This window comes from Kistimonas asteriae (assembly GCF_018263925.1).
GTDB lineage: Bacteria > Pseudomonadota > Gammaproteobacteria > Pseudomonadales > Endozoicomonadaceae > Kistimonas > Kistimonas asteriae.
Map to the genome: position 1 here is coordinate 173,014 of NZ_JAEVHF010000005.1, position 103,436 is coordinate 276,449.

General features: G+C 53.0%; 87 protein-coding genes (1 of these 87 running past the window's edge). 43 read left to right on the forward strand and 44 right to left on the reverse strand.

What is annotated here, in order from left to right:
* On the forward strand, window positions 1-1,000 hold the 3' portion of the coding sequence (locus KHS78_RS07855; RefSeq protein ID WP_211826959.1) for a DSD1 family PLP-dependent enzyme. Its footprint begins 116 nt before the window's first position; the window shows 1,000 of its 1,116 coding nt (coding positions 117-1,116); the start codon falls outside the window, past its left edge; its stop codon occupies window positions 998-1,000.
* 14 nt (window positions 1,001-1,014) lie between these two features.
* Here KHS78_RS07855 and KHS78_RS07860 read toward each other — a convergent pair whose 3' ends face one another.
* Window positions 1,015-2,304 (reverse strand): amidohydrolase, encoded by a 1,290-nt coding sequence (locus KHS78_RS07860; protein ID WP_211826961.1) that lies wholly within the window; start codon window positions 2,302-2,304, stop codon window positions 1,015-1,017.
* Window positions 2,305-2,507: 203 nt separating this feature from the next.
* On the opposite strand from KHS78_RS07860, the gene KHS78_RS07865 reads away from it, so the two are divergent.
* From KHS78_RS07865 to KHS78_RS07885, 5 genes are all read left to right on the forward strand, one after another.
* Complete coding sequence (locus tag KHS78_RS07865; protein WP_211826964.1) at window positions 2,508-3,194, forward strand: energy transducer TonB; 687 nt, start codon at window positions 2,508-2,510, stop codon at window positions 3,192-3,194.
* A 91-nt stretch (window positions 3,195-3,285) separates the two neighbouring features.
* Window positions 3,286-5,301, forward strand: coding sequence for a TonB-dependent copper receptor (locus KHS78_RS07870; protein ID WP_211826966.1), 2,016 nt, complete (start codon window positions 3,286-3,288; stop codon window positions 5,299-5,301).
* Between the two features lie 77 nt (window positions 5,302-5,378).
* Window positions 5,379-6,662, forward strand: coding sequence for an ATP-binding protein (locus KHS78_RS07875; RefSeq protein WP_211826968.1), 1,284 nt, complete (start codon window positions 5,379-5,381; stop codon window positions 6,660-6,662).
* A gap of 8 nt (window positions 6,663-6,670) precedes the next feature.
* Window positions 6,671-7,216, forward strand: coding sequence for a response regulator transcription factor (locus KHS78_RS07880; protein ID WP_211826970.1), 546 nt, complete (start codon window positions 6,671-6,673; stop codon window positions 7,214-7,216).
* A gap of 113 nt (window positions 7,217-7,329) precedes the next feature.
* Complete coding sequence (locus KHS78_RS07885; protein WP_343216890.1) at window positions 7,330-8,034, forward strand: pseudouridine synthase; 705 nt, start codon at window positions 7,330-7,332, stop codon at window positions 8,032-8,034.
* Window positions 8,035-8,130: 96 nt separating this feature from the next.
* Here the strand turns inward: KHS78_RS07885 and KHS78_RS07890 are convergent, their stop codons facing one another.
* Window positions 8,131-9,726 (reverse strand): WD40 repeat domain-containing protein, encoded by a 1,596-nt coding sequence (locus tag KHS78_RS07890; protein ID WP_211826971.1) that lies wholly within the window; start codon window positions 9,724-9,726, stop codon window positions 8,131-8,133.
* A 417-nt stretch (window positions 9,727-10,143) separates the two neighbouring features.
* On the opposite strand from KHS78_RS07890, the gene brnQ (KHS78_RS07895) reads away from it, so the two are divergent.
* From brnQ (KHS78_RS07895) to KHS78_RS07905, 3 genes are all read left to right on the forward strand, one after another.
* On the forward strand, window positions 10,144-11,466 hold the full coding sequence (gene brnQ, locus KHS78_RS07895) for a branched-chain amino acid transport system II carrier protein (RefSeq protein ID WP_211826973.1): 1,323 nt from the start codon (window positions 10,144-10,146) through the stop codon (window positions 11,464-11,466).
* Window positions 11,467-11,591: 125 nt separating this feature from the next.
* Entirely contained in the window at window positions 11,592-12,827 is a 1,236-nt protein-coding gene (locus tag KHS78_RS07900) for a sterol desaturase family protein (RefSeq protein ID WP_211826975.1), read from the forward strand.
* Window positions 12,828-12,879: 52 nt separating this feature from the next.
* Complete coding sequence (locus KHS78_RS07905) at window positions 12,880-13,929, forward strand: saccharopine dehydrogenase family protein (protein ID WP_211826977.1); 1,050 nt, start codon at window positions 12,880-12,882, stop codon at window positions 13,927-13,929.
* Window positions 13,930-13,967: 38 nt separating this feature from the next.
* Here KHS78_RS07905 and KHS78_RS07910 read toward each other — a convergent pair whose 3' ends face one another.
* On the reverse strand, window positions 13,968-14,762 hold the full coding sequence (locus KHS78_RS07910) for a DUF177 domain-containing protein (protein ID WP_211826979.1): 795 nt from the start codon (window positions 14,760-14,762) through the stop codon (window positions 13,968-13,970).
* 265 nt (window positions 14,763-15,027) lie between these two features.
* Between KHS78_RS07910 and KHS78_RS07915 the strand changes: the two genes are divergently transcribed.
* Complete coding sequence (locus tag KHS78_RS07915) at window positions 15,028-15,774, forward strand: SDR family oxidoreductase (protein ID WP_211826981.1); 747 nt, start codon at window positions 15,028-15,030, stop codon at window positions 15,772-15,774.
* Window positions 15,775-15,911: 137 nt separating this feature from the next.
* Window positions 15,912-18,122 (forward strand): multiheme c-type cytochrome, encoded by a 2,211-nt coding sequence (locus KHS78_RS07920; RefSeq protein WP_211826984.1) that lies wholly within the window; start codon window positions 15,912-15,914, stop codon window positions 18,120-18,122.
* Between the two features lie 102 nt (window positions 18,123-18,224).
* Here KHS78_RS07920 and KHS78_RS07925 read toward each other — a convergent pair whose 3' ends face one another.
* From KHS78_RS07925 to KHS78_RS07940, 4 genes are all read right to left on the reverse strand, one after another.
* A complete protein-coding gene (locus tag KHS78_RS07925; RefSeq protein ID WP_211826987.1) occupies window positions 18,225-19,535 on the reverse strand; it encodes a HupE/UreJ family protein in 1,311 nt (436 codons plus the stop codon).
* An 8-nt stretch (window positions 19,536-19,543) separates the two neighbouring features.
* Window positions 19,544-20,449 carry a peptidylprolyl isomerase gene (locus KHS78_RS07930; RefSeq protein ID WP_211826989.1) on the reverse strand — a complete coding sequence of 302 codons (906 nt, stop codon included), beginning with the start codon at window positions 20,447-20,449 and terminating at the stop codon, window positions 19,544-19,546.
* A 67-nt stretch (window positions 20,450-20,516) separates the two neighbouring features.
* Window positions 20,517-21,104, reverse strand: a complete 588-nt coding sequence (locus KHS78_RS07935; protein WP_211826991.1) for a HupE/UreJ family protein — start codon at window positions 21,102-21,104, stop codon at window positions 20,517-20,519.
* A gap of 111 nt (window positions 21,105-21,215) precedes the next feature.
* The gene (locus tag KHS78_RS07940; protein ID WP_211826993.1) at window positions 21,216-21,803 is read right to left on the reverse strand and encodes a HupE/UreJ family protein; all 588 of its coding nucleotides are present in this window, start codon (window positions 21,801-21,803) and stop codon (window positions 21,216-21,218) included.
* 330 nt (window positions 21,804-22,133) lie between these two features.
* On the opposite strand from KHS78_RS07940, the gene KHS78_RS22560 reads away from it, so the two are divergent.
* Window positions 22,134-23,414, forward strand: a complete 1,281-nt coding sequence (locus tag KHS78_RS22560; RefSeq protein WP_211826995.1) for a helix-turn-helix transcriptional regulator — start codon at window positions 22,134-22,136, stop codon at window positions 23,412-23,414.
* A gap of 64 nt (window positions 23,415-23,478) precedes the next feature.
* On the opposite strand, the gene KHS78_RS07950 is transcribed toward KHS78_RS22560, so the two are convergent.
* The 3 genes from KHS78_RS07950 to KHS78_RS07960 all read right to left on the reverse strand — a co-directional run bounded on the left by KHS78_RS07950 (window position 23,479) and on the right by KHS78_RS07960 (window position 29,814).
* Window positions 23,479-25,446: an outer membrane protein assembly factor BamB family protein gene (locus KHS78_RS07950; protein ID WP_211826997.1), complete on the reverse strand. Its 1,968-nt coding sequence runs from the start codon at window positions 25,444-25,446 to the stop codon at window positions 23,479-23,481.
* A gap of 81 nt (window positions 25,447-25,527) precedes the next feature.
* On the reverse strand, window positions 25,528-27,495 hold the full coding sequence (locus KHS78_RS07955; RefSeq protein ID WP_211826999.1) for an outer membrane protein assembly factor BamB family protein: 1,968 nt from the start codon (window positions 27,493-27,495) through the stop codon (window positions 25,528-25,530).
* 15 nt (window positions 27,496-27,510) lie between these two features.
* On the reverse strand, window positions 27,511-29,814 hold the full coding sequence (locus KHS78_RS07960) for a DUF3604 domain-containing protein (protein ID WP_211827000.1): 2,304 nt from the start codon (window positions 29,812-29,814) through the stop codon (window positions 27,511-27,513).
* Between the two features lie 286 nt (window positions 29,815-30,100).
* On the opposite strand from KHS78_RS07960, the gene KHS78_RS07965 reads away from it, so the two are divergent.
* The 5 genes from KHS78_RS07965 to KHS78_RS07985 all read left to right on the forward strand — a co-directional run bounded on the left by KHS78_RS07965 (window position 30,101) and on the right by KHS78_RS07985 (window position 38,721).
* Window positions 30,101-32,380 (forward strand): DUF3604 domain-containing protein, encoded by a 2,280-nt coding sequence (locus tag KHS78_RS07965; RefSeq protein WP_211827003.1) that lies wholly within the window; start codon window positions 30,101-30,103, stop codon window positions 32,378-32,380.
* Window positions 32,381-32,443: 63 nt separating this feature from the next.
* The gene (locus KHS78_RS07970) at window positions 32,444-34,303 is read left to right on the forward strand and encodes a DUF1302 domain-containing protein (RefSeq protein ID WP_211827005.1); all 1,860 of its coding nucleotides are present in this window, start codon (window positions 32,444-32,446) and stop codon (window positions 34,301-34,303) included.
* 95 nt (window positions 34,304-34,398) lie between these two features.
* Window positions 34,399-35,748, forward strand: a complete 1,350-nt coding sequence (locus KHS78_RS07975) for a DUF1329 domain-containing protein (RefSeq protein WP_211827007.1) — start codon at window positions 34,399-34,401, stop codon at window positions 35,746-35,748.
* Between the two features lie 196 nt (window positions 35,749-35,944).
* Window positions 35,945-37,534, forward strand: coding sequence for an arylsulfatase (locus KHS78_RS07980; RefSeq protein ID WP_211827009.1), 1,590 nt, complete (start codon window positions 35,945-35,947; stop codon window positions 37,532-37,534).
* Between the two features lie 224 nt (window positions 37,535-37,758).
* Entirely contained in the window at window positions 37,759-38,721 is a 963-nt protein-coding gene (locus tag KHS78_RS07985; protein ID WP_211827011.1) for a hypothetical protein, read from the forward strand.
* Window positions 38,722-38,739: 18 nt separating this feature from the next.
* Here the strand turns inward: KHS78_RS07985 and pfkA are convergent, their stop codons facing one another.
* The 4 genes from pfkA to eno all read right to left on the reverse strand — a co-directional run bounded on the left by pfkA (window position 38,740) and on the right by eno (window position 44,247).
* On the reverse strand, window positions 38,740-39,723 hold the full coding sequence (gene pfkA / locus KHS78_RS07990) for a 6-phosphofructokinase (protein WP_211827013.1): 984 nt from the start codon (window positions 39,721-39,723) through the stop codon (window positions 38,740-38,742).
* Between the two features lie 39 nt (window positions 39,724-39,762).
* Window positions 39,763-41,184 carry a pyruvate kinase gene (gene pyk, locus KHS78_RS07995; protein ID WP_211827015.1) on the reverse strand — a complete coding sequence of 474 codons (1,422 nt, stop codon included), beginning with the start codon at window positions 41,182-41,184 and terminating at the stop codon, window positions 39,763-39,765.
* 219 nt (window positions 41,185-41,403) lie between these two features.
* Window positions 41,404-42,408, reverse strand: a complete 1,005-nt coding sequence (gap, locus tag KHS78_RS08000) for a type I glyceraldehyde-3-phosphate dehydrogenase (protein ID WP_211827017.1) — start codon at window positions 42,406-42,408, stop codon at window positions 41,404-41,406.
* Between the two features lie 552 nt (window positions 42,409-42,960).
* A complete protein-coding gene (gene eno, locus KHS78_RS08005) occupies window positions 42,961-44,247 on the reverse strand; it encodes a phosphopyruvate hydratase (protein ID WP_211827019.1) in 1,287 nt (428 codons plus the stop codon).
* Between the two features lie 418 nt (window positions 44,248-44,665).
* On the opposite strand from eno, the gene KHS78_RS08010 reads away from it, so the two are divergent.
* From KHS78_RS08010 to KHS78_RS08050, 9 genes are all read left to right on the forward strand, one after another.
* The gene (locus tag KHS78_RS08010; RefSeq protein ID WP_211827033.1) at window positions 44,666-45,433 is read left to right on the forward strand and encodes a GntR family transcriptional regulator; all 768 of its coding nucleotides are present in this window, start codon (window positions 44,666-44,668) and stop codon (window positions 45,431-45,433) included.
* A 225-nt stretch (window positions 45,434-45,658) separates the two neighbouring features.
* On the forward strand, window positions 45,659-46,681 hold the full coding sequence (locus KHS78_RS08015; protein ID WP_211827040.1) for a MotY family protein: 1,023 nt from the start codon (window positions 45,659-45,661) through the stop codon (window positions 46,679-46,681).
* A 284-nt stretch (window positions 46,682-46,965) separates the two neighbouring features.
* Window positions 46,966-48,321, forward strand: a complete 1,356-nt coding sequence (locus KHS78_RS08020; RefSeq protein WP_211827041.1) for a sigma-54-dependent transcriptional regulator — start codon at window positions 46,966-46,968, stop codon at window positions 48,319-48,321.
* 16 nt (window positions 48,322-48,337) lie between these two features.
* The gene (gene fliE / locus KHS78_RS08025; RefSeq protein WP_211827043.1) at window positions 48,338-48,667 is read left to right on the forward strand and encodes a flagellar hook-basal body complex protein FliE; all 330 of its coding nucleotides are present in this window, start codon (window positions 48,338-48,340) and stop codon (window positions 48,665-48,667) included.
* 23 nt (window positions 48,668-48,690) lie between these two features.
* Window positions 48,691-50,316, forward strand: a complete 1,626-nt coding sequence (gene fliF, locus KHS78_RS08030) for a flagellar basal-body MS-ring/collar protein FliF (protein WP_211827045.1) — start codon at window positions 48,691-48,693, stop codon at window positions 50,314-50,316.
* Entirely contained in the window at window positions 50,313-51,332 is a 1,020-nt protein-coding gene (gene fliG, locus KHS78_RS08035) for a flagellar motor switch protein FliG (RefSeq protein WP_211827047.1), read from the forward strand. The genes fliF and fliG overlap by 4 nt, the downstream gene beginning before the upstream one ends.
* A 26-nt stretch (window positions 51,333-51,358) precedes the next feature.
* A complete protein-coding gene (locus tag KHS78_RS08040; protein ID WP_211827049.1) occupies window positions 51,359-52,228 on the forward strand; it encodes a FliH/SctL family protein in 870 nt (289 codons plus the stop codon).
* Window positions 52,225-53,601 carry a flagellar protein export ATPase FliI gene (gene fliI / locus KHS78_RS08045; protein ID WP_211827051.1) on the forward strand — a complete coding sequence of 459 codons (1,377 nt, stop codon included), beginning with the start codon at window positions 52,225-52,227 and terminating at the stop codon, window positions 53,599-53,601. The genes KHS78_RS08040 and fliI overlap by 4 nt, the downstream gene beginning before the upstream one ends.
* Window positions 53,598-54,038: a flagellar export protein FliJ gene (locus tag KHS78_RS08050; RefSeq protein WP_211827053.1), complete on the forward strand. Its 441-nt coding sequence runs from the start codon at window positions 53,598-53,600 to the stop codon at window positions 54,036-54,038. The genes fliI and KHS78_RS08050 overlap by 4 nt, the downstream gene beginning before the upstream one ends.
* Here the strand turns inward: KHS78_RS08050 and KHS78_RS08055 are convergent, their stop codons facing one another.
* From KHS78_RS08055 to flgB, 13 genes are all read right to left on the reverse strand, one after another.
* Window positions 54,039-54,524 carry a flagella synthesis protein FlgN gene (locus KHS78_RS08055; RefSeq protein ID WP_211827055.1) on the reverse strand — a complete coding sequence of 162 codons (486 nt, stop codon included), beginning with the start codon at window positions 54,522-54,524 and terminating at the stop codon, window positions 54,039-54,041.
* Window positions 54,521-54,820 carry a flagellar biosynthesis anti-sigma factor FlgM gene (flgM, locus tag KHS78_RS08060; RefSeq protein WP_211827057.1) on the reverse strand — a complete coding sequence of 100 codons (300 nt, stop codon included), beginning with the start codon at window positions 54,818-54,820 and terminating at the stop codon, window positions 54,521-54,523. The genes KHS78_RS08055 and flgM overlap by 4 nt, the downstream gene beginning before the upstream one ends.
* Before the next feature lie 132 nt (window positions 54,821-54,952).
* Window positions 54,953-56,119 carry a flagellar hook-associated protein FlgL gene (gene flgL / locus KHS78_RS08065; RefSeq protein ID WP_211827060.1) on the reverse strand — a complete coding sequence of 389 codons (1,167 nt, stop codon included), beginning with the start codon at window positions 56,117-56,119 and terminating at the stop codon, window positions 54,953-54,955.
* 15 nt (window positions 56,120-56,134) lie between these two features.
* Window positions 56,135-58,093 carry a flagellar hook-associated protein FlgK gene (gene flgK, locus KHS78_RS08070; RefSeq protein WP_211827061.1) on the reverse strand — a complete coding sequence of 653 codons (1,959 nt, stop codon included), beginning with the start codon at window positions 58,091-58,093 and terminating at the stop codon, window positions 56,135-56,137.
* Between the two features lie 26 nt (window positions 58,094-58,119).
* Complete coding sequence (locus KHS78_RS08075) at window positions 58,120-58,458, reverse strand: rod-binding protein (protein ID WP_211827063.1); 339 nt, start codon at window positions 58,456-58,458, stop codon at window positions 58,120-58,122.
* A gap of 8 nt (window positions 58,459-58,466) precedes the next feature.
* Entirely contained in the window at window positions 58,467-59,570 is a 1,104-nt protein-coding gene (locus KHS78_RS08080; protein ID WP_211827065.1) for a flagellar basal body P-ring protein FlgI, read from the reverse strand.
* Window positions 59,571-59,590: 20 nt separating this feature from the next.
* A complete protein-coding gene (locus tag KHS78_RS08085) occupies window positions 59,591-60,304 on the reverse strand; it encodes a flagellar basal body L-ring protein FlgH (protein WP_211827067.1) in 714 nt (237 codons plus the stop codon).
* Window positions 60,305-60,306: 2 nt separating this feature from the next.
* Entirely contained in the window at window positions 60,307-61,095 is a 789-nt protein-coding gene (flgG, locus tag KHS78_RS08090) for a flagellar basal-body rod protein FlgG (protein ID WP_211827068.1), read from the reverse strand.
* 27 nt (window positions 61,096-61,122) lie between these two features.
* A complete protein-coding gene (locus tag KHS78_RS08095; protein ID WP_211827070.1) occupies window positions 61,123-61,863 on the reverse strand; it encodes a flagellar basal body rod protein FlgF in 741 nt (246 codons plus the stop codon).
* Between the two features lie 27 nt (window positions 61,864-61,890).
* A complete protein-coding gene (flgE, locus tag KHS78_RS08100; protein WP_211827073.1) occupies window positions 61,891-63,117 on the reverse strand; it encodes a flagellar hook protein FlgE in 1,227 nt (408 codons plus the stop codon).
* Window positions 63,118-63,178: 61 nt separating this feature from the next.
* On the reverse strand, window positions 63,179-63,838 hold the full coding sequence (locus KHS78_RS08105; protein ID WP_211827075.1) for a flagellar hook assembly protein FlgD: 660 nt from the start codon (window positions 63,836-63,838) through the stop codon (window positions 63,179-63,181).
* A 10-nt stretch (window positions 63,839-63,848) separates the two neighbouring features.
* On the reverse strand, window positions 63,849-64,280 hold the full coding sequence (flgC, locus tag KHS78_RS08110; protein ID WP_211827077.1) for a flagellar basal body rod protein FlgC: 432 nt from the start codon (window positions 64,278-64,280) through the stop codon (window positions 63,849-63,851).
* A gap of 14 nt (window positions 64,281-64,294) precedes the next feature.
* On the reverse strand, window positions 64,295-64,681 hold the full coding sequence (gene flgB, locus KHS78_RS08115; RefSeq protein WP_211827079.1) for a flagellar basal body rod protein FlgB: 387 nt from the start codon (window positions 64,679-64,681) through the stop codon (window positions 64,295-64,297).
* Window positions 64,682-64,892: 211 nt separating this feature from the next.
* Here flgB and flgA point away from each other — a divergent pair, with 211 nt between their 5' ends.
* On the forward strand, window positions 64,893-65,696 hold the full coding sequence (gene flgA / locus KHS78_RS08120) for a flagellar basal body P-ring formation chaperone FlgA (protein WP_211827081.1): 804 nt from the start codon (window positions 64,893-64,895) through the stop codon (window positions 65,694-65,696).
* On the opposite strand, the gene KHS78_RS22565 is transcribed toward flgA, so the two are convergent.
* From KHS78_RS22565 to KHS78_RS08165, 9 genes are all read right to left on the reverse strand, one after another.
* The gene (locus KHS78_RS22565; protein ID WP_211827083.1) at window positions 65,697-66,680 is read right to left on the reverse strand and encodes a flagellar motor protein MotB; all 984 of its coding nucleotides are present in this window, start codon (window positions 66,678-66,680) and stop codon (window positions 65,697-65,699) included. It lies immediately after the preceding gene.
* A gap of 19 nt (window positions 66,681-66,699) precedes the next feature.
* On the reverse strand, window positions 66,700-67,554 hold the full coding sequence (motA, locus tag KHS78_RS08130; protein ID WP_211827085.1) for a flagellar motor stator protein MotA: 855 nt from the start codon (window positions 67,552-67,554) through the stop codon (window positions 66,700-66,702).
* Window positions 67,555-67,558: 4 nt separating this feature from the next.
* The gene (locus KHS78_RS08135) at window positions 67,559-68,317 is read right to left on the reverse strand and encodes a sigma-70 family RNA polymerase sigma factor (protein WP_211827087.1); all 759 of its coding nucleotides are present in this window, start codon (window positions 68,315-68,317) and stop codon (window positions 67,559-67,561) included.
* A 19-nt stretch (window positions 68,318-68,336) separates the two neighbouring features.
* A complete protein-coding gene (locus KHS78_RS08140) occupies window positions 68,337-68,837 on the reverse strand; it encodes a flagellar basal body-associated FliL family protein (RefSeq protein WP_211827089.1) in 501 nt (166 codons plus the stop codon).
* Window positions 68,838-68,883: 46 nt separating this feature from the next.
* Window positions 68,884-70,158, reverse strand: a complete 1,275-nt coding sequence (locus KHS78_RS08145) for a flagellar hook-length control protein FliK (protein WP_211827091.1) — start codon at window positions 70,156-70,158, stop codon at window positions 68,884-68,886.
* Window positions 70,159-70,181: 23 nt separating this feature from the next.
* Window positions 70,182-70,502 (reverse strand): hypothetical protein, encoded by a 321-nt coding sequence (locus KHS78_RS08150; protein WP_211827093.1) that lies wholly within the window; start codon window positions 70,500-70,502, stop codon window positions 70,182-70,184.
* On the reverse strand, window positions 70,483-70,899 hold the full coding sequence (fliS, locus tag KHS78_RS08155; RefSeq protein WP_211827095.1) for a flagellar export chaperone FliS: 417 nt from the start codon (window positions 70,897-70,899) through the stop codon (window positions 70,483-70,485). The genes KHS78_RS08150 and fliS overlap by 20 nt, the downstream gene beginning before the upstream one ends.
* Window positions 70,900-70,939: 40 nt before the next feature.
* Window positions 70,940-72,319, reverse strand: a complete 1,380-nt coding sequence (gene fliD, locus KHS78_RS08160; RefSeq protein ID WP_211827097.1) for a flagellar filament capping protein FliD — start codon at window positions 72,317-72,319, stop codon at window positions 70,940-70,942.
* 97 nt (window positions 72,320-72,416) lie between these two features.
* On the reverse strand, window positions 72,417-73,550 hold the full coding sequence (locus KHS78_RS08165) for a flagellin N-terminal helical domain-containing protein (RefSeq protein ID WP_211827099.1): 1,134 nt from the start codon (window positions 73,548-73,550) through the stop codon (window positions 72,417-72,419).
* A 357-nt stretch (window positions 73,551-73,907) separates the two neighbouring features.
* Between KHS78_RS08165 and fliQ the strand changes: the two genes are divergently transcribed.
* The 9 genes from fliQ to KHS78_RS08210 all read left to right on the forward strand — a co-directional run bounded on the left by fliQ (window position 73,908) and on the right by KHS78_RS08210 (window position 83,425).
* Complete coding sequence (gene fliQ, locus KHS78_RS08170) at window positions 73,908-74,177, forward strand: flagellar biosynthesis protein FliQ (RefSeq protein ID WP_211827101.1); 270 nt, start codon at window positions 73,908-73,910, stop codon at window positions 74,175-74,177.
* A 1-nt stretch (window position 74,178) separates the two neighbouring features.
* Window positions 74,179-74,955, forward strand: coding sequence for a flagellar biosynthetic protein FliR (gene fliR / locus KHS78_RS08175; protein WP_211827103.1), 777 nt, complete (start codon window positions 74,179-74,181; stop codon window positions 74,953-74,955).
* Window positions 74,955-76,127: a flagellar biosynthesis protein FlhB gene (gene flhB, locus KHS78_RS08180; RefSeq protein ID WP_211827105.1), complete on the forward strand. Its 1,173-nt coding sequence runs from the start codon at window positions 74,955-74,957 to the stop codon at window positions 76,125-76,127. The genes fliR and flhB overlap by 1 nt, the downstream gene beginning before the upstream one ends.
* Before the next feature lie 17 nt (window positions 76,128-76,144).
* Window positions 76,145-78,259 carry a flagellar biosynthesis protein FlhA gene (gene flhA / locus KHS78_RS08185; protein ID WP_211827107.1) on the forward strand — a complete coding sequence of 705 codons (2,115 nt, stop codon included), beginning with the start codon at window positions 76,145-76,147 and terminating at the stop codon, window positions 78,257-78,259.
* A gap of 94 nt (window positions 78,260-78,353) precedes the next feature.
* Window positions 78,354-79,328 (forward strand): flagellar motor switch protein FliM, encoded by a 975-nt coding sequence (locus KHS78_RS08190; RefSeq protein WP_211827116.1) that lies wholly within the window; start codon window positions 78,354-78,356, stop codon window positions 79,326-79,328.
* Between the two features lie 47 nt (window positions 79,329-79,375).
* Window positions 79,376-79,786, forward strand: a complete 411-nt coding sequence (fliN, locus tag KHS78_RS08195; RefSeq protein WP_211827117.1) for a flagellar motor switch protein FliN — start codon at window positions 79,376-79,378, stop codon at window positions 79,784-79,786.
* Window positions 79,787-79,791: 5 nt separating this feature from the next.
* Entirely contained in the window at window positions 79,792-80,223 is a 432-nt protein-coding gene (locus tag KHS78_RS08200; RefSeq protein ID WP_211827119.1) for a FliO/MopB family protein, read from the forward strand.
* The gene (fliP, locus tag KHS78_RS08205) at window positions 80,220-80,972 is read left to right on the forward strand and encodes a flagellar type III secretion system pore protein FliP (RefSeq protein WP_425513964.1); all 753 of its coding nucleotides are present in this window, start codon (window positions 80,220-80,222) and stop codon (window positions 80,970-80,972) included. Before KHS78_RS08200 ends, fliP begins: the two co-directional genes overlap by 4 nt.
* Window positions 80,973-81,643: 671 nt before the next feature.
* Window positions 81,644-83,425, forward strand: coding sequence for an N-6 DNA methylase (locus tag KHS78_RS08210; RefSeq protein ID WP_211827121.1), 1,782 nt, complete (start codon window positions 81,644-81,646; stop codon window positions 83,423-83,425).
* A 388-nt stretch (window positions 83,426-83,813) separates the two neighbouring features.
* On the opposite strand, the gene ilvM is transcribed toward KHS78_RS08210, so the two are convergent.
* Both ilvM and ilvG read right to left on the reverse strand, forming a co-directional pair.
* The gene (gene ilvM / locus KHS78_RS08215; protein ID WP_211827123.1) at window positions 83,814-84,080 is read right to left on the reverse strand and encodes an acetolactate synthase 2 small subunit; all 267 of its coding nucleotides are present in this window, start codon (window positions 84,078-84,080) and stop codon (window positions 83,814-83,816) included.
* On the reverse strand, window positions 84,077-85,792 hold the full coding sequence (ilvG, locus tag KHS78_RS08220) for an acetolactate synthase 2 catalytic subunit (RefSeq protein WP_211827125.1): 1,716 nt from the start codon (window positions 85,790-85,792) through the stop codon (window positions 84,077-84,079). The genes ilvM and ilvG overlap by 4 nt, the downstream gene beginning before the upstream one ends.
* 478 nt (window positions 85,793-86,270) lie before the next feature.
* Here ilvG and KHS78_RS08225 point away from each other — a divergent pair, with 478 nt between their 5' ends.
* The 7 genes from KHS78_RS08225 to KHS78_RS22460 are packed head-to-tail and all read left to right on the forward strand — an operon-like array spanning window position 86,271 to window position 95,463.
* Entirely contained in the window at window positions 86,271-86,792 is a 522-nt protein-coding gene (locus KHS78_RS08225; RefSeq protein ID WP_211827127.1) for a GspH/FimT family pseudopilin, read from the forward strand.
* Between the two features lie 4 nt (window positions 86,793-86,796).
* Complete coding sequence (gene pilV, locus KHS78_RS08230) at window positions 86,797-87,369, forward strand: type IV pilus modification protein PilV (protein WP_211827129.1); 573 nt, start codon at window positions 86,797-86,799, stop codon at window positions 87,367-87,369.
* A gap of 2 nt (window positions 87,370-87,371) precedes the next feature.
* Window positions 87,372-88,178 (forward strand): PilW family protein, encoded by an 807-nt coding sequence (locus KHS78_RS08235; protein WP_211827131.1) that lies wholly within the window; start codon window positions 87,372-87,374, stop codon window positions 88,176-88,178.
* Window positions 88,179-88,207: 29 nt separating this feature from the next.
* Window positions 88,208-88,693, forward strand: coding sequence for a pilus assembly PilX family protein (locus tag KHS78_RS08240; protein ID WP_211827133.1), 486 nt, complete (start codon window positions 88,208-88,210; stop codon window positions 88,691-88,693).
* 19 nt (window positions 88,694-88,712) lie between these two features.
* Window positions 88,713-89,075 carry a hypothetical protein gene (locus KHS78_RS08245; RefSeq protein ID WP_211827134.1) on the forward strand — a complete coding sequence of 121 codons (363 nt, stop codon included), beginning with the start codon at window positions 88,713-88,715 and terminating at the stop codon, window positions 89,073-89,075.
* Window positions 89,072-95,083, forward strand: a complete 6,012-nt coding sequence (locus KHS78_RS08250) for a hypothetical protein (RefSeq protein WP_211827136.1) — start codon at window positions 89,072-89,074, stop codon at window positions 95,081-95,083. Before KHS78_RS08245 ends, KHS78_RS08250 begins: the two co-directional genes overlap by 4 nt.
* Window positions 95,080-95,463, forward strand: a complete 384-nt coding sequence (locus KHS78_RS22460) for a type IV pilin protein (RefSeq protein ID WP_281417015.1) — start codon at window positions 95,080-95,082, stop codon at window positions 95,461-95,463. The genes KHS78_RS08250 and KHS78_RS22460 overlap by 4 nt, the downstream gene beginning before the upstream one ends.
* A gap of 6 nt (window positions 95,464-95,469) precedes the next feature.
* Here the strand turns inward: KHS78_RS22460 and brnQ (KHS78_RS08260) are convergent, their stop codons facing one another.
* The 6 genes from brnQ (KHS78_RS08260) to KHS78_RS08285 form a co-directional block, all read right to left on the reverse strand.
* Window positions 95,470-96,780 carry a branched-chain amino acid transport system II carrier protein gene (gene brnQ, locus KHS78_RS08260; protein ID WP_211827139.1) on the reverse strand — a complete coding sequence of 437 codons (1,311 nt, stop codon included), beginning with the start codon at window positions 96,778-96,780 and terminating at the stop codon, window positions 95,470-95,472.
* Between the two features lie 318 nt (window positions 96,781-97,098).
* Window positions 97,099-98,565: a succinylglutamate-semialdehyde dehydrogenase gene (gene astD, locus KHS78_RS08265; RefSeq protein WP_211827141.1), complete on the reverse strand. Its 1,467-nt coding sequence runs from the start codon at window positions 98,563-98,565 to the stop codon at window positions 97,099-97,101.
* Window positions 98,566-98,591: 26 nt separating this feature from the next.
* Window positions 98,592-99,623, reverse strand: a complete 1,032-nt coding sequence (gene astA, locus KHS78_RS08270; RefSeq protein ID WP_211827143.1) for an arginine N-succinyltransferase — start codon at window positions 99,621-99,623, stop codon at window positions 98,592-98,594.
* Between the two features lie 243 nt (window positions 99,624-99,866).
* Window positions 99,867-100,679, reverse strand: coding sequence for a DUF1338 domain-containing protein (locus KHS78_RS08275; RefSeq protein WP_211827145.1), 813 nt, complete (start codon window positions 100,677-100,679; stop codon window positions 99,867-99,869).
* The gene (locus tag KHS78_RS08280) at window positions 100,672-101,733 is read right to left on the reverse strand and encodes an arginine N-succinyltransferase (protein WP_211827147.1); all 1,062 of its coding nucleotides are present in this window, start codon (window positions 101,731-101,733) and stop codon (window positions 100,672-100,674) included. The genes KHS78_RS08275 and KHS78_RS08280 overlap by 8 nt, the downstream gene beginning before the upstream one ends.
* Window positions 101,734-101,738: 5 nt before the next feature.
* Entirely contained in the window at window positions 101,739-102,986 is a 1,248-nt protein-coding gene (locus KHS78_RS08285; protein WP_211827149.1) for a hydrolase, read from the reverse strand.
* Window positions 102,987-103,436: the final 450 nt, after the last annotated feature.

Below are 103,436 nucleotides of genomic sequence, written 5' to 3' on the forward strand. Positions count from 1 at the left end.
CGCTGTCCGCCCCCATATCAAAACGCATAAATGTACCCATATTGCCCGCCTGCAACGCGAATATGGCGCCATCGGTATCAGTGCCGCCAAGGTTAGTGAAGCAGAAGCACTGGTCAAGGCCGGGATGGATGGCATCCTGATCACATCGCCGGTTATCACCGAACACAAGATCGCCCGGCTGATCACGCTACTGCAGCGAACGCCGGATCTCATGGTCGTGGTGGACAGCGTCGCTAACGCCTGCCAGCTGAATGACGCCTGTCGTCAAGCGAACCTCACGCTTTCCTGCCTGGTCGATATTGATCCCGGCGTCCATCGTACCGGCGTCAATTATGACCAAGCCCCGGGGCTTGCGCGCACCATCCACAATCATACCCACCTCAGCTTGGCCGGGCTGCAATGTTATGCCGGCAATCTTCAGCATATTGCGACTTTTGCGGCGCGTCAGGAAGCCTCAACACAGGCGATGACACAGGCTGCCGCCGTTCGCCGGCAATTGCTGGAAGCCGGGCTGCCCTGCCCTATCCTGACCGGCACAGGGACCGGCACCTTTGAGATTGACAGCGCCATCGACGGCGTGACCGAGATTCAGCCGGGTTCGTATACGGTCATGGATCAGGAATACGCAAATATCGAAGGCGGTAATCAACAGCCTTTCAACCGGTTCCACCACGCCATGACTCAGCTGGTGACCGTCATCAGCGCTAACCATGACACCCATGTCACCGTGGATGCAGGCCTGAAAGCACTGTACATCGACCCGACCCACCCACGAATTATCAGCCACCCGGGCTTGAGGTATGACTGGAACGGCTTTGGTGATGAGCACGGCAAAGTCACGGCAGCGCCCGGTGTTCCGCTCCCCGGGATGGGAGAGGTGCTGGAACTGATCGTCCCCCACTGTGATCCGACCATTAACCTGTTTGACCGGTTTTATGTGGTGGAAGGGGATCAGGTAGTGGATATCTGGCCTATTGATCTCCGTGGCTGTTCCCAATAGGCCAGGCGACAATATTAGTTATCAGAAGGATCAGTCGTCAGGGATTCAACCATAGAGGCCATCAAAGCCACTGCGGAACCCAGCACCGCTTCATCAATATCAAAACCACTCTTGTGGTGGCCCTCAGGCAAGTCACTGCCCATGATGAAATACACACCCTGCCCACCCTGCGCCTGGACAGCCCTGACCATCCAGGTGGCATCCTCACTGGCGCCAAAAGGGCGTTGTTCAACGACATCATTGATGCCCGGCAACTGCTCCGCCTGTTGCCGGAGACGCGCGACCAGTTCAGGGCTGTTGTCACAATCCGGCGCTTCGCCCTCAATGGTCAACTCAACGTCCACACCATGCATGACGCCCGCCGCCTGAGAGATGCGCTGGACGGCATCCATCATGTAGGCATCCAGCGCCTGCGTTTCTCCCCGGGTTTCACCACAGAGACGAGCACTGGCAGGTATGACATTCCGCCCGCCATCAGAGACCAGGCTGCCGATGTTGATGCGGGTCATGCCATCACGGTGGGAGGGAATTGCCAGCATCTGGCTGATCGCCGTACAGGCGCAGGCCAGTGCATTGGCGCCCGCATTGGGTTCGATGCCGGCATGGGCCGGGCGTCCGGAGAAGGTCATATCAAACTTGGTGGTCGCCAGGAAGCCAGTTGGATTCACCACCACCGCGCCACTGGGCACATTGATCCCCAGGTGCATGGCCAGGAAATAATCCACACCTGTGAGTACCGGCCCCTTTGCCACTGCCTTGCCCCCACAGCACCCTTCTTCCCCGGGCTGGAAAATCAACCGGATCTCACCGGCCAGCCGCTCCCGGTTCTCCACCACCCAGCGCGCTACCGACACGCCAATGGCGGTATGGCCGTCATGGCCGCAGGCGTGCATCTTTCCGTCAATGTCTGACGCAAATCCGCCACAGCAGGGCGCGTGCGCGGAAGACTGTGATTCGTTGACCGGTAACGCATCAATATCAAAACGGAGCGCAATGACCGGTCCCGGCCGGGCCATGCTCATCGTTGCCGCCAAACCGCTATAGTCGCCCATGCGCGCCAGCCAGGCGGGATCCGCCCCCTGCCCGGCCGCCCGTTGTTTTTCAGCGGCAACATCGATAGTGCGCCCCATGACCGAGGGTAGATCCAGGTAATCCTCGCCAAAATGCAGCTGATACCCCAGGCCATCAAGGATGGCCGCCACCTTTGCGGTTGTGCGGAATTCTGTCCAGCTCAGTTCAGGGAAACGATGCAGGTCGCGACGACAACGGACAGTGGCTTCGATCAGATCCGGGGATACATTCATGCGGCAGGGTTCCATTACAACAACAAATGGCTGAAGCATAGCGGATCGATAGTACCGGTAAGGTCGTATTTCCGTCCAGCATCCCGGAGCTGGAGTAGCGCTTTACCTGCGACAACCTGTCGCACCCTGAAAACGTATTGGCCGTATTACAATTCAACGAAAAACCATCAGGCAAACCGGTGCCACGGCCGGCCGACGGAATCATGAAACGACTGTTATTGCTGTCAATGCTGCTACATCTCGTTGCTGCCTGGCTGCTGGAACCCCCTGTACCTGACATAACAACCGCCAAGGCTGACAAAACTTACCGCATTCAGCTGCTGGCACCGCAGGCAAACACGCCCATGACCGTCACGGACGTCCCTGTCACGCCACCCGCCGCTGACGCGGCCCCACAAAAGCCACTGCCGAACAAAGCAGCCCAAAAACCACCCAAATCATTGGCAAGCCCCCGCCCGGCAATCGTATCAGAGACCCACTCCGTAGCACGCGCTTTGCCTAAAAAAGAACACACCACGAGTGATGAACCGCATCACGTCAAACAGGTTCCACCTGCTATCAGTGAAGCGCCGCAGCGTGGTGTCTCCTCCAGCGGTGAAGAAGACAGACAGCAACACTGGTTAGACGCATTACACGCACGCATCAGTGCGCATCAACGCTACCCTACCCGGGCGCGTCGGCGAGGGCAGGAAGGGAGTATCACCGTGAATCTCAGCATTGACCGAACCGGCTACCTGATGAACGCCGTCATTGTTGACGGTAAACGGGTCTTCCATCAGCCCACACTGAGAGCCATCCAGGCGGCTTTACCGCTGCCACCGCCGAATGGCCCTGAGCACATTACCCTGACGATCAACTATCGGCTCAAATCCGCCGTTTCGGCGCTGTGACCGGTATCCCTGCGACAATCTGTCACACTCTCAAACCCACTTCCCCCCGGTAAGATTTTCCGCATAAAACAAAGAGAAAGACGGAAAGACCATGGGGAAACACACACCACTGGCGCTGGCATTGTCAGCGACCCTGCTACAGGCGCATGCCGATACCCTGTTAACCATTGATGTCGAGGCCGAACCGCTGCCCGGTGAAAGCCAGTTGCCTGTCGACAGCACCATCCTGCAGCCGACCACCGATGCCGGCGCCCTGCTGCGGGAGCTGTCTGGCGCCACCGCCACCCGGCGAGGCGGCAAAGGGTTTGAACCGATCATCCGTGGCCAGCAGCAAAACCAACTGAACGTATTAAACGACGGCGGATATCTGTTCAGCGCCTGCCCCGGCCGCATGGATCCGCCGACCACTTACACAACCCTGGCCGGCTACGATACCGTCACGGTCATCCGTGGCAACCGTACTGTCATTTACGGCGGTGGCGGCAGCGGCGGCACCATACTTCTGGAACGTACTCGTCCCTCATTCTCTGAACCCACCCTCCAGGGAACGCTGACCGGCGGGTATACCGGCAACAGCGATCTTAAGGATTTCTCTGCGGATATCACGGCAGGCAACACCGACGGTTATCTCCGCCTGTTTGGCGAATATGCTTCCATGGACAATTATGACGATGGCAGCGGCAATACTGTCAGTTCAGGCTATGACAGCAAAGGCGGCGGCGCGGTGGCGGGCTACCAACTCACGGAAAGCACCTGGGCTGAAGTCAGCCTCGAATCGGTCCGGGAAGAGGATATATATTATGCCGGCAATGGCATGGACAGCCCGGAAGCCGACAGTGACAGCTGGCGGCTGAAACTGGAGCAGGAACTGGACAGCGGCTTTTTTGAGAGCACAGAACTCCAGCTCTACGGTTCGGATGTTGCCCATCGGATGGATAACTTCACCCTGCGCGACAGGAACCCGTCCGGCATGATGGGCATGTTAACCGATTCCACGTCGGACACTCAGGGGGGGCGCCTGCTGGGCTATGCCAGCTGGGGCTCGTCTGACATTACCGCCGGGATTGACTACCTGGACAATCGCCGTAACGCCGAGCGCTACATGGTCAACAAAAATTCCGGCGCATGGATGGCCAATGCCCTGATGTGGCCAGATGTCCGCCAGCAGCAGACCGGCGTCTTTGTTGAGGCTGATACCGCACTCAATACACAGAACAGCCTGCGCACCGGGCTGCGTATTGACCGGGTCAACGCCGAAGCCCGCGCGGCCCATCAGACATTTGGCAGCAGCACGCCTGCCGACCTGTACCAGACCCATTACGGCACCCGCGATGACAGTGCGGATGAAACCAACCTGGGTGCAGTTGTCAGCTGGACGCACCGTTACGATAAGGACGCGCAACTGGAGCTGGCCTTCAGCCGAAGCGTCCGAACGGCCGACGCGACCGAGCGGTTTATCGCCGCGCCGGGTATGTCCGGCAATCCGGACTGGGTGGGCAACCCGGAACTGAAGCCGGAAAAACACCATCAGGTTGATGTGACCTGGCAACAGACCCAAAAGCTGGGACAATGGTCTACCACTGTCTTTTATAACCGGGTGGACGATTACATTAACCGGTATACCGATACCGGCGCCATTCTGTATGACAATGTTGATGCACGCCTTTACGGCCTGGAAGGACAGCTGAAGTCACCACTGACCGAACAGTGGACACTGACTGCCGATATCGCCTGGACCCGTGGCCGCAACCATTCTGATGATCGTAGCCTCGCCCAGATTGCCCCGCTGTCCGGCCAGCTGGCACTGGACTGGCAAACCGGCGCCTGGCAGGCAGGCGTGCGCTGGCAACTGGCAGCCAGCCAGAACAATATTGATGAAAACAGTGGACTGGATGCCGGGGAAACGGCAGGTTATGGTGTCGTGCATCTTCATGGCAGCTGGCAGGCACATCCGTCACTGCAGCTGTCAGCAGGCGTGGAAAACCTGCTGGATAAAACCTATGCACTGCATGTGAACTCCGCCAGCATGGATCCATTCAACCCGGATGCCATTCGGGTCAACGAACCCGGCCGCCAGGTCTGGGTCAAAGCAAAATGGCAGTTCTGAGCACTGCCAGACGTGTTGACAATGGCAGGCTGTCTCTGTTGCCATGACGGCCTGCCCTGTTCGACAAATAAGGATGTATGAATAAACCGCTGAATGCCGGTGCCAGAAACCTGCAACGCCTCTGCAGTGTGCGCACCATTGTCCTGTTTGCAGAAACCACGGGGTTACTACTGGCCGGATACCTGCTGGCGCTGCCGGTTCCAGTGCTGTCGGTCAGCCTGGTATTGAGCCTTAACGCCCTGGTGATTGTAGGCACGCTGCTACGGATACGATTCCCACAACCAGGCGGTCATCGTGAGCTGTTTACCCAGCTGCTGTTCGACCTGTTTTCACAGGCGACATTGTTCTATCTCACCGGGGGCTATACCAACCCCTTCATTTCTGTGTTCCTGGTGACCGTGATCATGGGAGCGCTGCTGTTGCCATTGCGCTACAGCTGGGGGCTAAGCTGTTTATCCATCGTTGTCTACACACTGCTGATGAAATGGTATCAGCCACTGACAGGGCACACCGCCGGACATGGTGGTCAGCACACCATGAGCACCATGGCCATCATGCACCTGAGTGGTATGTGGCTGACCTACACACTCAGTACCTTGCTGATCAATTTTTTTGTGGTGCGCATGGCGGAAGCCCTGCGGGAAGAACGGGCTGTGGTCGCCCAGGCCCGTGAACGACAGCTGCGGGATGAACACCTGCTGGCCGTCGCCACCACCGCGGCGGGAGCCGCCCATGAACTGGGCACCCCGCTGGCGACTATGGCCGTGGTGTTGGGAGACCTGTCAGAGGAACACCAGGATAACCCCGTCTTATCAGACGACATCAAACTCCTGAAAACCCAGGTGGATGAATGCAAGAAACGTCTAAATCGCCTGGTCACCAGCAGTCAACGCGTTGAGCCCAACACACTTGCCGCCACAGAATTTCTGGCCGATGTACTGGATGAGTGGCAGTTGCTACGCCCCCACCTAAAACCTGTCACGACCCACGTTGATCCCTGCCACCAGAGACAGATCAACCAGTGCCAGATTTCAGTCGATTCCGCCCTGCCAATGGCCCTGATCAACCTGCTGAATAATGCTGCGGATGCCTCGCCGGAACCGATAACGGTCACCCTGAAACTCGCAGAGCAAACGATCATCATCGAAATCACTGACAATGGCCCGGGCTTTGACCTGCCGCCAGGCAAAACAATAACATCACCGTCGATTTCAATGAAAAAAGAAGGGCTTGGGCTCGGGCTGCAACTCAGCCAGGCAACCATTGAGCGCGGCGGGGGCGAGGTGAGACTCTATCGTCGTCCGGAAGGTGGCACCCTGACAGCCGTGGCCCTGCCTGTCACGCCAAAGGACGCCGCATGAGTCAAAGGATGAACACCGAAGCAGACAACGCTCTCATATTACTGGTGGATGATGATGTGACATTCCATCAGGTGCTGGCCCGTTCATTACGTCGAAAAGGATTTGAGGTTATCGTGGCAGATGGGGTCGACAACGCCCATTCACTTCTGACACGTTACCAACCGGATTACGCCGTCGTCGATCTCAAGATGGAGGGCGCCTCCGGCCTCGCATTAATACCGGCATTACAGACGCTGGCGCCCGACTGCAAAACCGTTGTATTAACCGGTTACGCCAGTATTGCCACCGCTGTTGAAGCCATGCGTCTGGGTGCAGTGGACTACCTTTGCAAGCCTGCCGATACCACTCAGATTCTTGCCGCCCTGCAGGGCAAAGCGCCTAACCCCAGCCTGTCGCCTGCCGAGCAACCCATGTCTGTCGACCGCGTGGAATGGGAGCACATCCAGAAGGTCCTGTATGAGCATGAAGGGAACATCTCTGCCACGGCACGCAGCCTGGGCATGCATCGCAGAACCCTGCAACGAAAGCTCGCCAAGCGTCCTGCACAAGCCTAGCCTCATGCCATGATACGGTCATACCCAGACCCGCCAACTCTCTGCCGACACGGATGCTGGTACAGCTGATTTGACTAGCATCATGGCAACCCCAGCCTCCATCGCAAACACACGTGCATATCCTGACTTGCATCCGGCGGGTTATCCCTGACAATACCGGCATGACAGAATGCTACATCGCTCCCCCCTGCCTGGAAGCACTCCGGGAACTGTACCGTGACAATGACATCGTGGTCGTCGACAAACCGGCTGGCCTGCTCAGCGTACCCGGCCGCCACCCCGACAACTACGACAGTGCCCTGACCCGCCTCCAGGCCATTGAACCGGAAACCCGTGTCGTTCACCGGCTCGACATGGCCACATCCGGCATCATGGTCTTTGGCCTGCATGCTGACAGCCACCGGGCGCTGAGTCGCCAGTTCCAAGATCGTCTGGTCAGCAAGGCCTATGTGGCCGACGTCTGGGGTGAACTGGAACAGGAAAGCGGTGAGATTGACCTGCCATTGCGCTGCGACTGGCCAAACCGGCCCCGGCAAATGGTCGATCATGAACAGGGAAAAAGTGCATTCACACGGTATCAGAAGATGGGTAGCCACAATGGCTACGGACGAGTCTGGCTGGAGCCGGTGACTGGCCGTTCCCATCAGCTGCGGGTGCATATGGCAGCTATCGGGCATCCGATTCTTGGTTGCAGTTTCTATGCGCATGAAGCGGCTCGCTCTGCAGCAACGCGTCTGCATCTGCATGCAACCAAACTTTCCTTTGTCCATCCTGTAACCACTAAAACCTTAGCGTTTGACTGCCCTGTGCCATTTTAAGATACATATCATGGTTGCAAGAACACCTGCTTCAAAAGTGAAGCCTGATTGAACAGTATCCATAGTTAAACCAGAAAAACCCCAAAGCTATAACCATTATTGGCTATCAGTACTGCTGGTAGACTCATCACTGAACAACTGCCCAAAACGATAAGAGGTCGATGACGATGTCGAGTCAGAGGAAGTAGTAATATCACTCGCTACTTCCTGAATCGAAAGGGCATCCTTATGTTCTAAATATTCAGGCGCAGATGGAAATATGTCCCATTCAATAATCTTTTTATCAGCACCACAGCTTAGAAATTCCATCTCACTAAACTTTAATCCATAGATCACTTCATTAACATGTTTCTCAAGACCTGCGATTTTTTCCCATTCATCCTTCTTTTCCTGTGGGATAGGTTCAGCGTCACTCGTAGAAGGCACCACACTATCGGAGGCTTTAATGCCAATATTGGCAGCTCCAATGAAACGAGGTTCTCGTCGCCCCCAGACAACCGCAGACCAATCCAGTGAACAGGTGATAAAACATCTGGAAGAGATAATCGTTATACTATTAATTAGCGCTTCATGCCCATCAAGCACTTGAACGATTTCCCATTTTTCATGATTCGAAGCATCGTACTGTTTTTTTATAATACATATTTCATTTTCATCTGAGGCCGCGACCAGTCTATCCATCCCCAGAGATTTGCATTGAGTAACCCCATTATGAGTTAAAGAATATGAGCTAAACCACCGGTTCATTCGACAATCAAATTTCCAGAATCGTAAAGTAAAGTCAATTGAAACGGACACCAGCCTGCATTGAACTAATTCAAGTACATTATCATAAGGCTTCAGTATTTCCAGTGATTCAACAGAATCCGTATGCCCTGTTAAATATTGCACTGGAGACCATCGTTTTTTTATTTCACCCCACACACCAATGGATTGATCTACGGATGACGAAAATACAAACATTCCCATTAAAGAGACGAGCCCTGTTACAGTGTCAGTGTGAGAAAGCTCTCTGACACAGCGCCAGCCCACAACAGGAAAAGACTTATAAAACTTAATTTTATTATGACAAGCATAGGAAAACGAATCACTATCCAGCCTCGTTAAATGATCAACAATACCCTCTGCGTTAGAGATAGTCTTTACACAGCGCCATTGTTCCTGAAAAATCCTTTCCCAAACTTTAACGTCTCCCCCCTGCGCGCAGGATACCATTACTGAGGGACTCAACACCTCAACGCCATAGACTTCATCTATATGGTCACGTAACTCATTCCTGCAAACCCATCCTTTTACTGTTTTCACCCAAACACGAAGAGAGCAATCATCAGAACATGATATCAAAGAAGGTGATTCATTTTTTTCAATTCCAGGAACAACAATCATTCTTCTTATTTTACCCGTATGCTCTGTGAGTATTTCTTTCGCCAGAACACTTGAGTCTGTATTATTCGAACTTACTGAAAAAATTCTTTTACACCTCAACACCTCAACCTGTCTCTTTAGCATCGGTAACGTACAACCAAAAGTACGCTGTGCGTTCAATACATACAACACAGAATTTGTATTCACTTTGCGAAACCTGAAAGCCGAGCGAATCACAGCATCACTATCAAGATAGTTAACTTGCGCTCCCTGATTCATTCCTACACCTGAAAACTCCATCAAACACCCTTTCAATACATGTAACATAGACTCCTATAGACAATGGAATCTTTATTTTATTCACGGTTTAACAACACCGGTCATGGATCCTGACTATCTTTTTTCGCACCCAGCCCAATTAAGTAAAAACCCCTAGAGACACCCGCATAGATAATCCATTAGCGTTAGATAAAGGCTTTCTTGAATGCAGGATCTTATCAAAAACATGAACTCGGTTACGTTACATTCAGACTCTCAAAATGCTGTAACCGGCATGTTGTCCTGTGTTGCCCTGCTACTATCTGCTGCCCTGCTACTGAGACGCGGGTTGGCAGTGTAGTATTTACAAACACTGTCGGCCCTTACGGAAAGGGCCGATGGTTGTCGCACCGCCTTCATACACGCAACCAGAATCCCCACCCGTAACGCTGACAGTCTCCATCCATCTGATGACACGAGGCTGCTGTGAAGACAACGAACATCGCCGCATTGGGACTCATGACCTTCTCCTTGTTTTTAGGAGCGGGCAACCTTATTTTCCCCCCCATTATCGGTTACCTTGCTGGCGACCAGACCTGGCAGGCCGGCGCCGGCTTTATCCTTGGTGATGTGGGGCTGACCCTACTCGCGCTGATTGCGGTTGCCGTGAGTGGCGGCCCTGACAAGGTGGTCAGGGATTTTTCCCCAGCGATCCAAAAACTCTTCTGGGTCGTGCTGTTCATTGTGATTGGCCCGGCTTTTGTCATCCCCCGCGCGGTCATGGTCGCTTATGAAACCGGCTTCATGCCCTTTTTCCCCAACACGGGGGATACCGTATTCCATGGCTATGTCGTGATTTACCTCGGTATTACCCTGGCCCTGACGTTGAGACCGGGGCAGTTAGTCTCCACCATCGGCAAATGGATGACCCCGTTGCTCGCGTTGATGTTGACCACTATAGCGGTGGGCACATTGATCAATCCGCAAAGCGCCATTCAGTCGGCCCGCGGCGTTTATGAAAGCCAGCCTGTCGCTGAAGGCCTGATCCAGGGATACCTGACCATGGACGTGTTGGGCGCCCTTGGCTTTGGCTGGATTATCACCACCGCCATCAAAAGCCTGGGGGTCAGCAGTGGTCGGGACATTGCCCGTTATACAACCATGGCCGGCCTGATTGCCGCCATCGGTATGATCCTCATTTACAGCGCCCTGTTCTATCTCGGCGCCACCAGTCATGGATTGGTGCCGGATGCCAGCAACGGTGCTCATATCTTGTCCACCTATGTCGCCGCCTTATTTGGCCCAGCCGGCAATATGGTGCTGACTCTTGTTATCACGCTCGCCTGTTTGACCACCTGTATTGGCGTCACCGGAGCCAGCGCAGAATACTTCAGTAAAACCTTTACATCGTTTAGCTATCATCAGTATGTGGCCGCTATCGCTGTAGCCTCAGCCCTGGTTGCAACCGTCGGTCTTGACCAGTTGATCGTGCTGACGGTTCCAGTCATCGTGACCATCTACCCGGTGGCCATCGCGGTCATCATCATGCCATTTATCCGTCGTTTTCTGTTTTACCCGACTGTGATCACCCGTGTCGTCAGTGCGACAGCCTTACTGTTTGCTATCCCTGATGGCATCAAGGCCGCTGGATTTATGCCCGAAGCAATTAATACGATTTTGAGCCAGCACCTGCCGCTGTTCGAACAGGGTATGGGATGGGTCGTTCCCGGCATGATCATGCTGATTGTGAGCATTGCTGTCAGCCAGTGCTTGGGTTGGAACAGACCGTCAGAGGAAGCGCCCTGCTAACCAGCCATGCCCCTCCAAACCATTAACCGTTTGGAGGGGCTGCTACTGGCAGGATTTGGCAGCGGGGAGCAATAGTGTTAAAAGTGTCGCAATAACAAAAACAACAAACGACAGGGACATGCGCCGTGAGCTACATTCTTTACGCCATCCCGGTTTTCTTTCTGCTGATCACGCTTGAGATTCTAGCGACAGTCATTCGCAGAAAAGACTATTACCGTACGAATGATGCCATCAACAGTATCAGTACCGGCATGTTCAGCACCGCCGCCAATCTGACGACAAAAGTTGTCACTTTCACGATCTATGTGGTGGTCTTTGAATACCTTGCACCTATTCAGCTAGACGCCAGTCACCTATGGGTTTGGGTACTTGGCTTTTTTCTGAAAGATTTTTTCTATTACTGGTATCACCGCGCCGGTCACGAGATCAATATCCTCTGGGCCTCACATGCGGTGCATCACCAGAGTGAAGAATACAACATGACAACCGCCCTGCGACAAACGTCCACGGGGTTCATCTTCAACTGGATTTTTTATGTGCCGGTCGCCTTAGCGGGCATTCCACCGATGGTCTTTTTTGCGGTCAGCTCTATCAACCTGCTCTACCAGTATTGGGTTCATACCCGCCATATCCCGCAGCTTGGCTGGTTTGAATGGTTCTTTATCTCGCCCTCCAACCACCGTGTTCATCATGCCAAGAATCGCCGTTATCTGGATAAAAATTACGGTGGGGTTTTTATTATCTGGGATCGTTTGTTCGGCACCTATGCGGAAGAAGATGACAATTATGAACCTATTCGCTACGGCACACTGAAGCCTTTGCGCAGCTGGAATCCCTTGTGGGCCAACCTGCAACTCTATGTGCAGCTGTGGCAGGACGCTATCAAGACCCGTAGCTGGAAAGAGAAACTGACGCTATGGTTTCGCCGAACCGGTTATCGGCCAGCGGATGTTGCCGCACCGATGAAAATGCCGGATATCCATGCGTATGAAAATTACAATCCCTGCGTCAATCCTGTTCTGCAGGCTTATGTTGTTTTCCAGTTTCTGATCTTGATCATCGGCACTGTTCTGTTAATTGCAGCCAACGACATACTGTCGGTTGGGTTAACGGTCTTGTGGACAGTGATGCTGGGTTACCATCTGCTCATCATCGGATGGTTACTGGAAAAGAAAGGTGGTTTTGTCTGGCTTGAGATGTCCCGTTTTGTGGCTGTCATTCCCGCACTGATACTGACGCAACGTGAACTATCACTGACGCATGACAGCATGCTATTCCTTGCGGTTTATGGCGTACTGTCACTGGCAGCCATCTCGATAGTCGGGTCAAAAAAGACAATTGTCAGCTACCAGAATTCCTGAGACTATGGCGATCCAATAAACATGAGCGGCTCCTGCGCAGTAAGGAAAGACAATGGCTAAATGGATGATTTACGGCGCCAACGGTTACAGCGCCAGACTCGCCGTTCAGGCGGCTAAAGAACAGGGGCTTCAGCCCGTTGTGGCCGGACGTAACAGGGAAAAAGTCGAGGCCATCGCCCAGCAGACCGGCCTCGAAGCCCGTGTCTTCAGCCTGGACAACAGCGCAGATATCATCACCAACCTGCGCGATATCAAGGCAGTTATTCATTGTGCAGGTCCCTTCTCTGCCACCGCTGCCCCCATGATGGAAGCCTGTCTGCAAAATGGCACCCACTATGCGGATATCACCGGTGAGATTCCGGTCTTTGAACATGGGCAGACATTGCATGAGCGTGCCCGTGAAAGCAATGTGGTGCTCTGCCCCGGCGTCGGCTTTGATGTCATACCGACAGACTGCATTGCCGCCTGCCTGAAAGAAGCCCTGCCCGATGCCACTGAACTGAACCTGGCATTTAATGCCGGAGGCACCCTCAGCCCCGGAACAGCAAAAACCTCTGTTGAAATTCTGGCGGGCGGCATAAAGATACGTCGCAATGGAGAGCTGGTGACAGTACCGCGCACCTGGAACATCAGGGACATTGATTATGGCCGCGGGCCTCGCACATCCGCCGTGATTCCCTGGGGGGATGTCTCCACTGCGGCATGGACGACAGGTATCAAGAATATCGCCGTCTATATCCCGGCACCGGGCAGCCGAATGATGCTGAAAGCCACCAGCCTGGTGGCACCGTTACTGAAGCTGAAACCCGTACAACAGTTCCTTAAAAAACGTATTGAGAAATCCATACCCGGCCCTACCGCCGAACAACGGTCTGCCCGGAAAACCCTGCTCTGGGGCGAGGCCATCAACGCCTGCGGTCAGCGGGTAGAAGCACGGCTGCAAACAGCGAATGGTTATGATGTGACGGTCGCCGGTATTCTGGCCGCCGGTAAGATGCTGGCCGATTACCAGGGTGAAGGCGGTTATTTCACCCCATCACAGCTATTTGGGCCACGGATCATTGAGTCCTTACCGGGCTCAGGCAAGATTGAAATTCTCTAAAAACCAGTGGGCATACCCGTCGTAAGTATGCCCTTCCATCACCAGGCTTTTTTCATTCGCCAGGTCGTGGCTGAACTCAACAGGCCCTGCGTATACACCTTGTAATCAATGGTCAGATAAGCGCCGGACACTGTGATTGTCCTGACGATTTCACGCACGGTGCTTAACCGCTTGAAGCGAATCTTTTCCTCTTTATCGTCCGACTCTTCATCCTCTATCTCTGGAAGAAGCGACACTTCATCCTCTATCGCTGGCAGAATCGACACTTCATCATCCACTGGTAAAATGGACACTTCCCCTTCACCTTCGTCGTCCTTATCGCGTTTTATGGGTTGACGGTGTGTCACCCGAAACGTCTGGATGAATGTCAAATGCTGGTTGTCGAGCGAGACCAGCGCAACATCACCGGATGCATTGTTCACATCAATGCGCAGAAAATCGCGACTGGAAAACAAACGCAGGGTTTCACGACGGCTCGTCTTTTTTTGCGGTGAATACAGATCGGCTTCCAATCGGATATTGCCGGATGAATCCTGCTTGACGGTGGCGGTTAGCTGGTAATTATCAGGCTTCTTACGCGGTGTATTTTCAGTCCCCATGCAAAAGTAGCCATGGGTCTCACCTTCCCATTGCTTCGCCATCTTACGAAACAGGGTATCTATCTGACGCTGTTCGCTGCTGGTCAGCTTACGCGCCTCGGTCGGCTCAAATGCTTTCCCACTGGCAGCCAGGGGAGAGGCTGAAAAACAGTCAGCCGCTGAAACCGGCGTCAGGCCCAGTAAGCCGACCAGCATGATAAGCCAGGATAATACGGGATTCCTGATCTTTCCCATTTCCGATTCCTCATCACCCATTGTTCTTATTGCCAGGCAAGCGCTTTATCACTGCCACGGGCACCGCCGGGGAAGCATAATAACGAAACCGGCATGTAAGTGCTAAGTTCTCCTATGCGCGTTGTGACAGCGGTAATACTTATCCACGCTCAATCAACATCATTGTCAGCAGGAGTGACTATCCTGTCAGTTCATTCGCTCAAACCCTGTTGAGTAATCCCTTGCCCTGTCAATAACTGACTCATCGCCAACAACGGAGACGACCATGGCACCACTCACTTACCAGACAGCATTGGTCACCGGTGCATCCAGTGGCATTGGCGCCAGTATTGTCAGGGCGCTGACTCAGCAGGGTGTCACCGTTTACGCGCTGGCAAGGCGCGAAGATCGACTCACCGCCTTGGCGGCAGAGACAGGCTGTACACCGATAGTCCTTGATCTTTGTGATAGCGATGCACTGTATGACCGGCTCTCTGGCCTGGACGTCGACATATTGGTCAGCAATGCGGGAATGGGCATTGGCTATACCACACTCTGTGAAACCACACGGCAAGACATAGAGTGCACGATTAACACGAACTTGATCGCTGCTATGCAACTCATCAATGCCATCGTTCCAGGGATGGTCGCCCGCGGGAAAGGCCATATCCTGCATATTGGTTCGATTGCGGGACTCTACCCTTTGTTTTCATCCGTTTACGGGGCCAGCAAAGGAGGGATCCATCTGCTGTGTCAGAATCTTCGACTCGAACTCAAGGGGACACCGATTCGCTGTACCGAAATCTGTCCAGCCCGGGTGGATACGGAGTTTTTTGATGTCGCCTATAAAGACCCGGACACCGTTAAAAAAATAAAGACGGAAATCGACCTGCTCAAACCCCAGGATATTGCCGATGCGGCATTATATGCCTTATCAGCCCCTCCTCATGTGAATATTGGATTGATTGAAATCACACCGACCGAGCAAATGGCTGGCGGACTGGTGACGTATCCGCTGAATAGCGCTAAATAATGCCGCTGGAAACCACCAGTAACATTGAGCCCTTTAACCTTTTGAGACCATGACCTGAAATGCAGTATTGACAACAGTGGACGCGAACGGGATAAAGACTGTCTTGAGCAGGCATTCAGATAATAAAGACGTAATCCATGGATATAACATGCTCAGCTTCCCGGAACGCTTCACTGCTTGTCTGTCTTCTATTACCCGTTTTGCTGCTATTCAGCACGGGCTTGTCTGCGGAATCGGTCAAACAGGCTGCTACGCCAGATAATGCTGATTATGTCGGCAGTCAGGCTTGCGCCAGCTGTCATCAGGAAGCCTTTACCGATTGGCAGACCTCTGATCATTCTCAATCCATGCAACCGGCGACCGAAGACACGATCTTAGGCAATTTTGATCATGCAGAATTGACCTATAACGGTGTGACCAGCCGATTTTATCAACGTGATGGGCAGTTTTTTGTCCGGACGGATAATGAAGATGGCGAACTTCAGGAATACCCTGTTTCGTACACTTTCGGTTTCGATCCTTTACAGCAATACCTTATCCAACAGCCCGATGGCCGGCTGCAGGCATTAAGCATTGCCTGGGACAGTCGCCCGGAGAAACAAGGCGGGCAGCGCTGGTTTCATCTCTATCCTGATGACGCCATTGACGCTGCAAGCCCCTTGCACTGGACTAAAGCCTTTCAAAACGCCAACTCCCGCTGCGTGGATTGCCATACTACCAATCTACAGAAACACTATGACAGCCAGAACAATACCTTCTCCACAACCTGGTCTGACGTGAATGTTGCCTGTGAAGCCTGCCATGGCCCGGGCTCTGGGCATCTCAAAGCCGTTAAAAGCACACACAATACTGAAGAAGAAAAAGCGCTGATTTACAGCAACATACTCAGGTTAACGAATAAAAACCGCTGGGTTCATACGCCCGACAGCGATACCGCACATAATCTGAATACAGAATCAGGACAGCAAGTGGACACCTGTGCGAGTTGTCATGCATTACGTGCCAACATCGCGCCGATACAACCCGGAAACCATTTTCTGGACCAATTCCAACTTCGTTTTCTCGAACCCGGTTACTATCAACCTGATGGCCAGATAGACGGTGAAGTGTTTGTTTATGGTTCCTTCCTGCAAAGCAAAATGCATCAGAAGGGTGTCGTCTGCTCAGACTGCCATAACCCTCACTCCGGCAAGCTGAAAATAGCGGGTAATCAACTCTGTACCACCTGCCACAAGGCAGATGTGTTTGATACGGAGCAACACTCCCGCCATCCCCTGGATAGTGAGGGAGCACAATGCGTCAGTTGCCATATGCCATCTAAAAACTTCATGGTGGTTGATCCAAGACGGGATCACAGTTTCTCTATCCCCCGGCCAGATCTTAGTGTCGATCTGGACACCACCAACGCCTGCACAACTTGCCACACCGACAAGACAGACCAGTGGGCAGCCAATATCGTAAAAAACCATTGGCAGGTAGACCTCTCGCAACACCCGTCACCGGCAAAGGCTTTTGCCAGTGCACGAGACAGGCACCCAGAGCGTGTGACGGAACTGCGCTATGTGGTGGCGAATGAAGCACTGGCTGATATCGTCAGAGCGACCGCCCTGCACCTTCTGGCCAATGAAACGGAGACAGATAACCGACAGCTTGCCCAGCACTACCTCAAACACCCCTCACCGTTGATGCGGATCGCGGCTGTCAGAGTGCTGGAAACGTCTGCCAATCAGGAATACCGACCGTTACTGGATGCATTGAAAGATCCCATCAAGGCTGTACGTATTGAAGCGGCACGGGCATTGATGCCCCTGCACCCGCAACTGGTTCGCAGCGGCCATGCCGACCTGATTAATCCTGCCATTGAAGAATATAAACACACCCAGCGGTTAAACAGCGACATGCCCAATGCCCAGTTAAACCTTGCCGATATAGCCCTGGCGCAAAACAACCCGATCGCCGCAGAAGCCGCCTGGCAACTGGCCATCAAACAGGCGCCCGACTATGGCCCGGCCTATATTAATCTGGCGGATTATTTCCGCCGGAGTCATGATGACACGCAGGCGCGCCGTATCCTGGAAGACTTCCTCAGTCGCGTCGACGACTATGCTCCAGCGTATTACGCACTGGGACTTTTAGAATACCGACAACAACAAAACGACAAAGCGTTGATCAAGCTACAGCGTGCCTATCAACTGGATCCTCACACCTTTAACCATGCCATTGCCTATGTGCTGATACTGGAAAAGGTTGGCCGCACTCAGGATGCTATTCAGGTGATTGATGAGGTTGAAAGTCTTTATCCTGAAAACGCGACCCTCAATAACCTGCATAGCCGCCTGACCCAATAGTCATGCTTTAACGGGTAATAAGATGTGCCACTGAAATAAAAGCGAATGAGTCCGCCTCCTTACTCATAGGCTCAGAGAGAAACCACGACGGTGTGACTCACATTAAAAAGAGCGTTCCAGAAACCAGAATGTCCCCATACCCGCGATAACCGTAATGGATACATTGGCATAAAGACGAGGCAAAGCGCCAAAGGCTTGTCTATAAAACCAGGCCGCTGACACCAGTATCAGCAAAAGTAACAACTGCCCTATTTCAACCCCAACATTGAAAGCAATTAACTTGCTGAAGAGGAAATCACCCGACAATCCCATGGAGAGAAAACCACTGGCAAAGCCAAACCCATGAACGAATCCGAACATGGACGTCAGCAACGCCTTACGTCGATGGGAGATTAACCCCGTTTGCTGGCACAAACGCAGATAAGCAATACAAAAAACACCCATGAACAGTATGCCGACAGTCATAGCCACCGGATAACCCAGCGATATTCTGGCAATAACGACAGCCAACGGCAGCAAGGTGACCAGCATCAGAACCTTTCTGCTGTTACGGTTATTGATCAGGCACTCACAGGCCATCACCAGGATGCTGAACCCGATAAAGACTTCGACCAGGGGCACCTCCGGCGAAGCAAACTCCAGCACCGCAATCGACAGGCTCAGGCTATGGCCAATGGTGAAGCCGGTTACCATCCAGGCCAGTGCCACAAATGAGCGGGCCACCAGCAAAATCCCGAGTAAAAATAACAGGTGATCCGGCCCCATCAAGATATGCTGGCTGCCTATCGCGATATGGTCCACAACCACTTGGGCAAGGGACTCGTTCGATACCATTTCACCGGTGGGAGTAAACGACAAAACCTGCTCACGACGGGCATTGGAAAACAGGTATTCTGATTTTCCGGCCTGATCCATCAGGTTTACCGTGGCGTAGTGCACATGGTTGTAGGCGTAATCCTGAAATACGCCCATGACAACCGACACCGCCCGTGTATCCGCGGGACATTGAAAGCGTGCTTCCAGGCGCGAAAAACCGGCACGTGCCGCCATCACCTGAGGTTGGCCAACTGGACGACAGGCATCCCCCGAGTTTTTCGACTGGATGCTGACAGACTCCGAGAAATGATCAACCAGTTGCTGATCCAGCGCCTGTTTATTCGGTACCCCCCCGGCAACAGGCAACCTGCCAATTTCACGGGAAAGCACATTAAACGAAAGCGCCAGTTCACCATCCGCCTGAAAATACCAGTGAGAGAATGATTCGCTACGGTTGTGTGCCTGCACTGACGGCGCAATACCGGCCGTAGACAGGAAAACGGTCAGGCAGAGCAGGGCCAGACACCAGCGCTGACACCACATCGCGGGATCAGCCCCGTCACCACTCACGCAACCAAAAACACTATTGAGGCGCATAACCATCCTCAACCATTAACCTGGACATTGCTGAAAACTTCAATCTCGGCGCGCTTCTTTAACCATTCCAGGTAGTCCCGCAATGCCGTATCACTGCGGGTGCGAATGAACTCCGATTCCACCAGCTCACGTACCTCCGGGAAGGGGCGCAACTCACCGGCTTCTTTTTCAGCCAGGTAGTAAACGGACGCCTGTTGTGCGTTTTTGACCACCATCTGGGTATATCCGACCTGTGCATTCATCATCGCGAGAGTCGGTGTCGGGCCAATATATTCCCGAAGCTTCAGTGGAGGGAGCAGTGCATCAGGCAGGTAGCGGTCAATGGTAATGTGTGTGTCCAACAGGCTTTCCAGTGATTCCCCACCCAGAACTGCCTGTTCCAATGCGCTGGCAGAGGCCTCGGCGTCAGCACCGGAAACGTCCAGCTTTCGGACTCTCAGTCTTTCCGTTTTCTGGAAATAACCGCTGTTCTCCTCATAGTACGTTCTCAGTTCCCGCTCAGACGGTTGATAACTATTGGCATCCGCCGTAACCATGCTGATCATCGCACTGACAATCGTGCCACGGGTCTGTCGATCGGTCTGGGGTAGCAAAACCTCCAGACCTCGCTGCACCAGCAATTCTTCTTCAATAATCCGCTGCAGGACAAAATCGGCATCCAAATTGGTCAACGGATTTCGTTTATCGTCCGCCAGCGCCCTCACCTGATTGATATAGCCATCACGGTCAATGGCAACGCCATTGACTGTGGCCACAGGCATTGCCTGATCAAAGGTGGCCAGTGAGGAAGCAACGTTATCCCAGAGCAGGCTACCCAGAAACCCCAGGCTACCGACCAGAATGCCGAGCCAGAGGAACATCGTCGGAAAAGCCTCTGTGTGTGACGGATGATTGTTATTGTTCTGCGACGTCATGACAGACCTCATATGACAGCCGTTGCCTGTTCCTGCCAGACATCCAGCAAACGCTGTTGATTGTTCATTACCCCGATATCTGTGACAGGGCAAACACCAGAAATGCACTGGCAGTGATCCATGACCCCACGATTCGCACACCGATGCCTTTTAAGGCCGTGCTGCGGCACCAGGTAGCCAACCCCATGGCATAAAGGAGCAGCAGGCAGATCCCGATCAAGGTACCGGCCGCAGACAGCAGCCAGGTGGTCCCACTGAGTTCTGCCTGGGATGAATCTATCCCAATCACAAGCACCAGCAAGGCACCGACAATCACACACCAATGCCAGCGAAGCGACGGCTTACTGGCAACCAGGAGTCCAACCACCGTGGCACCTGCTAATAAGTAGACATCAACGTTTATGACCGGGACCCACAGGGTAACCAGCAGTCCCACAACCGCAGCGGTGGGAATAACAAGGGGAGCAACACGAACATCCGCAGGCTTCTGCTGCCCCAGCAACAGACCAAGGGACAACAGAACCAGCAGCTGGGTCGGAACCAGCAAAGGATGCAGCAGACCATTGTAAAACTGGTTCAATCCTGCCACAGGGCTATGGGCCAGCACGGAGCCCGAGACAAGAGACAACAGAACAACCTCAAAAACCCGGCGCATACAATCAATTACCCCCTGCGCTGGCTGGATGTTGTTTCGAAACGGCCACACAGGCGAATCAATTCCTGTCAGCCTGTATTTCAATCATCCGTAATCCAACAACAACCGGTGCTAAACGGCGCCAGTCAGAAAACCAATGCCAGCAAGCGCAATCACTGCACCGCCGACTTTGATGGCTATCTGCCCCAGGGGCCATTTCACCAGGTAACCCAATGCGATACCGCCAAGATGGAGCATTCCTGTGGACAGAACGAATCCGAGACTATAGGTCAGCGCATTGGCCGCATGAGGCAATTCTGTGCCGTGTGCGTGCCCATGAAAAATGGCAAACAGGCCGACTAATACCGCCGCAACACCAAGGGGTGGACGCACCGCAAACGCAACCATGACACCGAGAACCAGCGCAGATGCAGCAATCCCGGTTTCAATGCCTGGAACAGGTACACCCAAGACCCCCATCGCCCCCCCCAAAGCCATCACCAGCGGGAAAACGACAGGTAACACCCAGATGGCCGGCCGGCCCAGAAAGGCACCCCATAAGCCTACAGCCACCATTGCTGCTACATGATCCCAGCCAAAAAGAGGGTGAAGTAGGCCCGAAATAAATCCTGATGCAGCATCCACATTTTCATGGGCACTGGCCGACATGGAAAAAACCAGTGAGACCAACACGATAGGTATAATTCTGGTGATTAACATTGCGTACCACTCCTGCCAGAAAATTTTGTTGTTCTTATCACTGAACCTGTACGCCGGAATGACAGAGCTTGCTGTTTTTATAGAGCCAGTCTGCGTTGATAATTGTGATTTCTTTTGCGCATACGGAACCAGCTCAGCGCAATATAACAGATTAAAAATGGAATGTAGCACCCAAGTACAAACACCTAGCCGATAATTTTGTCAGTTCTTTGTAAGGCCATCTCAACCACACGTTTCTGTATTTGAAAGCCGGCGACCAACTACTTATTATCGAGCCAAACAACAAGCACAAGCATTCATAACCGGAAGCCAATATAAAAAGATGTACCTGTGACTATCATCGATGTTTTATATGCCTTGGGCATCATTCAGGGAATGACACTCCTGATCGTACTGCTATCCATCAAGGGAAGCAGGCAACAGGCCAACAGAATCATGGCTGTCATGGTGGCAGTGCTGGTTCTGCAGCTTGGGCATTACCTGTTGCTCCGTCACGGTTTCTTTCTTGATCACCCGGCCACGGCGCTAACCCATATCCCTCTCGACTACCTGGTGGGTCCCCTGCTCTATTTTTACGGGCTTGCGCTGGTGCAGCAGTCATTCCGACGTATACAACTGCTGCATTTTCTCCCGGCGTTGCTGGCACTAGTGCCGATGATTACCTTCAATAATCTCCAACCGGATTACCAGGTCGCATTTCTCAAATACCTTTGGTTCAGGGAACTGAGTCTTAACCAGGTGAACCTGTCACAACTGCCTTTGCCAACACTCTGGAGCCTGTGGATCAAATATGCTTTACACGGCACACTGTTCCTGATGCATGTAGGTTTTTACTGCCTGTTGCTGCACAAAACCATCAAAATGCATCGCCGGCACCTGATCAGACACTATTCGTCTATCGAGGAAAGGGATCTCAAATGGCTCCAGAATCTAAACTTGGGATTGATTACCTATCTGCTGATATTTCTGGTATTCAACCGAATCCCAAGACTGATCACAACCCCTGGAAGCCCGGCCAACTTCAATCCGCAACTGGTACTGGTTCTGCTGGTACAGGCCATTGCACTGGTTTCCCTGTGGCAGCCTGACTTGATTCATGGGCGACAGTCTTCCAAAGACCGACAACCCGATAACACTCCAGATCCAGATAGCGACAAGACGGAAACCGAACCCTCCAAGTCCCCTGCTGAAGATATTTCTGTTGCCAGGCCAGCCGAAGAGTTTGATGAAAAAGAGGCCTATAAACGATCCGGATTGAGCCTGGAAATCGCACAGGAATACCGCATAAAAGTCATGCATGTGATGCAGGAAAGGCAACTGTACCTGGATAATGAACTGACGCTGAATGATCTGGCGGAACAGGCGGATATTCTCCCCCACCACCTGTCCGAAGTTCTGAACAGACAGATGAATCAGAACTTCTACAGTTTTGTGAACGACTACCGCGTTCACTACGCTAAGGAGCTACTCTCCAATCCTGAAACCCGGGATATGCCCGTGGTCGAACTGGCGTTCGAGGCTGGCTTCCGATCCAAGTCATCGTTTTATGATGCGTTCAAAAAGGCTACCAGCAGCACCCCGACGCAATACAAGAAAAAGTGCCTGGCTTAACTTGCATCGGTACCCAACCAAAAATGCGCCTTTTCAGGCGCATTGCCATCTTCCTTTCATACCATTAAAACTGGTCGGTCAATGTTTCCAGCTTGTCGGCCATGGCCAACAGCTGTGTAGAATCCGAGGTGATGGTTTCTTTCTCCGCTTTAATCAGCCGCTGCATTGCATCATACAGCGGTTGACTGATACGCCCTTCCGCGTGGGCGACAGGTAATGCCCGTAAAGCTTGATCCAGCAGCTGGTTAATCTGAAAGACATCCTGTTCAACTACCGCAGGATTATTCAGGGTTGCCGCATTGCGGGCGCGTCCCGCGGCTGCCCAGAGTGCATCACGAACAATAAGCTCATTATAGATCGGCTTATATTTGGTAATCCCCCCCATAACAGACTGCGGACTTTTATCCTCACCCAGGATAACCCGTGTTAATACACGGCGTAGCGGTGAATTACCGATATACAGTGCACCATCTGGCCCGGTCACGGTAGACGAAACTGAATCTTCGCCCCCCTCGACAAAGTATTTGATATCACCGGTTTCCCGATCAATAAACCCTGCTCCGACTTTATAGGGAAAGCGCATCTTTCCCATTAATACGCCGACAGTGGCGGTGAAGGTCAGCCCGTTTGCCCCCAGTTCAGCCCCCAGTACATTAAAGTTTTGCTGAAACAAACCGGGCTTAAACATATCCAGCCTGGCAAACCAGGCGATCTCGCCACGGTCACCCCGGTCAAACAGTTTCACAATGTCGCTTTTGGTATTGGCATAAATTTCACTGTTATCTGCAGCAACGACCAGTGAGCCGGTCACCTTGTTACCTACCGCTTTGGACCAGATAACGTCCCCATTGCTGGCGTCCACGGCATACACGGTGTCAAATGCGTTAGCGATGTAGATCCGTTTTCCATCAGCACTGATCGTAGGCGTAGATGCTGTTCCGCCTGGCACCTCAGTCACCGAGTTGATCTTGAACGTATAACGGTCTCCCTGCCTGACCAAATCCAGCCCATACAATGCCGCGGATTCTGCCCATCCATCCACAGAACCATCGGCTTCATCGGGCAGTGTGGCGGCGATCCAGACACGGCCACTGTTACTGTCCACCGAAAAGAAATTGGTCACCTTCTGCTTTTCTCCGGCAGCGCCATGAAGGACTGCGCCGAGAATATCAAAATCGTCACTGTAGCCACCGAACATATGGGCAGCATCCTGGTTGGCTTTTCTAGCGACGTTTTCCGGCAGGGTAAAATTGTTAACCGGTGCTTTGGCCCCGGGCATCACATAGGGTTTATCGAGCAGTGGTCGTCCGGTTTTACGGTCCAGTACATAGACAGAACCATCCCCCATGGACGCAATCACCGCATCATAGCTGGCGATGTAATTCATGCCGAAGCTATGCTTGGGCGGCTCCATGATGTTTCTGTCCAGCGGAGGCAACCCAGTGGGAACATCCCATATCACTTCTCCCTCGGTAGTGACGGCCATGGCCCGATCATAGGTGCCCAGGTAAATTACATCCTTGCCTGTCTCAGGATCAATCAGCACATAGGGCGTACCACAACCGAAACTAAAACCTTCCAGTGCCCAGCGCCGCTCCCCTTTTTCCGGCTCAATGGAGACCAGCATTACATCGGTATTGTTAAGAATGGGGCAGAAATAAATATTGCCGGCGCTGTCAAACACTGGTCCCTCGGTAATGAACATGTCCTGTTCTACCGTCCAGTCCACGGCAAATGCCGGTGCAAAAACCGTTGATATCTCATCAGAGCCGTGGGTATCGGTATGCAACGCCCGCCCGATGGTCACCTGTCGGGCATTGGGATTATTACTGCTGGAAATACGTTTTTCGCCCATGGGTTTCCAGTCCGTTTTTCCGGGAATCCCATACTCCCTGGGAATAGACTCCGTCGTTGGAAGTAGACGTATCACCGCTATCTTGACCTTATTCGATGCGGTCCAGGCAATTGAAAACGCAATCACCAGCAGGGCCGCCACAATCAGGAGCAGCCATTTTCTGGACATTGTTGCCATGATTAAGAACCTTTTTATGTTTTTATTGTTCTGCACTGTGTCCAATAACGTGCTTAAACCGCTGCTCCACCGAGGGTTTTGCTATAGCCGACGGCTCATGCTTTCCAGATTATCTGCCAGTTTCAGCAATTTTTCGGAATCAGTACCCAGCGCTGCTTTCTGGCTGATGATATTCCCCTGAAATTCGGCCAACAGCTCATCACTGATAACGCCTTCCTGCAGGGCAACCGGCAGCACACTGACCGCCTGGTCCAGTAATTGATTAATCTGGAAGATATCCTGTTCAACCACCGCAGGATTATTCAATGTTGCTGCATTGCGGGCCCGCCCTGCGGCAGCCCAAAGGGCATCACGGACAATCAGGTGGTTGTGGACGGGTTTGAATCGGGTGATTCCCCCCTGAACCGGCATGGGACTCTTGGCCTCACCCAAAACGGCACGGGCGAGTACACGACGCAGTGGTGAATTTCCAATGTAAAGGCCGCCTTCCGGCCCTGTCACCATGGATGACACGGAATCCTCACCACCTTCGACAAAGTAGCGCACCTCACCCGTTTCCCGATCCAATATTCCGGCACCGATCTTGAGCGGAAACTTTTTCTTGCCAGCATTCAGGCCTACCGCACCGGTAAAGGCAATGCCATTGGCTCCCACTTCCGCACCAAGCGCCTTGAAGTTGCTCTGGAATGGGCCAGCCTCAAACATATCCAGCTTGGAGACCCAGGCTTTTTCAGCATGATCCCCGCGATCAAACAGCTTCACGATCTGTGTGCGGAGATTGGCATAAATTTCACCATTATCTGCCGCGATAGTGAGCGAACCCGCCACTTTATTGCCCACATTAAACGACCATACTTGTTCACCGGTATTGGCATCGATGGCATAAACACTGTCAAAGGCATCTGCAATATAGACACGCTGACCATCCGCACGGATAGCCGGTGTGGATGCAGTGCCACCGGGAACCTGTGTCACCGAGTGCACGTCAAACTGGTAATGCTCCCCTTTTTTCTCAAGGTTCAGGCCATAGAGAGCGGCATACTCTGCGAATCCGTCGACCTTGCCATCAGCGTCATCCGGCAATGTGGCGGCAATCCATAACCGGCCGGTATTGCTGTCTATGGAGAAAAAGTTGGTCACCTTCTGTTTTTCTCCGGCAGCGATGTGCAACACGGCAGAAACAGGATCCTGCCCGTTCAGGTTTTCCTGACCACCAAACATATGGGCCGCATCCCGGTTGGCTTTAAGTGAAACCACTTTTGGCAGGGAGAAGTTTGTCACACCGGTTTTGGCGCCGGGCATGACATAGGGCTTATCCAGCAGGGGTTGACCGGTTTTCCGATCCAGCACATACACCGAGCCGTCACCCATGACAGCCACCAGCGCATCATAGCGGGCCAGGTAATTCATACCAAAACTGTGCTTGTTGCCATCAATCACGGAGGGATCCAGTGTCGGCAAACCGGTGGGAACATCCCACAGGACTTTCCCCTCCGTTGTCAGGGCCATTGCACGGTCATAGGTGCCCAGGTAGATGACATCGTCACCGGTGTCTGGATCGATTAGCACGTAAGGTGTGCCACAGCCCAGACTGAACCCTTCAACGACCCAGCGTCGTTTACCATGTTCCGGCTCAATGGAAACCAGCAATGCATTCTCGGTAGGATAGACTGGGCAAAAATAGATATTCCCGGCACCGTCAAACACCGGGCCTTCAGTAACGAACATATTGGGTTCGGCAATCCAGTCCAGCTCAAAGGCCGGTGCAATCACCGTAGATATCTCATCCGATCCATGGCTATCCGTATGCAGTGCGCGGCCAAAGCTGACCTGGCGGGCATTGGGGTTATCACTGCTCGAAATCCGCTTCTCGCCAACGGGCCGCCATTCGGTGAGTCCCGGCAACGGGTAAGTTTTCACCGGTGACTCCATCGCCGGTAACAAACTCACCAGCAGTATCCGAGCCTTGTTTGACACCGCAACGGCAACCGCCAGTAACATCAGCACCAACACCCAGAAGAAAGCGACACGCATTATTATTGTTTTCATCATCAATGACCGTCGTTATTGCATGTTGGACAATGAGCTCGCCGTTCGTAACGGAGCCCCGGCGAAATCCACAAAGATCGGTGATGACCAGGCCCGGTGCTCACTGTCAGCCAGACAGTCATCATCAGCACTCGTGCGATCATCGGAATAGCAGGCATTCACTCGACGACACTGGCCGGATTCATCGTACTCACAGCGCAGGTTGCCTCCGTTAATGGTCGGCGTTGCCTGCTGTACAGCGCGCACATAATACAACGCATCACGACTGCCCTTATTGAAGTCCGGGTCTTCAAATTCGATCGTGCAGCCATGGCCATCCGCCGGGCAGTCAAAGGTTTTCCAGGTGTCGAGAATCACGGTTTCCAGCGGCTCGTCGGGCGAAATCTGTGGCGTGATTTTCACTACTTCCATCCGTACGATGGGGATCCGCTCATCGGTCGGGTTATAGCATTCGCCCCGGCATAACCGCTGCAGCTCGTTAGTACCGAGAATATCCGCCGTCTGCTCAGGACAACCAGGTTTCTGCTTGAATGCGCCGAAAGCACGGGCCCGGAATCGGGGTATTTCACTCATGGCCAGTGATTGGCCCATCCCGTAAACACCCTGATTATTTTCCTGTTTCGGGCCATTGAGCAGCTCAAACCAGAGCATGATACGGGGGCCACTGGTGCTGTAGACTTCATTTCGCTTGATGGAGTCCCAGATGGATTCACGGTCCCGTCCCGTGGCATGCAGTCCAACCAGACCGCCTGTGAACATAAAGGAGTTGGAACGTTCTTTGTTGGAACCGCGGATATGTTTGGTGCCATCCAGCGGAATGGAAAAGGCGACCGGTTCCACTTTGCCGCGCATCTTGTTATGCAACCAGGTGGAACGCGGGCCGTGGGTATCGGTAAAGGACATGCGGTCCACCTCTTTGTAACCGTTACCGGCCATGGCTGAGTGGTTATCGCTGGAGCCGATAAAGCCAAAACGGAAGCGTTCTTCCTCACCTTCACCGTCCTTAAAGTTGCGAATGGCCAGCGCAGCCTGGGCACTCATGCCCGGACGGTGATTGTAGTTTGGCAAAAAACAATCGTTACACTGGCCTGCATCCTGCCATTCATCGGCCGTGGCACCGGGCACAGTTTTATAGCCATTTTTCCCGGCCAGCACATGATTGCCCCGGGCGGTAATTGCTCGACTCTCACATTCCCGGGCCGACTCACCTTCCGCCATGCAGCGCTCCCTGATGATTTCACCGGCCTGCCAGCAACCCGGCGTAAAGTCTTCCGTCGGTTCAGGACAATACCATCGGCCATTGTCATCGACACCAACCGCACGCCAGGGGCGATATTCTTCGGAGTTGCCATGGCCTGAATAGAGTTCAATGGCCGTCTGCAGGCTGGGGTCATGATTGCCCTGGCTGAGCTGGGCATTCCAGTAAACCCCGGCTGGCGCCGTGTTGCCCCAGGCGGTGCCATGGGGAATCACCACCGATGGCATATCCCACTGTCGCAGTTTTTCAAATAACTCGGCAGGTGTATCCGCCCGCTCGATACAATCAGACGGTAGCTCTCGTACATCAACCCCTTTGGGGCAGAGCTCCGGCAGCTTGGTGTCGCGAACAAATTTATCAATGTTGTAGTATTCCTGCCGGTTGGATGGATCCAGTGCCGGCCCCAGGATTTTGAATGCACCGGCATTGGCAGAGCGCATGGCATCAAAGGCCTGACCTGCAGCGGCAATCGGGCGGGTGGGTACTTTGTCGTCTTCCGTCTCTTTCAATACGACATTCTTATGACCGTAATGTTCAGATGGCGTGCTGCCTATCTGGGTCCACTCCCAGCCAAGAAAGGCCACAAGATCCGGATTCGCTGGATTCTCTGAAATCGCATTACATTGACGTACGCTTTCCTTGGTTTTCTGCCAGCGATCCGGCGTCAGGCTTTCAGCATGGTCATTGAGGGAAAAGAAATCTATCGCGGAACAGAACCGTGCAAAATTACAGGCATCAGAGGGAGGATTTACTCCCATACCCTGCATAATGGGCAGGCTGTTCTGGAAGGCATCCATGGACAACGTGGTATGAACATGGAGATCACCGAATAGAATCTGTTTATTCAGTGGACGGGATTCCTGTCCCTTTCCTGCAGCATCCGATGCTGTCCCTTTAAGCTGGCGTTCGGTGTTGGAAACCTGTTCTGGATTCGTCGCAGAGACAATACGTCCATAATTCTGCTCCTCTCCGTAGAAGCCAAACCAGGCTCCGGCAAAGTAGATAACGACACTCGCAGCCACTGTTAGCAGTACGATTGCCGTACGACCTATCCACGACATATTACCTCTCCTGTACAGGTGCTGTTCTTATTGTTAGCGAGGATGCCTCTCATCAGCGGCCTACGCTACCACAAACGTCTGCCCGGGGAGTCTCAGCCGATAATCCCGTACTTCCGGAATCGTGTTTTTTGTCCGTATGCACTGGCTAGGACGCCCAAAATCCAACGATGTGAGATTGTATCGCCATCTGTGAACCGGTCGACTGGACAACCGTCAAGCCAAGCTTGTTCGGTGCAGTCAAAACAATAATAAACAGCACAGGTAGGGATTCATCATGGAGCGTCGTATGACACAAAGACGAGCAGTGGCTCTTTTTGTTAGTGCTCTTGTTCTCTCAGCAATAACCTATCTGGCACTTGCCTATATGGGCATCTTCGGCCAACTGGAAACGGCTGGCGAGGTCACCGCAGTGGCTCGCCCTCAACAGGTCATTACCCAGCAACAGCAGCAGCAAAAAACCACGGCCCTGCAGGCAGGTATTACCGAACCCAAACAGATCCTGTTCGGCGATCTTCACGTTCATACGACATTTTCCATCGATGCTTTCCAGAGCAGTCTGCAACTTATGGGGGGGGAAGGTGCAAGCCCACCATCCGATGCCTGCGACTTTGCACGATTCTGCTCCGCGCTGGATTTTTTCTCTATTAATGACCATGCCGAAAGCCTGACCAGCAGCAAATGGAACCAGACCCTGGACAGCATTGCCCAGTGCAATGCATCCTCAGCCGATGCATCGAACCCGGACCTGGTGGCCTTCAGCGGTTGGGAATGGACACAGGCCGGTACCGAGCCGGGCAACCACTTCGGCCACAAAGTCGTGGTATTAAAAAGTGATAAAAAAGAAGAGCTGCCTAAACGCCCCATCTATGCCATTCAACCGTTGCGGGTAGAGCGTGAAGCAACACCAGCGCAGCGTATTGCCTTACCCCTGTTGCATTTCAGTGACCGGCAGCGCGCCTATGACTTCTTTGAACTGACGGATTCTGTGGCAAGGGAACCAGTGTGTCCTGAAGGCGTCAACGTCCGTGATTTGCCCGACAATTGTCGTGAAGGTGCCACAACACCGCGGGAACTGTTCGACAAGCTGGATCAATGGGGCGTTGAATCCATGGTCATTCCCCATGGCAATACCTGGGGGTTATACACACCACCAGGCACAAGCTGGGACAAGCAGCTGAAAAATGATAACCAGGACTCTGACTATCAGTTCCTGTTTGAAGTGTACTCTGGCCATGGGACGTCAGAAGAATACCGTGACTGGCGGGCCGTCCGTTACGATGAGAAGGGCAAGCCCTACTGCCCGGAACCCTCCGATGACTATACCCCCTCCTGCTGGCGTGCGGGTGAACTGATTGAGCAACGGTGCCTGAATGAAGGACTGGCCAACAGCGAATGCACCGCTCGGGCCAAGACGGCAAGGCTAACCTATGTCCTCAATGGCATTGCCGGCCATAACACAGCGGTGGGTACACCGTTTGAAGAGTGGCTTAACGCAGGCCAGTGTCAGGACTGTGATCGACCAGCTTTCAACTATCGTCCCGGGGGCTCAGTGCAGTATGCCCTGTCACTTACTAATTTTGACAACGAACCTGAAAACCAACGCTTCCGTTTCGGCCTGATGGGCTCCAGTGACAACCACAGCGCCCGACCCGGCACCGGTTACAAGGAGATCAGCCGTTACGGTATGGCGGATATCGCTGGCGTTCAGAATACCAGTACGCACAAGCTTATCTACCAGAAACAAAAACCCAGCGCTGTTCCATCAGACGATGACAACATGCTAGATCTCGGCCCGGTTAAACGATACGAGTTTGAACGTGGCTCTTCCTTTTATTACACCGGCGGACTGATTGCCACCCACGCCAATGGCCGGAGCCGTGAGGCGATCTGGGATGCCATGCAACGGCGGGAAGTCTACGCAACCACGGGTGAACGGCTGCTGCTGTGGTTCGACATGGTGGATGCGCAGGGCAACGCCCTCCACCCCATGGGCAGCGAACTAAAAACCGGACAAACACCCCGCTTCCGGGTTACCGCTGTCGGCGCCTTCAAACAAAAACCGGGCTGCCCGGCGGATGCCATCAGTGATTTTGGTCCGGACAAGATTGAATCCGTCTGCCGTGGCGAATGCTACAACCCGTCTGATGAACGACAGCAGATAGAGCGTATCGAGATTGTCAGGGTTGAGCCGCAGATGTACCCCGATGAGCCCATCATCACGGCAGAAGGTGACTCCCGTATCCAGAATGTCTGGAAATCCTTTACCTGCCCGGCTGACAGCGATAGCTGCAGCGTGACCTTTGACGATGACCGTTTCCTCGAAGAAGCGAGGAATGTCGTGTATTACGCCCGGGCCATCCAGGCGCCTACACCCAAGATCAATGGCGATACGCTGCGCTGTGAATATGATGCGAACGGTAACTGCATCAGGGTCAGGCCCTGCTATGCCGATGAGCGTACGGATAAAGGTGACCAGTGTCTGGCGGAAGTCAGCAGCAAGGCCTGGTCATCGCCCATCTTTGTCGATTATCTCGACCCGATACAGGAGGTGGCCCATAACCTTTGACATACCTTCTGACACGGAAAAAACCAATACAACAACAATAGAAAATAATAACAAGGAACCACGATGATCGATAAAACCTACCGAGGGACATGCATTGCCCTGCCCTTGCTGATGCTGTCCCCACTGAGCCAGGCCTTTCAGGTGGAGATGGACGGCCCGGGTTCCCTGAGTATCGACAGCAGTATTTCCTACGGCCTGCTCTGGCGAATGGAAGACCAGAACCCGAGTAACGATGGGGTCAACAACAACGACGGCAACCGCAATTACGGTAAGGGGCTTGTCTCACAGGTATTGAGCCTGTCCACCGAGGTGAACTGGGATTTCGATAATTATGGCTTTTTCCTCCGGGGTGCAGCCCACAAGGACTTCGAAATGTCCGGGAACACGCACTTTGGCAAAGAGAGCTTCCATGACGACCAGCCCAGTGCCGCCAGTAACAGCGGCACAGAACCCAACAACCGGTTTACTGACGACGCGAAGGACTCAGTGGGTCAGGATGCCGAGATTCTTGATGCTTATGTCTATGGCTACACCGACATTGGCAACAGCACACTGAGCGGCAAACTGGGCCGACACGTCCTCTACTGGGGTGAAAGTCAGTTTTACCGGAATGGCATCGGGGATATTAACGCGGTTGATGCCGCCAAACTGAAACTGCCCGGTGTCGGGATAAAGGAAGCCCTGCTGCCATCCAATGCGCTCTCACTGAATCTTGGGGTCAATGAAAATCTCGACCTCGAAGGCTTCTATATGTTCGAGTACAGGGAGACCCGTCTGGCGCCGGTTGGCAGTTTCTATTCAACCGGCGATATGTTTGCGCCAGGAGGAAACGCGGCCTATAGAGGATTCAACAATCCGGTTTCTGATGCGGTGTTGAATGCCCACCAGTCGATGGTCGACGGTGGCCTTCTGACAGAAACTTTCTTCGATGCAAACTACCTCAAGGTGGCCAATATCACTGACCCGGAACTGGCGTCTGACAGCGGACAGTTCGGTGTTGGCATGCGTTACCGGATCCCGGAATTAAACGAAACCGAGTTCGGGTTTTATTATTCGAATTACCATTACAAGGCTCCGATCGTCAGTGCCCGTATTAACGACGCCTTCTTTCAGAATGTCGGCAACATCAGTGGCCCCGCAGGACTGGTCGCAGCCCTGACCGCCGCAGAACTCGGCGCCAATACGGAAGCCCATCGCAAGTATCTGGAAGATGTTGAAGTCATGGGCATCAGTTTCAACACACTGATTGGTGAAACGGTGGTTGCCGGTGAACTGGCCTTCCGCCCTGATATGCCGATCACTGTTGCCTCGTCTGACGATCTGATTGCTGACCTGCAGGCGCAAACCGCAGATATGGTAGCCGGTCAGGACATTATGCTGGGGGGGCAGAGCTTTAACCCTTCGCTGGGCGAAAGCATGGATAACTACACAGAAAGAGACGTTTACAACGCCACTCTCTCTGCCACCCATAACCTCGGTTACAGTATCTTCTCGGACCAACTTATTGCTATCGCTGAAATCGGTTATGAGCATATCAGCGGGGATCTTTCCTATGACGTCCATGACGGTTCAACACGCCGTTTTGTCAGCAAGGCTGGGTGTGCATCCACCAGTGACTGTGCTGAAGATGGCGAGATCACCCGCGATGCCTGGGGCTACAGCCTGGCTCTCAGCAGTACCTGGAACGGCGTGTTTACCGGTACCCAACTCAAAGGGGTGATTCGCTACAAGCATGACGTCGATGGTAATTCCCACCGTTCCGGCAACTTTGTTGAAGGTACCCAGGCGCTGACCGTGGGTGTTGGAGCCACCATTTACGGTGACTGGAGCCTTGATGCCAAGTACACAGACTTCTTTGGCGGTACCAACAATAAATTACGCGACCGGGACAGCCTGTCAGTCACAGCGTCATATGCGTTTTAACCTTTGATCCCCCTAAGAACAGAGGCTGGGAAGTGTGCAGACATTCAGGCGACTTCCCGGAAACAAGATAATAAATAAAACCAGAGATGCAGGTTATGAATAAAAACATTATGCCCCTGGCGCTATCGCTCCTGCTGATTGCACCACTTGCAATGGCAGGACTGACGCCGGAACAGACTCAGCAACTGGGAACCACACTCACGCCGGTCGGTGCTGAACAGGCTGCTAACGCAGCAAACACTATCCCTGCCTGGGAAAAACTGTCGGATAACGTGATTGAGCAGGGGCAGGATGGCACCCTCGAGCTGTATGCCGATGAGTCTCCCCTGTTCACAATCGAACAGGCCAATTACAAAGAGCATGCGGATAAACTGACCGCCGGACAGATCAAACTGTTTGAAACCTATCCGACCTTCAAGATGCATATTTACCCCTCTCACCGTAATGCAACCTGGCCAGAGGTTGTGTACAACAATACCGTTAAGTATGCGCCGACAGCGACCCTGACCGAAGGCGGCAACGGTATTCAGGGAACCTACAACGCCATTCCTTTCCCGATCCCGCAAAACGGCCTGGAAGCGGTCTGGAATCATATTGTCCGTTTCCGTGGTATCTACGAGGATCGCCGCTACAGCAACATCATTACTTACAAGAATGGCAGTTCCACCATTACCGATGCAGAAATCCAGAAACTGTATAACTTCAACCGACTGGATCAGACCGAAGAAGAACTCAACAACATCCTGCTTTACTTCAAAAGCACCAGTCTGGCACCGAAGAAAGCCGGACAAGCGACACTGGTTCACGAAACCATTAACCAGGTGGAACGTGCCCGGGATGCCTGGATTTATAACCCCGGATTCCGTCGGGTCCGCCGCAGCCCCAACCTGAGCTATGACGCACCGGTCAGCGGTGCTGATGGGTTGCGAACAGCCGATGAGACCGACATGTTTAACGGTGCTACTGATCGTTATGACTGGGATCTGAAAGGCAAGAAGGAGATCTACATTCCCTACAATAACGAAAAACTGGTTCGTGAAGAGGGCAACCCCAAAGACCTGGTCATGCCTGGCCACCTTAACCCCGACTATGCCCGTTATGAACTGCATCGCGTGTGGGTGGTCGAAGGTACCCTGAAAGAAGGCCAGCGCCACATTTATAACAAGCGTACGATGTATATCGACGAAGACTCCTGGAGCATTGCCGCCGCCGATATGTACGACAAACGGAATGGCCTGTGGCGCGTAAGCATGTCCTATCTTCGTAACGCCTATGAGATACCGGCCGTGGTTTCAGCGACGGATGTCTTCCACGATCTTCAGGCACGCCGCTATATGGTTTATGGCCTGATTTATGGTCAGCCCAAACGTCCGACGTATGCCAGTAACTCACCCTCCAGAAATGCATTTACACCCAACTCACTGAAACAGCGAAGCGCCAGGTAACACTGTGATAATGGTGTGGCTATGTCTCTTTGGCGTAGCCACATCAATCAACAGTGACCGTTCATCTCTGGATAGGGCCATTGGATTGTACGGTAAAGGCGCCTGGTTAACCGTTTGAAACAGCCAGACCGGGTACACCCCTCTGTCATGGCGATTGGCAAGTCAGAAGAGATTTAAACAACAGCGGGTATTCACAATGACAAAAACAATGAGACGCTACCTGGCAGGTATGATGGTTTCTGTCACCTGCACAGCGGTACATGCCCAGGCTGAAGCGAGTGATCGTCTATCTCTGCCATTGAAACCTTCAGAACGGCCCAATATTGTTCTGATGCTGTCGGATAACCTGGGATATGGTGATCTGGGTTCTTACGGCGGCGGCGCGGTACGCGGTGCCCCCACCCCGTCTCTGGATGCACTGGCCAATGAAGGCACACGGTTCACCAATTTCAATGTGGAATCCGAATGCACACCATCCCGCTCTGCCCTGATGACCGGCCGCATGCCGATTCGTTCCGGAACCACGCGGGCGATTCCCGTTCCCGGACTGCCTGTAGGCCTTGCTCCCTGGGAGTATACAATCGCCGAAATGGCTTCAGACCAGGGTTATGACACCGCGATTTTCGGTAAATGGCATTTGGGTTATGTGGAAGAACGCCTGCCCACCAATCAGGGATTTGATGAATGGTGGGGATTCCCGTTCAGCACCGACATTGCCTCTTACCCCCAAGCCGTTGGTTTTGATCCCAAGCTATTCCCACCATCAACCTTCTTTGAAGGTAAAAAGGATGGCGAAATCAAGGCACTGGAAGCGTACAACATCAAGACACGTCCTTTTGTTGATGAAACCATCGCACAAAAATCGGTTGCTTATATAAAAGACAAAGCAAAAGATGACAAGCCGTTCTTCCTCTATATTCCATGGTCGCTGGTGCATCATCCCTCCATTGCCCATCCGGACTTTCAAGGAAAATCTGGCGCCGGCAAATTTGGCGATGCCATGATGGAACATGATTACCGGATACAACAGGTGCTGGATGCCATTAAAGAGGCTGGTATAGAAGACAATACACTAGTGATTTACGCCAGTGACAATGGCCCGGACCGTGCAGAGTATCCCTACATTGGCGGCACCGGCCCCTACCGTGGCTACCTGGGCACGGTTCACGAAGGCTCCATTCGTACCCCGCTGATCATGCGCTGGCCCGATATGATACCCAATGGCCGGGTTACCAACGAAATCGTCAGCATCAACGACATCTTCCCGACCATTGCCAATATCATTGGCGGGGAAGTGCCTGATGACCGAACTATTGACGGCATTGATCAGACCAATTTCTTCCTTGGACAACAGGAGAATTCCAACCGGGAGAGCGTCCTGTTTTTCGCTGGCGACCAGATGATGGCGGTGAAATGGCGACAGTTCAAAATTTACCTCTATGGTGAAAAGGCAGAATTTGAACGGATACCTCACCAGACCGGTGCTCTATGGGCACCCCAAGCCTATAACCTCGAGCTAGACCCGGGTGAACGGCACGATATCGGCCTGCAAAACCTGTGGCTGCTGGCTGCAGCACTGCCCCCAATGTTTGAGTATGCCTACAGTGTTGAAGAGCATGGCTTGCTATTACCCGGCGGAGATGAACCGGAAATTTTCAACACACAGTTGCCTTTCTATACCCCCGAAGCAATGGAACTCGCGTTAAGTTCCATCAAGAAGGATTACATCAAGAAAATGATCGAAGAAAAACTGGCTGAATTTAAACAGGCTATATCAGGCGACTAACGAAATCTCATTTGATTAAACTGCCCCCAGAATTCATGTTGGGGGTAGTTCTAACTTTCATTTCACCATCAATACGTTTGATCAAATCTCAATATTGGATATTTAATCCATAACTATTACGTCAGGAAAAACGCTATCATTCTGTAGTGACCATACAGCGTCATATCACAATTCAGATGTCTAATATCCCACAGGCAACATCTTTTAACTCGTGGGGTATATTCATGGAAGCAAGAAGGGCATCCGGAAACGAACAAGTACACTATGTCGTCGCACCAGCGGATAATCCACCACATGCTGTGACATCGGGTTCTCATACTGTTACTGTGGCTGTCCATTCTTTGGCTGATCACACATCCAACTTAATAACCCGATCAGTTTCTGATGGTGAGCTGACCAAAAGGCCTGAATTACGTGCTATAAGCCATGTTTCTACACCAACAGCACCCCTTTCAAATAAAAGTAAAAGTTTTCCGTTCTTTCCGGAGCAGGAAACACACGAGGCAGGAAAAAGCATTATTGCCTCTACTGCGATTACCCCATTATCATCAACCATCAGACCAGCCACTTATGAATCAATGATATTTATACTACGCGGTCAACCACCACATATTGGCCATATGCATGCCATAAGAGCAATGTGTAAAAAAACGCATCACGTCATTATTGTTTTAGGATCGATCAATGAAAAAAGAACTCAAAAAAACCCATTCTCATTCGATGAGCGTAAAACAATGATGACGCAGTCTACTGACAAGTTAAAAAATGAGCACCCTCATACAACATTCAGCATCATTGGTATAGAAGATTATGATGATGATGAGAAATGGCGTCAGGCATTGATATCTAAAGTTAATTCAACACATCCGGATCACGATAAACAGGTACCGCCATCAACCACACAAAAACAAGCTATTACAGGATATAAAAAAGATGCCTCAAGTTATTATTTAAATATTTTCCCAGAGTGGGAACCAGAACTAGTCGATTGCGTTCAGCATAACAACCAAACCATCAATGCAACCGATATAAGAAAATTATTGTTTCGTAAGTTCATATTCCATCATGTATTCAATGAAACAGAACAACAAAGCCTCTGCCAGCTATTACCTGATGTTGTCTTTCACTGGATTGAGCAAAACTCGCAGGCAATCGCCAACTGTATATTAAGCTCCGAGAGTGTTTAATCGGAGCTTAATGCCACATCAGATAGACACGATATCAGCGACCTCCAACAACGCCTTATCGATCGCATTATGCTTGCTGATCGCTTCAGCAAACGGAGTCAAAGCAACCGCATTGTTGCGCACGCCCACCATGACACTACTGCTTCCTTCCAGCAGTGTTTTTACCGCTGCAACACCCAGTCGGCTTGCCAGTACCCGGTCAAAACACGACGGACGGCCACCACGTTGGATATGGCCCAGCACGGTCACCCTCGCTTCATAATCCGGCAGTCGAGCTTCCAGAGTTTTCGCGAGTTCGAATGCTCCACCGCCCTTTCCGCCTTCCGCCACCAGAACGATACTGGAGGTTTTACCGGCACGGTCACTGCGCTCCAGCGATTTAATCAGGTGATCAATGCCACGGTCAGCCTCAGGAATCAGGATTTCTTCCGCACCACAACCGATGCCGGAATTCAGTGCGATAAAGCCAGCATCACGCCCCATGACTTCAATAAAAAACAACCGGTTGTGGGATGTGGCCGTATCACGAATCTTGTCCACCGCCTCGACCACGGTATTCAGCGCCGTGTCGTAACCGATAGTGTAATCTGTACCGAAGATATCATTATCAATTGTGCCAGGAACACCAACGACAGGTATGCCGAATTCCTTCTCAAAGAGCGTTGCTCCCGTAAAGGAACCATCACCACCAATCACCACCAGCGCATCCAGATCGGCGCTGCGGAAATTCTCAAACGCCGTCTGTCGTCCTTCCGGCGTCCGGAATGCCTGAGAACGGGCAGATTTGAGCAACGTCCCGCCCTGGTTGACGATATTCGCCACCGAACGGGCATTCATGGGTTCAATCTGGCCGTCAATCAGCCCCTTGTAACCCTCGCGAATACCGTAAGGCTTGATGCCATGATGGACACAGGCCCTGACTACAGCCCGGATAGCGGCATTCATCCCCGGTGCATCACCACCGGATGTCAGTACGCCTAACCTGCGAATCTCTCTGGTCATGTTGTAACACCCTGTTAAACGTTCATCACCGGAATGGATTTAAACCGTAATAATTTTCACCGTATTGGTAGACCCACTGCTTTCACCCCGGGTCAGGATAACCCTGTCGCCTTGTTCAACATGCCCGCCCTTGACCAGTTCTTCAATGGCGCGGGACTCAACTTCCGGGTTATCACTGCGCATGGAGAACGGCAAACAGTGTACGCCTCGGTACAGCGCCAGACGACGACGAGTTTCTTCCAGGCGACTGAGCGCAAAAATCGGCAAGCCTGAGTTAATACGGGACATCCACAGAGCGGTACTGCCACTACGGGTCAGACAGACAATCGCACGCACACCTTCCATGTGATTGGCCGCGTACATTGCCGCCATGGCAATCGCCTCATCATTTTCCTGAAAGGAAAACTCCATCCGATGCTGCGATACAGTCGCTGCCGGTTGCTTCTCTGCACCACAACAGATACGGGACATCGCTTCTACGACACCATGCGGACATTTACCCGTCGCTGTTTCAGCAGAGAGCATCACCGCATCCGTGCCATCCAGTACCGCATTAGCCACATCAAAGACTTCAGCACGGGTTGGCAGGGAGTGTAGGATCATCGACTCCATCATCTGGGTGGCAGTAATCACCGGCCGGTTCAAAAGCCGGGCCGTGGCAATCATGTTTTTCTGTACACCAACCAGTTCAGCGTCACCGATTTCAACCCCCAGATCCCCACGGGCAACCATGACCGCATCAGAAGCACGAATAACCTCTTCCAATCGCTCCTGGCTTCGAACCACTTCAGCCCGCTCAATCTTTGAGAGGATTGCAGCATTGCCACCGGCCGCCTCCATCAGACGACGCGCCTCTTCCAGATCCTGACCATGACGCACAAAGGATACGGCGAGGTAATCCACACCAATATCGGCCGCCACCTGGATATCATGCTTATCCTTGTCAGTCAGGGCCGGTGCCGAGAGACCGCCACCCTGGAGGTTAATGCCTTTGTTATTCGACAGTACCCCACCGTTAATAACGCGGCAGTGAATTTTCATACCGTCAATATCAGTGACTTCCAGACTGACGCGGCCGTCATCCAGCAGCAGAACATCACCCACCTTGCAGTCATTGGGCAGCTGCTTATAGGCAATACCCACGGCTTCACTGTTGCCCTGATCTGTCGCCAGGTCACCATCCAGCGTAAAGCGATCACCGTCTACCAAGGTCACCTGTCCGTCACGAAAACGGGCAATCCGGATTTTGGGGCCCTGCAAATCACCCAGAATCGCCACCGTACGTCCCAGTCTTGCCGCAATGGACCGCACCCGCTCAGCGCGCAACCGGTGTTCTTCCGGCTCCCCATGTGAGAAATTCAGCCGCACCACATCCACACCGGCAGCAATCAGTTTCTCCAGTGCATCTTCACTTTGAGTCGCGGGTCCCAGGGTGGCAACAATCTTGGTTCGTCTCAGCATATTCATTTCTGGCCGGAAAGTTAGCAGGGCTATGCAGGCAGAATAGGGCAGGAAAACCATTGTCGTTAGTCTGACGAACAAGATTCTTCACTACTCAAAACAACCTGCGGCATAAACAGACGGCTTTTCGCCACCTGTAGTGAGGAAAAGCCGCCTATTTATGACTCATAAAACGAGAGACCGTTCAATGAACGGCCTCTTTTTTCTATTGGGCAACCATTAGGCGTTAATCAACGCTTTGGCGGTATCCAGCATACGGTTGGAGAAGCCCCACTCGTTGTCGTACCAGCTCATGACCTTCACCAGACGACCCTGAACGCGGGTCTGGGTGGCATCAAAGTTGGAAGAGAACGGGCTGTGGTTAAAATCAATGGACACCAGCGGCTGGGTGTTGATATCCAGCACGGTATTCATCGGTGCCTTGGCGGCTGCCGCAGCAACGATCTCGTTCACTTCTTCCACGCTGGTATCGCGTGCAGCGATAAAGTTCAGGTCAACCACGGATACGTTCGCAGTCGGAACCCGTACCGCCATGCCAGAGAAACGGCCCTGCAGTTCGGGCACAACCAGGCCAACCGCTTCAGCCGCACCGGTCTTAGTGGGGATCATGTTCAACGCCGCGGCGCGGGCGCGATACAGGTCAGTGTGATAAACGTCGCTCAGACGCTGATCATTGGTGTAGGCATGAATAGTGGTCATCATGCCGCTTTCAATACCAATCGCGTCGTTCAGGGGCTTGGCCACCGGCGCCAGGCAGTTGGTGGTGCAGGAGGCGTTGGAGATAACGCTCATGTCTGCCGTCAGGATGTCATGGTTCACGCCATACACGACGGTCGCATCCACGTCCTTACCGGGGGCAGAGATGATGACTTTCTTCGCGCCAGCATCAATGTGCGCCTGGCACTCTGACTTGGAACGGAAAATACCGGTACATTCGAACACTACATCCACACCCAGGTCAGCCCAGGGCAGATTCGCGGGGTTACGCTCAGCAAATGTGCGGATTTCATCGCCATTGACGTACAGGGCATTCTCGCCGGCTTCGACCAGGGCATTGAAACGACCATGAACGGTATCGTACTTGGTCAGGTGTGCGTTGGTCTTGGCATCGCCCAGATCGTTGATCGCAACAATGCGGAATTCATCGGTACGGCCTGCTTCATACAACGCGCGCAGTACATTGCGTCCGATACGCCCGTAACCATTGATGGCGATGTTGATCATGTAGTTTCTCCCGGTTTTAACCAGTGTCACGGTTAACTGTGTCTGTTCGGTGACAGTGTGATGGCTGTTTCGATACCATCGGCCGAAAGCCGTTGTCGATTACCCTTCACCTGCCTGCTGACTGACCTGGACCAGGTTTCTCCAAATACCACTGCCACCTGACCGGTACATCATCAGCCAATACACAAATGGTATTACAATGGTATTTAATCTAGCAACTCATTTATTGATCAAACAAAACCATTTATTGACACGAAACAATACCTTACAGAATCAAACAGGAGCCACCATAAGCTGACATAAAATCGATAGAACAAGCACAAGAAAGAATCTTCGACAGCAGCAAAAAGAAAGAACCATTTACAGACCTTTTCCAGAAAATCACCGCATAGGTATTACCCGAAAAGGCACGTATTCGGCGCTCACCTTATTACCAACCCGAAAATCACAATGGGAATAAATCATTGGAGCAGCCAAAAAAAAACCTCCAGTGAATAACCGGAGGTTTTTTTTGGCTTTAGGGCTGGCCAGCGCCTGCCCTGTTAGCAGAAATTACTTGAATTCTGCACGACCACGGTAGCTCGCCTTACTGCCCAGCTCTTCTTCAATGCGCAGCAGCTGGTTGTACTTGGCAACACGGTCAGAGCGGCACAGGGAGCCGGTCTTGATCTGGCCGGCAGCGGTTCCTACCGCCAGGTCTGCGATAGTCGCGTCTTCGGTCTCTCCGGAACGGTGGGAAATCACCGCCGTGTACCCGGCTTCACGGGCCATACGGATGGCATCCAGCGTTTCACTGAGGCTGCCGATCTGGTTGAACTTGATCAGAATGGAGTTGGCAATGCTCTTGTCGATGCCTTCCTTCAGAATGCGGGTATTGGTCACGAACAGGTCATCACCTACCAACTGCAGCTTGTTGCCGAGCTTTTCAGTGAGCACTTTCCAGCCGTCCCAATCGGACTCATCCAGACCGTCTTCAATGGAGATAATCGGATACTGGTTCGCCAGGTCGGCCAGGTAATCCGCGAAACCTGCGGAATCGAAGACTTTGCCTTCGCCCTTGAGGTCATACTTGCCATCGCGATAGAACTCGGAAGCCGCGCAGTCCAGCGCCAGAGTGACATCATCACCCAGCTTGTAGCCGGCATTCTCAACCGCTTCCTTGATCACCGCCAGCGCATCGGCATTGGAGGCCAGGTTCGGCGCAAAGCCACCTTCATCACCGACAGACGTGCTCAGTCCCTTGGCGGACAGGACTTTCTTCAGGTTGTGGAAAATTTCCGCACCCATGCGCAGCGCTTCGGCAAAGGAGCTGGCGCCGACCGGCTGGACCATGAACTCCTGGATATCCACATTGTTGTCAGCGTGTTCACCGCCGTTGAGGATATTCATCATCGGCACCGGCATGGAGTACTGGCCGGAGGTGCCGTTCAGATCCGCAATGTGCTGGTACAGGGGAATACCCTTCTCGGCAGCTGCCGCCTTGGCTGCAGCCAGGGAAACCGCCAGAATCGCGTTGGCGCCGAGCTTGTTCTTGCTCTCGGTACCGTCCAGCTCAATCATCAGGTTGTCGATCGCACGCTGGTCTGCCGCATCCTTACCCAGCAGGGCGTCACGGATCGAACCGTTGACATTGCCGACCGCGGTCAGGACACCCTTGCCCAGGTAGCGGCTCTTGTCGCCATCGCGCAGCTCCAGGGCTTCGCGGGAACCGGTGGACGCACCGGAAGGCGCGCAGGCCCGCCCCATGGCGCCAGACTCGAGAATAACGTCTGCCTCAATGGTGGGATTGCCGCGGGAATCCATGATCTCCCGGGCTTTGATCTCTTTGATGATGGCCATTACGTTCAACTCCACACAGAAGAAACCTGTCGGCTGGCTGGCTGAGCTAACTGACAAGCGGGCTGAAAAAGTGCGCCAATGGTATACGACAAGGATCGCTCTTTAAATACCACTGTTTGATTGAAATCATGAAAGAGCAATACCACTGACCATAAAAAGACAAAAAATGGTATTGATAGCTCAGAAAAACCGGATACACTGATACGCAGTCACGCATAATGCCGATCTGCTAGTAACGACACAATATAGCCCTATCCGTGCGAATAGCGACGCTATTTTCGCTGAATGCGATTACAGGCAAGCAGACGCCATGGCCGTCACAGTCTGCCCTGACCCGGATTGGACACATAACCGTCGAAAAATGGTATGGCATTACGCGTTTGAATAGACCGTCCGCCAAACCTGACGCTGCCCGACGATGACTGATACCACACTGACAAGCCGCCTGGTCGAACAGATTTTTGGCCAACCCGAAGCGCTCCGAAACAGCGCGACACCGCTCTACATCCAGCTTCAGAGCCTGATCCAGGAAGCGATCAGCAAGGGTATCCTGCAGTGCAATGACGCCCTGCCGGCGGAGCGTGAGATCGCCAGCACCATGAAGGTCTCTCGGGTGACGGTCAAACGCGCCATCGACGACCTGGTCAATGACGGCATCCTGACCCAACGCCAGGGGGCAGGAACCTTTGTTAATGAGCGTGTCGTCCATGAATTGAACCGATTAAACAGTTTTTCGGAAGTGATTCTGGCGGTAGACAAACATCCGGATTCCCGCTGGATTGAGCGGGGCGTCGGTCTTGCGACACCCGATGAAATCCAGAAATTGCGCCTGCAGCCCGGTGACGAGGTGGTTAGGATGTTCCGGGTCAGAATGGCTGACGACAAGCCGGTCGCCCTGGAGCACGCCACCGTTCCCCGTAAATTCCTGGATAACCCCTTTGGTATCACCGGTTCACTCTATGAAGCGCTGGACGAAGCCGGGATCCGGCCGGTCAAGGCTATTCAGCGGCTGCGGGCGGTGGCTGTCGATGCAACCTATGCGGATTACCTGGAGATTCCAGCCGGCAGCCCGGTAATATTCCTGGAACGTCATGGCCTGCTGGAAGACGACACCCCGGTGGAACACACCCGATCCCACTTCCTGGGGGATACCTTTGATTTTGTGACTGTGATCCGGGAGCCCTGACACAGGCGGCGTACCAGCTATCATCAGCTTTTGTGGGATCCCGCAAACTGACGTTCATTTGACATATCAGTCTATACGATAGGACACCAGGTTATACCTCGCTATCGCCCTTTTCAGTGCCAAAGAGATAACGCTGACCATATTACTGCCCATGCCATTTATGCCATGGCTTTTTCACTAAACTAAAAGACAGAAGCAGTAGCAGTACGCTGGATTCATAAGGATATGAAGTGCAGTAACGTAGTTTTCCTGGCGATGATCAGCGGTATGGCGGCCATGGGCGCCAAAGCCGGCAATTATTCGACACCAATGGATAACACCATCTGGCAGGTGGAGTCGTCGATATTCGCCTGTAAATTGACCCAGCCTATCCCCCACTTTGGCTCCGCCACCTTCATTGACGAAGCTGGCCTCCCTCTGATGCTGCAGATTGAATCCCCCGTATTGAGAAAGCAGGCTGATACCATCACGGTGTTTTCCAAACCCGCCCCCTGGCATCCGTTTGGCGCCAATGTCGAGCACGCCAGTAATCCGGTTCAGGATCATGCCTACCGTCATGAACCGGGCACCACTGAATTACTGGACAAGATGAGCAATGGCCTCTGGGGACAGTTTGATATCCTGGCCAATACCCAGGTCAAGCATCGGGTCACGCTATCCTCCGTGGGCATTGCGGATGTGATTGAGCCATTCAGTGAATGCCGAAAAACCCTGCTACCAGTGAATTTTGGCCAGATTAAACACACCATTGTCTATTACGATTCCGGCCAACAGGGCTACCGGAAGGACCATCACGCGTTCCTGCACGACATGATCACCTATATCCTGGCCGACCCGCGAGTGAATCGCATTGATATTGACGGCCATACCGACGGGATTGGCGACTCACTGGCCAACCGAACCCTGTCCATGGAGCGAACGGATGCCGTTCGCAACCTGATGCTCAAGCGCGGTATTGCGACATCCATGATCACGACCCGCTACCATGGGGATCGCTATCCGGTTCGCTCCAACAACACCGCAGAGGGCCGCGCCAAGAACCGGCGGGTTGAAATCCGTCTTTATCGCGATGAAAAACTCAAACATACGCCCAAGGCAACGGAAAATGCCAACAAAGAGCAACCTGCACTCTCGTTGACAAAAGAAGAAAACACGCCCACCCAGCACACCGATGAAACAGAAACACTTGAAGCAGCTCCGGCCGCCTCACTGGAAGAAGCTCCAGCCGCCTCCCCCCAAGAAGAATAAATACTTGACGCTTTTTCATTAAAAAAACACCAAAGTATTTCTCACTACCTCGATTCATAAACTTGCCAGAAAACTTTAATGTTGTTTAGCAATAACCAATCACACCGGCATCGTGAATTTGTCTATTTGGGCCGACGAATCTGAACAGGGGATGTTCTATATTTCAATTGTTCATAATTAAAAACATTTGATATGTCGTTGTTTTATTGAAGTTTTCATGGATATGAAAAGTCGTCAAAACCAATATCAATACTGAAGCGCATTCTTGCCTGTTGCATACGGAAATGACTAAACACAGCGTTCTCATGGTGGGAGAAACAGGTTTTGACTCGCCTGTCAGCCAACGACTGACAACGCTGCCGTTCACCCTCGAAAAAGTGGTTGATTGCCTTTCCGCAATAAAAGTAATTCAACAGAAGAAAATTGACCTGGTCATTGCCAGCGACCAGCTCCCGGATGCCACCACCCTCGAATTCATCCAGCAGGTTGGCCGTCATAATCCGACGCCTGCGCTCGTCATCGCCTCCCCTGATGCCTGCGTTGAAGATGCCGTTGCCGCTATCCATGCCGGCGCCAGCGACTTCATTGCCGGCAATATCACCCTTGAACGTTTGAACACGCTGCTGGAACAGCAACCCGTTGCCGATGAAGGTGGCGGTCCCATTGCGGCATCTGATGCCAGTCGCTCACTGTTGGCCATGGCCAGGCAGGTCGCCGGCACCGATACCACGGTGCTCATCACAGGTAACAGCGGTACCGGAAAAGAAGTGCTGGCGCGTTTCATTCATCAGCACTCTCCCCGAAAAGCGCAGACCTTTATCGCCCTTAATTGTGCCGCCATACCGGAAAACCTGCTCGAAGCGGAGCTGTTCGGCTACGTCAAAGGCGCCTTCACCGGCGCCTATACCAGTCGACCCGGAAAGTTTGAGTTGGCCAATGAAGGCACACTGTTCCTGGATGAAATCGGGGAAATTGCCGGGTCACTGCAGGCCAAGCTGCTCCGGGTTTTACAGGAACGGGAAGTGGAGCGTATTGGCAGCCACCAGAGTATTCGACTGAATATCCGGATTATTGCCGCCACCAACCAGGATCTGGCCCGGCAGGTCAGCGAAGGTACCTTCCGTGAAGATCTGTTTTACCGGCTGAATGTCTTCCCACTGCATTGCCTGCCACTCAGGGAGCGACGGGGGGATATCCTGCCACTAGCCCACCATTTTCTTGCCCGGACGGGTCGCAACCTTCATTTCAGCCCTGCAACAGAACAGATGTTGCTGAATCATGGCTGGCCCGGAAATGCCAGGGAACTGGAGAATGTGGTGCAGCGGGCGCTGGTGCTGGCAACAGGGAACAGTATTCAACCGGAAGCCTTGATGCTGCCGGAACCCAATACCCAGCCAGACACAACAGCCAACACCCGCCAACCTTCCCGTTCTGACAAGCTGCACAAACGTAGCCGGACGCTGGAGCAGGAGCACATCATCAGCACGCTGCTCCTGCACAAGGGGCACCGCACACGCACGGCTGAAACCCTGGGCATTACGACCCGAACACTGCGCAACAAACTGGCCGATATTCGTCGTCAGGGCATCGATATTGAAGCCCTGATCGCCCAGTCAAAAACATCAGACGAACCCCGATAACAGGGAGGACAAGGGAATGATCAAACCTATCGGTGATGAAGCATCGCTGCTCAACCTGGGACAGCCTGTCAACCTCGGCCAACGTATGCCCATCGACCTGAGTCAGTTTGGCCGCGCTGATGATCAGCCTTCATTCAGCTCACTGCTCAAGCAGGCACTGGATCATGTCAACAGTCTGCAACAGGACTCCAGCAACAGGATGCATGCCATTGAAACCGGTGCCAGCACCGACCTGGTGGGCGCAATGATTGCCGCCCAGAAATCCAGTCTGTCGTTCCAGGCCCTGATGCAGGTACGGAACAAGGTAGTTTCCGCTTACGAAGAAGTCATGCGGATGCAGATTTAACCGAATAGCACAGGCAGGACGCCATGGCAGACGAGCATACACCGCCAGCAGTAAAACACGAGTACCAGAGCCGCTGGCAACAGGTACTCACCCGGGTCAGCGCCATGATCCGGGAAAACCCGAAGTACCAGGGCCTGATGCTGATCAGCCTGGCGGGTTCGCTGGCGCTCGCCATTGTCCTGGTAATCTGGTCCAACAGCACCGACTACCAGCCCCTCTATGGCAGCCAGGAGATCTACGATGTCGGCGGTGTCACGGATGCCCTGGAGCAGGCGGGCATCGCCTACCGGGTACACCCCGGCAGCGGTCAGGTACTGGTTGACGCCTCCCGCCTTCCGGAAGCCCGGATGCAACTGGCAGCTGCAGGCATCAAGCCAGAAAAACCGGAAGGTCTGGAAGTGCTAGACAAGGAACAACCACTCGGCACCAGCCAGTTTCTGGAAAATGTGCGGTATCGTCGTGGGTTGGAAGGCGAGCTTGCCCGCACCATCATCAGCCTCCGGCAAGTCAGGAATGCCCGGGTTCACCTGGCGCTGCCTCGTAAGAGCGCCTTTGTCAGAAAGGCGGAAAAGCCTTCCGCTTCAGTCTTTGTCGATCTGCTTCCAGGACAAACACTCGACAAAACCCAGGTGGAAGCCATCGTCAACCTGATTGCTGGCAGTGTGCCCGGCATGGTGCGTGAATCCATTACTATTGTTGACCAGCATGGCACCCTCCTGTCCCGGGAACTGTCCATGAGAAACAATGGTCTGGACTTGGCCGAACGCCAGCTGGATTATATCGACAAGCTCGAACAGACCTACGAAAACCGGGTCAGTACCCTGCTGGAACCGATCGTGGGCTATGGCAATTTCCGGGTTGAGGTGTCTGCCGATGTCGACCTGAATCGGATTGAGCAGACATCCGAAGAATACGACCCACAGGCGCAGGCCGTAAGGAGCGAGCACTCCAGTGAGCGGCGAGAAACCGGTGGCAAAACCGGTGTACCAGGCACGCTCAGCAACGAACCGCCCTTAACCGGTGAAGAACAGCCTGCCGGCAAGGAAGTGGGCCAGAAAGAGTTTACCCGTAATTATGAAGTCGACCGGGTGGTCAAGCATGTTACCCGGCAGCAAGGCACCATTAACCGCCTGAGTATTGCTGTCGTCCTGAATGAGAGCGCCATGGCTGGCGGTAGCGTGCAGATGGAAGACCTGAAGCAGCTGGTACGCGATGCCATCGGCTTCACCGAGGCCCGGAACGATCAGATCAGCATTCATACTGCCAACTTTGTCGTCAACGATGCCATCGCCGAAAGCGGGATTGCCTGGTGGGAATCCCCCCAGATCCTCTATTACTTCCGCTACCTGATTGGCGGCATTTTAAGCCTCGCCGTCATCATGTTCCTGCTGCGTCCACTGGTGCAGCGGATTGTCAGCCCGCCAGAGCCGCTGCCTGCGCCTGTGGATGACGCCGCCGAAGCCGCCGCAGCCTTCAAGGCTGCACACCCTGATCTGGGGCTATTCAGCGACGAATCCCTTTCCCTGCTGCCACCCGAGGTGGCGGACTTTGAAACCCAGCTGGTAAGTGCCCGGAAGCTGGCTCACAAGGAGCCGGAGCGGGTGGCACAAGTCGTTAAAATGTGGATGAACACAACGGAATCATCATGAGTACCGACAACACTAACAAGATCAGCCAGACAGCTCGAAATGTCGCCATACTGCTGCTGAGCCTGGGCGAAAAAGGCGCCGCCCATGTGTTCAAGCACCTCAGTAAACAGGAAGTTCGCCAGATCACTATGGCCATGGCCACCATGCCGCCCCTGCGCCGGGATGAAGTGCAGACCATCCTGAGTCAGTTCTTCCATGAATATCGCTATGAGGCGGGATTCATCGGCGGCACCCAGCAATATCTCGAAAAAAGTCTCCAGCTGGCCATGGGCGAAAAAGACGCCACGAAAATGCTCGAATCCATCTTTGGGCATGAAGAAACCGGCAACGGCCTGGAGATGATCAAGTGGATGGGGGCATCCACTATCGCCGAACTGATTGCCCATGAGCATCCGCAGCTGCAGGCCGTGCTACTGGCCAACCTGGAATCCAAGCAGGCCTCGGATGTGCTCAAGCGGCTCCCCATGCATACCCATAATGATCTGCTGTCTCGGGTCGCCAAACTGGAAGAGCTGCATCCAGCCATCATTCAGGAACTCAACGCCATGTTTGATGACAACATGGTCGAGCTGAACTCCGGTCACAACACCACCATCAGCGGTATGCGACAGGTTGCCGATATCATGAACCGACTCAGCGAGGATGAAACCAAAAGCCTGCTGGCGCACTTCAAGGAACAGGATGAGACCCTGGCTGTTGAGCTTGAAAACCACATGTTTGTCTTTGACAACCTTGCAAAGGTCAATGACGAAGCCATCAACCGAATCATTGCCGAAGTGCCTCAGGATGTTCTGGTCATGGCACTGAAAGGCGCGCCGGATGAACTGATGGACATGGTCATGGGCAACATGGCCAAGAGTTCCGCCAAGTATCTGCAGGATGACATTGATAACCTGGGTAGTGTCAGGGCCAGCCAGGTGCAGGCCGCCCGTAAGGAAATGCTGGATACGGCTCGACGACTGGCTGATGAAGGCGAGATCGAGCTGAACTTCAGAGATGAAGAGATGATTGAATAACACGCCACACACGCAGGGATCGCGCCATGAAACAGTCAAGTCGTGTTATTCGGGGATCAGAGGAACAGTGCCAGCGGGTCAGCTTTCCGGCCTTTCGCCGTCCGCCCCGACAGGACGCGCTGGAGGTCCGGCCAGGCGAAACGGAAGCCCCTCCATCAAGGGTTGTACAGGAGCCCCTGGCAGCAGATTCTGATTACCCTGACATCAACGCCCTGATTGACCAGCATAGCGCCTATTTGCAGGCCAACGGCGCCGAGGGCTTTGCCGACGGTTACCGCCAGGGCATGGCGCTGGCGCGCAAGGACGGCTACGAACAGGGGCAGCAAAAGGGGCTGGAAGATGGCCGGACTGAGGGGCTGGCAGAAGGCCGCCAGGAAGGTTTTGAACAAGGCCTTCAAGAGGGCATCAACAGCGGACGAGAACAGGCCTATAAGGAAGCACTGGCGAACAGCGAACAGGAAATCAACGCCCTGGTGACCCAGCTTAACGGCCTTCTGTCGAATGTTCGTCACCTTTATGAGAACCGACGGGATGAAATGAGCGAATGGTTGTCCACACTGATTGAGACCATTGTCCGCCAGATCATCCGAAGCGAACCCAAAAGTCGCCCCGAACAAATTTACCGGGTTGTCCGGAATACGCTGCAAAGCCTGCCGGGTAACGATGGCACCTTCCAGATTTATCTCAATCCTGTTGATTCTGAGCGCCTGTTGCAGTTCAAGCCTGAACTCCGCGAACAGTGGGAGATTTTCGCTACACCCGAAATTGAACCGGGAAATTGCCGGATTGAAAACGGCGAACTGGAAGCGGAAGCCAATATTGAGCAACGCATCCAGGACTGCCTCGACATGGTGCGTCTTTACATGCCCGATGAGGTCGAGGAACGACTGTCATGACCGCCTCCGGTGAGGCTGCTGCTTTGACACTGGCAGAACGGATCAACGCACTGCCGGTTGCCCGTATCTACGGCCGGCTGACCAAAATGACCGGACTGGTGCTGGAGGCTTCCGGCTGCCAGCTGGCGGTGGGTGACCGTTGCCGGATAGAGTCCCGCCGTGAGCAACGCTGCATTGAAGCCGAAGTGGTGGGCTTTAATGATTCCGTCCATTTCCTGATGTCACTGGGCAATGCCAGCGGCCTGCAACCCGGCGACAGGGTACTGCCCCTCGGTCACGACATGGCCATTCCGGTCGGCAACCACTTCCTGGGGCGCGTCATCAATGGACTGGCGGAGCCACTGGATAACCATGGGGCCATTCGGCCGGACGAAACCATCCCCCTGAGCAGTCCGCCGATCAACCCGCTGCATCGCAAACCCATTACTGATCCCCTGGATGTCGGCGTCAGAGCCATCAACGGCCTGCTGAGTGTCGGCAAGGGGCAGCGGCTGGGACTGATGGCCGGCAGTGGTGTCGGCAAAAGTATCCTGCTGAGCATGATGACCCGCAATACCACGGCGGATATCACCGTTGTCGGCATGATTGGTGAGCGGGGCCGTGAGGTGAAGGAATTTATCGAACAAACCCTGGGACCAGAGGGGCTGGCACGAACGGTGGTTATTGCTGCTCCTGCCGATGAATCCCCGGTCATGCGCCTGCGTGCCGCACAGCTCTGTCACCGCATGGCAGAATACTATCGCGACCGTGGTCAGGATGTTCTGCTGTTGATGGACTCCCTGACCCGCTACGCCCAGGCACAGCGGGAAATCGCGCTATCCGTTGGCGAGCCTCCTGCCACCCGGGGATATACACCCTCCGTTTTCAGCCAGATTCCCAAACTGGTAGAACGGGCTGGCAACGGGATAGAGGGAAGCGGTTCCATCACCGCCTTTTACACGGTCCTGTCGGAAGGTGATGATCTCCAGGATCCTGTCGCAGATGCCGCTCGCTCAATTCTGGACGGCCATATCGTCCTCAGCCGTGAGCTGGCCGACAGCGGTCACTATCCTGCCATTGATGTCGAAGCCTCCATCAGTCGGGCCATGCCGCAGGTCGCTGATGAAACACAACAGAAAGCAGCCCAGGTCTTCCGACACTATTACTCACGCTATCACCAGTTCCGGGACATGATGGCCATCGGCGCCTACCAGCGTGGTGCCGATCCCGAGCTGGATCGTGCCATTCAGCTCTACCCGCTGATGCAGGGCTATCTCAAGCAGGGCATGTATGAACGGATTGACCATGCCAGCTGTATCCAGCAGCTCTACTCACTGTGGCAGGGCGGCACCACGCCCACGCCAGCCCCTGATAACGATACGGAGGTCGCATGAGCACATCGGTACAACTTCTGGAGAAATGCCTGGATATTCAGCAGCAACGTTACCGTGAGGCGATGAAAAAAGCGCTCCAGTCGGAGCAGAGCCTCAATCAACAGCGTGACCAGCTGACCTACCTGCAACAGGCCATCAATGACTACAGGACGGACACCAATACCCAGGTGACGCCAATGTCCGTGGTCAACCTGATCCGCTTTCGGAACCTGCTCCAGCAGGTGGCTGACTTGCAGCACCAGCGGGTCAACCGTGGTGAAGAGGAATACAACCAGCTCAGCCTGCAGGCCGCGGGTGAGCACCGCAAGCTCAAGGCGATGGAAAAATTACTGGAAAAAATGCACCAGAAAAGTCGCCTGAAGCTTGTAAAGAATGAACAGAAGATGCTGGATGATCATGCCATCCGGCAATATATCGATCAGCGTCAGGATGCCTGATCAGGCACGGTCGATATTCCTAGGGTGGCTGGCGCGTTCCAGCTGCCCCCCCTGGTTATACCCGGCCCTGGCGACCGAGTTACCCCAGAATAACTCCACCAGCCGCGCCGTGGCGGAACGTAACCGTCCCTGCAGGCGGCCATTCATCAGGTTCATCTCACGACAGCGTACCATCTGCTTTCGGATGGTTGTCCACAGCTCACGTGCGTCTCCCTGAACCCCTGCAGGCAATCCGGCAATCCACTGATTCATTCCCGCCATATCAGCCGTCAATCCCTGGGATACCAGGAGCTGGTTTCTCTGTAATGCATCCGTTTCCAGCTCTTCAATCAACCCTGCCAGCCGACTGCTTTCCTGCTCCAGGGAGACCATATCCCGCGCCAGCAGGTACTGGTATTGCTGCTCCAGTAATTGCTCCATCTGGGTCAAAAGGCGGTTGGTTTGACGCAGGGCTGTGAGCGTCGCGTCGGAGGCTGTAGCGGTCATGAGTCGATATCCTGAAGGAAACTCTCAAATTGCTGAATCTTTTTGGCCAGCAATTCCCTGTCGATGGGCATTTTTCCGGACTGAATGGCTTCCCGTAGTGTCTCTACCTTGGCCATATCAATGACCGGCAGCTGTTCAACCTCATCTTCCAGAATGCCCAGCAGACGTGCCTGGTCACTCAATTCCAGCCGATCCGTACCGGTAATGGCTGAAGGGGCTGGTACCTGCCGGGTAGCCGTCATCCCCGACAGCCGAGCGCCAGAACCCGGCTTATTCACTCCACTTACTCTGGACATGGCAGACTCTTTTTTCCTGATCGTTCTGAATCAAACAATCGGTAATTTTCTGTAAATCTTGAATCTGCGAAGGCCAAAACCGGCAAACTTTCGCTGCTTTTCTGACAGCCCTACAGGGGTTCCCTGAGCCGTTTAGCGCATGTAATCAAACAGGGACATCCCCTGAATTTTGACAAACGTCTGCTGCGCAGCACTAAGGGCCGTCTGCTGCAGGTTGAGCCGGGAGATCGCCTCAGCATAATCCAGGTCTTCCAGACCTGAGCGCAGCGTCTGATTCATCAAGATGACATCCTCATGGCTGTTGCCAATGGATGACATCGTATTCAGACGCCCACCAATCCGGGTCTGTACCTGCCCGACTTTATCGATCGTGTTATCGAGGGTTTTGAGCATGTCACCCAGTACCTCTGCCGGTACAAAGGTTCCCCCGCTGGAGATGTCTGAGGAAAAAGTCGCCAGTGCGGTAAAAGTATCAACGGCTGTTAACGTAAAACGATCACCTACAGCGGTTGCGCCATCAATTCTGGCCGAGACCACACCGGCAATCGTCAGCTCATCGCCCGTGACAGTCGTTGGCAGCAAGACTGCCGGCCCACCATCCTTGGGGGTGGCCGTTGTTGTCCAGGTACCAGCAACATTTTCCACGGAAATACTGTCGTAAAGACTGAATGCCTGCAGGTCAAGAATGTTCACATCTTCCAGGGTGGCCGTTCCTACTGCGGTGGCTGCCTGAACCCCACTGTTGAAAAAGAGGTCAGACCCCGGATCATTAGCCGCGATATCCGTCGTGCCGCTGACTGACACCAGTCGCTGGCCTTCTGAGCCCTGGTATTCATACACCCCCGGCGTTGCTGTCTCGGCTACCGGTACCGTCTGAGACGTCGTGCCTGAAAAAAAGTACTGGCCATCGGATCGCCGGTAATTAACCAGACTGAGTAATTCATCCAGCTGTTCGCCAATCACGCCGGCCATGGACTTCAAACCTTCCGGCCCCACGGCCACATTACCGGTCAACACGACGGTTTCACGTATACCCTGAAGGACATTGACCATGTTGGTAAGCAGGGTTTCCTCCTGCCGTAGCTCATTATCCAGAGCATTAATATTGTCACTGTACTGCTCAAGGAAGGCCACTTCCTTGTTCAGATGCAGTATCTGTACGGCAGCCAGCGCATCATCAGAAGGCTGCTGCAGCCGTTTGCCTGATGTAATGCCATCATAAGTCTTGGCCAGTTCACTCCCCTGCTGCTGCATGGAAGCAATCATCGTGTTATTAAACTGCACCGTGCTGACACGCATGGCGTTACCTCCTTGTTACAGCAAACCGATCAGGGTATCGAACACCCGTTGTGCCGATGCGACCACCTGGGCGCTGGCAGCATATGCCTGTTCAGCCCGGATCAGGGTCATGGCTTCTTCATCCAGGTTGACGCCACTGTAGTTGTTGCGCTCTTCCTGTGCCTTGAGCAGCATGGAGTTGGTGGTCTCCATGGCCGTGTTGGTTTGAAAGGTCATGACAGCCACTCGCCCCACCAGCTGGCTATAGCCCTCAGACAAGCTGAACTCGCCGCCAATGACATCACTGGCCTGCAGATCAGCCAGGTTTCTGGCTATCGTGTTATCGCCGGGTGTTGACGTGATGCCGGCCAGCGCCAGCTGTGCCGGGTTGTCATTGACGACATCAATCTCATCCCCTCCTTGCCGGGTGGGTTGCAGGAGATAAATCTCACCGGTATTGAGGGTGCCGCCATTAATCGTCAGTTGGAGTCCATCGAAATCCGCAAGAATAGCGCCTGGTGGCGCCGTCGTCGGCACCGTACCGGAACCGACTTGCTGCCCATCGGACTTACGGGTAATACGGTATTCTGGTGTACCGCCGTTATCGAGAACACGCAATTCATAGTCGCTGGCCGTCAGCTGCTGCGAATCCTGTACGGACAACAGCATGAAAGCATCACTCCCCGCTACACTGCTCGCCACTCGAATCCGCTCTGCCGCCGGGATACCGCTGAGAGGAAACTCCACGGTATAGACATCACCGTTCTGAATATTGGCAGGATCCGTAAACAACGCCATCTCCAAGCCATCAAAAGAAGGGTTCGTCGAAGACAACGAGGCAACCGTACCACTGGCTACGCTGACACTGTCGATGCTGCGCACAATGTCATAATTGCCCCCAGTGACCGTCATCACATATTCACCACCCGCAATAATGCTGGTCTGGCTGGTGACGCTGACCCCAAACTCCGCAGAGCCGGTATTTCCATCTGCCGGCACCACTCGGTCCATAGCTGACTGCCAGTTGATATCTGCCATCATCTGACTGGATGGCCAACCCTGTCGGTCTCCAAGATCGAATCCAGCCGAAAGAATATTGTTTACCTGGTCCGAAAATACCGTCGCCACCCGACCAATCTCATTAAGGGCCGTGCTCAACACACCCGTCTGAAACTCCTGCAGACCACCGATGGTGCCACTCACATTGCCTGTCAGCGGAACAACTGAAAACGTATTATCCAGCCCCAGACCTACCACATTGGGATCCAGCGGATCATCAATCACCGTAAGGCTGTTGTACTGAGATTCCAGTACCAGCGGATGGCCAGAATTCAAGTACACACCTGCCATGCCATCGCCCTGATCCAGTACAGTAATACCAATCAGCCCCGATAACTCTTCCAGTGCGCGCTCCCGCAAGTCCAGCAGATCATTCGGCTCACCGATCGAATTCTGGGAAGCTCGTATGCTTTCGTTGTACCCGGCAATACTGACGACCAGCGAGTTGACTTGCTCAACAGCTGCTTCCATCTGGTTATCCAGCAAGCTGGCCTGCCCTTCCAGCTGCTCATACACGGCGTGGAATTGCTGCGACAGTGAGCCTGCCTCACTGATGATATTCTGACGCGCGACTGACGAAAGCGGATCAACCGTCGCGGCATTGACAGCCGAAAAAAAACGCTCCAGCCCCGTCGTCAACACAGAGCTTTCATTCCCCAGATAACTGTCCAGGGAAGACATATAGCCGGCCGCCGTGGCCTTCTGATTGTATACCGTGAGGTTTTCCCGGATCTGGGCAGTCAGGAACTCATTATTAATCCGGCGTACATTGCCTGTCGTTACACCATCTCCAACGACGACGCCTGGCGAATTGTAGAGCTGTACATCCTGACGGGTAAAACCCGGCGTATTGACATTGGTGACATTGTGACTGCTGGTCTCCATCATTCTCTGGGAGGCCAGAATCCCGCTTTTACCAATTTCCAGCAAACTCATTGGTGTACTCCTTTACAGCACCCGGATCAGATAGATTGATCAAGCAGGGTGCCTTTCTGGTTATCGGCACCCGCATCCTGCTCATAACCGAACTGACGCATCATCACATCAGCAAGGCCGAAGGCGCCGGTCTTGCTCATCTCCGTTGCGATCCGGCTGTCCATCAGCGAGTAATACAGCGACATCTCGGAACCGCCCAGCAGGTCGTCGCCCCCCAGTGTTTCATTGGCCGTTCTGGCGCTTTTGAGCATCATATTGATAAACAGCGACTCAAATGCCCTCGTCGCCTGCTCCATGGATTTAGGCTTGTTTTGATGTGTCAGTAAATCGGCGCCTGACACCATGCCTGAATAATCAATGTTCATCCCTGCCTTCATATGACGATAAGCTCCGCTCTCAGTGCACCGGCCTGTTTCAGGGCCTGCAGAATAGACATCAGGTCTGCCGGGGAAGCGCCGACACTGTTGATGGCAGAAATAATATCCTGCAGGGAGGCCTCCTCTGGCAGCATAAACAGCGCCCCTCGCTGCTGTTCAATGGTCACTTCAGTGTTCGGTGTCACTACGGTCTGACCGAGTGATTCCGCTTCAGGCTGGCTGACATCGGCTCCCTCATTGATTGTGACAATCAGGCTGCCATGGCTGACCGCTGCAGGCAGTACCGTGACATTCTGTCCAATAACCACCGTGCCGGTACGGGAGTTGACAATCACCCGGGCCGGCGGTGCGGCTGCATCAACATTCAGATTTTCCAGCACAGCCATAAACGTCACACGTTCACTGCTGTCCGGTGGTGCAGCAATCACAATGGAAGCGCTGTCACGGGCCCGGGCGACATCTGGACCAAACTTGTGATTGACAGCCTGAACAATCCGGCGGGCTGTACTGAACCCGGGATCACGCAGGTTCAGGACAATTTCACGGTTTGAGGCAAAGCTGCTCGGCACACCGCGTTCAACGATCGCACCATTAGGAATGCGGCCAACGGTCAGTGTATTGATCATCACGCTGGCGCCCCCGCCGCTGGCGCCTGCGCCACCGACCACAAGATCGCCCTGGGCCACGGCATAAATTTCGCCATCGATCCCCTTCAGCCCCGTCATCAGCAACGTACCGCCACTGAGACTCTTGGCATCCCCAAGAGAAGAAACGCTGATATCAATACGCTGTCCTGGTCGTACAAATGGCGTTAGTGTGGCATGGACTGAAACAGCGGCAACATTCTTGGACTTGAGATCAGTCCCTGCCTGGGTAACCCCGAATTCCCGTAAAAGATTTTTCAGGGACTGATCAGTGAATTCAGTGGATTTATCACCCGTGCCATTGAGTCCTACGATCAATCCATAGCCAATCAGCGGGTTATTCCGCACGCCTTGAATATCAACCAGATCCAGCAAACGCTCAGCTTTTACCGACGCCGCAGTCAGTAATAACAGCAGGCCCAATACAAATGTAATCTGTCGTTTTAAGGCATCCATGCCCATAACAACTCCTTAGCCTAAAACGGGAAAAATGGACTGTTCAGCACCTTCATCAACCAGCCTGGCTCATGAATATTTTCCTGATACCCCACGCCGGAATACGTAATTCTGGCCTCTGCCAAACGCCGCGAGGAGACCTCATTGTTGGTATCAATATCTTCCGGTCGGACCAGGCCGCTCAAGCGAACAAACTCGGCTTCATTATTCAGCTTCAGCCACTTCTCGCCCTTCACCCTCAACGCACCGCTTTTCATAACTTCCATGACCTGAACGGTGACATAGCCGCTCTGAATGCTGTAGCCCCGGGATAGCGCCGTGTTACCGGTAAAATTTCTGTTGGGAGCCACATTAAATGCCAGAGAGTTAGCACCTCCCAGAATATCAGCCCCTGTTTTACCAAAGATGGTGGGGTCCGCCATGCTGAGAGTCCCTCGCTTATCAAGGGTCGTATTGGAATCCTTGGTAATTCGGGTACCGTCTTCCAGTTTTACCGTGAGAATGTCCCCGGAACGGTAGGCCCTGCGATCAGAAAACAGTTGCATGGAGTAGGCTTTGCTAAACAGGCTGCCATGATGATCAACAGACGTATTGACGACGGGTTGCTCCGGTGCCTGTGCCACAGCCTCTTCTGCCACCGGGATCTGCCGCAGTATTTTCTGCTGTGGGGCGGTGGAACAGCCCACTAATGCCACCAGCCCAATCAACGTCAGAAAGCAAATACTAATCCTCATGATCACCCCAGCGACTGATTGGCAAATTGCATCATCTGGTCGGCAGCGGAAATGACCTTGGAATTCATCTCGTAAGCACGCTGTACCGAAATCATGTTAACCAGTTCTTCCACCGCGCTGACGTTAGACATTTCCAGGGTAAACTGCTTGATTTTCCCGACGCCGTTGGCGCCTGCCAGATTCTCCACCGGCGCACCACTGGCAGCGGTTTCAACGTACAGGTTGCCACCCTTTGACTGCAGGCCTGCAGGATTGACGAACGTAATCAATGGAATCTGTCCCAGGTCAACTGGCTCGACAACACCCGGCAGGGAAGCGACCACGCTGCCGTCTTCACTGATAGTGACAGCCACTGCATCACTGGGAATCTGTATACCGGGCTCCAGGGGCAGACCGTTGGCGGTCACAATCGTTCCCTCAGCATTCATGTGAAACTGTCCGTTACGGGTATAGGCCTGAGATCCGTCTGCCATCGCGATCTGGAAAAAACCGCCACCAACAACCGCCATATCCAGTGCCTGTTCGGTCGTCTGGTAGTTCCCTGTGGTGAATATTTTCTGGGTGCCCGTGACCCGGACACCGGTGCCGACCTGCATCCCGGAAGGCAGGATGTTCTGCTGATCCGCTAACGCCCCCGGCTGCTTTTCAATGTGATAGAAAAGGTCTTCAAAGCTGACCCGGTCACGCTTGAATCCAACGGTATTGACGTTAGCGAGATTGTTGGAAATCGTCGCCATATGGCGATCCTGAGCCGCCAGGCCGGTCTTACTGATCCATAAAGCCGGATTCATCGTCCCTGTACCCCTCTGTACTCCCTGTTATTCTGTACGAATCAGCTGGTCGCCACTGGCAGCCAGCGTCTCCGTCGTCTTCATCACCTTGAACTGAAACTCAAACTGCCGCGCCAGGTTCATGAACTGAACCATTTCCTCGACCGCATTGACATTGCTGGCTTCCAGATAGCCGGGCTTCACCTGAACGGAGGCATCCTGATCCGCCTCCTGTCCGTCAATGCGTCGAAACAGACCGTCTGGTCCTTTGATAATGTCCTGAGAATCCGGATTGACCAGTTTGATCTGGCCTATCGCCACCGGCTGAATCGTCGCGCCGCCGACCGGTACAATATTGATCGTTCCATCACCGCCAATCTCAATGTGACGGTATTGTGGGATATCGATAGCGCCGCCCAGGCTTGCAACCGGACGACCACTGCCGGTGACCAGCTGGCCTTCCGCATCAAGACGCAGATGACCTGCCCGGGTATACGCTTCCTGCCCCTCGTGATCCAAAACAGAAATCCATCCTTCATCCGAAATCGCAATATCGAGATTGCGCCCGGTATGAATGGCTGGTCCTACCCCCGTGGCGCTGCTGGTGCCCGTTGCTACGGTCATCGCCCGACTCTGATGACCATCCCCCTGGAGCGGCACAGCCATGGAGTGAACAAAGTCCTTTCGGAAACCCCGGGTGTTCAGGTTTGCCAGATTGTTGGCATGCACCTGCTGTGCCCGCATGGCGCGGGTCACACCTGAAAAACCGATGTACAGGGACTTATCCATGTCGTCGGGCTCCTGTCTGTCCCATCATCAGATGATATTCATCAGTGTCTGGGTCAGGCTGTTAGATGTCTCAATGGTCTTGGCATTAGACTGATAGTTACGCTGGGCCTCGATGAGTCGCACCAACTCAATCGACAGATCAACATTGGATAACTCCAAAGCGCCTGCCTGCAGCGAACCCAGCGTGCCTGTGCCAGCCAGGCCATACGCTGGATCTCCAGACTCATAACCTGCTCGCCACAAACTGTCTCCAACCGGTTGCAGCCCCTGCTCATTGGTAAAACCTGCAAGAATGATCTGCCCCTGAGTCAGTGTCTGACCGTTAGAATAAATCGCCTGAACCTGTCCCTCTTCACTGACCTGGATGCCTGCCATCTTTCCCGGAGGAAAGCCATTCTGAATAGCACCGTTAACCGACGAGCTGATACCCAGCTGCGTCATATTAGTAAGATCAAGGTTAAGGTTTAATGCATCGGCACCGTTAGCCAGTGTTGCCGCTGGAACGGTTTGTGTATATGAGCCACTACCTGTAGATATCTGACCGTCAGTATCAAAGTTCAGCGTATTTGCTGTGCCAACATCCGCGCCATCCAACTGGTAATGAATGCTCCACTGATTAGCAACCGTCTGGTCTTTAGCAAAATACAGACCTAGCGTATGGGGGTTACCCAAACTGTCATAAACATTAAATGCCATGGTGGTGTTATAACTGTTAGGATCAGATGAACTAAATGTGGCAACCGAAGGAATATCGCTACGGGAATCCAGATTAATGAGTCCCTCCAGTGCGGTTGTGGCCTGAGCCGGCATATCGGACGAATCTATCTGCAGGTCCGTAATACTACCCGACAGTATGTTACCACTGGTATCCGAGGCGAAACCCTGTAACCGGTTTCCCAGGTTATCTACCACATAGTTATCGCGATCAAGATCAAAATAACCGGCACGGCTGTACAGGTATGAACCATTATCATTCACTACAAAAAAGCCATTACCTGTTATCGCCATATCCAGAACACCATTGGTATAATTGAAGTTACCCTGCTGGAAACTCTGGGAAATGGCTGACACTTTAACCCCCGCGCCATTAACAACACGACTGTTACTACCGCTATAAGTTGAAGCATACACATCTGCGAATTCAACCCGAGACGACTTGAATCCAACCGTATTGGAGTTGGCAATGTTGTTACTGACCACTTCCAGATCCTGCTTTGCGGCCTTCATACCGCTCAAACCAATGCCGAATGACATGGCGTACCTCCTCTGTACTGACGTTACTGATAAATACTGCTACTGCAGTTTTCCTTACTCGTTATTCCTGTATTTTGCTGACCTGCGAGACCGCCATCGCCCCGATACCTGCAAGGTTAAGCTCTATCTCCTTTCCACCACCGGGTATTACGACGCTATCCACCTTCGTGCTCAACGCTATGGGTATGGACTGCTCTTCCGTGCCGTAAGTCGCAGAAGCAGATATTGAATACATGCCTTTAGCCAGGCTATCTGTAGTGAAAGGCACGGTGCCGGAGGCCTGCGCACCCAAATCAATGCTATCCACTATCTGTCCAGAGGCATCCTGGATGTAGAGTTGAACCCTGTCGGCAGACACCGGTACCTGCACCTCACCGGTCATGGTACCGCTGCTTTCCAGCTCCATGATGTTAATAGGGACTGTAACCGTTTTGCCCACCAGGTCTGTGGCCTGCATAGCCTGTGAATATTGCAGCGAGCTGACTAAGCCCGTGATTTGACTATTGAGACTACTCAGGTTTTCCACACTGGTAATCTGGGCCAACTGTCCGACAAACTCACTGCTGCTCTGGGGATTCAGGGGATCCTGATTATTGATCTCCGCCAGCAGCATCTGCATGAATTCCTCCTGTCCCATGCCGCTGGTGCTATTCGCAGCACTAACGCCCGTAGTACCTGACGAGGATGAGCTGCCTGACAGCCCAGGGATATCCAATGCCATGACAACCTCCTTATTGTCCCAGCGTCAGCAGCCGCTGCTGCATTTTCTTGGCGGTCGACATCAGTTCGACACTGCTCTGGTAACTGCGCGATGCCGACATCATGTCAGCCATTTCGCCGATCATGTTGATCTTGGGGAAAAAAACATAGCCTTCAGCATCGGCGCCAGGGTGATCCGGCATATAACGACGGTCTTCATCCGATGCTTCGATTTCCATAATTTCACTGACCGTCACCTTGGCAACCGGCCGGCTCGGACCGTCCATCGATCGGAGCTGGTCATCAAACACCAGGGAAAAAACCGGTTTGCGTACCTTGTAGGCCTCATCCGGTGTAGCCCCGGCGCTTTCCGCGTTGGCCATATTACTGGCTATGGTGTTAAGTCGGATGGTCTGCGCAGTAGCAGCCGATCCGGCTATGGTGAAAACATCACTCAGCGACATACCTGACCTCCCTGTCAGCGCCCGTTAATTGCCCTGTCGAGGCCTTTGAATTTCATATTGAGAAAGGCGAAGCTGGTCTGGAAATCCAGCGTATTGCGGGCAAAGGCTGCCTGTTCAATGCCCAGTTCAACGGTATTGCCATCTGCTGTCTGCTGGTTGGGAATGCGATACTTCGTCATCCCATCGACAGACTGTGACGGTAAATCCATGTGATGGTTGTCTGATGAAGACAAGCCAACGCTATTTTCCAATGCCCGGTCAAAAGCAAAGACCGCATCCATGGCCTTGAACCCGGGGGTATCCACATTTGCCAGGTTACTGGCAAGTACCGTGCTGCGCTGTATCCTGAACTGCAGGGCTTGCGGATGAACCCCAAGTCCCTTGTCAAAGCTGATTCCCATAAAGACGTCCTGTCTTTTATTGTTATGGCATCAAGTCTCTAATGATTTGCCAGAAGCGTGCCAATCTATCCATCAAGAAGAATAACAATGCTGCGGTGACCCACGGTGACACGCTCATCCCCGAGATAAAGCCATTCCTATTCTTTTAACAACTCACCTTGCAGATACCGGCCGGTCAGATATCTTGAAAAGATGGGCCGGATTTTCCGGAATGCACTTTCCGCCTGATCCGGTAAAGCGGAACCGCCTTTCCGGTGATGGCCGGTATGAGGGACAGCGTATGAAAACATCGGTTAAGGCATTGCCAATCATCGCCGCCTTCTTGCTGGTGATTCCCGTGGCAATACACGCGGAGAATACGCAACCTGACACTGACGCGGCTACACAGATTGTGGATGCCGCCACTGCGGCACTGATGGAAAAGACCACGGCCTACATCCGTGATCCAGCCACCAGCCTTCAACAGGTCACAGTTCCCCCGCCCTCCGTCGATACGCTGGCTCCGTGCCAACATACTCCCGAGATTATTATTCCCGGCCAGAACCGCCTTCTGGTGGGTAATATCACGGTGAAAGCCGTGTGCCGTGAACCCCGCTGGTCCATCCATGCCAAAGCGAATATCCGCATTGAGCTGCCTGTCGTTAAAAGTGCCCGCACGATAGACCGTGATCAGCTGATCCGGTCCGATGACCTGATCATTCAACCGGTGAGCCTGAGCCAGATACGGGGTCGCTATTTTGCCCATAAAACGGAACTGACGGGGCAAATGGCCAGCCGGAGAATAACGCCCGCACAGATTGTTCGTCCGGATATGGTCGAACCGCCCAGGATCATCCGGAAAAATGACGATGTAATGATCGAAGCCAGAATCAATGGTGTCACGGTCACCATGAAAGGGATGGCGCTCGAGGGGGGGGCAATGAATGAAACAATTCAGGTGAGAAACAGTTCATCGGGCAAGGTTGTGAAAGCAAAAGTGATCACTTCCGGGAAAGTCGTCACGGGCATGCCCTGATTATTCTTCCACGGATTCCTCCGTGACGGGCGATGGCACCAGGTCAGCGGGTAGAGTGTTCGCGTTGGTTTCCTCCTTGATGTCCTCCATCGTCTCCTCCGACACCGGTGATTCTTTGTCTTTTCCATCCGTGTCAATGGGCGAAAACAGCCTGCCCAGTTTTTTTTCTGTTTCTTCATTGAGCAGGAGCAGTTCAATCCGACGGTTCGCGCCGGACTCCGGATTACCGGGATGGATCGGCATATGATCTGACAACCCCGACACCATCAGGAACCGCTCATCCGGAATCCCCCCATAAGCCAGAGTTCTCTGCGCCACCTGCGCCCGGGCACCGGATAGTTTCCAGTTACCGTGAAAATGGTTTTCGGAAAAAGAGGCTCCATCTGTATGGCCGCTGACCAGGATCTTGTTTTGGGTCTTGCCCAACACCTGCGCCATCATCAGTAAGAGGTCTTCATAGTACGGTGTCAGCCGACTACTCCCCCGGCGAAACATGTGCTTGTCCTCAAAATCTAGGATAACCAAGCGTAATCCTTCCGGTAACACTTCCATATAGACCGGGTCATCTTGCTGGTACTGGGTTTTCTCACTCCCCAACAGCATTCGGAGATCCCCCATGACGTCATCAAAACTCAGTTTCTCTCCCTTGGGGCTTGGCTGGCTATCGCCTATCACATCGGGACCAGCTCTACCCTGCAAGCTGGGGCCCTTGCTGGAGATTTCCTTCACCGTGCTGGGTGAACCCGTGAGTTTGATCGGATGGGGGGAGCCAGAGTGCCGGAAGGCACCGGGATCCTTGAAATAGGCCGTGATACTCTCAAGCTGTTCCTCGTCGGTCACACTGAGCAACCAGAGCACCATGAATAGAGCCATCATCGCCAAGGCCAGGTCTGCCATCGCCACCTTCCAGGAACCACCATGGCCGCCACCGCCACCTTTGATGACCTTCTTGACGATAACAACCTTTCCCTTGGACGATGACACGGCAGCAGTTCCCTTTTAATCAGCCTTCGTTAACTACTTTTTCCATCTCAAAGAACGTGGGCTTGATATCATGGAACAATGTGCCACGACCGGCATCCACTGCGAGCACCGGCGGCATACCATTGCGATAACTGCTCAGGCAGACCTTGATACACTCAAGTGCCTTGATTTCATAGCTGACAGAATACCCGATGGCCTTTGAAATCGGGCCAACAAAGCCATAACCGAACAGTACACCCATAAAGGTTCCCACCAGGGCAGCCGCGATGTGGTTACCGATTTCCTGGGCTGGGCCATCTAACGATCCCATGGTGATAACGATACCCAGTACCGCGGCAATAATCCCGAAACCCGGTAAGGCTTCAGCCACTTCGTGCAAGGCATGCCCAGGGTGCTCGGCTTCCTCGGCAAAGGTTTTGACCCCCTCATCCATCAGGGCATCAAAATCATGAGGTTCCAGGTTATCGGCGAGCGAAAGACGCACATAGTCACAGATGAAATGAACGAGGAGATGCTTGCTCTGAATGGTTGGAAACTTGGCAAACAGGGCACTCTTTTCCGGATCTTCGATATGCTCTTCTAATGCTTTTTTTCCACCAGGCTTACGCGCTGTCTTGAAAAGGTCATGCATGAGATGAAGCAGATTCATGAACAGTTCAGCGTTATATCCTGAACCGGTGAACACATACTTGGAATGACGCCCGGTATCCTTGACCACATGCATGGGGTTTGCGAGCACAAAGGCACCGAATGCCGCCCCCCCGATGATCAGCACCTCAAAAGGCTGCCAGAGTGCCATCAATTTACCGTGGGACAGCACATAGCCGACCCCGACCGACAAGATAACCGTCAACACCCCTATAATCTTGGACATAGTTTCAGGTACTCCGCCACGATTCCATATAGCTTCTGAGTTTCAACACACCCTGACGATGCAGCTGACACACTCTGGATTCTGTGATGTCCAGAATCAGAGCTATTTCTTTCATGTTCATTTCATGCACGTAATAGAGGTTCAGCAATTGCTGTTCCCGCTCAGGCATCAGCCCAATAGCATCAGCCAACGCCTTGCCGCAGCTGGCCTTGAGAAAGCCTGCGTCAACCGGCGCATCTTCCCTGCCAGGCTCACTGTTCTCTTCCAGCACATCCAGGCTGAGGAGACGAGCACCATGGGTATTCATCAGCATGTGCTGGTAGTCCTGTAAATCCATCTCCAGCTCGGCGGCAATATCCCTGTCCGTCGCTGGACGTCCCAATCTTGCTTCGACAGCCGAGATAGCCCGGGTGATCTTCTGGCTCTCCTCCCGGATCCGGCGAGGCCGCCAGTCTCCCTCCCGAACCAGATCCACCATGGCGCCCCGTATCCTCGGGCGGGCAAAATACTCAAACGCAACATTGGTGCTCTGATCGTATCGTCCTGCCGCTTCCAGCAAGCCCACTACGCCGGACTGGATTAAATCCTCCACCGGCGTACTGTGTCCCAAAGAGCCAGCCAGGTGATAGGCAATCTTCCTGACCAACCCCATATGCTTGCGCACAAGCGCATTGACACCGGATTCCTGGATATTCCGGTAGTTGTTGACGGCTTCGGACTGATCCTCTGCTTTCATCGGCGGTTCACCGTCATCCCTGCTCACCGTGGCGCCCTTACTCCCGTTACTGGATCACCAGGTTAGTTATGAGAATATCGTCAACACCCGGATCTTCGACGCCCTGCTCTTCGAACAACTTATTCAAGCTGTTCAACGCATGTTCTCCAATCTTGTCCGGCGCTTCGGGCTGAATCACATCGGTGTACGGCAATCCACTGAGCACTTCGATCAGCCGATGGCGAATCATCGGACTGTAATCCACCAGAACTTCACGGGTTTTCTCATCACGGATTTTGATCGACAGCTCTATCTGCATATACCGTGCACGGCGGTCACCGGTCAGCGAGAGAACAAAGGGGCTCAATGGATAAAAAATCGGTTTGGGCGGGGGCTGTTTTTCGTCCACAGTCGGTTCCGCCGAGGCAGAGCCACTCTTCTGCATCATGAAAAACGCTGCCGCACCACCGCCAATGCCCACCAGCATCAGCACAATCAGGATGATCAACAACAGGTTGGTCGACTTACCGGAACTCTCCTGTTCCTTGCCGGCTTCCTCTTCACTCATGGATTGTCCCCTAACCCACTCATTCTTTTAGTGATTGTTCCGGCTCTCAGGCAAACACATCCAGGAGTCCGGTGGAGTACTGCTGCATAGTCACAGGCAATCCCCCCTCATCACCGGAAACATCGGCGGAAAACAGGGGAACTGAAGCGTCAGGTCCATACTCCTGAGCGGGATGACGTGGGTCTCGCCCCTGATCGGTAGTGACATCCACACTGACCAGGTTCAACTGCTGACTTTCCAGATGCTGACGCAGCCGGTCAGTCTGCTGGATGATCAGCTCACGCAAGCCTGGCTGGCTGGCGGTAAACTGTACGGAGACCTGATCCCCATCAACGGCCAGTGCAATTTTCAGGTGACCCAGCTCAGGAGGATCCATGCGAATCTGGGCCTGCTGCAGATCACGATTGATCATCACCATGATGCGATCCCCCAGTTGCCCGGGACCAGCCGGGTCCAGCTGGTGCTTGACGACAACAGGCTTCTCAACAGAAGTCGGAGCGGATAACGATTCTGAGGCTGTCACAGCACGATCCGGTACGGATGCCGCGGCAGCGACTGCAGCGTCAGCAGGACGTCCCTGTAATGGCACCTCTGGCAAGGCGGGTGCGGTTGCCCGTCCGAGTCCCTGCTCAATCTCGACCGTTCCCTCTGCTATCTGGACAGGGGGAGCAATGCGTGAAGGTTCCGGCATGTAGGGTAAGGTATCTGCCTCTGGCTCCCCCTGAGTCGCTGCTGCAATCGGCAGTCCATCCTGCAACAACGGTTTCTGGAATGGCGTTACCGGCATCGGGGTACCACTGCGCAAGGTCAGGTCATCACCAGCCCCCCCCTCTGCCAGGGAAGGCTCTGTGAGAGAAAGCGGCTTACCCGCTGGCGTCTGCTGTTCGGAGAGAATACGGGAGATCAGCGCCGGGAGGCTGTCAGGCAACGCCGAAGGCTCTGCAACCTGGGCCTGGGCCTGAACAGCCTCACCCGGAGCTGTTGCGGTAGCCACATCCGGTAATCCCTGTGCCAGCGGTGCTTGTCCCCCCTCTGGCGTCAGTAATGACGGAAGGGTTGCCAGCTCAGCAGGCGCGGCCTGCGGCTGCGCCAGGAGAGAAGTCGTTTCAGGTAAAAGAGAGACCTGTGGCGCAACTTCCGCAGACGGTGCCAACTCACCGGATGCCAGAGTGGTTTCGGCCGACATAATCCGGCTGAACAGGTCAGCAAATGTCAGCGTTTGCCCAGAGCTTTCGGTACCCTTCACTGCCACCGGTGTCTGTAGCGGCACCGGCATACTGATTGGCAGAAGGCTACTGTCCGTTACTGTCGAACCTTCCATGATAACTTAACGCCCGATTTTCCCTAATTCATGGCCCGGGTAGTCTGGTAAGACGAAATGGCCGCCTTGTTTTCCCGGACATTACACAATTCTTCCCTGATCCGCTCTTTTCCAGCCGCACTATCAGACACAATCCTGCGATACAACGCCTCTAGCGCAGTCAGTGCTTCCAGCAAGGCTCCCGTTGGCTGACGATCGGAAAAACCCTGTTCTGCAAGCGATATGGCTCGACGTTCAATCTGTTTCAACGCGATCCAGTCCGATGCCTGCCAAGCCGTAATCAGCTCTTCTCTCACGGCGTCCAGCGCCTGTGACAATTCTCTATCATTGAGTGGCTGCGGCATCACTGTCACCGGTCTTTCCTTCAATGGAGTCCCAGGCTACCTTGATCTCCAGCATAAGACGCTGGACTTCCTCCAGCTTCTCCATGGAGCACTCCTGGTTAGCAGCGATCAACTGCCGAATGCAGTAGTTGTAAAGGGCCCTCAGGTTGCCGGCCAGCTCTCCGCCTTTTTCTTCATCGATGGCCTCATCCAGCGCCAGCAGAATCTCAATGGCATGAGTGATGGATTTACCCTTCTCACTCATCTGCTTTCGTTCCAGGAACCCCTTGGCCTTCTGCAGCGTCATCATCAGGTTGGCAAACAGCAGCTGAATCAACCGGTGCGGGTCGGCTGTCAGAGCCTGGGCCTGGTTCTGTGCGGCGCGATATGCGTTGAGTCCTGCCGTATCATTCGGCATAAAGGGCTCCTCCTTGTGGAAACCGATCGACTACGTCGTATTAATTATTACTGTTGTTATTGTTGGTATTATTCAAACTACTCAGCGCCTGCGTCAGATAGGACGCTGAACTATTGAATTGTCCCATCGCCTCTTCCATCGCAAGGAACTGGTCTACCCAATAGCTGCGAACCTTTTCCATCTGAGCATCCAGCTCCAGAGTTTCGGCATCAATATCCCGCAGATCATCTTCCAGGCGATCCATGCGCTGCTTGATTAGGCCAGACGAGCTGTCATAGTTATCCAGCGTTTCCGACAGTGTCGACATCAGGCCGTTGTCGCCAGTAAAAAAGCTCTCAAGCTGGCTGAAATGGGTAGAGACGCCTGCGCTGAATTTACTTTCATCAATTTCGAGGGTGCCGGTTTGGGTGGTGATAATCCCCAGCTGGGCAAGACTCAGGGTATCGGAGCCCACGGTATAGGAGTCCCCTACTGCACTGCGCAATATGCCGGATAAAATCCGGGTCTGGGAGTCACCATGCAGCGCTGCTGCGCCGGCATCCTGGGAATAGCTGGTCACACTGTTTCGGGTAGTAACGAGGTCATTGTACGCAGCGACAAACCGCCGAATCGCATTGGAGGCCGCAGACTCATCCTCGAAAACAGTCACCGATACCGGTGTTGCGCTGACGGATTTCAGTTCGAGGGTTACACCATCGATAAGGTCTTCAATGGTGTTATCGCCATGGGTCACCTGAATGCTGTTCGGGTTGGCGGGATCGCCTATGGTGACTTCCGCATCAGCGGCAGTCTGCAAATCGCTTAACCCTGTCGTAATTGTCTGATCACCACCACCGATAGTCAGGCCGGTAATATCGATGGTCACGGTATTGGCCACACCGGTGTTATCCCCGGTAATCAGGAGTCGCTGCTGACTGCCACTATTAATCAATGCCGCACTGATACCGGGATTATTGTCTGCATTATTGATAGCATCACGAATACCCTCCAGCGTGTTATTGCTGCTATCGAGGGTGAGATCAAGGTCTTCACCACCGACGGAGAGCTTGAGTGTTCCGGTACCAAAGGTATCGGTACTGTTGAAGTCAGCGGTCGCCATCTGGTGATTAGTGGCCAGCGCTGAAACCGTGAAGGTATAGCTGCCGGTAGCGGATGATGCAGAAGGCGTAACCCCCAGTACATCAGTATCGCTGACCGTTGCCCTGCGCTTGACCAGAGAGCTGCCATCCGAAAGATCGGAGACAACCGTATCAAAAGCATTGAGGGCGCCCTGTAACTGCCCCAGAGCAGATAACTCGAAGGTATCGACATTTTTCTGGCGCTGCAGCTGGGTTTCTTTCGGTAACCGCTGAACTTGCACCAGTGTGTCAATCAATGTCTGGGTATCCAGACCTGAATTGATGCCATTAAGGGTAAACATGGCCTTCCCTGACCTCTAACTTCAATACCGCACTGATAAAAAACTATAGGCAAGAGAACGTGCCCCTTGCCTATATTTTTGTCGACCAGATTCGGATTTACTGAAGCAGTGAAAGTACGCTCTGTGTCTGGGCGTTAGCCTGTGACAACATCGCTGTACCGGCCTGCTGCATTACCTGGTACTTGGCCAGATTGGCTGTTTCCACGGCAAAATCCGCATCCATGATCCGGCTTCTGGAAGCAGAAACGTTCTCACGGATGTTGCTCAGGTTGGAAATGGTGGTGCTCAGACGGTTCTGAACCGCACCAAGATCCGCTCGCTGGTCATCCACGTCAGCAATCGCCGCATCAACGATGGCAACAGCCTGCTGAGCACCACTGGCAGTGGATATATCTACCTTGGATACGTCCTCGGCCGTAAAGGCTTCGGAAGCAACACCGGTACTTGCCGTCGTATGCGCTGCCATCACGCCCGCAGCAACATCACCCGTAACAACGATGTTATTACCTTCAGTAATAACCTGCAGCCCCGTTGCATTCGTCGATGCCGCCAAAGCCGTTCTGATTTTATCGGCTAAGGTATCGATCGTATCGGACGCGGCAACATACGCTACAGAGAATTCTTCATTCGCAGCAGCACCTGCACCATCAGAGTCATAACCAAAGGCAACCGTTTCAGTATCCGCAATACCGGTTGTGTCAAATACAGCCATACCACGCTTACCGAGATCAGAAGAACCCGCTGCTGACATGACGATATCCAGTGTTTCACCGGCATTTGCACCGATCTGGAACTGCTGGGTACCGTAAGTGCCATCCAGCAGAACCTGTCCACCGAAGGTGGTGGTTTCAGATATACGCGTCATCTCTGACTGCAGTGCTGTCACCTCTTTCTGCAAGGCTGCACGGTCAGCGTTAGAGTTAGAGCCGTTGGCTGACTGGAGAGACAGTTCCCGGATCCGCTGAAGGATGTTGGTCGTTTCCTGCAGCGCACCTTCCGCAGTCTGCGCCAGGGAGATCCCGTTGTTGGCGTTGGAAATGGCGACTGTCAGTCCCTTGGCCTGTGAATTCAAACGGTTGGATATCTGCAGACCTGCTGCATCGTCCGCCGCACTGTTGATTTTCAACCCGGAGGACAGACGCTGCATCGCCGTCTTCAGGCCATCCGATGTCGCCATCAGGTTACGCTGGGCGTTCATCGAATAAACGTTGGTATTTACTGTAAAGCTCATGTGTCTATGTCTCCATCTAATGGACTTACTTCCGATGGACTGCTCCCACAAGAAAGCAGCTTTGTCCCCCAGACCGGTTTTCACGGCCCGTCACTTACTTACTCGGAAAAAAATTCCAGAAACTTAAATGGAGCACAGGCATTTTTTTATTTTTAAAATCAGTCAGTTAAAACGTCAGGCAAATGGCTTTTCCAGCAATATTTCCAATAAACCGTTGTTCACTGTCATTTAATGGTGGTCTTTTCTACATTGAATAAATGGGAATGCGATAAAAAGGCGGCGTGAAGTCAGCAATCGAAATAAACAACATTTCCCACCTATATAAAGGAAGCAACAAGTGATCAGGAAGGTCTTCACATGACACCGGAAATGGTTGTTGACCTGTTCAGGGACGCGCTTTACCAGATCGTGATTTTCGTTTCGGTCATTATTCTGCCCAGTCTACTGGTCGGCTTGCTGGTGAGTATCTTTCAGGCCGCGACACAGATTAATGAACAAACCCTGAGTTTTCTGCCGCGTCTGCTGGTCACCCTGATTACCGTTGCCTTTGCCGGCCACTGGCTGCTGCGGGAGTTCATGGAACTCTTCCGCCGGTTTTATGACATTATTCCAGAGATGATTTTCTGACATGGAACTGACCACGGCACAGATCACCGCCTGGCTCGGTCAGTTCCTCTGGCCGCTGTTCCGTATTGGCGCCCTGCTCATGGTGATGCCGCTGATTGGCTCAGCGATGGTACCGATGCGTATTCGTCTGGTACTCGCACTGGCCATCAGCTTTCTTATTGCGCCGTTATTGCCCGCCATGCCCATGGTGGATCCCCTGTCTGGCGACAGCCTCCTTATTCTGTTGCAGCAATTATTGATCGGCTTTATGGGCGGTATGTTGCTGCACATCTATTACGCCATTTTCGCCATGACCGGCCAGATGGTCTCGCTGCAGATGGGTCTGGGTATGGCGATGATGTACGATCCCATCAATGGCGTCAGCATCCCTATCATCGGTCAGGTCTTCCAGATACTCACCAGCCTGATGTTTCTTGCCATGAATGGCCACCTGGTGGTGATTAATGTGCTGGTTCACAGCTTCGAGACCCTGCCGGTTGCCCCCATCGGCGCTGACATGCTGGATCTCAATACTCTGACCCGCCTGATGAGCTGGGCTACGGGCGCCGCCCTGATCATTGCCCTGCCAGCCATCACCTCCATGCTGCTGGTGAATATTTCCTTTGGTGTCATGAACCGGGCAGCACCACAGCTCAATGTGTTCTCCCTCGGTTTTCCCATGAGCATGATGGCCGGCGTACTGGTCCTCATGATCACGGTGTCTGGTATCGCCGGCCTCTACCTTGAGCTCACCGGTGAGGCGCTGGAAGCCCTTGACGTTCTCCTGCGAGGTGGCTGATGGCAGAGAATGAAGACAGCGGTCAGGAGCGTAGTGAAGAGCCCTCGGAGAAACGCCTTAAAGACGCACGCGACAAAGGCGAAGCTCCCCGCTCACGAGAACTGGTCACGGTCGGCTTGTTCCTGGGCAGTTGTGTCGCCCTGCTGGTGTTCAGTGACCAGATCAGTCAGCGTTTCCTGGCCGTCTTTGCTGAGAACTTTTCCGTTGACCGTGCCAGCCTGCTGGATACCGGCGCCATGTCCGCCCGGCTGAAAGACAGCTTCATCACGATATTCGGCACCCTGTTACCCGTTTTCGGTCTGATGATACTGGCCATTATTGCCAGCTCACTTGGCCTGGGAGGCTGGCTATTCTCCGCCAAGCCCTTACAGCCACAGTTATCAAGAATGAGCATCCTCAAGGGATTAAAGCGGATGTTTTCACGCCGTTCTATCGTTGAACTCATTAAATCCATTCTGAAAGTGATGCTGGTGACCGGAGCCCTTTATCTGATCATCAACAATGTCATGAAAGATATCCTGACGTTAAGCATGAAGCCCGTCGCCATGGCTATCCGTGAAAGTCTTAGCATCGTGACCTGGAGTCTGTTGGGCTTTGCCGCCGCACTGGCGGTTATTGCCATTATTGATGTGCCTTTCCAGGTCAGCGAATACCGCCGCAAGTTGAAAATGACCCGGCAGGAACTAAAAGATGAAAGCAAGGAAACGGAAGGGCGCCCAGAAGTCAAAAGTCGTGTACGTGACCTGCAACAGGAAGTGGCCACACGCCGGATGATGCAGGAGGTTCCCGAAGCCGATGTCATCATAACCAACCCGACCCACTTTGCCGTCGCGTTGAAATACGACAAGACACGTTCAGAGGCCCCCTTCGTCGTGGCCAAAGGTGTCGATGAAATCGCCCAAACGATTATTGAGGCGGCGCAGCTACACAAACGCCCCGTTGTCCGCACCCCGGCCCTGACCCGTGCAATTTATTACACAACAAAGATCAATCAGGAAGTGGCCTCGGACCTTTACCATGCTGTCGCCCAGATTCTTGCGTATGTCTATCGTCTGCGGGAATTTAAGGCCGGACGGGGACAGGAGCCGACACCATTACCGAACAACTTTGACTTACCAGAACATTTCCAGCAATACGCCAACCGGGGAATAGCCGGTAGTGAAAACGACTAAAGGATTGATGCATTACCATGAACAAGGGATTAGGTAATCTTCTGACACTACAGCAGCTGCTAAAACTGGGAAAAGCGCAAATCGCGATTCCGTTAGCCGTGCTGGTGCTGATGGCAATGGTCACACTACCAGTGCCGCCTATCCTGCTGGATATGCTGTTTACCTTTAACATTGCCTTGTCATTACTGGTATTGCTGGTCAGCATCTATGCCTTAAGGCCACTGGACTTTGCGGTATTTCCAACCATCCTGCTGGTTGCCACATTGATGCGACTGGCGCTCAACGTAGCATCCACAAGGGTCGTTTTGCTGAAGGGGCACCAGGGCGGCGATGCGGCCGGTAAAGTGATCCAGTCATTTGGTGAAGTAGTTGTTGGCAACAATTACGTAGTCGGTATGGTGGTGTTTGCCATTCTGGTCATTATCAACTTTGTTGTTGTAACCAAAGGCGCTGGACGTATATCTGAAGTATCCGCCCGTTTCACGTTGGATGCATTACCCGGCAAACAGATGGCAATTGACGCTGATCTTAACGCCGGTCTCATTGATCAGAAGCAGGCGCTGGAGCGCCGGAGCCTGGTGACTCGCGAAGCAGACTTTTACGGTTCCATGGACGGTGCCAGCAAGTTCGTTCGTGGTGACGCCATGGCGGGCTTGCTGATTCTGGCCATCAACATTATCGGTGGCCTGCTGATCGGCACCCTGAAACACGATCTCAGTTTCAGTGATGCGTTCACCATCTTTGCCCTGCTGACCATTGGTGATGGTCTGGTGGCACAAATTCCTTCCCTCTTACTCTCAACGGCTGCGGCGATTATTGTTACCCGTGTCTCCGAATCTGCCGATGTCAGCGAGCAGATCAGCGAACAGCTCTTTTCGTCACCCCGCGCGCTGTCAGTGACGGCGATCATTCTTATTATCATTGGTCTGGTACCAGGCATGCCGCATATGGCGTTTGTCGGACTGGGGCTGGCCGTCGGCGGTATCGCGTACTGGTTATTCCAACAACACCTGTCGGATGATGGTGATGATAAAAAGCCGGATATTGAGCCTGCTGAACAGCCTGACGCCAGTGATCAGCCGCTTTCCTGGGACGATGTGCCGGCAGTAGACCCGCTGGGTCTTGAGGTTGGTTATCGACTGATTCCCATGGTCGATAAACAACAGGGTGGGCAAATGCTCAACCAGATTAAAGGGATTCGTAAAACGCTTTCCGCCAAGCTTGGCTTTCTTGTACCCAGCGTGCATATCCGCGACAACCTGTCTCTCAAGGCAAACACATACAACATTACCCTGATGGGTGTCAGTGTGGCGGAAGGTGAAGTGGAACCCGACAAATATCTGGCCATTAACCCGGGTCAGGTATACGGCAATCTGGAAGGAAAAGCCGTCACAGATCCTGCTTATGGGCTGGATGCCATCTGGATCACCAGTGAAATGCAGGATCAGGGGGTCAGCCTCGGGTACACCGTTGTTGATGCCTCAACGGTGGTTGCCACACACATCAGCAAGGTGGTAGAAGAGCATGCCTATGAACTGCTAGGGCATGATGAAACTGAGCAGTTGATTGAAAAGCTGACGCAGCTTTCCCCAAAACTCTCAGAAGAACTCACACCCAAGAAATTATCGGTCAGCCAACTACAGCGCGTACTTAAAGAGTTATTGATGGACAAGGTCCAGATCTCTGATTTACGCACCATCGCCAACACGCTGGTTGAAAATGCGGATCAAACCACTGACGCACTGCTACTGGCAGGCAAAGTGCGGGAAGCGTTAAAACGCAGCATCGTGCAAAACCTGATTGGAACAGGGACAGAACTTCCCGTGGTAACCCTGGATGAAAAACTTGAACAACTATTATTGAATGCCCACCAGCAGGCACAGCAATCAGGGCAGTACGCGCCAGATGCCATTCCACTGGAGCCTAATCTGAATACCCAGTTGCAAAGCAACCTTCCGGAAATAACACGACAGTTACAGTCTGAAGGGCGCCAGCCCATCATGATTGTTTCACCGGTTTTGCGACCTATGCTAGCCAAATATGCCCGTGTCTGCACCCATGGTTTAAATGTGTTGTCGTTTAATGAAATCCCTGACAACAGAGAAATCCTCATTGTCGGGAAGGTAGGCTAATATTGTTAGTTACTGGTGATCGATTTATAGTCAGTTTATTCAGGTAGTCAGACTGCAGGGAACACAGACGATCTATCGCGTCGCAGGAGGCACCGTGAAAACCTCGAAGTCCAGGGAAGCACTTGAGCAGCTCAGGAAGATTGATTGGGACAGCAAACGGATCCAGACGGATTCTGATTTTGCTGATATCAAGCATTTCGATCTCACCAACCCTGACTACAAAATTCTGGACATGCAGCCGACACTGGAAGTGTTGTATCGGCGCTTTGCCCAGCAGCTGCGTTTCAGCCTCTATAACCTGTTTCGTCATAAAGCGGAAGTGACATTTAGTTCTGTCGTTTCCATGAAATTTGGCACCTATTCCCTTGATACCCGAGAAGCAGCCAGCCTGCATGCCTTCAAAGTGACCACGCTGAAATTCAATGGTTTCGTCAAAATTGACCGATCCATGATCACAGCGCTGATTGACCTGTTCTTTGGTGGCAGTGGTGACACCCTGACCTCAGAGGATGAACGGGAAATGTCACCGACAGAAAAAAGGATGCTGCACCGTTTTCTGGATGCTTCCCTGGAAAATCTTCAGGAAGTCTGGGAAACCATCATCCCGTTCAAAATTCGAGAACTGGACACCAGTTCAACACCCGTGTCGCATTTTTTCTACAACGATTCCGAGCTGATTATCATTAGCCGCTTTACTGTCAAGATTGCCGATATTGAGGGACAGATGGAAGTGGTGCTCCCTTATCGTGCCATGGAGCCTATTCGGGAAAAAATTCATTCTTACAATAACACGGCACAGGATCCCAAGTGGAAGAGCACATTACAGGAGAACATCATGCTGGCGCCCGTTGATATGAGCGCCACGCTCTGTCAGGTGCCTCTGTCATTAAAGGAAGTGCTTGATCTTCAGGCAGGTGATGTCATCAAGGCCGAAATGCCACGGCAGGTCACCGTCAAGGTGGCAGGCATCCCTTGCCTGAAAGCCTCAGTCTGTACCATTGACAGCAACATGGCATTAAAAATCGTACAAAAAATCAGACAACAAGAAAAAAAAGAGAAAAGCGAATAACCCCTCGGCAAAGCAGTCCGCCCTCAGAGAGATGAGTGAGACCAAGGATGAGCGACGAAGAAAACAAGGACGAAACCACCAGCACCGAGCCTGAGAGTGGTGCCAGTGAAAACACACAGGCAAAGTCCGATACGGTCAGCGTGGAGGATATTGCTGGCGACAATGGTAGTGACGAGTCTGGCAGCGACGGTGACGCCAGGCCCGATCTCGGACTTATCCTGGATATCCCTGTCACCCTGTCACTGGAACTGGGCAGCACGACCATTAATCTGGGAGATCTGCTCAAGCTTAACAAGGGTTCCGTGGTAGCTCTGGAAAAGGAAGCTTCAGAACCGCTGGACGTGAAAGTCAACGGCACCCTGATTGCGTTTGCTGAAGTTGTGGTGATCAATGACCGTTACGGCATCCGGCTGATTGATGTTGTCAGCGAATCCGAGCGGCTTAAGAAACTGTCCTGATAACAATGAATAATGCACGTTATCTGCTGCTTCCACTGCTTCCGTTGTTAACAGGCGTGGCGCAGGCTGCACAGGAAACCTCCAAGAGTGCAACCGGTTACCTGGTTCAGATTGGTTTGCCGCTACTGCTGATTGTCGGAATGATTGTCGGCTTTGGCCTGTTGGCGAAACGGTTTAACCTGCACAGTGTAAACAACAAAGGTCCGGTAAAAGTCCTCTCCTCAACACCGGTATCCGGACAAGTCAGGCTTTGCCTCATTGAGGCTGGGGATAAACAATTACTGATCAGTGTGTCAAATCAACAGGCCAACTGCCTGCATGTGTTTGATTCACCGGTTGTGGATAACACTGAAAAAGAAACCCGGGATTTTGCCACCCTCTTTTCTCTTGCTATTAAACCTCCGCAACAGAAAGCCAGAACAGGAGATGATCCGTGAACCGGACACTGTCCCGGCTTTATACCAGTGTCGTGTGCATTATTGCACTCATACCTTTGACCGGATGGGCTGATCCCCAGGGCATGTCCGTTCTGACCGTGACAGAAACCGGCGATAACAGGGAATACAGCGTCAGTCTGCAGGTTCTCCTGTTGATGACCGCCATCAGTTTCCTGCCGGCGGCACTACTGATGTTGACCAGCTTTACGCGCATCATTGTGGTCCTGGCCATTCTCCGACAGGCGTTGGGATTGCAGCAAACCCCTCCCAACCGTGTTTTGATCGGTATGGCGCTGGCACTGACCCTGCTCATCATGATGCCGCTGTTTCAGGACATTTACGCATCGGCGATTACCCCTTATCTCAGTGAACAGGTGACATTGTTGGAAGCCGTCAAACTGGCTGCTGCACCGATCCAGAGTTTTATGCTCAATAACACGCGCGAGACAGATCTTGAGCAGTTTCTGGCCATTGCCCGTATAGATAATCTGGCCAGCCCGCAGGATGTCCCTTTTTCGGTGTTGATTCCTTCTTTTATTACCAGTGAGCTGAAAACGGCGTTCCAAATCGGCTTTATCCTGTTTATCCCCTTTCTGGTCATTGACCTGGTGGTTGCCAGCGTACTGATGGCGATGGGGATGATCATGTTGTCTCCCCAGATGATTTCACTGCCGTTTAAGTTGATGCTGTTTGTACTGGTTGATGGCTGGGCATTGACGATGGGGACACTGGCTAACAGCTTTAACTAACTATTGACGCTGATACCGCCTCCTCCACACTTCAACTATTCTCTGAAACGACTGAGCTAAGCGGTTAAATTTTATAACTTTCATTACACATAACAGCGTCTAATACGCTCTCAGTTGCACATTACCTCTCCTGCCTTAAGGATCAGACTTATCAATATTCCATACCAATGTCGCTCGATTCGTCAGATGATTGACGTCAAATCCCATACGCTCACAGTGAATGACACAGCAAAACAGCCATCCGCCAAATGCTGACCAAGTGGAAACATCCCCCTTTTTGGCTTCCAAATATCACCGGTGACACTCTGCTCTCAGTGAGTATTTTGCTTTGACCCTTCCGATTAACAGCAAGGTCTATTGGGCCTATATTCGTCAAAAGAACGTCTACTGTACGACGATCAAACACCTATTCAATTAATCAGCGATTTACTATTTTTTTTTATTCTTGAGTTTTAAATCAGATTGTTATTAAAGTTATAGTAAGGTGATAATTTTTGAAGATTGATGATTACGTAAAACGGCTTAAAAAGCCCCAGTAGGGACAGTCAGTAAAATCCGGAAATAAGCAAAAACAGACAATCAGGGAACCCTGAGAGGAAACAGCCCTGTTATGGGCACCCAACCGGGCAGGGAAAATCGAGTCGTTCAAGGAAAATGGCAGGAGGCCTTCCATGAGCACAGACGTTATCTTGCGCATGATCGATGATAACGACAGGGATGAAATCTGGTATTGCGACCAACTGTTGCTACTGGGTCAACTGATCGCCTGGGCCTGGCTGGAGAAAAAGCACCTTTTACCGTCCTCCCTCTCCATACTTGGCTTACAACCCGCGACGATCAGAGAAAACCTTACCCGTCTGTCAGCATTGGAGGATTCTGCCTGCCATCCCGAGATTTTTGGCTTTTCCTGCCTGCAAAGTATCCCACAGGACAAGGTTGATACGCTGATTAGCAATCTGAACAAGGCGCTGCAGGCTGAACTCATTATTTACCCGGAAATACCGCACACACTGCAACAATTGATTAACCGTGCAGGAACACAGACCCCCTTCTGGACTCTCCCCGACGATATTGCCGAATTAATGACACTATTGCTGGCACCTGAAAAAAACTCCGCCTGCTACTGTCCTTTTAATGGCACTTTGTCAGTGGCTCATCAGCTCGCGGCGCAACAGCAGAATGTGTATACCGAATTACCCCTGGCAAGCCCACTGCCTTATATCACCAACCTGCTGGCAGATCAGGCCATTGAACACCGTGTCAGCCACCCCATTTTTAGTCCCGTCTGGTTGAAACCCGGTGCATTGGTACAGTTTGATTACTGTTTTGCCTGTCCACCCTCAAAACAACGTTACAACGTTAAACAGATTAATGATCTCTATGGCCGTTTTCCGGAGCAGCCGCTGTATGGTGATATTATTCACATTCGGCATTTATTAGCACAGTGTCGTAAGAAAACCATTGCCGTTGTGACTGAATCAATCCTGCAGCGGACAGCGGGTAAAGAGTGGGGATTTAAAAAGCAACTGCTGGAAGAAGGGATAATCAAGGCCGTTATCCGTCTCCCTTCATCATCCCTTGCGCCTTATCGGGATACGCCCTGTCTGATGATCTTTGATAAGCAACAGCATCACCATGACATCATGATTTTCGATGCTTCCACAGCGTATTTCCGTGCTCACACCAAACGAAACCAGATTTATCCCCAGCCCAATACGCTTCGAAATCCGGATGTCATTTATCAACAGATAGAAGAACAGGAAATCACCGCTCATTCACGTCTAGTGTCGTACGATGAGCTGGTTGAAAACGACTACAACATGCAGGTTGATCGTTACCTGACGAAAACACCACCGAAGCGATTGCAAGCCGTATCCAGTGAAACCGTGCCACTGTCTGAACTGGCAGACCTGATTCGCGGCCAATCCGTTAAATCTGACAATATGCTCAATGGCGATCAGTTTCTGGAAGTGATGGTATCCGATATCAGTGCCGAAGGTGTCGTTGAACAAGCAGGCAAGCCCGTCATCGTGAATGAATACCGGGAACGCGCGATTCAACAACGCCTTAAGCCGGGTGATATTCTGCTGGTTATCAAAGGACATACCGGAAAAGTTGGCCTGGTACCTACCATTTGCGGCAATAACTGGATTGCCAGTCAGTCCTTCCAGATCATACGACTAAAGAAAGGTACCTGGATTAAAGATCCCGTAGTTCTGTTCCAATACCTCAGCTCCTCCGCCGGTCAGGCAGTACTCCAACAACTTCGCTCAGGTGCTTCTGTGCCCTTGCTGCAAACCCGGGATATCAAGAAGTTGCCTATTCCCAAAATGTCAGATGACGAACAGGATATGGCCCGACAGAACTGGGAAGAAATTCGCAGCATCCATGCGGAGATTCGTTTTCTGCAAGATAAGGCATTAACCTTTCAGCGAAAAATCTGGAAGAACTAATCAAAGGGGTGCGGTATAAAGAAAGCTATCTTACGCAACACGTTACGTATTTATTTAACAGTAACAGTCTATGAAGAGCGAGAGGAAAATATCTGACTAACGACCAAGAGTGAAGGTAAAAAAAGATAAAGGACTGTGCTTCCCTGCATGCCCCTTGTCTCTGCACATCCTGTGCTGTATTCATTCCCTGAATACTTCCTGCTACTTCCGTGTGGCACATCCTGCGCCAGCACTTCCCTGCGCGATACTCCTTGTCCTTGATGAGCTTCCTTACTCCACACATCCTGTGTGTCTCATCCATGGCTCTATACTAACCCCGTTAAATAAACGACAGTAAGCCGTAATATGCTCAACATGCTGTAGGAGATATCGCACACGTCTGGAGCGATCAGACCGCTGCCCTGCCTGCGTTCAGCGCATCTTGGTGCGCCTTCTGAACCGTCACATCCGTAACATCAATCAATTTATCCAGCTGCTTGTTTAACTGTGTAATCGGATATTCGCCACAAACGGACAATGCCAACTGAATCTGGGAACCGGATACCTGGGGCATGCTCATGGCGGTCAACTCAAACCCTCGATGGCGAACAACCCGAAGAATGCGTTCCAGTACTGCCGAGCGGTTATTGGCGACAATGGATAACTGATGTTTCATGCTCCCTCCTCCAGCATTTCGTGATTAGCAGCCCCCGGTGGCACCAGCGGCCAGACATTGTCCGTGGCATCAATCGCCACATGCAGTAAATAGGCGCCTTCCGTATTACGCAGTCGATGCAGCGCTTCACTCACCTGGTCGTTACGCCATATGGTTTCTCCGGGAATGCCGAACGCACTGGCCATGGTGACAAAGTCCGGATTATCAGACAGGTTGGTCTCGCTGTAGCGCTCGTCATAGAACAGTTCCTGCCACTGGCGCACCATACCCAGTCGTTCGTTATCCATAAGAAGAATCTTGAGCGGTAACTGCTTGCGCCTGATCGTGGCCAGCTCCTGAACATTCATCATGAAAGAGCCATCCCCGGTGACATTGATGACCAAGGCATCCGGTCTTGCCAACTGAGCCCCAATAGCGGCCGGCAAACCGAATCCCATGGTGCCCAACCCACCACTGCTAAGGTGATTTTCCGGGCGATCAAATGTCATATGCTGGGCTACCCACATCTGGTGTTGCCCGACATCGCAACTGATGACGGTATCGGTAGGTAATTCGTTGTTAAGCTGCTTCAGCAGTCGTGGCGCATAAATCCTTTCTCCAAGATGATCATAACGCCAGGCGTAACGGTGTCTGAGCGCCCGACACGTCAACTGCCACTCAAAAATCAGCAGTGTTTCTGTTAGTCCAGGAAGGACATCGGAAAGGTTGTCAGTAATGGAAACATCCGCTTGGCGTCGTTTGTTATGCTCAGCTGGATCAATATCCATATGAATAACCCGTGCATCAGGCGCGAACTGATCCAGCTTACCGGTCACGCGGTCATCAAAACGAACACCGATACAGACCAGCAGGTCACACTGCTGTATGGCCAGATTGGCCGCCTGGTTACCATGCATTCCCAACATACCAAGGTGCTGCTCAAAGTGATCAGGAACGACGCCAATCCCCTTTAATGTCGTCACTGATGGCATACCGGTTTCCAGGAGAAATTGCCGTAATTCACTCACTGCACCCGCCATCCCGACACCGCCGCCCACATAGGCAATGGGACGTTCAGCCTGTTGTATCAGATGACGCGCCTGCTCAATCCCGTCCCTATCAGGTATCGCCACCCCGTGGGGAGTCGGGTAACGCGCTGCAGGCCGAATCATCAGTGCCTGTTGAATATCCTTGGGGATATCCACCAGAACAGGTCCCGGCCGCCCACTTTTCGCCAGGTGAAACGCTTCGTCGAGCACTTCAGGCAACTCATCCACACTGGTCACCAGATAACTGTGTTTTGTCACCCCCAGCGAGACACCCAGTATGTCGACTTCCTGGAATGCATCTGACCCTATGGCAGCAAGCGGCACCTGCCCGGTAATCGCTACAACGGGTATGGAATCCAACATAGCATCCGCAAGCCCTGTAATGAGGTTGGTCGCACCAGGGCCTGATGTCGCAATACAGACACCCACACGATCACTTGCCCGCGCATACCCCACCGCTGCCAGAGATGCCCCCTGCTCATGACGACACAGCACATGTTCAACAGGACTACCATAAAGCGCATCGTAGACCGGCATAATGGTGCCACCCGGGTAACCAAAGACCGTTGTTACCTGATGACGTGCCAGGGTTTCAACCACATACTCAGCCCCCGATAACGGCTCTAAAGATGTTTCAGTATTGTTATTCGATGCTTCATTGTCGTTTTCTGACTGCCTGCACATGCCCTGGTCCTCGGGGTCTGGAAACACATTTCTTATCGTCAAAAAAACCCCCGGTCCTTTCGGAGCGGGGGTTTTCGGTATCCTTTGTCAGCCTGTTTTCAGCCCATGGATGTCCCCCGCCGTGATCCCAGAATCACAACGACTAGCAGAACAATAATCAGGGTGGACAGGTTTTGGTTCATGTTTTTCTAATCATTAATGTTGCTGTAACTTCTAACACAGCATGCCAAAAATAACAAACGCTTTGACCTTGTTTGCATGCTGACAGTTTTCCGTGACTTAGCAAACAGAAAGCTGACAAAAAAGACCATTCACTCTGAAAAACAGGCCAGTTGTCTACCTACCCATCGACGTACACCGCCAGTTCAGAAAAATAGTCATTACAAACACAGCAAACAGGGCAGCCGGAAAGGAACACCACTGATTAGCTGCCGGGTTCATGGAAAACCCAATAATACCAACAAACCGTGGCTAACCCGTGCGCGATAACAAGAACAGAAGACACCACAAGGCCAGAGGCTTCACCCTCGTTGAGCTGATGATCACATTGGCGGTATTCAGTATCCTGCTGGGTATCGCGGCACCGTCGTTTAACGACTTTCTTCTGAATGAACAGGTTTCCGGAACCGGTATGGAGCTTGCCGGTGCCGTTCAGTATGCCCGCAGTGAAGCGGTCAAACGTAATACCTCCATTATCGTCAAGCCACTCGGCGGGTTGCCTGGCAACTGGCTGACAGGCTGGGAAGTGGCGGTGGTTAGTGGTGTCACACTAAAGCAGTATCCAGCCCCCGACGACGATGTCATCATCACAACCACTTATGACGCAAGAACAACCTCTGCCCTGATTTACGAAGGGAATGGCACAACCCGTAACGCGACCAGCTCATTCCGGATATCTGCCAATGACCTCTCCTCCACCGGGGATCGCGCCCGATGTCTGAGCCTCTCAGCAACCGGTCGTCTTACTACCCAAAGAATCAATCCCGGGGAAGGATGCTGAAACCATGTCGATACCCTTCTGCAAACCCCGTATCAACAGACACCGTGGCGTCGGCATGGTTGAAGTGCTGATCACCATTGTGATCATGACCATCGGCCTGCTGGGCATGGCGGCGTTGCAAATTACTGCGGTGCGCGGCAACCAGGACGGGGTTCAACGCTCCCATGCCACCTGGCTGGTGCAGGATCTGGCTGAACGCATCCGGGGCAATATCAATGCCTACCAGGATGACGTTGCAGGTACGGCCCGTTATGTCACCGCAGCCAATGCACCAGACTGCACTAACCGACCCGCCACTGTCTGTGCTGACTACTACAATCCATTGCCTGCCCCCAGTGGTGTAAAGGTGAATGCTGTCGCCTGCACACCCGCACAAATGGCCGCCTGGGATTTGTGGGAAACCAGTTGCCCACGTCCTTTTAACGGATTTTCATCCGGCAGCCCCGATTACCTGAACAGCGGACAAGTAACCTCTGCATTGGCCAACGGCAGTTACACATTAACGGTCGACTGGCTGTGTCGTAACTGTGAGAACAATAACCAGCGGCTCAGTACCTCTTTATTGATCAGGCCATAATCATGCAGACGACAGTAATCCCACAAAAAAGGCTATTGCATCACCAGCAGGGACTCTCTGTCATTGAACTGCTGATTGCCAGCACACTCAGCCTGTTGCTGTTATTGGGCGTCAGCCAGATTGTGATATCGAACAAGGAAACCTTCAGCGTCAACGAATCTCTGGGTTATATCATGGAAAACGGCCGGTTCAGCCTGGGCTTCATCGCCAACAGTATTCGCATGGCGGGTCATACGGAGAGTGACGTTAACGCGCCGCGCCACTTCCCGGCGCCCGACTGCAATATCCCAACAACATCCGATGCAGCCTGCAACGCTGCCGGTACGGGCAATACGGCAGATCGTCTGGCGGTACAGTACTGGCCGGTTGCCGGCACCTCCGGTACCGCCACAGACTGCATCGGTAATGATGTTACCGGTCAACAAATCACCGAAGTCTTTACGATTGAACCGGCTGATGCGCCGAATGGTAACCCTTATCCGTCCCTGGCCTGCCGTGCTTACAGCCATACCAATAGTGCCTGGACCGGCACCACGCAACGTCTCGTGGACGGCATTGATAACCTGCAGCTGCTCTACGGTGTGGATACAGACAGCAACGGCAGCATCAACCAGTACGTTTCCGCCGACCGGGTGAATGCCAATGCCTGGGATAATGTTCGCGCTGTACGTATCGCATTACTGGCCAGCGCCATGACCAGCACAGATAACCCGCAGCAACAATTCCTTCTGCTGGATGCGCCGACTATCACTACCAGCGACGGCATTACACGGCAACTGTTTACAACCACCGTAACGGTCAAGAACTAAACATCATGATGAACAACAAAGACCGGAACATGCGCGAAACATCTAGCACCAACGCCCAGCTTGGCATCGCCATGCTGAGCGCACTGATCTTTCTGACCATCCTGACGATTGCCGGTATCACGGCGGCACGAATGGCCACACTGGAAGAGCGAATGGCCAGCAATGCCCAGTTCCAGGGCCAGGCCTTTCAGGTGACCCTCAGTGAACTGGAAACCCAGGTTGATGAAGTCAACAGCGGCAACCGGGAACCGGAAATGAACAGCGCTCGGGCAACCTGCAATGCAGTGATGCCGACAGCCATCGCCTTTGCTGGTGCAAACCCCAATTCCTCCATGCGCTACATAGGTGAACGGCCAGTAGAAAATGCTAGCCTGAAAGATTTTTCCTATTACCTGTTTGAACTCAACGCCAATACAGCCATGAATAGCGGCGCGACCTCGAACCAGTCCATGGGGACCCGGTTCATGGCTGGCAATTTCTTCTTTGATGTGGTGAATGCACCGGATTGCACCTGACCGGGAATGAGGCATAACAATGATAAAACACTACCTGAACCGGTTACTGGGCATTTGGCTGCTCGCCACTGGTGTGGCTGCAAACAGTGCGGTAGCAGAGACAGTCGATCTGTCGCCATATGACACCTATGAAGAAGTGACAATCTACCTCTCATGGTATGACGAGAAGGATGCTGAAGGCAGCCTATTGATATTGCCCTGCAAAAACTGTTCTTCAAAACGTTTTGCTGTGGATGATTCTATAGACCTTTATCAGGGCAACCGTCTGATTTCATTCACGACGCTAACACCTAATCGCGCTTACACATCCAACCTGACGATTGATCGGAAATCACAGTCACTGCTGAGTATCCGTCTGCCGTTACAGGATGAGCAGCCATGATGATTAAGAATATGTATAAAAAACTGGCCTACGCTTTCGGCGCCTTTATTTACATGACAGCTTCTCTGCAGGGCGTACAGGCAGATGATACTGAGGTATATGTGGGACAGAAGCTAGTAGCTGGCTCTGTGATCCGACCGAATGTCCTGTTCATTATTGACACATCCGGTTCTATGGATGCAAAAGTCAACGGTAATTACTGCACCAAAGCTGAATATCAGTTCAACTCTAATGCCTGTAAACGTGTTCAAACCGGAAAAACCTGTATTCGCTGGCGCTGGGGTAGATGCCAAGAGTATGCCTATGAATATAGCTACATCAAAACGCGAATAGAGGTCGTTCGAGAAGTTACCAAGAATCTTATGGATGATCTAATCGCCTCAGGAAAACCCGTCAATGTTGGACTGATGCGTTTTGATAGTGATTCAAAGGGAGGCTTTGTTGATGTAGCCATTGATAAAATCGAAGACGCTAACACTTCAATTAAAAACAGCCTGAATAGCTATTATGCTCAAGGTGGCACACCACTGTCAGAGTCACTCTACGAAGCGGCACTCTATTACAGAGGTGACAGCGTCGATTATGGGGATGACCCAAGAGGTTGCTATATTGACTCTACTGGTAGGGCAAGATGCAGTGACTTACCAACCGATTCAGCGGCCTTATTGAATAGCCGAACGTATCAATCCCCTATCAGCCACTCCTGCCAGAGCAACAATATTATCCTGCTTACTGATGGTGAGCCGACGAATGACTACGGGAGAAACCGTGAAATAAGGCAATGGGCACAAAGCAACACTAACAAGAGAAGTTGTTCGTCAGACAAAAGCGGCGACTGTCTGGATGAACTGGCCGAATTCCTCTTCACTAGCGATCAGAGCAGCACCATCGACAAAGATCAGTTTGTCAAAACCTATACTGTCGGTTTTGCCACAGATCAGGAGCTGTTAAGAGAAACAGCACTGAGTGGTACCGGGGATGCCAAGAATTACTTCACCACCAATAACACCTCAGGCTTGGTATCCGCCCTGCAGGAAATCATCCAGGATATCCTTTCACAGGATGCCAACTTCGCCGCACCCGGCGTCGCCGTCAATGCCTACAACAAGCTGACGCACAAAAACGAACTCTACTACTCCATGTTCAAGCCGGAAACCGGCGCCGCCTGGACCGGTAACCTCAAACGTTACGCGCTTGAGGAAGTCTGCCATAACAGCAATAACACCACAGTCGACTGTGACAGCGACACCGTCAGCGGCAGTGAAACCTTGATTGTGGACAGCTCTGGCGAGCCTGCCACAGATATGGAGCCTTCCAGTGAGACCGCCGGCTTCTTCAAAAAAGACGCCCGCAGTTGGTGGTCAACGGTGGACGATGGCGGCAATGTTGCCCTCGGCGGCGTTGCTGAACAAATCAATCCAGCCAACAGGACACTGCTGACTTACACAGCCACACCGCCAGGCCCTCGCGCCAATGCACTGAACGACAAGAAAACCCTGAGTCCACTCAGTACCGCTACCGTGGATAACACCCTGCTCGGTATTGGCATAGAACCCAGCGACAGCAACTACACACTCAACGAAACGACGCTGGTTGAGTTTGCTGAAGGTCGGCAAGTGACCGTACGCAAAAGTGGTGAAGCAGACAAATCCACTCAGATGGTCATGGCGGATGTCCTGCACAGCCAGCCTCTCGTCATTCCCTACCGGGTACAGGAAACCCAGGATGGCGATATTCTGAAAGACAGCGAGGGTAATCCCATCACCGGCAGCAATGGACTGGCCATTAGGGATGTCAAAGTCACCCAGGCGGATTACCTGTTTTACGGCGACAACATGGGCTTCCTCCGCGCCGTCAACACACAGACCGGCGCTGAGAAGTTTGCCTTTATGCCCGGCGAACTGCTGCCCAATATCAAGCACTATTTCAAGAACCTGCAGGGTAGCGAGGAAAAGCGCTACGGTATTGATGGCCCTATCAATGCCTGGGTCCAATACACCTATCAGGAAGATGCAGCGGGTGATCTGGTCGATACCGTCGGCATTCGTCGCAGCACGGGTACGATTGAAGCCGGCAGCAACGGAATTCCCGATCTGCAGACAGCAACCCGTGTGATCCTTTACTTCGGTATGCGTCGCGGTGGCCACAATTACTATGCCATGGATGTGACAGATATCGACCAGCCCAAACTGTTGTGGGCCATTCGCGGCCTGACTGTGGACAAAAAGGGGAACCGTCTGGATCGTTACGGGCGATCACTGGATACCAGCAACCGGGTGATCAATTATGCCAACGGTGACCTGGCTGCCAGTGCCATCACTTCAACCCCGCTTGCGCCAGACAGTGGTTTTGAAAAGCTCGGCCAGAGCTGGTCACGGCCCGTGCTGGCCAAGGTGCCCGTCGGTAAGGATGCCGATGGCAAACCGGTCAACAAGCAGGCACTGATTTTCACTGCGGGCTATGATCCGAACCAGGATAACGACGATGACAACTTGCCGGCCAATGATCATCTCGGGAACGCCATCTATGTAGTGGATGCGGAGACCGGGCAGCTGATCTGGTCTGCCGGTGGCCCTAATACATCCCACTACACCAGTCGCTTTAATGATATTGATGGTGACAATAGCAATGATCTGGATACCAATGGGGATAACTATAACGACAGCCTGAGCCTGAAGATTACCGACATGACCAACGGCATGCCCGGCGATGTCGTCGCGGTGGATGTGGACGGTGATGGCGTCATCAACACCCTGTTTGCCGCTGACACCCGCGCCCAGGTATTCCGGATTGATTTTAATCGCAACAAAGACACCTCCGCACAAAACTGCGTGACCGACTGCCTGGCCAGTTATGCCAGTGGCGGCCGGATTGCCAGCCTCGGCGGCAGTAATGCGGCCAGCAACCGTCGTTTCTACGGCACACCGGATGTGAGCATTTACAGTGAACGGGGCGAAGAGCCTTTCTATGCCGTCGCCCTCGGCAGTGGCTGGCGAGCTCATCCGCTGAACACCGATACCCGTGACCGCTTCTACGTGTTCAAGGATTATAACGTACTGACGACACCCGCCAGCTACACCTACGCCAACAGTGGCACCAGTGTGATCACTGAATCACATCTGGCGGATATCACCGGCACAACGCTGTCCGATGCCGAATGGGCAGAACTGAACCGGGAACTCGAATGCATCCAGCACGGAGAGACCACTGGCCGTAACTGCAGCGGTTTCACCCAGGCGGATGGCAGTGTGGCAGATTATGCCAACGAGAATATTGATGCGCTCGTCAACGCATCGAAAAAGGCACAGGAAGTCCTCGATGCCTATCGCGAAGCCTGGGGCGTCACCGCCTTGATGGATCAACGACTAGCACTTCAGGAACAGCTTGATGCTCTCCAAAAAACACTGGATACACAGGCAGAACAGCTCGCCTATAACCAGTCTGTGTTTGATGATATCGCCAGCCAGGCACAACTGCAGGAACAGGTTGTCGCTGTTCAGGATATCTTTGAGGATTATGATGCACTCTCTACAGAAATAGAGACTGTGATTGGCCCCGTTTATCAGACTACAGTCACGGATTATAACAATGCACAGCAAGCCGTAACTGACTATCAACCGGTAGTCATGGAGAAAGAGCAGCAGTTGAAGGATGCACAATCAGCTGTTGCAGCAAAACAAGAGATTGACCGCCTAGCCCCTAGTATCCAGGAAATTGAAGCAGACCTGGCACTGCTAGAGCCTTATCTTCAACCTTCCACAAACAGTGAGTACGAAACCAAGCTGCAAGAACTATTTAGTAATCTAGTGGATCAACAAATTGCTTATTACTGGTCCGTCCACAAAAATGCCAATATAACAGCGCAAGAATTAGAACAACGCAAAGAACTCTATAATGAGTATCTAAAAGTTTCTGGATATATTGAGTTAGAGGCTTTTCTTAACAAAAATACTCCGGTCAATCGTGCTCAATATACAATCTACATCACTACTACTGATAATCTGCTCAATCTTTATCACCTATCGGAAACCGAATACACACCAAGTTACGCTGACATCAAAGCTATTACGAACCAGTTGGCTTCTGATAAAGCATCATATGATCAAGCACAACAAACTCTCGTTGATCTAAACATCTCCTATGATGACGTAGAAACGGTGCATGCTACAGCAACTCAAGAATACGCAGATGTATCGCATCACCTATCTGATTTACAGAACACCCAAAATGAGAAGCTCACGGCCAAAACTAATGCATGGAACGATTACAATAATGCGTTAAAGGAAAAAGCTGACTACGAAAGCGCCTTCAATGATCCCGACGGCCTATTGACCCAATATGCCCGCCTGCAAGCCTTCCAGGCAGAGCTGGCACAAAGCTGGACGGCAATTACAGAAAAGCAGGCCGCCATCAATGAAGCCCGCCTGAATGGCGACGATACATCAGCGCTCGAAGCCGATCTGGCCACACTGGAAGCTGCCTACTACGGCACGCCCGACGATCCGGATACCCCGGATGTGGATGAAAGTACCACCGGACAGATTGCCCAACGCGATGCACTGAATGACCTGACCAGTGAGATCAAAACACTGGAGCAGGAAATCGCTGACCTGAAGTCAGCCGGTCTGGACAGCAGTGCCAAAGAAACTGCACTCCAACAGAAACAGGCTGAATGGCAAACCAGCGTACTGGATCTAAATACAGCGAACGCTGGCTCTTTAGCTGATGCATTGGCTGCAGATGAAGATGGTCAGTTCCAGAGCATCAATGATTCCGTTGCTGATCTGGAAAGTACCATCAACACGCTGAAGACTGAAATTGATGCCATGCAGCAACAAAAGCTGGCCACACTATCGGAGCAGTCGGCGCTTGAACAGGCCATCACCTGGCAGGCAGAGGAAACCAGCCCAGAGTCGGTCCTTGAGGCTTATCTTGAAGAAAGTAAGCTCAACCAACTTAAAGCCGCCGATCCAGACAACAACCTGACGATGGCGGAAGCACTCGCGTTTCTGGATGCCCTGAATGGCGGTAGCAGCAATGATCCCGATCTAGCCTGGATCTACAGTGAAGCCGCAAACCAACAGGCCTATATTCTGAATGACCTGATGGGCAGCACGCTGCTCAATGAGGCCACTATCCATGGGGATGTAGACGGCGATGGCAAACTCACACTGGCTGAAGCCCTGTCCTATATCAGCAATAAACTGGTATTGGATCCGGATAACAGCAGCTTACAGTCTGTCTATGACAGCTTGTACGGTGTCGACCAGGGGCGCCTTGCACTGGCAGCGCTGAAGGATGCCGCCGATGCCTCTGCTGCCCTGCAAGCCGCCTTTTTGCTGGAACATGATCCCGGTGACAACGGTATTCTCGAAGCCTCGGATATTCTGACCAATGAGCAGCTGGCAGCGGCCCTGGCGGCCGATGACAATGGCGTGCTGACTGTCGAAGAAGCGTTCGCCTGGTTGGTTGATGAGGCGGAACAAACAGCTGCGACGCGAACCGCCGCCCTGCAGCAGCGTCTTGACGAGCTGATCCTGGAGCTGGAACCCGGTGATACCTACACCCTGACGTCGGATTACTTCAACAACAAGGATGGCTGGTATCTCTCACTGGGTGCGACTGAGAAGGTGTTGTCTAACTCAGTCACCATCAATGGGGCCGTCTTTTTTAATACCTATAAAACCACGACAAACAGCACGGTGATGAGCTGCGGGCCGGATGTGGGTCAGGCCAATGCTTATGCACTGAACCTGCTGGATGGCACCGCCGTTTATCAGGATGAAGATGGCAACCCGATCCGCTCCGTTGCACTGCTGCGCGGCGGTATCGCACCCGCGCCGGTTATTACCATCAATAACAACGGCGTTAACCTCACTATCGGAACCGAAGGTAACCCCTTCACCGGCAACCGTCGTGGGGATCAGGGTAATATCACTCCCATCAATGGGGATCCGTTGAGCCAGCTGGAAGTGATGGAGTCTACCTACTGGAGAGAAAATAAATGATAAAACCGTCGTCAGGTTTTTCCCTGATCGAATTGATGATCGTGGTAGCGATAGTCGGCATCATTGCCACTATTGCCTACCCGGCCTATACAGAACAGGCCGCCAGGGGACGACAGAGTGATGGCCAGGCCATGCTGATGGAAGTCATGCAGGCGCAGGAACGTTTCTATTCACAGAACCAGACCTATACCACCAACCTGACGGCACTCGGCTATGCGGTGGCGAACCCAGAGTCCCAGGGGGACTTTTACGCGATTGCGGCCGCCGCCTGCCCCGGCAGTGCCGTGGCCCAATGCGTCCTTTTAACAGCCACAGCCCAGGGTGCACAGGCCGGACAACCCAATCTGACCTATAACAGCGTCAGCGGCCCATCCTGGTAAACGAGATTACCTCCCCAGTCGCCGGGGTTGACTCAGAAACTGACAGATAACCCACGCCACCAGGAAGGTGGCGACTCCAGGTACCAGCCAACCGACACCGCTGCTAAACAGCGGCAACCGACTGAACGTCGTCAGTAACCAGTCGGGCAGCAGCCCGATGGTGCTGAAACTGTCCGAAGTGCTGATCACAAAGATCACCGCGACAGTAACCACCACTGTGGTCCGGGGAATCGTAATGAAACTGCGGGCGATGGAGAACAGCACCAGTGCAATCGATACCGGATACAGGGCAACCACCACGGGCAATGACAGTGATATCAGTGTCTCCAGCCCGACATTCGCCACCAGCGCCGACAACGACGCCAGCAGTACAATCCAGAACTGGTAGGACGCCCGCTGGAATTGATGATGAAAATAGTCACCACAGGCGGTCGTCACGCCAATCGCCGTCGTCAGGCACGCCAGGACAATGACCGCCGTCAGCGCCAGTAATCCGCCAGAACCCAGCAAATGGTAGACATACGCACTGAGAATCTGCGCACCATTGGTGGCGCCGGGGGCAATCGTCCGGCTGGTCGCCCCGAGGTAAAACAGCCCAAAATACACCAGACAAAGAAACACGCCGGCAATCACAGAGGCGATGATGGTATATTTCACCACATCCTCACGACGTTTTACGCCAAGCCCCTTCACTGATGACGCAATCACAATACCGAAGGCCAGTGCCCCGAGGGTATCCATGGTCAGGTATCCCTGTATCATGCCCTCGATGACCGGATGCGAGGTATAGTCATTCCACGGTATTCCCGGCGCTTCATGGGGAGTAAGGAGCATGCAGAGATAAATGGCCATCAACAAACCGACCAGCAAGGGAGTAAGAATACGTCCTACGATGGTCACCAGTTTGCCAGGAAAGATCGAAAGCCAGATCACAATAGAAAAGAAAATGATGGAAAATGCTGTCAGGTACCAAGGCTCAACCTGACCAAACCAGGGCGCAATACCGGTCTCAAAGGCCACCACTGCCGTTCTGGGTACCGCAAAGGCTGGCCCAATGACCACATAAACGGCCACCCAGAACAGCATGCCGATACGGGGCGGCAGATCACGGGTCAGGGCGTTGGGACTGCCCTGAAGGGCAATGGCAATGATCGCGAGAAGGGATAATCCAACATCAATGGCAAGGAAACCAATCAGCGCCCACCAGAGGTTTTCCCCGGACTGCTGACCGGCCATCGGTGGAAACACGAGGTTACCGGCGCCCAGGAAAAACGCGAACGTCATCAATGCCACGGCGAGAATATCATTCTTCTGCATAGGGTCTCCCTGTTTGGGGAAATACGCTGGATTAATGCGATCAGGCTACAGATAACAGCGTCAATCGTGATTAACTCAAGCTATTGCAATATAGACAGCTATAGCGGTATTTCCTGAAAAAATTCCTCCCTCCTCTCTTTTTTCGACGCGTTATCATGCAAAAAGTTGCAAAAAAACTGGTTTAAGTAACCTGTAGTTGTAAATGCATAACGGCATTTCTCCTGGTATCGGCCAGACAAACCAGCACAAACCTCCAGGCATAAAAAAGCCCCCATCAGCGCATGATGGGGGCTCTATGTTGTCACTTCTCGATGTGCTTTACAGGCTTAGCCCAGGCGCCAGATTGGCTGGCAGTGAGACCTGATCTGTCTCAAGGCTCGCGACCGGATAAGAACAGTAATCAGCCGCATAATAGGCACTGGCTCGATGGTTGCCACTGGCACCAATCCCACCGAAGGGCGCAGCACTGCTGGCGCCTGTCAGCTGTTTGTTCCAGTTCACAATACCGGCACGGATGCGGCTGTAAAAACGATCGAACTTATCACGATTGTCGCTCAACAGGCCGGCAGAGAGTCCGAAGCGGGTACAGTTGGCCAGTGCGATCGCTTCATCAAAACTGTCATAGCGAATCAGCTGCAGCAGGGGTCCGAAATATTCCTCATCCGGCAGCTCTTCGATGGAGGTCACATCAATCAATCCCGGCGATAACAGCCCCGTGCCTTCTTCCAGCTTACGGACTTCCGTCAACACCTGACCACCCAGCGCTACCAGACTCGCCTGCGCGGTGAGAATACCGTCTGCCGCCTGCTCTGAAATCAACGAGCCCATAAACGGCTGTGGTTCATCATGCTGGCGGCCGACCTGAATCTTGCCAATTGCGGCTACCAGCGCATCGACGAACTGATCACCCGCTTCGCCTTTCGGCACATACAAACGACGGGCACAGGTGCAACGCTGGCCTGCCGTGATATACGCCGACTGAATGGTATCGTGTACGGCGGCACGCTGATCCGCCACTTCATCCACAATCAGTGGATTGTTGCCGCCCATTTCCAGCGCCAGGATCTTGCCGGGATGACCGCCGAACTGCTGATGGATCAGTTCACCGGTACGGGAGCTGCCGGTAAAGAAGAGACCATCAAGCTCCGGATGCTGGGCCAGCGCCATACCGGTTTCTTTTTCGCCCTGTACCAGGTTGAGCACACCGGCAGGCAGACCCGCTTCTTCCCATAAGGCGACCATTTTCTCGGCAACAGCTGGCGTCAGTTCGCTGGGCTTGAATACCACGGTATTGCCTGCAAGCAGTGCTGGGACAATATGACCGTTCGGCAGGTGACCCGGGAAGTTATAAGGTCCGAATACCGCAACAACACCGTGAGGCTTATGTCGCACAAAAGCCTTGGCACCCGGTGCTTCGTTTTCCCGGACACCGGTACGGTCATGATATGCCGTCACGGAAATACCGATCTTACCTTTCATGGCACCCACTTCCGTCCGGCTTTCCCAGATCGGCTTGCCGGTTTCATTGGCAATCGTCTGCGCCAGACTTTCGCCATCACGATCCACTAGCTCGCCATACCGTTTTACGATCGCTTCACGGTCAGAGAATCCCAGGTCGGCCCATTCAACCGATGCCGCACGGGCCGCCGCAACGGCGTCAGCGACCTGGTCAGAACCTGCCGAATAGCCTTCCCAGACCGCGCTGCCCTCGGCCGGATCCAGTGATGCAAACGCCTGTCCATTGCCGTCCAGCCAACGGCCATTGATAAAGAGAGATGCTGTCATAAAGACTCCCTGAAGAACTGAAAAAATTAAACGGCCCGGTGAGGTAACAGATGAACGACCCGTAAGGTGTCGCCTTCATCGACCCGTAATGCGTCCGCCTGTTCAGCAGTCACACACACAATGTTATTGCCGCAGAAGGCCACCTTGCTCATGGCGCAGCGGTATTCGTGAAATTTGGTGTTGGCCAGCAGCCAGGGTTCGCCGTGCGGCTCCCGCTCATCATCGATATGCACTTTGAAATAACGGCTCTCACGCACCAGGCGGATATCCTGAATACGTGATTCCATAAGTGGACCAGCATCGAAAATCGCCACACAGCCGCTAAAGCGCATGCCTTCACTTTCCAGCAACTTTCGCGCTGGCGTGGTCGCATCATGGGTCAGGGCCACGACCTGCTGCGCTTCTTCCGGCAACAGGTTGAGATAGATGGGATGGCGTGGCATCAGCTCGGCGACAAAGACTTTGCTACGTGCTGTCGCCTGGTCCGCATCGGCAAAATCCACCGAGAAGAAATGGCGGCCCAGCGCTTCCCAGAAAGGCGAGACACCGTTCTCGTCGCTGTAACCCCGCATCTCGGCAATCACCCCTTCGGAGAACCGCCGCGGGAACTCCGCCATGAACAAGAACCGGGACTTCGACAACAGATGTCCATTACGGCTATGCCGGTATTCAGGTAACAGGAACAAGGTACACAGTTCTGAATAACCGGTATGGTCATTACACAGCGTCAGCGTTTCCACCTTGTTATACACACCCAGTTCGCGGGAGGCATGCACCTGGGTATTGACCCGGTAGTTATACCAGGGGTCACTCAGGCCCACGGCCGATTCAATGGCGCAGATACCTGCCACCTTGCCGTTGGTCGTATCTTCCAGGACAAACAGGTAGAGCGCCTCCTCCAGCGCCACGGGTGAATCAAAGCTCTCCAAGGCCCACTGCAGTTTTGCCAGCACACGCTCTTCGTCCGGCTGCAATGAGGTAAACCCAACCCCTGTCTTGTGAGCCATATCCCAGAGGGCATCCCAGTCACTTGCCTTGATTGGCCGAATTACCATCATAGAGATTACCTCACTCCTGACATTGTTATCCGGGAACCTCGCCGGTTCCTCTATCTGTCGTTATCGTTCCGCTAATACCACCATCAAAGATATACGGCACAAGCTGTTCAGTGTTCTGGTGTCACGGTAAAAACGCGGTTCACACAATAATGCGGTTTACACATCGGTTGCCGGTCGCAACCTGAAAAAACGAAACATTCCTGACTGGATCAACGGCCCCGGAGAAAGGGGCCTGGCGCCTGGTTAACGTCCGGTGACGTTAGTACTTTCAAAAATCTTGTCTGCCGATGCCGCTACAAACCCCTGGTAGAGGGTTCCGTCCGGCAAGGGATAGCGCAGGGCAAACTCATAAAAACAGCTGGGAATTTCCACTGTACGATCACTGAAGTCGACAGCAATACGATTCGCCATGGTCGATGACTGCTCCAGGAACACATCCGGTGAGCCTTTGATCAGACCACCACTGTCATTCAGGGAAAAGCCTTCATCCAGCAGCAGCTGGTTCAATGCCTCCATGCTGTCGTGTGACTGCAGGTGGTTCACCGACACGGTGAAGTGGTTAGCCCGGTAACCAAAAGCAGACATCCAGGCGGCGTATTCACTTTCCCCCAACAGCTGACTGTAGATCGCAAAGGGAATGTCCCAATGCCGGCCGGAATAACAGAAAATATCCTTGTCCAGATCCCGGGCATCCACCTGATCGACCAGGCTGTTAATAATCGCCTGAGCCTCATCCGACAATTCTTCTACCAGCAGTTCACTGATAAAGACTTTCGGCAACTCAGGGTCTTCATGCTCAAAATGCTTGGCAACCAGTTTTTTGGTGTCGAACCGGTAGTCGCCTTTCGGTTGGTAACCGGCCTCCAGGAAGGGACGCGCAATCTTGTCGAGGCAAACCTTGTCATTGTTGAAAGTGCGCAAGGCAATATGGTCATTGATGACCACACCATTATTCAAACCCGCAAACAGGTCATGAATTCTGCGGGCATCCGGATTCAGGGTCAGGTAATCCTCCCACATGGCGTTGAGTAACGAATCAATCCTGCGCTCAGTCATGACAATGGTCTCCTGTTCTTTTGAGGGTGCCTGCACATTGCTTATTGTTATCGGCCGCCACCTGCAACACCGGATCACCGGCAGATACCCGCAAGGCATCCGCCTGCCCGGCACTCAGCGATACCTTGCCGGCGTCAGCTGTCGCCTGCAGGCAACGAAAGTCCAACAGACCGGCATTACAGACCAGGTGCGTGACTTCAGTGCCATGGGTGTCCGCAATATCCGCTTCGGCCATGTCGGCTTCACGCAGTGTCCGCAGCTGACCCAGTCTCGCCTCCAGCTGTGGACCGGCATCGAAGATATCCACATGATCGGCAAACTCGAAGCCTTCATCTTCCAGCAGCCGCAGGACATCACGCCGATCTGGATGAACACAGCCAATGGCGCCGCGGGCGTCCTCGTTGAGTAGAGGCATGTAAACCGGATACTTCGGCATCATGTCCGCAATAAAACTACGCGCTTTGGTGCCTGCCAGATAAACAGCCCGGTCCAGCGCCATACTGAAAAAGTGCCGCCCTAGGCACTCCCAGAACGGCGACTGACCGTGTTGATCTCGCACGCCCTGCAGCTCCACCATGATCCGGGAACCAAACCAGGCCCGGTGAACGGCGATAAACAACAACCGTGCACGGCTCAACAGTTCCAGTTTTTCCAGGGTACGGTGCTCGGGTGCCAGAAACAGTGAGCAGAGGCTTGCTGACCCTGTGTACTCATGACACAGCCGCAGTGCTTCGACCCGACTGTGCATCTGCAATTCATCAGAGGCATGAACTATGTCGTCTATCCGGTAACTGTAGAACGGATACCGGAGCCCCACCGCCGCATTGATGCCGGCCACACCGCAAAGTTCTCCCGTCGTCGAATCCTCCAGTACAAAATGGCAGCTCTCCGTGGACAACTGCCGGGTATCCGAGAGGGTTCGCCGGGTAATGGCAATGATTTCCGCCAGGTGATCCCGGTTAGCCGGCAGGGTCGACATGGAGCCGCCAGCCATCACCGCCAGCCGTTCCAGGTTATGCAGATCGCCAAAGACTACGGGACGCACCAACAGCATAGGAGCTACTCCTGCCGGTTGACGGATTTCAGCCAGAGAATGTCATCGCTGGCCGCCAGTTTCATCAGCATCAGGGCACTCAATTTCGCGCGGGGCACCAGGCTGTCAACCACCAGGTATTCATCGGCACTGTGGATCTTGCCGCCCTGAACGCCCAGGGTGTCGATATTCGGGATCCCCGCTGCCGCCAGGTTGTTACCGTCACAGCAACCACCGGTCGGCAACCACTCAATGTGCATGTTCAGTTCTGCACCACATTCACGGGCCAGCGCCAGCAGGCGCTCATTGGCCGGTGTGAGAATCTTGGGTTTACGACCAAAGCCGCCGTGCAATTCCAGACTGATCCCATCCCGGGCATTGATCGCTGCGACAATGGGCTCAATCTGGCTGAAACACCAGGCTTCATCTTCCGGCTTCTCGATACGGATATTAAACCTGAAGACACAGGTATCAGGCACCACGTTGACAGCACCGCCCCCATGGATATAACCCGGGTTAATGGTGACGCCCTCACACTGCCCGTTGAGGTCATCCAGCGCACTGACAAAGTCGCTCATGGCACGAATGGCGTTACGGCCAAGATGGTGTTCGCGACCGGCGTGGGCGGCACGCCCCTGACAGACCACCGCAAAATTACCGCTACCTTTACGTTGCCCGGCCAAATTGCCATCCGGAAAACTGGGCTCATAGATCATACCCAGATCACAACGGGAAGCGGCTTCACGGATCAATGCGGCAGAGCCGGGTGAACCGATTTCTTCATCGGGATTAAACAGGATTTCCCAACCAATCTTCCCTGCCCAGGGGCTGCGCTCGAGGGTTTCCAGCGCGCGGATCATCACCAGAAGACCGCCCTTGAGATCAGTAACACCGGGGCCATTCAAGGTATTGTCATCCAGCCAGCGTACGGACTGGAACGGATGATCCACCGCAAAGACGGTATCCATATGGCCGCAGAAAAACACCCTCAGAGGCGCATCCGGATGTTTGCTGATTTTCAGCGCCTTGCCCAGTTCATGGTGGATCACTTCACCGGTGTCGTTGACCTGTTCCCAGGGCGCGACCTCAATGATTTCCTGGGTTCCCCCCAATGCCTGAGTCAGGCCTTCAAGTGCATTACGTACACGATTGACGCCCTCTACATTGAGGGTGCCGGAATTGATTTCTGCCAGCCGGATGGTTTCCGCCAGCATGCTCTCCTGCTGGCCATCAAGCCACTCCAGCCAGGGGGTAAACTGCGATTGACTGCTCATGGAATTCACTGTCGGCTGTTGATTATGATTGTGACCGGACCGTGGAGATTGGTCTTGTATTACAGGTGTTGCCTGTGTCCGGATCGATGCGTGCAGCGCGATATTCTCTTTGTTACCTGCATTCTACGGAGGGGGGAGCTACGGGTTCTGTTGTTATTGCGACAGCAAATTTCGCATTGAAGACATTTGGTAGGGATTTTCACGTAACGGCACGGAATGTACCACGTCTTGTAAGCAACAGCCTTATCGCCAGATATGTCATGCAGAGCTAACACAATTTGTTAGCAATATCCTTTCAGATTGATTGTCAAATCAAAAGCCACGGCTCTGTTCACATTAAGTGTTGTTTTACCCAATGAATAGAAATCTGATCTAAAAAGCCTTCTTCTGAGAAGATATGGGTCTTTAAATATCGCTTCCAAGCTAGGTAACGAGAGAGATATTTTGTTG

Bases quoted from the DNA above. Each gene is read 5' to 3' on its own strand.
- KHS78_RS08235 (WP_211827131.1), top strand. From the start codon at position 87,372: ATGCAGACGACAGTAATCCCACAAAAAAGGCTATTGCATCACCAGCAG.
- astA (WP_211827143.1), bottom strand. From the start codon at position 99,623: ATGATGGTAATTCGGCCAATCAAGGCAAGTGACTGGGATGCCCTCTGG.
- KHS78_RS07860 (WP_211826961.1), bottom strand. From the start codon at position 2,304: ATGAATGTATCCCCGGATCTGATCGAAGCCACTGTCCGTTGTCGTCGC.
- KHS78_RS08280 (WP_211827147.1), bottom strand. From the start codon at position 101,733: ATGCTGTTGGTGCGTCCCGTAGTCTTTGGCGATCTGCATAACCTGGAA.
- KHS78_RS08040 (WP_211827049.1), top strand. From the start codon at position 51,359: ATGAAACAGTCAAGTCGTGTTATTCGGGGATCAGAGGAACAGTGCCAG.
- KHS78_RS08020 (WP_211827041.1), top strand. From the start codon at position 46,966: ATGACTAAACACAGCGTTCTCATGGTGGGAGAAACAGGTTTTGACTCG.
- KHS78_RS08200 (WP_211827119.1), top strand. From the start codon at position 79,792: ATGAATAATGCACGTTATCTGCTGCTTCCACTGCTTCCGTTGTTAACA.
- KHS78_RS08145 (WP_211827091.1), bottom strand. From the start codon at position 70,158: ATGGAAGGTTCGACAGTAACGGACAGTAGCCTTCTGCCAATCAGTATG.
- pfkA (WP_211827013.1), bottom strand. From the start codon at position 39,723: ATGACCAGAGAGATTCGCAGGTTAGGCGTACTGACATCCGGTGGTGAT.
- KHS78_RS07950 (WP_211826997.1), bottom strand. From the start codon at position 25,446: ATGGCAACAATGTCCAGAAAATGGCTGCTCCTGATTGTGGCGGCCCTG.
- KHS78_RS07980 (WP_211827009.1), top strand. From the start codon at position 35,945: ATGACAAAAACAATGAGACGCTACCTGGCAGGTATGATGGTTTCTGTC.
- KHS78_RS08085 (WP_211827067.1), bottom strand. From the start codon at position 60,304: ATGAGGATTAGTATTTGCTTTCTGACGTTGATTGGGCTGGTGGCATTA.
- motA (WP_211827085.1), bottom strand. From the start codon at position 67,554: ATGTCCAAGATTATAGGGGTGTTGACGGTTATCTTGTCGGTCGGGGTC.
- KHS78_RS08050 (WP_211827053.1), top strand. From the start codon at position 53,598: ATGAGCACATCGGTACAACTTCTGGAGAAATGCCTGGATATTCAGCAG.
- eno (WP_211827019.1), bottom strand. From the start codon at position 44,247: ATGGCCATCATCAAAGAGATCAAAGCCCGGGAGATCATGGATTCCCGC.
- astD (WP_211827141.1), bottom strand. From the start codon at position 98,565: ATGACAGCATCTCTCTTTATCAATGGCCGTTGGCTGGACGGCAATGGA.
- KHS78_RS08285 (WP_211827149.1), bottom strand. From the start codon at position 102,986: ATGAGCAGTCAATCGCAGTTTACCCCCTGGCTGGAGTGGCTTGATGGC.
- gap (WP_211827017.1), bottom strand. From the start codon at position 42,408: ATGATCAACATCGCCATCAATGGTTACGGGCGTATCGGACGCAATGTA.
- KHS78_RS07870 (WP_211826966.1), top strand. From the start codon at position 3,286: ATGGGGAAACACACACCACTGGCGCTGGCATTGTCAGCGACCCTGCTA.
- KHS78_RS08275 (WP_211827145.1), bottom strand. From the start codon at position 100,679: ATGACTGAGCGCAGGATTGATTCGTTACTCAACGCCATGTGGGAGGAT.
- fliF (WP_211827045.1), top strand. From the start codon at position 48,691: ATGGCAGACGAGCATACACCGCCAGCAGTAAAACACGAGTACCAGAGC.
- flgE (WP_211827073.1), bottom strand. From the start codon at position 63,117: ATGTCATTCGGCATTGGTTTGAGCGGTATGAAGGCCGCAAAGCAGGAT.
- fliI (WP_211827051.1), top strand. From the start codon at position 52,225: ATGACCGCCTCCGGTGAGGCTGCTGCTTTGACACTGGCAGAACGGATC.
- flgG (WP_211827068.1), bottom strand. From the start codon at position 61,095: ATGAATCCGGCTTTATGGATCAGTAAGACCGGCCTGGCGGCTCAGGAT.
- KHS78_RS07985 (WP_211827011.1), top strand. From the start codon at position 37,759: ATGGAAGCAAGAAGGGCATCCGGAAACGAACAAGTACACTATGTCGTC.
- brnQ (WP_211827139.1), bottom strand. From the start codon at position 96,780: ATGCAGAAGAATGATATTCTCGCCGTGGCATTGATGACGTTCGCGTTT.
- KHS78_RS08240 (WP_211827133.1), top strand. From the start codon at position 88,208: ATGCGCGAAACATCTAGCACCAACGCCCAGCTTGGCATCGCCATGCTG.
- KHS78_RS08055 (WP_211827055.1), bottom strand. From the start codon at position 54,524: ATGACCGCTACAGCCTCCGACGCGACGCTCACAGCCCTGCGTCAAACC.
- fliD (WP_211827097.1), bottom strand. From the start codon at position 72,319: ATGTTTACCCTTAATGGCATCAATTCAGGTCTGGATACCCAGACATTG.
- KHS78_RS08095 (WP_211827070.1), bottom strand. From the start codon at position 61,863: ATGGATAAGTCCCTGTACATCGGTTTTTCAGGTGTGACCCGCGCCATG.
- KHS78_RS07865 (WP_211826964.1), top strand. From the start codon at position 2,508: ATGAAACGACTGTTATTGCTGTCAATGCTGCTACATCTCGTTGCTGCC.
- KHS78_RS22460 (WP_281417015.1), top strand. From the start codon at position 95,080: ATGATAAAACCGTCGTCAGGTTTTTCCCTGATCGAATTGATGATCGTG.
- KHS78_RS07920 (WP_211826984.1), top strand. From the start codon at position 15,912: ATGGATATAACATGCTCAGCTTCCCGGAACGCTTCACTGCTTGTCTGT.
- KHS78_RS08075 (WP_211827063.1), bottom strand. From the start codon at position 58,458: ATGAACATTGATTATTCAGGCATGGTGTCAGGCGCCGATTTACTGACA.
- flhA (WP_211827107.1), top strand. From the start codon at position 76,145: ATGAACAAGGGATTAGGTAATCTTCTGACACTACAGCAGCTGCTAAAA.
- KHS78_RS07910 (WP_211826979.1), bottom strand. From the start codon at position 14,762: ATGGGAAAGATCAGGAATCCCGTATTATCCTGGCTTATCATGCTGGTC.
- KHS78_RS08165 (WP_211827099.1), bottom strand. From the start codon at position 73,550: ATGAGCTTTACAGTAAATACCAACGTTTATTCGATGAACGCCCAGCGT.
- fliE (WP_211827043.1), top strand. From the start codon at position 48,338: ATGATCAAACCTATCGGTGATGAAGCATCGCTGCTCAACCTGGGACAG.
- pyk (WP_211827015.1), bottom strand. From the start codon at position 41,184: ATGCTGAGACGAACCAAGATTGTTGCCACCCTGGGACCCGCGACTCAA.
- KHS78_RS08245 (WP_211827134.1), top strand. From the start codon at position 88,713: ATGATAAAACACTACCTGAACCGGTTACTGGGCATTTGGCTGCTCGCC.
- KHS78_RS08105 (WP_211827075.1), bottom strand. From the start codon at position 63,838: ATGGCATTGGATATCCCTGGGCTGTCAGGCAGCTCATCCTCGTCAGGT.
- KHS78_RS08015 (WP_211827040.1), top strand. From the start codon at position 45,659: ATGAAGTGCAGTAACGTAGTTTTCCTGGCGATGATCAGCGGTATGGCG.
- KHS78_RS07960 (WP_211827000.1), bottom strand. From the start codon at position 29,814: ATGTCGTGGATAGGTCGTACGGCAATCGTACTGCTAACAGTGGCTGCG.
- KHS78_RS07940 (WP_211826993.1), bottom strand. From the start codon at position 21,803: ATGTTAATCACCAGAATTATACCTATCGTGTTGGTCTCACTGGTTTTT.
- KHS78_RS07970 (WP_211827005.1), top strand. From the start codon at position 32,444: ATGATCGATAAAACCTACCGAGGGACATGCATTGCCCTGCCCTTGCTG.
- KHS78_RS07890 (WP_211826971.1), bottom strand. From the start codon at position 9,726: ATGTTACATGTATTGAAAGGGTGTTTGATGGAGTTTTCAGGTGTAGGA.
- KHS78_RS07965 (WP_211827003.1), top strand. From the start codon at position 30,101: ATGACACAAAGACGAGCAGTGGCTCTTTTTGTTAGTGCTCTTGTTCTC.
- ilvG (WP_211827125.1), bottom strand. From the start codon at position 85,792: ATGTGCAGGCAGTCAGAAAACGACAATGAAGCATCGAATAACAATACT.
- fliS (WP_211827095.1), bottom strand. From the start codon at position 70,899: ATGCCGAATGATACGGCAGGACTCAACGCATATCGCGCCGCACAGAAC.
- KHS78_RS08080 (WP_211827065.1), bottom strand. From the start codon at position 59,570: ATGGATGCCTTAAAACGACAGATTACATTTGTATTGGGCCTGCTGTTA.
- fliG (WP_211827047.1), top strand. From the start codon at position 50,313: ATGAGTACCGACAACACTAACAAGATCAGCCAGACAGCTCGAAATGTC.
- ilvM (WP_211827123.1), bottom strand. From the start codon at position 84,080: ATGAAACATCAGTTATCCATTGTCGCCAATAACCGCTCGGCAGTACTG.
- KHS78_RS07875 (WP_211826968.1), top strand. From the start codon at position 5,379: ATGAATAAACCGCTGAATGCCGGTGCCAGAAACCTGCAACGCCTCTGC.
- KHS78_RS08250 (WP_211827136.1), top strand. From the start codon at position 89,072: ATGATGATTAAGAATATGTATAAAAAACTGGCCTACGCTTTCGGCGCC.
- KHS78_RS08210 (WP_211827121.1), top strand. From the start codon at position 81,644: ATGAGCACAGACGTTATCTTGCGCATGATCGATGATAACGACAGGGAT.
- flgM (WP_211827057.1), bottom strand. From the start codon at position 54,820: ATGTCCAGAGTAAGTGGAGTGAATAAGCCGGGTTCTGGCGCTCGGCTG.
- KHS78_RS07880 (WP_211826970.1), top strand. From the start codon at position 6,671: ATGAACACCGAAGCAGACAACGCTCTCATATTACTGGTGGATGATGAT.
- KHS78_RS07975 (WP_211827007.1), top strand. From the start codon at position 34,399: ATGAATAAAAACATTATGCCCCTGGCGCTATCGCTCCTGCTGATTGCA.
- KHS78_RS07955 (WP_211826999.1), bottom strand. From the start codon at position 27,495: ATGAAAACAATAATAATGCGTGTCGCTTTCTTCTGGGTGTTGGTGCTG.
- flgC (WP_211827077.1), bottom strand. From the start codon at position 64,280: ATGTCGCTGAGTGATGTTTTCACCATAGCCGGATCGGCTGCTACTGCG.
- pilV (WP_211827129.1), top strand. From the start codon at position 86,797: ATGTCGATACCCTTCTGCAAACCCCGTATCAACAGACACCGTGGCGTC.
- KHS78_RS07935 (WP_211826991.1), bottom strand. From the start codon at position 21,104: ATGCGCCGGGTTTTTGAGGTTGTTCTGTTGTCTCTTGTCTCGGGCTCC.
- KHS78_RS07930 (WP_211826989.1), bottom strand. From the start codon at position 20,449: ATGACGTCGCAGAACAATAACAATCATCCGTCACACACAGAGGCTTTT.
- KHS78_RS08150 (WP_211827093.1), bottom strand. From the start codon at position 70,502: ATGCCGCAGCCACTCAATGATAGAGAATTGTCACAGGCGCTGGACGCC.
- fliR (WP_211827103.1), top strand. From the start codon at position 74,179: ATGGAACTGACCACGGCACAGATCACCGCCTGGCTCGGTCAGTTCCTC.
- fliQ (WP_211827101.1), top strand. From the start codon at position 73,908: ATGACACCGGAAATGGTTGTTGACCTGTTCAGGGACGCGCTTTACCAG.
- flgB (WP_211827079.1), bottom strand. From the start codon at position 64,681: ATGGGAATCAGCTTTGACAAGGGACTTGGGGTTCATCCGCAAGCCCTG.
- KHS78_RS08010 (WP_211827033.1), top strand. From the start codon at position 44,666: ATGACTGATACCACACTGACAAGCCGCCTGGTCGAACAGATTTTTGGC.
- flgA (WP_211827081.1), top strand. From the start codon at position 64,893: ATGCACTTTCCGCCTGATCCGGTAAAGCGGAACCGCCTTTCCGGTGAT.
- KHS78_RS07925 (WP_211826987.1), bottom strand. From the start codon at position 19,535: ATGCGCCTCAATAGTGTTTTTGGTTGCGTGAGTGGTGACGGGGCTGAT.
- fliN (WP_211827117.1), top strand. From the start codon at position 79,376: ATGAGCGACGAAGAAAACAAGGACGAAACCACCAGCACCGAGCCTGAG.
- flgL (WP_211827060.1), bottom strand. From the start codon at position 56,119: ATGCGTGTCAGCACGGTGCAGTTTAATAACACGATGATTGCTTCCATG.
- KHS78_RS07905 (WP_211826977.1), top strand. From the start codon at position 12,880: ATGGCTAAATGGATGATTTACGGCGCCAACGGTTACAGCGCCAGACTC.
- flgK (WP_211827061.1), bottom strand. From the start codon at position 58,093: ATGAGTTTGCTGGAAATTGGTAAAAGCGGGATTCTGGCCTCCCAGAGA.
- KHS78_RS08140 (WP_211827089.1), bottom strand. From the start codon at position 68,837: ATGAGTGAAGAGGAAGCCGGCAAGGAACAGGAGAGTTCCGGTAAGTCG.
- KHS78_RS07915 (WP_211826981.1), top strand. From the start codon at position 15,028: ATGGCACCACTCACTTACCAGACAGCATTGGTCACCGGTGCATCCAGT.
- flhB (WP_211827105.1), top strand. From the start codon at position 74,955: ATGGCAGAGAATGAAGACAGCGGTCAGGAGCGTAGTGAAGAGCCCTCG.